General features: G+C 74.8%; 107 protein-coding genes (2 of these 107 only partly in view). 57 read left to right on the top strand and 50 right to left on the bottom strand.

What is annotated here, in order from left to right; genetic code table 11:
• Positions 1-629, bottom strand: the beginning of a protein-coding gene (locus tag RM844_RS06620) for a DUF6986 family protein (RefSeq protein ID WP_311665833.1). 676 nt of this gene lie to the left of the window's left edge; the window shows 629 of its 1,305 coding nt (coding positions 1-629); its start codon is at positions 627-629; its stop codon lies off the left edge, out of view.
• A 354-nt stretch (positions 630-983) separates the two neighbouring features.
• Between RM844_RS06620 and RM844_RS06615 the strand changes: the two genes are divergently transcribed.
• The gene (locus RM844_RS06615; RefSeq protein WP_311665830.1) at positions 984-1,199 is read left to right on the top strand and encodes a hypothetical protein; all 216 of its coding nucleotides are present in this window, start codon (positions 984-986) and stop codon (positions 1,197-1,199) included.
• 61 nt (positions 1,200-1,260) lie between these two features.
• Here the strand turns inward: RM844_RS06615 and RM844_RS06610 are convergent, their stop codons facing one another.
• From RM844_RS06610 to RM844_RS06600, 3 genes are all read right to left on the bottom strand, one after another.
• Positions 1,261-2,223 (bottom strand): electron transfer flavoprotein subunit alpha/FixB family protein, encoded by a 963-nt coding sequence (locus RM844_RS06610; protein ID WP_311665828.1) that lies wholly within the window; start codon positions 2,221-2,223, stop codon positions 1,261-1,263.
• An 81-nt stretch (positions 2,224-2,304) separates the two neighbouring features.
• Positions 2,305-3,090 carry an electron transfer flavoprotein subunit beta/FixA family protein gene (locus RM844_RS06605; RefSeq protein ID WP_311665826.1) on the bottom strand — a complete coding sequence of 262 codons (786 nt, stop codon included), beginning with the start codon at positions 3,088-3,090 and terminating at the stop codon, positions 2,305-2,307.
• Positions 3,091-3,240: 150 nt separating this feature from the next.
• Entirely contained in the window at positions 3,241-3,582 is a 342-nt protein-coding gene (locus tag RM844_RS06600) for a TlpA family protein disulfide reductase (protein WP_311665824.1), read from the bottom strand.
• Between the two features lie 239 nt (positions 3,583-3,821).
• Between RM844_RS06600 and RM844_RS06595 the strand changes: the two genes are divergently transcribed.
• Positions 3,822-4,535 (top strand): lysophospholipid acyltransferase family protein, encoded by a 714-nt coding sequence (locus RM844_RS06595; protein ID WP_311665822.1) that lies wholly within the window; start codon positions 3,822-3,824, stop codon positions 4,533-4,535.
• 21 nt (positions 4,536-4,556) lie between these two features.
• Here the strand turns inward: RM844_RS06595 and RM844_RS06590 are convergent, their stop codons facing one another.
• Genes RM844_RS06590 through RM844_RS06580 form a run of 3 tightly spaced genes read right to left on the bottom strand, consistent with a single transcriptional unit; the run spans position 4,557 to position 7,864 of the window.
• On the bottom strand, positions 4,557-5,660 hold the full coding sequence (locus RM844_RS06590) for a threonine aldolase family protein (protein WP_311665820.1): 1,104 nt from the start codon (positions 5,658-5,660) through the stop codon (positions 4,557-4,559).
• On the bottom strand, positions 5,639-6,418 hold the full coding sequence (locus RM844_RS06585) for an SDR family NAD(P)-dependent oxidoreductase (RefSeq protein WP_311665818.1): 780 nt from the start codon (positions 6,416-6,418) through the stop codon (positions 5,639-5,641). The genes RM844_RS06590 and RM844_RS06585 overlap by 22 nt, the downstream gene beginning before the upstream one ends.
• Positions 6,419-6,466: 48 nt before the next feature.
• The gene (locus RM844_RS06580; RefSeq protein ID WP_311665816.1) at positions 6,467-7,864 is read right to left on the bottom strand and encodes a DUF6421 family protein; all 1,398 of its coding nucleotides are present in this window, start codon (positions 7,862-7,864) and stop codon (positions 6,467-6,469) included.
• A gap of 132 nt (positions 7,865-7,996) precedes the next feature.
• Between RM844_RS06580 and RM844_RS06575 the strand changes: the two genes are divergently transcribed.
• Positions 7,997-8,680 carry a glycerophosphodiester phosphodiesterase gene (locus tag RM844_RS06575; RefSeq protein WP_311665814.1) on the top strand — a complete coding sequence of 228 codons (684 nt, stop codon included), beginning with the start codon at positions 7,997-7,999 and terminating at the stop codon, positions 8,678-8,680.
• A gap of 236 nt (positions 8,681-8,916) precedes the next feature.
• Here the strand turns inward: RM844_RS06575 and RM844_RS06570 are convergent, their stop codons facing one another.
• A complete protein-coding gene (locus RM844_RS06570) occupies positions 8,917-9,468 on the bottom strand; it encodes a GNAT family N-acetyltransferase (RefSeq protein WP_311665812.1) in 552 nt (183 codons plus the stop codon).
• A gap of 150 nt (positions 9,469-9,618) precedes the next feature.
• On the opposite strand from RM844_RS06570, the gene RM844_RS06565 reads away from it, so the two are divergent.
• The 4 genes from RM844_RS06565 (at position 9,619) to RM844_RS06550 (ending at position 12,974) form a co-directional block, all read left to right on the top strand.
• Positions 9,619-10,272: a DUF5134 domain-containing protein gene (locus tag RM844_RS06565; protein WP_311665810.1), complete on the top strand. Its 654-nt coding sequence runs from the start codon at positions 9,619-9,621 to the stop codon at positions 10,270-10,272.
• Positions 10,273-10,370: 98 nt separating this feature from the next.
• A complete protein-coding gene (locus RM844_RS06560) occupies positions 10,371-11,309 on the top strand; it encodes a M56 family metallopeptidase (protein WP_311665809.1) in 939 nt (312 codons plus the stop codon).
• Positions 11,310-11,465: 156 nt separating this feature from the next.
• A complete protein-coding gene (locus RM844_RS06555) occupies positions 11,466-12,167 on the top strand; it encodes an HAD family hydrolase (protein WP_311665807.1) in 702 nt (233 codons plus the stop codon).
• A gap of 159 nt (positions 12,168-12,326) precedes the next feature.
• Positions 12,327-12,974, top strand: a complete 648-nt coding sequence (locus tag RM844_RS06550) for a TetR/AcrR family transcriptional regulator (protein WP_311665804.1) — start codon at positions 12,327-12,329, stop codon at positions 12,972-12,974.
• Here the strand turns inward: RM844_RS06550 and RM844_RS06545 are convergent.
• Positions 12,965-14,386, bottom strand: coding sequence for an LVIVD repeat-containing protein (locus tag RM844_RS06545; RefSeq protein ID WP_311665802.1), 1,422 nt, complete (start codon positions 14,384-14,386; stop codon positions 12,965-12,967). The two genes, RM844_RS06550 and RM844_RS06545, sit on opposite strands and share 10 nt — an antisense overlap.
• Positions 14,387-14,570: 184 nt before the next feature.
• Between RM844_RS06545 and RM844_RS06540 the strand changes: the two genes are divergently transcribed.
• The gene (locus RM844_RS06540; RefSeq protein WP_311665801.1) at positions 14,571-15,278 is read left to right on the top strand and encodes a DUF305 domain-containing protein; all 708 of its coding nucleotides are present in this window, start codon (positions 14,571-14,573) and stop codon (positions 15,276-15,278) included.
• Between the two features lie 49 nt (positions 15,279-15,327).
• On the opposite strand, the gene RM844_RS06535 is transcribed toward RM844_RS06540, so the two are convergent.
• On the bottom strand, positions 15,328-15,690 hold the full coding sequence (locus RM844_RS06535) for an ArsR/SmtB family transcription factor (protein ID WP_311665799.1): 363 nt from the start codon (positions 15,688-15,690) through the stop codon (positions 15,328-15,330).
• A gap of 192 nt (positions 15,691-15,882) precedes the next feature.
• Between RM844_RS06535 and RM844_RS06530 the strand changes: the two genes are divergently transcribed.
• The 8 genes from RM844_RS06530 to RM844_RS06495 all read left to right on the top strand — a co-directional run bounded on the left by RM844_RS06530 (position 15,883) and on the right by RM844_RS06495 (position 24,715).
• Positions 15,883-16,974 (top strand): NADH:flavin oxidoreductase/NADH oxidase, encoded by a 1,092-nt coding sequence (locus tag RM844_RS06530; RefSeq protein ID WP_311665797.1) that lies wholly within the window; start codon positions 15,883-15,885, stop codon positions 16,972-16,974.
• A 162-nt stretch (positions 16,975-17,136) separates the two neighbouring features.
• Positions 17,137-17,814 (top strand): uracil-DNA glycosylase, encoded by a 678-nt coding sequence (locus RM844_RS06525; protein WP_311665795.1) that lies wholly within the window; start codon positions 17,137-17,139, stop codon positions 17,812-17,814.
• Positions 17,811-18,839 carry an N-acetylglucosamine kinase gene (locus RM844_RS06520; RefSeq protein WP_311665793.1) on the top strand — a complete coding sequence of 343 codons (1,029 nt, stop codon included), beginning with the start codon at positions 17,811-17,813 and terminating at the stop codon, positions 18,837-18,839. Before RM844_RS06525 ends, RM844_RS06520 begins: the two co-directional genes overlap by 4 nt.
• Before the next feature lie 131 nt (positions 18,840-18,970).
• Positions 18,971-19,843 carry a sirohydrochlorin chelatase gene (locus tag RM844_RS06515; RefSeq protein WP_311665791.1) on the top strand — a complete coding sequence of 291 codons (873 nt, stop codon included), beginning with the start codon at positions 18,971-18,973 and terminating at the stop codon, positions 19,841-19,843.
• Between the two features lie 179 nt (positions 19,844-20,022).
• Entirely contained in the window at positions 20,023-20,487 is a 465-nt protein-coding gene (locus RM844_RS06510; RefSeq protein ID WP_311665789.1) for a MarR family winged helix-turn-helix transcriptional regulator, read from the top strand.
• 105 nt (positions 20,488-20,592) lie between these two features.
• Positions 20,593-22,758 (top strand): MMPL family transporter, encoded by a 2,166-nt coding sequence (locus RM844_RS06505; RefSeq protein WP_311665787.1) that lies wholly within the window; start codon positions 20,593-20,595, stop codon positions 22,756-22,758.
• Positions 22,759-23,240: 482 nt separating this feature from the next.
• Positions 23,241-23,963: a transglycosylase SLT domain-containing protein gene (locus RM844_RS06500; protein WP_311665786.1), complete on the top strand. Its 723-nt coding sequence runs from the start codon at positions 23,241-23,243 to the stop codon at positions 23,961-23,963.
• 161 nt (positions 23,964-24,124) lie between these two features.
• Entirely contained in the window at positions 24,125-24,715 is a 591-nt protein-coding gene (locus tag RM844_RS06495) for a helix-turn-helix domain-containing protein (RefSeq protein ID WP_311665784.1), read from the top strand.
• 63 nt (positions 24,716-24,778) lie between these two features.
• Here the strand turns inward: RM844_RS06495 and RM844_RS06490 are convergent, their stop codons facing one another.
• Positions 24,779-25,807 carry an SMP-30/gluconolactonase/LRE family protein gene (locus RM844_RS06490; protein WP_311665782.1) on the bottom strand — a complete coding sequence of 343 codons (1,029 nt, stop codon included), beginning with the start codon at positions 25,805-25,807 and terminating at the stop codon, positions 24,779-24,781.
• 210 nt (positions 25,808-26,017) lie between these two features.
• Between RM844_RS06490 and RM844_RS06485 the strand changes: the two genes are divergently transcribed.
• Positions 26,018-27,829: a flavin-containing monooxygenase gene (locus RM844_RS06485; RefSeq protein ID WP_311665780.1), complete on the top strand. Its 1,812-nt coding sequence runs from the start codon at positions 26,018-26,020 to the stop codon at positions 27,827-27,829.
• Positions 27,830-28,050: 221 nt separating this feature from the next.
• Here RM844_RS06485 and RM844_RS06480 read toward each other — a convergent pair whose 3' ends face one another.
• Both RM844_RS06480 and RM844_RS06475 read right to left on the bottom strand, forming a co-directional pair.
• Positions 28,051-28,389, bottom strand: a complete 339-nt coding sequence (locus RM844_RS06480; RefSeq protein ID WP_311665778.1) for a hypothetical protein — start codon at positions 28,387-28,389, stop codon at positions 28,051-28,053.
• A 426-nt stretch (positions 28,390-28,815) separates the two neighbouring features.
• Complete coding sequence (locus RM844_RS06475; protein WP_311666154.1) at positions 28,816-29,481, bottom strand: GntR family transcriptional regulator; 666 nt, start codon at positions 29,479-29,481, stop codon at positions 28,816-28,818.
• Positions 29,482-29,682: 201 nt separating this feature from the next.
• On the opposite strand from RM844_RS06475, the gene RM844_RS06470 reads away from it, so the two are divergent.
• The 6 genes from RM844_RS06470 (at position 29,683) to RM844_RS06445 (ending at position 36,539) form a co-directional block, all read left to right on the top strand.
• Positions 29,683-30,870 (top strand): 4-oxalomesaconate tautomerase, encoded by a 1,188-nt coding sequence (locus RM844_RS06470; protein ID WP_311665776.1) that lies wholly within the window; start codon positions 29,683-29,685, stop codon positions 30,868-30,870.
• Entirely contained in the window at positions 30,867-31,892 is a 1,026-nt protein-coding gene (locus RM844_RS06465) for an amidohydrolase family protein (protein WP_311665774.1), read from the top strand. Before RM844_RS06470 ends, RM844_RS06465 begins: the two co-directional genes overlap by 4 nt.
• Before the next feature lie 58 nt (positions 31,893-31,950).
• A complete protein-coding gene (gene ligK, locus RM844_RS06460; RefSeq protein WP_311665772.1) occupies positions 31,951-32,634 on the top strand; it encodes a 4-carboxy-4-hydroxy-2-oxoadipate aldolase/oxaloacetate decarboxylase in 684 nt (227 codons plus the stop codon).
• 60 nt (positions 32,635-32,694) lie between these two features.
• Positions 32,695-33,615 carry an amidohydrolase family protein gene (locus RM844_RS06455; protein ID WP_311665771.1) on the top strand — a complete coding sequence of 307 codons (921 nt, stop codon included), beginning with the start codon at positions 32,695-32,697 and terminating at the stop codon, positions 33,613-33,615.
• 40 nt (positions 33,616-33,655) lie between these two features.
• Positions 33,656-35,041: an MFS transporter gene (locus RM844_RS06450; protein ID WP_311665769.1), complete on the top strand. Its 1,386-nt coding sequence runs from the start codon at positions 33,656-33,658 to the stop codon at positions 35,039-35,041.
• 157 nt (positions 35,042-35,198) lie between these two features.
• On the top strand, positions 35,199-36,539 hold the full coding sequence (locus RM844_RS06445; protein ID WP_311665767.1) for a PP2C family protein-serine/threonine phosphatase: 1,341 nt from the start codon (positions 35,199-35,201) through the stop codon (positions 36,537-36,539).
• Positions 36,540-36,554: 15 nt separating this feature from the next.
• On the opposite strand, the gene RM844_RS06440 is transcribed toward RM844_RS06445, so the two are convergent.
• Positions 36,555-37,244 carry a GNAT family N-acetyltransferase gene (locus RM844_RS06440; RefSeq protein ID WP_311665765.1) on the bottom strand — a complete coding sequence of 230 codons (690 nt, stop codon included), beginning with the start codon at positions 37,242-37,244 and terminating at the stop codon, positions 36,555-36,557.
• 131 nt (positions 37,245-37,375) lie between these two features.
• Here RM844_RS06440 and RM844_RS06435 point away from each other — a divergent pair, with 131 nt between their 5' ends.
• The 6 genes from RM844_RS06435 to RM844_RS06410 all read left to right on the top strand — a co-directional run bounded on the left by RM844_RS06435 (position 37,376) and on the right by RM844_RS06410 (position 42,521).
• On the top strand, positions 37,376-37,858 hold the full coding sequence (locus tag RM844_RS06435; RefSeq protein WP_311665763.1) for a DUF5709 domain-containing protein: 483 nt from the start codon (positions 37,376-37,378) through the stop codon (positions 37,856-37,858).
• 117 nt (positions 37,859-37,975) lie between these two features.
• A complete protein-coding gene (locus tag RM844_RS06430) occupies positions 37,976-38,398 on the top strand; it encodes a TM2 domain-containing protein (RefSeq protein WP_311665761.1) in 423 nt (140 codons plus the stop codon).
• A gap of 5 nt (positions 38,399-38,403) precedes the next feature.
• A complete protein-coding gene (locus RM844_RS06425) occupies positions 38,404-38,820 on the top strand; it encodes a DUF2752 domain-containing protein (RefSeq protein ID WP_311665759.1) in 417 nt (138 codons plus the stop codon).
• 55 nt (positions 38,821-38,875) lie between these two features.
• A complete protein-coding gene (locus RM844_RS06420) occupies positions 38,876-39,658 on the top strand; it encodes an SGNH/GDSL hydrolase family protein (RefSeq protein WP_311665757.1) in 783 nt (260 codons plus the stop codon).
• A gap of 11 nt (positions 39,659-39,669) precedes the next feature.
• A complete protein-coding gene (purB, locus tag RM844_RS06415; protein WP_311665755.1) occupies positions 39,670-41,100 on the top strand; it encodes an adenylosuccinate lyase in 1,431 nt (476 codons plus the stop codon).
• A 266-nt stretch (positions 41,101-41,366) separates the two neighbouring features.
• Complete coding sequence (locus RM844_RS06410) at positions 41,367-42,521, top strand: ROK family protein (RefSeq protein ID WP_311665753.1); 1,155 nt, start codon at positions 41,367-41,369, stop codon at positions 42,519-42,521.
• A gap of 470 nt (positions 42,522-42,991) precedes the next feature.
• On the opposite strand, the gene RM844_RS06405 is transcribed toward RM844_RS06410, so the two are convergent.
• Positions 42,992-43,732: a GntR family transcriptional regulator gene (locus RM844_RS06405; RefSeq protein WP_311665751.1), complete on the bottom strand. Its 741-nt coding sequence runs from the start codon at positions 43,730-43,732 to the stop codon at positions 42,992-42,994.
• Between the two features lie 158 nt (positions 43,733-43,890).
• Here RM844_RS06405 and RM844_RS06400 point away from each other — a divergent pair, with 158 nt between their 5' ends.
• Complete coding sequence (locus RM844_RS06400) at positions 43,891-44,664, top strand: SDR family NAD(P)-dependent oxidoreductase (RefSeq protein ID WP_311665749.1); 774 nt, start codon at positions 43,891-43,893, stop codon at positions 44,662-44,664.
• Entirely contained in the window at positions 44,661-45,200 is a 540-nt protein-coding gene (locus tag RM844_RS06395; protein WP_311665747.1) for a S1 RNA-binding domain-containing protein, read from the top strand. The genes RM844_RS06400 and RM844_RS06395 overlap by 4 nt, the downstream gene beginning before the upstream one ends.
• Here the strand turns inward: RM844_RS06395 and sigJ are convergent.
• A complete protein-coding gene (gene sigJ, locus RM844_RS06390) occupies positions 45,190-46,077 on the bottom strand; it encodes an RNA polymerase sigma factor SigJ (RefSeq protein ID WP_311665745.1) in 888 nt (295 codons plus the stop codon). The two genes, RM844_RS06395 and sigJ, sit on opposite strands and share 11 nt — an antisense overlap.
• Positions 46,078-46,217: 140 nt before the next feature.
• Here sigJ and RM844_RS06385 point away from each other — a divergent pair, with 140 nt between their 5' ends.
• Together RM844_RS06385 and RM844_RS06380 are read left to right on the top strand one after the other, a co-directional pair.
• Positions 46,218-46,832 (top strand): GNAT family N-acetyltransferase, encoded by a 615-nt coding sequence (locus RM844_RS06385; RefSeq protein WP_311665743.1) that lies wholly within the window; start codon positions 46,218-46,220, stop codon positions 46,830-46,832.
• A gap of 119 nt (positions 46,833-46,951) precedes the next feature.
• Positions 46,952-48,631 carry a DUF885 domain-containing protein gene (locus RM844_RS06380; RefSeq protein WP_311665741.1) on the top strand — a complete coding sequence of 560 codons (1,680 nt, stop codon included), beginning with the start codon at positions 46,952-46,954 and terminating at the stop codon, positions 48,629-48,631.
• 189 nt (positions 48,632-48,820) lie between these two features.
• Here the strand turns inward: RM844_RS06380 and RM844_RS06375 are convergent, their stop codons facing one another.
• Positions 48,821-49,585, bottom strand: coding sequence for a phosphotransferase enzyme family protein (locus RM844_RS06375; protein WP_311665739.1), 765 nt, complete (start codon positions 49,583-49,585; stop codon positions 48,821-48,823).
• A gap of 256 nt (positions 49,586-49,841) precedes the next feature.
• Between RM844_RS06375 and RM844_RS06370 the strand changes: the two genes are divergently transcribed.
• The 7 genes from RM844_RS06370 (at position 49,842) to RM844_RS06340 (ending at position 56,665) form a co-directional block, all read left to right on the top strand.
• Positions 49,842-50,771, top strand: coding sequence for a ribokinase (locus RM844_RS06370; protein WP_311665737.1), 930 nt, complete (start codon positions 49,842-49,844; stop codon positions 50,769-50,771).
• Positions 50,768-51,766, top strand: coding sequence for an ABC transporter permease (locus tag RM844_RS06365; protein ID WP_226075587.1), 999 nt, complete (start codon positions 50,768-50,770; stop codon positions 51,764-51,766). The genes RM844_RS06370 and RM844_RS06365 overlap by 4 nt, the downstream gene beginning before the upstream one ends.
• Before the next feature lie 67 nt (positions 51,767-51,833).
• On the top strand, positions 51,834-52,859 hold the full coding sequence (locus RM844_RS06360) for a sugar ABC transporter substrate-binding protein (protein ID WP_311665733.1): 1,026 nt from the start codon (positions 51,834-51,836) through the stop codon (positions 52,857-52,859).
• Positions 52,859-54,448, top strand: coding sequence for a sugar ABC transporter ATP-binding protein (locus RM844_RS06355; protein ID WP_311665731.1), 1,590 nt, complete (start codon positions 52,859-52,861; stop codon positions 54,446-54,448). Before RM844_RS06360 ends, RM844_RS06355 begins: the two co-directional genes overlap by 1 nt.
• A gap of 74 nt (positions 54,449-54,522) precedes the next feature.
• The gene (rbsD, locus tag RM844_RS06350) at positions 54,523-54,978 is read left to right on the top strand and encodes a D-ribose pyranase (RefSeq protein ID WP_311665729.1); all 456 of its coding nucleotides are present in this window, start codon (positions 54,523-54,525) and stop codon (positions 54,976-54,978) included.
• A 105-nt stretch (positions 54,979-55,083) separates the two neighbouring features.
• The gene (deoC, locus tag RM844_RS06345) at positions 55,084-55,791 is read left to right on the top strand and encodes a deoxyribose-phosphate aldolase (RefSeq protein ID WP_311665727.1); all 708 of its coding nucleotides are present in this window, start codon (positions 55,084-55,086) and stop codon (positions 55,789-55,791) included.
• A 163-nt stretch (positions 55,792-55,954) separates the two neighbouring features.
• Complete coding sequence (locus tag RM844_RS06340) at positions 55,955-56,665, top strand: GntR family transcriptional regulator (protein WP_394814456.1); 711 nt, start codon at positions 55,955-55,957, stop codon at positions 56,663-56,665.
• A gap of 870 nt (positions 56,666-57,535) precedes the next feature.
• Here RM844_RS06340 and RM844_RS06335 read toward each other — a convergent pair.
• From RM844_RS06335 to RM844_RS06325, 3 genes are all read right to left on the bottom strand, one after another.
• Complete coding sequence (locus RM844_RS06335) at positions 57,536-60,598, bottom strand: AAA family ATPase (RefSeq protein WP_311665723.1); 3,063 nt, start codon at positions 60,596-60,598, stop codon at positions 57,536-57,538.
• Entirely contained in the window at positions 60,595-61,749 is a 1,155-nt protein-coding gene (locus tag RM844_RS06330; RefSeq protein WP_311665721.1) for an exonuclease SbcCD subunit D, read from the bottom strand. The genes RM844_RS06335 and RM844_RS06330 overlap by 4 nt, the downstream gene beginning before the upstream one ends.
• 126 nt (positions 61,750-61,875) lie before the next feature.
• On the bottom strand, positions 61,876-63,921 hold the full coding sequence (locus tag RM844_RS06325) for a pectinesterase family protein (protein ID WP_311665719.1): 2,046 nt from the start codon (positions 63,919-63,921) through the stop codon (positions 61,876-61,878).
• A gap of 175 nt (positions 63,922-64,096) precedes the next feature.
• Here RM844_RS06325 and RM844_RS06320 point away from each other — a divergent pair, with 175 nt between their 5' ends.
• Positions 64,097-64,837, top strand: coding sequence for a GNAT family N-acetyltransferase (locus RM844_RS06320; protein WP_311665717.1), 741 nt, complete (start codon positions 64,097-64,099; stop codon positions 64,835-64,837).
• A 519-nt stretch (positions 64,838-65,356) separates the two neighbouring features.
• Here the strand turns inward: RM844_RS06320 and RM844_RS06315 are convergent.
• The 3 genes from RM844_RS06315 to RM844_RS06305 form a co-directional block, all read right to left on the bottom strand.
• Positions 65,357-66,025, bottom strand: coding sequence for an FMN reductase (locus tag RM844_RS06315; protein ID WP_311665715.1), 669 nt, complete (start codon positions 66,023-66,025; stop codon positions 65,357-65,359).
• A 132-nt stretch (positions 66,026-66,157) separates the two neighbouring features.
• Positions 66,158-67,255: an LLM class flavin-dependent oxidoreductase gene (locus tag RM844_RS06310; protein ID WP_311665713.1), complete on the bottom strand. Its 1,098-nt coding sequence runs from the start codon at positions 67,253-67,255 to the stop codon at positions 66,158-66,160.
• A 144-nt stretch (positions 67,256-67,399) separates the two neighbouring features.
• Positions 67,400-68,026 carry a YigZ family protein gene (locus tag RM844_RS06305; RefSeq protein ID WP_311665711.1) on the bottom strand — a complete coding sequence of 209 codons (627 nt, stop codon included), beginning with the start codon at positions 68,024-68,026 and terminating at the stop codon, positions 67,400-67,402.
• A 266-nt stretch (positions 68,027-68,292) separates the two neighbouring features.
• Here RM844_RS06305 and RM844_RS06300 point away from each other — a divergent pair, with 266 nt between their 5' ends.
• A complete protein-coding gene (locus tag RM844_RS06300) occupies positions 68,293-68,838 on the top strand; it encodes a hypothetical protein (RefSeq protein WP_311665709.1) in 546 nt (181 codons plus the stop codon).
• A 66-nt stretch (positions 68,839-68,904) separates the two neighbouring features.
• On the opposite strand, the gene RM844_RS06295 is transcribed toward RM844_RS06300, so the two are convergent.
• The 3 genes from RM844_RS06295 to RM844_RS06285 form a co-directional block, all read right to left on the bottom strand.
• Positions 68,905-69,570: an SDR family NAD(P)-dependent oxidoreductase gene (locus RM844_RS06295; protein WP_311665707.1), complete on the bottom strand. Its 666-nt coding sequence runs from the start codon at positions 69,568-69,570 to the stop codon at positions 68,905-68,907.
• Between the two features lie 121 nt (positions 69,571-69,691).
• The gene (locus RM844_RS06290) at positions 69,692-70,102 is read right to left on the bottom strand and encodes a (R)-mandelonitrile lyase (RefSeq protein WP_311665705.1); all 411 of its coding nucleotides are present in this window, start codon (positions 70,100-70,102) and stop codon (positions 69,692-69,694) included.
• A gap of 147 nt (positions 70,103-70,249) precedes the next feature.
• Positions 70,250-71,266 (bottom strand): zinc-dependent alcohol dehydrogenase family protein, encoded by a 1,017-nt coding sequence (locus RM844_RS06285; RefSeq protein WP_311665703.1) that lies wholly within the window; start codon positions 71,264-71,266, stop codon positions 70,250-70,252.
• A gap of 152 nt (positions 71,267-71,418) precedes the next feature.
• Here RM844_RS06285 and RM844_RS06280 point away from each other — a divergent pair, with 152 nt between their 5' ends.
• Complete coding sequence (locus RM844_RS06280; RefSeq protein WP_311665701.1) at positions 71,419-72,309, top strand: helix-turn-helix transcriptional regulator; 891 nt, start codon at positions 71,419-71,421, stop codon at positions 72,307-72,309.
• Between the two features lie 18 nt (positions 72,310-72,327).
• On the opposite strand, the gene RM844_RS06275 is transcribed toward RM844_RS06280, so the two are convergent.
• Positions 72,328-72,717 carry a DUF4259 domain-containing protein gene (locus RM844_RS06275; RefSeq protein ID WP_311665698.1) on the bottom strand — a complete coding sequence of 130 codons (390 nt, stop codon included), beginning with the start codon at positions 72,715-72,717 and terminating at the stop codon, positions 72,328-72,330.
• A gap of 126 nt (positions 72,718-72,843) precedes the next feature.
• Between RM844_RS06275 and RM844_RS06270 the strand changes: the two genes are divergently transcribed.
• From RM844_RS06270 to RM844_RS06260, 3 genes are all read left to right on the top strand, one after another.
• Complete coding sequence (locus tag RM844_RS06270; protein WP_311665696.1) at positions 72,844-73,251, top strand: CoA-binding protein; 408 nt, start codon at positions 72,844-72,846, stop codon at positions 73,249-73,251.
• Between the two features lie 408 nt (positions 73,252-73,659).
• Entirely contained in the window at positions 73,660-74,292 is a 633-nt protein-coding gene (locus RM844_RS06265) for a hypothetical protein (RefSeq protein ID WP_311665694.1), read from the top strand.
• Positions 74,293-74,645: 353 nt separating this feature from the next.
• Positions 74,646-75,188, top strand: a complete 543-nt coding sequence (locus tag RM844_RS06260) for a sigma-70 family RNA polymerase sigma factor (RefSeq protein WP_311665692.1) — start codon at positions 74,646-74,648, stop codon at positions 75,186-75,188.
• Between the two features lie 76 nt (positions 75,189-75,264).
• On the opposite strand, the gene RM844_RS06255 is transcribed toward RM844_RS06260, so the two are convergent.
• The 3 genes from RM844_RS06255 to RM844_RS06245 all read right to left on the bottom strand — a co-directional run bounded on the left by RM844_RS06255 (position 75,265) and on the right by RM844_RS06245 (position 77,471).
• Entirely contained in the window at positions 75,265-76,116 is an 852-nt protein-coding gene (locus tag RM844_RS06255; RefSeq protein ID WP_311665690.1) for a siderophore-interacting protein, read from the bottom strand.
• A gap of 164 nt (positions 76,117-76,280) precedes the next feature.
• A complete protein-coding gene (locus RM844_RS06250; protein ID WP_311665689.1) occupies positions 76,281-76,835 on the bottom strand; it encodes a YbaK/EbsC family protein in 555 nt (184 codons plus the stop codon).
• A 60-nt stretch (positions 76,836-76,895) separates the two neighbouring features.
• Complete coding sequence (locus RM844_RS06245; RefSeq protein ID WP_311665688.1) at positions 76,896-77,471, bottom strand: helix-turn-helix domain-containing protein; 576 nt, start codon at positions 77,469-77,471, stop codon at positions 76,896-76,898.
• Between the two features lie 184 nt (positions 77,472-77,655).
• Between RM844_RS06245 and RM844_RS06240 the strand changes: the two genes are divergently transcribed.
• Entirely contained in the window at positions 77,656-78,513 is an 858-nt protein-coding gene (locus RM844_RS06240) for an EamA family transporter (protein WP_311665686.1), read from the top strand.
• 44 nt (positions 78,514-78,557) lie between these two features.
• On the top strand, positions 78,558-79,385 hold the full coding sequence (locus RM844_RS06235) for a M55 family metallopeptidase (RefSeq protein ID WP_311665685.1): 828 nt from the start codon (positions 78,558-78,560) through the stop codon (positions 79,383-79,385).
• Between the two features lie 92 nt (positions 79,386-79,477).
• Here the strand turns inward: RM844_RS06235 and RM844_RS06230 are convergent, their stop codons facing one another.
• Positions 79,478-79,918: a DUF4442 domain-containing protein gene (locus RM844_RS06230; RefSeq protein ID WP_311666153.1), complete on the bottom strand. Its 441-nt coding sequence runs from the start codon at positions 79,916-79,918 to the stop codon at positions 79,478-79,480.
• A 152-nt stretch (positions 79,919-80,070) separates the two neighbouring features.
• On the opposite strand from RM844_RS06230, the gene RM844_RS06225 reads away from it, so the two are divergent.
• On the top strand, positions 80,071-81,291 hold the full coding sequence (locus tag RM844_RS06225; protein ID WP_311665683.1) for a hypothetical protein: 1,221 nt from the start codon (positions 80,071-80,073) through the stop codon (positions 81,289-81,291).
• Between the two features lie 86 nt (positions 81,292-81,377).
• Here the strand turns inward: RM844_RS06225 and RM844_RS06220 are convergent, their stop codons facing one another.
• Positions 81,378-81,851, bottom strand: coding sequence for a carboxymuconolactone decarboxylase family protein (locus RM844_RS06220; protein WP_311665681.1), 474 nt, complete (start codon positions 81,849-81,851; stop codon positions 81,378-81,380).
• Positions 81,852-82,036: 185 nt separating this feature from the next.
• Between RM844_RS06220 and RM844_RS06215 the strand changes: the two genes are divergently transcribed.
• Positions 82,037-82,570, top strand: a complete 534-nt coding sequence (locus tag RM844_RS06215) for a hypothetical protein (protein ID WP_311665680.1) — start codon at positions 82,037-82,039, stop codon at positions 82,568-82,570.
• A 103-nt stretch (positions 82,571-82,673) separates the two neighbouring features.
• On the opposite strand, the gene RM844_RS06210 is transcribed toward RM844_RS06215, so the two are convergent.
• Positions 82,674-83,519, bottom strand: a complete 846-nt coding sequence (locus tag RM844_RS06210) for a spermidine synthase (RefSeq protein ID WP_311665677.1) — start codon at positions 83,517-83,519, stop codon at positions 82,674-82,676.
• Between the two features lie 97 nt (positions 83,520-83,616).
• Positions 83,617-84,792, bottom strand: a complete 1,176-nt coding sequence (gene tuf / locus RM844_RS06205; RefSeq protein WP_311665675.1) for an elongation factor Tu — start codon at positions 84,790-84,792, stop codon at positions 83,617-83,619.
• 422 nt (positions 84,793-85,214) lie between these two features.
• Here tuf and RM844_RS06200 point away from each other — a divergent pair, with 422 nt between their 5' ends.
• Entirely contained in the window at positions 85,215-86,126 is a 912-nt protein-coding gene (locus RM844_RS06200; RefSeq protein WP_311665673.1) for an undecaprenyl-diphosphate phosphatase, read from the top strand.
• Positions 86,127-86,166: 40 nt separating this feature from the next.
• Here the strand turns inward: RM844_RS06200 and RM844_RS06195 are convergent, their stop codons facing one another.
• The 7 genes from RM844_RS06195 to RM844_RS06165 form a co-directional block, all read right to left on the bottom strand.
• Positions 86,167-87,075 carry a Gfo/Idh/MocA family protein gene (locus RM844_RS06195; protein WP_311665671.1) on the bottom strand — a complete coding sequence of 303 codons (909 nt, stop codon included), beginning with the start codon at positions 87,073-87,075 and terminating at the stop codon, positions 86,167-86,169.
• Between the two features lie 121 nt (positions 87,076-87,196).
• On the bottom strand, positions 87,197-87,868 hold the full coding sequence (gene ung, locus RM844_RS06190) for a uracil-DNA glycosylase (RefSeq protein ID WP_311666152.1): 672 nt from the start codon (positions 87,866-87,868) through the stop codon (positions 87,197-87,199).
• A 101-nt stretch (positions 87,869-87,969) separates the two neighbouring features.
• Positions 87,970-88,692 carry an SDR family oxidoreductase gene (locus RM844_RS06185; RefSeq protein WP_311666151.1) on the bottom strand — a complete coding sequence of 241 codons (723 nt, stop codon included), beginning with the start codon at positions 88,690-88,692 and terminating at the stop codon, positions 87,970-87,972.
• Between the two features lie 73 nt (positions 88,693-88,765).
• The gene (gene fabG / locus RM844_RS06180; RefSeq protein WP_311665669.1) at positions 88,766-89,536 is read right to left on the bottom strand and encodes a 3-oxoacyl-ACP reductase FabG; all 771 of its coding nucleotides are present in this window, start codon (positions 89,534-89,536) and stop codon (positions 88,766-88,768) included.
• A gap of 136 nt (positions 89,537-89,672) precedes the next feature.
• On the bottom strand, positions 89,673-90,131 hold the full coding sequence (locus RM844_RS06175) for a DUF3037 domain-containing protein (protein WP_311665667.1): 459 nt from the start codon (positions 90,129-90,131) through the stop codon (positions 89,673-89,675).
• Complete coding sequence (locus RM844_RS06170) at positions 90,128-91,033, bottom strand: HipA family kinase (protein WP_311665665.1); 906 nt, start codon at positions 91,031-91,033, stop codon at positions 90,128-90,130. Before RM844_RS06170 ends, RM844_RS06175 begins: the two co-directional genes overlap by 4 nt.
• Positions 91,034-91,152: 119 nt before the next feature.
• Positions 91,153-92,982 (bottom strand): protein kinase domain-containing protein, encoded by a 1,830-nt coding sequence (locus RM844_RS06165; protein WP_311665663.1) that lies wholly within the window; start codon positions 92,980-92,982, stop codon positions 91,153-91,155.
• A gap of 344 nt (positions 92,983-93,326) precedes the next feature.
• Here RM844_RS06165 and RM844_RS06160 point away from each other — a divergent pair, with 344 nt between their 5' ends.
• A complete protein-coding gene (locus tag RM844_RS06160) occupies positions 93,327-95,135 on the top strand; it encodes a protein kinase domain-containing protein (RefSeq protein WP_311665662.1) in 1,809 nt (602 codons plus the stop codon).
• Between the two features lie 51 nt (positions 95,136-95,186).
• Here RM844_RS06160 and araD read toward each other — a convergent pair whose 3' ends face one another.
• From araD to RM844_RS06145, 3 genes are all read right to left on the bottom strand, one after another.
• The gene (araD, locus tag RM844_RS06155) at positions 95,187-96,905 is read right to left on the bottom strand and encodes an L-arabinonate dehydratase (RefSeq protein ID WP_311665659.1); all 1,719 of its coding nucleotides are present in this window, start codon (positions 96,903-96,905) and stop codon (positions 95,187-95,189) included.
• Entirely contained in the window at positions 96,902-97,819 is a 918-nt protein-coding gene (locus RM844_RS06150) for a dihydrodipicolinate synthase family protein (RefSeq protein WP_311665657.1), read from the bottom strand. The genes araD and RM844_RS06150 overlap by 4 nt, the downstream gene beginning before the upstream one ends.
• A gap of 67 nt (positions 97,820-97,886) precedes the next feature.
• Entirely contained in the window at positions 97,887-99,341 is a 1,455-nt protein-coding gene (locus RM844_RS06145) for a Gfo/Idh/MocA family protein (protein WP_311665655.1), read from the bottom strand.
• A gap of 272 nt (positions 99,342-99,613) precedes the next feature.
• On the opposite strand from RM844_RS06145, the gene RM844_RS06140 reads away from it, so the two are divergent.
• On the top strand, positions 99,614-100,672 hold the full coding sequence (locus tag RM844_RS06140) for a LacI family DNA-binding transcriptional regulator (RefSeq protein WP_311665652.1): 1,059 nt from the start codon (positions 99,614-99,616) through the stop codon (positions 100,670-100,672).
• Positions 100,673-100,727: 55 nt separating this feature from the next.
• On the opposite strand, the gene RM844_RS06135 is transcribed toward RM844_RS06140, so the two are convergent.
• Entirely contained in the window at positions 100,728-101,864 is a 1,137-nt protein-coding gene (locus tag RM844_RS06135; protein ID WP_311665650.1) for a hypothetical protein, read from the bottom strand.
• A 192-nt stretch (positions 101,865-102,056) separates the two neighbouring features.
• On the opposite strand from RM844_RS06135, the gene RM844_RS06130 reads away from it, so the two are divergent.
• Both RM844_RS06130 and RM844_RS06125 read left to right on the top strand, forming a co-directional pair.
• Positions 102,057-102,488 (top strand): hypothetical protein, encoded by a 432-nt coding sequence (locus RM844_RS06130; protein WP_311665648.1) that lies wholly within the window; start codon positions 102,057-102,059, stop codon positions 102,486-102,488.
• Between the two features lie 229 nt (positions 102,489-102,717).
• Positions 102,718-104,127, top strand: coding sequence for a sulfatase family protein (locus RM844_RS06125; protein ID WP_311665646.1), 1,410 nt, complete (start codon positions 102,718-102,720; stop codon positions 104,125-104,127).
• Positions 104,128-104,224: 97 nt separating this feature from the next.
• Here the strand turns inward: RM844_RS06125 and RM844_RS06120 are convergent, their stop codons facing one another.
• The 5 genes from RM844_RS06120 to RM844_RS06100 all read right to left on the bottom strand — a co-directional run bounded on the left by RM844_RS06120 (position 104,225) and on the right by RM844_RS06100 (position 108,708).
• Entirely contained in the window at positions 104,225-105,844 is a 1,620-nt protein-coding gene (locus tag RM844_RS06120; protein WP_311665644.1) for a PH domain-containing protein, read from the bottom strand.
• Entirely contained in the window at positions 105,841-106,383 is a 543-nt protein-coding gene (locus RM844_RS06115; protein WP_311665642.1) for a PH domain-containing protein, read from the bottom strand. The genes RM844_RS06120 and RM844_RS06115 overlap by 4 nt, the downstream gene beginning before the upstream one ends.
• A 184-nt stretch (positions 106,384-106,567) precedes the next feature.
• Positions 106,568-107,350, bottom strand: a complete 783-nt coding sequence (locus RM844_RS06110; RefSeq protein ID WP_311665639.1) for an SAM-dependent methyltransferase — start codon at positions 107,348-107,350, stop codon at positions 106,568-106,570.
• Between the two features lie 136 nt (positions 107,351-107,486).
• Entirely contained in the window at positions 107,487-108,047 is a 561-nt protein-coding gene (locus tag RM844_RS06105; protein ID WP_311665637.1) for a hypothetical protein, read from the bottom strand.
• Positions 108,037-108,708 (bottom strand): TetR/AcrR family transcriptional regulator, encoded by a 672-nt coding sequence (locus RM844_RS06100; protein WP_311665635.1) that lies wholly within the window; start codon positions 108,706-108,708, stop codon positions 108,037-108,039. Before RM844_RS06100 ends, RM844_RS06105 begins: the two co-directional genes overlap by 11 nt.
• A gap of 316 nt (positions 108,709-109,024) precedes the next feature.
• Between RM844_RS06100 and RM844_RS06095 the strand changes: the two genes are divergently transcribed.
• The gene (locus RM844_RS06095; RefSeq protein ID WP_311665633.1) at positions 109,025-109,801 is read left to right on the top strand and encodes a CPBP family intramembrane glutamic endopeptidase; all 777 of its coding nucleotides are present in this window, start codon (positions 109,025-109,027) and stop codon (positions 109,799-109,801) included.
• 295 nt (positions 109,802-110,096) lie between these two features.
• Positions 110,097-112,295, top strand: the 5' portion of a protein-coding gene (locus RM844_RS06090; RefSeq protein WP_311665631.1) for a serine/threonine-protein kinase. It continues 60 nt past the right edge of the window; 2,199 of the gene's 2,259 nt are visible here — the first part of the coding sequence; its start codon is at positions 110,097-110,099; its stop codon lies off the right edge, out of view.

Raw genomic sequence — 112,295 nt, 5'->3', positions numbered from 1 at the left:
AGCCCGGCCATCGCGGTGGCCTGCCCGGGGTGGCTGACCTTGGGCAGGGTGAGCCGCAGCCCGGCGGGCAGTGGCCCGTGGCTGAGCAGTGTGCTGAGGAAGACGTCCAGCACCCGCACCGCGCGGTCCCGGACGGCCGCCTCCAGGGACTGGCAGCGGATGCCGGCGAACGGCGGCGCCTGCCCGCCGGCCACGGCGGCGGCCAGCTGGTGGGCGGCGTCGGCGGCGACCGCCTCCTCCTCGGCGGCCGGCCGGGGGGCGAAGCCGTCCTCGAAGTCGATCCGCAGGTCCTCGACCGGCTCGTCGGCGAGCTTGGCGCGCACCCGGGCGTACTGTTCGGCCGCCTCGGCCCCCTCGGCCGGGCCGGCCGGCGCCCCGACGGCGGCGGCGAACGAGGCGGCGTCCGGGGCGTGTTGGTCCAGCAGGGCGAGCGCGGCGCGGCCCCAGTCGGCGGGGGTGTCGGCGGTGTAGCGGTCGGCGGGCACGTAGACGGTGTGCACGGGCTGCCGGTCGCCGGGGTCACCCGGGTAGCGGCGGTCCAACTCGGCGTCCACGGCGGCCAGCGCCTGGTCGAGTTCGGCGTGGACGGTGTTCGGCAGGCTGTGCGCGGGCCGGGCGCCGGGCGTCATGGGTTCCCCATCCTTCGGGTGCGTTCCTCGGGTGCGTTCCTCGGTGGTCGAAAACTCGCTCGTCGAAAGCTCGTGGGTCGAGAAGTGGGGTCGGGAGCCGGCGTCGGGAACCGGGGTCGGGAGGGCGCGCTCGCCCGGGGGCGGGAGCCCGGAAAACCGGTCGGGGTGGGGGGTTGGGGCCTCGCGCGGTGGCCGCCGGAAACACGGGACGGGCCGTGTCACGCCGCGTTCATCGGGCGACCACGGATCGCCACGGAGGCTTGATCGCGGGGCAAAGGCCCCGTAAACGGCGTGGCCGAGGCTGGTGGGCGGGTGGAGAAGTCCCACCCTGACCTCGACGTAGAGGAGACCATCATGGAGTACCACCACCTGTTGGCGGCCTGGGCGGTCAGTCACCAGTACGCGGACGACGGCAGCGGCCCGCCGCCGGCCGTCTCGGAGTTGGAGGCCGACCGGCGCGCCGGTCGGGCGGCCCGCACGGCGCCCGCCCCGGCGCGGGCCAGGACCACGAGCGCCGCCCGGTGGCGACGACGGCGCCCGGCGACGGCCGCCCCGGCCACCGTCACCTGACGGCCACGGCGCCGCGCCCGACCCGGGCGCGGCGCCGTTCGCCCGTCGCCGCCGCGGAGGGTCAGCCCTTGCGGGCCCGCACCTCCTCGGTGAGGGCGGGGACGACCTCGAAGAGGTCGCCCACCACGCCGTAGTCGACCAGCTCGAAGATGGGCGCCTCGGCGTCCTTGTTGATGGCGACGATGGTCTTGGACGTCTGCATCCCGGCCCGGTGCTGGATGGCGCCGGAGATGCCCGCGGCCACGTAGAGCTGCGGGGAGACCGTCTTGCCGGTCTGGCCGACCTGCGCGGAGTGCGGGTACCAGCCGGCGTCCACCGCCGCGCGGGAGGCGCCGACCGCGGCGCCGAGGGAGTCGGCGAGCGCCTCGATGACCGCGAAGTTCTCCGCGCCGTTGACGCCGCGCCCGCCGGAGACCACGATCGCGGCCTCGGTCAGCTCGGGCCGCCCGGAGGCCTCGCGCGGGGTGCGGGAGACCACCTTGGTGCCGGTGGCCAGCGGGCCGAAGGAGACCGCCAACTCCTCGACGGCGCCGGCCGCCTGGGCCGCCTCGGGGGCCACCGCGTTGGGCTTGACGGTGATCACCGGGGTGCCGTGGGTGACCCGGGAGGTGGTGGTGAAGGCGGCGGCGAAGACCGACTGGCTGACCACCGGGCCCTCGTCGCCCGCGGTGACGTCCACCGCGTCGGTGAGCAGCCCGGACTCCAGGCGCAGCGCGAGGCGGGCGGCGATCTCCTTGCCCTCGGCGGAGGAGGGGACCAGCACGGCGGCCGGGGAGACGGCGGCGACGGCGGCCTGCAGGGCGTCGACCTTCGGCGCCACCAGGTAGTCGGTGAACTCCGGCGCGTCGGCGGCCAGCACCCGGGTCGCGCCGTGCTCGCCGAGGACGGCCGCGGCCGCCTCGGCGCCCGGGCCCAGGTGGACGGCGACGGGGTCGCCGAGCCGGCGGGCCAGGGTCAGCAGCTCCAGGGTGGGCTTGCGGACGGTGCCGTCCAGGTGGTCGACGTAGACGAGGATTTCAGCCATGGGTGCGTTCTCCAGCGGGATGCGAACTACGGGCGGGCGGGGCGGACGCGGTCGGCCGCGTCCGGTGGCGACGCGGCGCGCTCAGACGAACTTGCGCTCGGCGAGGAAGGCGGCCAGCCGCTTGGCGCCGTCGCCCTCGTCGGTGACGACCTCGCCCGCGGTGCGGGCCGGGCGCGGGGTGGCGGACTCGACCGTGGTCCAGGCCCCGGCCAGGCCGACCTCCTCGGCCTCGATCTCCAGGTCCTCCAGGTCCAGGCTCTCCACCGGCTTCTTCTTGGCCGCCATGATCCCCTTGAAGGAGGGGTAACGGGCCTCGCCCGACTGGTCGGTGACCGAGACGACGGCGGGCAGCGCGGCCTCCAGCCGCTCCGTGGCGGCGTCCCCGTCCCGCCGGCCGGCGACCTTGCCCTCGGCCACGGACAGCTCGGACAGCAGCGTCACCTGGGGCACCCGGAGCCGCTCGGCGAGCAGCGCCGGCAGCACGCCCATGGCGCCGTCGGTGGAGGACATCCCGCAGACCACCAGGTCGTAGCCGACGTGCTCGATGGCCTTGGCCAGCACCAGCGAGGTGGCCATGACATCGCTGCCGACCACGTCCTCGTCCTCGACGTGCACGGCCTTGTCGGCGCCCATGGACAGCGCCTTGCGGAGCGCGTCGTTGGCGTCCTCCGGGCCGGCGGTCACGACGGTGACCTCGGCGTCGTCGGCCTCCTCCGCGATCCGCAGGGCCTGCTCGACCGCGTACTCGTCCAGCTCCGACAGCAGGCCGTCCACGGCCTCCCGGTCGGTGGTCAGGTCCTCGGTGAAGCCGCGGTCGCCCGTCGCGTCGGGTACGTACTTCACACAGACAACGATCTTCAAGCTCACGCCGGCTCTCCTACAGCTAGTCGGTCCGCAACGGGCACTGGCAAGATCAACCCGGTAGTTACTCGCCAGTACACTAGAGGATATCCCCTGCGGGCAAGGATGTCGCACTGTGACATGGCCAACCCGCTTGGCACCCGACCCCGTTGCTGGTCACGCCTCGATCGCCGCGCCCAGCGCCGCGATCACGTCCACGCGTCGAGGCTGCCCAGCCGCCCGGCGGACCACGCGTCCCGCCGCGTCGAGCACCAGCACGGTGGGGGTGCCCGTGACGCCGAGGGCGCGGACCAGGTCGAGCCGGGCCTCGGCGTCGATCTCCAGGTGGGCCACGCCCGCCACCATGCCGGCGACGTCGGCCAGCACCGCCCTGGTGGCCCGGCAGGGCTGGCAGAAGGCGGTGCCGAAGTGCAGCAGGGTGGCCCGCTCCCCCAGCGGCCCGACGCCCAGCGTCGCCGCGTCGAGGCGGTCGGCCGCCGGCTCCGACGGGTCCGTCATCGCGCTCGTCCCTCCCTGCGTCGGGCGGGCCCCGGAAGGCCCCTGTCAGACAGCCTGCCAGAGGAAGTTTTCCGGAGCGCGCCGGCCACCCCAACTCCCGTGGCGCGGGGGCCGACCCGGGAGCGGGTCCAGGCCACGAGACCGGCCCCGGGCTGGCGTTCGCAGCGGCTTTCGGGCACGATCGGGCCACCCCAGAAGTTACGGTGGCGTAGGTTGCCGCTTCGAAAGAGGTCCCTCCCATGGCAGAGTTCGTGTACCCGCCGGTCGTCGCCACCGCGCGGACCATGTTCAAGGTGCTCGACCTGCGCTTTGACATCACCGGCGTCGAGCATGTGCCGCGGCAGGGCGGCGCGGTCCTGGCCAGCAACCACATCGGCTACCTGGACTTCGTCTTCGCCGGCTTCGCGGCCCGGCCGGCCAAGCGCCTGGTGCGCTTCATGGCCAAGGAGTCGATCTTCAAACACAAGGTCTCGGGCCCGCTGATGCGCGCCATGAAGCACATCCCGGTGGACCGCGCCCGCGGCGACCAGGCGTTCGCCCCGGCCCTGTCCGCGCTGCGCTCCGGCGAGATCGTCGGGGTCTTCCCCGAGGCGACGATCTCGCCCTCGTTCACGCTGCGCCGGTTCAAGTCGGGGGCCGCGCGGATGGCGCAGGAGGCCGGGGTGCCGCTGCTACCGGTCGCGCTCTGGGGCACCCAGCGGCTGTGGACCAAGGGCCGCAAGCGCGACCTGCGGCGCAACCACATCCCGATCACCATCCGGATCGGCAAGCCGCTGGTGCCGGAGCCGGAGGAGCCGGCGGCCAACCTCACGGAGCGGCTGCGGGAGCGGGTGCACGAGCTGCTGGACGCGGCGCAGCGCGCCTACCCGGACAAGCCGGAGAAGCCCGAGGACGCCTGGTGGCTGCCGGCGCACCTGGGCGGCGGCGCGCCGCCGGCGGCCGGCCGGTCCTGAGGCCGGCCGGGCGCCGCCGGGTCAGCGTTCCAGCTCCTCGCGGAGCGCGGCGAGAAAGCCGTCCACGTCCGCCTCGGTGGTGTCGAAGGTACACATCCAACGCACCTCGCCGGCCGCCTCGTTCCAGAAGTAGAACGGGTAGCGCTTCATCAGGCGGCGGCTGGTCTCCTGCGGCAGCCGGGCGAAGACCGCGTTGGCCTGGACCGGATAGCTGACGGTCACGCCGTCCACCTCGGCGACGCCGTCGGCCAGCCGGCGGGCCATCGCGTTGGCGTGCCGGGCGCCGCGCAGCCACAGGTCGCCGGCGAGCAGCGCCTCGAACTGCGCGGAGACGAAGCGCATCTTGCTGGCCAGCTGCATGGACAGCTTGCGGATGTGGAGCATGGCGCGGACCCGCTCGGGGTTGAGCACCACCACGGCCTCGCCGAAGACCAGCCCGTTCTTGGCGCCGCCGAAGGAGAGCACGTCCACGCCGACGTCCGTGGTGAACGCCGCCGGCGGCAGGTCGAGCGCCGCCGCCGCGTTGGCCAGCCGGGCGCCGTCCAGGTGCACGGCCATCCCCCGGGCGTGGGCGAACTCGGCGACGGCGGCGATCTCGTCCGGCGTGTAGACGGTGCCCAGCTCGGTGCTCTGGGTCAGCGAGACGACCTGCGGCATGGCACGGTGCTCGTCCTCGAAGCCGTGCGCCTCCCGGGCGACCAGCTCGGGGGTGAGCTTGCCGTCCGGGGTGGGCACGGGCAGCAGCTTGAGTCCGCCGACCCGCTCGGGGGCGCCGCCCTCGTCCACGTGGATGTGCGCGGTGGTGGTGCTGATCACCGCGCCCCAGCGGTCGGTGAGCGCCTGGAGGCCGACGACGTTGGCGCCGGTGCCGTTGAAGACCGGGTAGACCTCGGCGCGCGGCCCGAAGTGGCGGCGGAAGATCTCGCCGAGGTGCTCGGTGTAGACGTCCGCGCCGTAGGCGGACTGGTGGCCGCCGTTGGCCAGGGCCAGGGCGGCGAGCACCTCGGGGTGGGCGCCCGAGTAGTTGTCGGAGGCGAAGCCGCGGGCCGTCGGGTCGTGCCGGCGGCGGGCGTCGGTCTCTCCCGGGGTGGCGGGCGGGTCGGTCAGGGCTTCGGGGTGAGCCACAGGCGGTTTCCGTTCACTTCCTGGGTCGGGGTGGTCCACAACCGGCTGACGGCGTCGGCGAGTTCGGCGACGTCGGTGAAGCCGGCGAACTTGGCGTTCGGCTTCTCGGCCCGCATCGCCTCGGTGACCAGGGCCTTGATCACCAGCACGGTGGCGGCGGCCGGCGGCGGGGCGTCGTCCTCGGCGGCCTTCCGGTAGTCGTCGGCCAGGGCCAGCGTCCACGCCTCGGCGGCGGCCTTGGCGGCGGCGTACGCGGCGTTGCCCGCGGTCGGCCGGCTGGCGCCGGCGGCGCTGATCAGCACGTAGCGGCCGTTGCCCGAGCGGGCCAGCGGGGCGTGGAAGGCGAGCGAGGTGTGCTGGACGGTGCGCACCAGCAGGTCGTGCAGCAGCGTCCAGTCGGCGAGGTCGGTCTCGGCGAAGCCGGCCGAGCCGCGCCAGCCGCCGACCAGGTGCACCAGGCCGTCGATCCGCCCGTACTCGTCCTCGATCTTCGCGGCCCAGGCGCGGGTCGCGTCCAGGTGCAGCAGATCGACGGTGTCGCCGACGACGGTGGCGCCGCCGTGCGCGAAGCGGGCGGCGTCCACCCCCTCGGCGAGCCGGGCCGGGTCGGCGTCGGCGGCGACCACGGTGGCGCCGGCCTGGGCCAGGCGCAGCAGGGTGGCCTGGCCGGCCGGGCCGCCGGCGCCGGCGACCGCGATCACCGCGCCCTCCAACACGCCGCCGGCCTTGGGTGTCGCGCCGGTGATGGGAGTGTTCATCCTCGCCTCCTCGTCGAAGCCATTTTGCCCGGAGTGCGCGCCGCCCGCTCAGGCGGCCTGACGGCCGGCCTGGGCGGCGGTGATGCCCCGGGTGGACTCGATCACCTTACGGAGCTTCCGGGCCAGCGCCTCGTAGAAGAGACTCAGCGGGAACTCGTCCGGCAGCACCTCGTCGACCAGCCGGCGGGGCGGCTGGCTGAGGTCCAGCGCGTCCGGGCCCTTGGCCCAGACCGAACCGGGGTGCGGGGAGAGGTAGTTGGCGACCAGGTCGTAGGCCTTGAGCCAGTGCACGATCTTGGGGCGGTCGATGCCGCGCCGGTAGAGGGTCTCGATCTCCTCGCGCAGCTGGGCGGTGACCGCGCGGGCGTGCGCCCAGTCCACCGTGAGGCGGTTGTCCCGCCAGCGCAGCGCGTCGTGCTGGTGCAGGTAGGCGAAGAGCAACTGGCCGCCCAGGCCGTCGTAGTTGCGCACCCGGGCGCCGGTGACGGGGAACCGGAAGAGCCGGTCGAGCAGCACCGCGTACTGCACGTCGCGGCCCTGCGGGTAGCCGTCGTCGGCGAGCTTGCCGGCCTCGTGGAAGGCGGTGAGGTCGCAGCGCAGTTCCTCAAGCCCGTACATCCAGAACGGCTGGCGCTGTTTGATCATGAAGGGGTCGAACGGCAGGTCGCCGTGGCTGTGGGTGCGGTCGTGCACCATGTCCCACAGCCCGAAGGTCTGCTGGCAGCGCCGCTGGTCGGTCAGCAGGCCCTGGGCCTCCTCGGGCAGGGCGAGGCTGGTGACCTGGCAGGCGGCCTCGACCACCCGGCCGAAGCGGGCGGCCTCCCGGTCGCAGAAGATGGCGCCCCAGGAGAACCGCTCGGGGGCCTGGCGGACCGCGATGGTCTCGGGGAAGAGGACGGCCGAGTTGGTGTCGTAGCCGTCGGTGAAGTCCTCGAAGGTGATGCTGAGGAAGAGCGGGTTGTCGTAGCGGGTGCGCTCCAGCTCGGCCAGCCAGTCGGGCCAGACCACCCGGAAGACCACCGCCTCCAGGTTCCGGTCCGGATTGCCGTTCTGGGTGTACATCGGGAAGACCACCAGGTGCTGGCGGCCGTCGACGCGGCTGGCGGTGGGCTGGAAGGCGAGCAGCGAGTCGAGGAAGTCCGGCACCCCGAAGCCGCCGTCGGCCCAGCGGCGCAGGTCGGCGACGAGCGCCCGGTGGTAGGCGGCGTCGTGCGCCAGGAGCGGCGACAGCGTCTCGACGGCGTCCGTGATCCGCGCCACCTGGCGGGTCAACTCGGCCGGGTCCGGGGCGTCTTCGGCGGTCAGGTCGATGGAGCCGTCCTTCGCCTGGGCCGGCCGGATCGCGGCGACGGCCGCCTTGAGCACCGGCCAGGCGGGGTGCTCGACCACACGGTCGTCCGTCGATCCGCCGCCCGATGCCGCGATTGACGCAAGACTTTCCGTCATGTCCCACCCTCCACAGAAGAATATGTTGTGCTTCCACGGTATCGGCTGAAGATTGGCCCATCAACAGGGCTGCCGTCCCGGACCGGGCTCGGGGCTCGGGGCTCGGCCGGGGCGCGGCCTAGGGTGTGGGCCATGTCGCTGCTGACCGTGGGGCACCGTGGCCTGATGGGCGTGGAGCCGGAGAACACACTGCGCTCGTTCCGCCGGGCCCGGCGGGCCGGGCTGGACGCGATCGAGCTGGACCTGCGGCTGAGCCGGGACGGCGCGCTGGTGGTGCTGCACGACGCCCGGGTGGACCGCACCACCGACGGGCGCGGCGCGGTCGCCGAGCTGACGCTGGCGGAGCTGCGCGCGCTGGACGCCGGCCGGGGCGAGCGGGTGCCGCTGCTGGCCGAGGTGGTGGCCGAGATCGACGGGCCGCTGCAACTGGAGATCAAGGACGTGGCGGCGGCCGGGGAACTGGCCGCGTTCGTGGACCGGCACGGACTGACCGGGCGGGTCACCGTGATCTCGTTCCACGACGTGGCGCTGGCGGCCTTCGCGGCGGCGCTGCCGGCGGTGCCGCGCGGGCTGGTCACCGGCACGTCCACCGCGACCGCCCCGGAGCGGGCGGCGGCGCTCGGCTGCGCGCTGGTCTCCTGCGCGCTGCCCCGGCTGGACGCCGAGGTGGTGACGCGCTGCCGCGCGGCCGGGCTGCCGGTGCTGGCCTGGACCGTGAACACCGAGGCGGAGCTGGCCCGGGCGCGTGAGCTGGGGCTGGCCGGAGTGGTGACCGACCGGCCGGAGATCGTCCGGGCGGCCAGGTCAGCGGGCTGACAGGGGCGGGCTTGACGGGGGTGGGTCTGGGACCTGACCGGGGCGGAGCGGGTCGGGACCTGACCGGAGCGCTGACCGGGCGCGGCTCAGCCGCCCAGCGCCGGCGCTGGGCGGCGGGCCCCGGGCGGACCAGCCGGCGGCGGCCGCGCCGTCCGCCACCGGCCCGCCGGCGGCCGCGGGTCAGGGGTCTTGCGCGGCAGGCCAGGCGGGGCCGCGCGGCAGGCTGATCCCGGCGGTCAGGGCAGCGGCTTGACCAGGACGGCGAAGCGCAGGTCGGGGCGGCGGGGGAGGCCGAAGCGTTCCTCGCCGTAGGGGAAGGGCAGCGTCTCGCCGGTGGGCCGGTAGCCGCACCGCTCGTACCAGGCGATCAGCTCGCTGCGGGCGGAGATCACCTGCATCACCATCGTGTCGGCCCGCCAGTCGCGGGCCGCGCGGGCCTCCGCCTCGGCCAGCACCCGGCGGCCGAGGCCGCCGCCCTGGCGGCCGGGGCGGACCGCGAACATCCCGAAGTAGGCGTCGGTGCCGCCGGCGGCACCGGTCCGGCGCTGGAGGTGGCAGCAGGCCACCAGCTCGCCGCCGTCCCGCACGGTGAGCAGCAGGCTCTCCGGGTCGGTGAGCAGCTCGCGGACGGCCTCGGGGTCGGTGCGCTGGCCGTCCAGCAGGTCGGCCTCGGTGGTCCAGCCGGCCCGGCTGGCCTCACCCCGGTACGCGGACTCCACCAGCGCCACCAGCGCCGGCACGTCCGCCTCGTCCGCCGCCCGGAAGTCCAACTCGCCTGTCGCCGTCACGGCCGGCCATCCTACGCGCCGCCGCTCCCCCGCACGCCCCGGGGCGGACCGGGCCGGGCGCGACGGCGTACGCGCGCCCCCGCGCCCCCGTGCGCCGCCGTGCGGGCGCCCCCGCGCGGGCAGCCTTCGCGGTGAGCGGCGGAGGTGGCGATGCACGGTCCGGTGCTGGTGAGTTGGCTGCTGGTCGGGGTCTGCGGCGGCATAGGCGGCTACTGCCTGGCCCGGCTGCGCCGGGCGGCGCCCGGGCAGCGGCAGGCGCGGGCGCTGGAGGCGGCGATGGGGCTGTCCATGGCGCTGATGGCGTGGGCCATGACGGGCGCGCCGGGGCCGCCGGCCGGCCTGCTGGTGGTGGTGTGCGGGGCGACGGCGGTGGCGGCGGCGCTGCCGCTGGGGCTGCGCGCCCGGCACCGGGCACACCACCTGGTGGAGGGTGGCGGGATGGTCTACATGGCGCTGGTGATGGCCGGCGCGGTGGCCGGCGGCCACGGGGCACACGCCGGCCATGGCGGCCATGCGGGCCACGGCGGTGACGCCGGGCTGAGCGGGGTGCCGGTGGTGACCGGCGCGCTGCTGGCGTACTTCGCGCTGCACGCGCTGCACACCGCGCCCCGGCTACTCCCGGCAGCCGGAGGGCGCGCGGGGGTCGCGCGCCGGGGCCCGCGCCCGCGCGCGCACGGCGGGACGGCGGGGACCGGTGCGACGGTGGGTGCGGCGGTGGGCCCGGAGGCGGTCGAGGACGAGCTGGCGGTGGCCTGTCGGCTGGCGCTAGGGCTCGGCATGGTGGCCATGCTGCTGGCCATGTGAGCCGCCGGGACGCCGCCCGACCAGCGCCGGATGAGGCGTTGCTCACCTCGGCGGCCACCCCGGTCAACGGCGCTCCGGCGGGGCTCTAGGCTGGGGTCATGGTGATCACCATCACGCTGCTCGGGTTGGGTGCGTTGACCGCCGCGATCGCTCCCCGGGTGGTGGCGCGCGGTGCCTGGTCGGACCGGGAACCGGTGCTGGCCCTGTGGATGTGGCAGTGCGTGGTGGCCGCCGTGCTGCTGTGCTGCGTGCTGGCCATGGCGTTCTCCGGCGCGGCCGCCTGGCGGCTGGTGCACGGCGGGGTCTTCGCCCCCGCGCCGGCGCAGGTGGTGGACGCCTACGCGCTCCCCGACGGCGACCGGGTGGCCGCCGGGCTGGCGTTGCTGCTGGCCTGCGGTGGGCTGTGGACGGCGGTCGCGCTGACCCGGGAGGTCTACCGGGCCCGGGTGCGACGCCGGCGCCGGCGCGCCGAGTTGCTGGCCCGTTCGCCGCTGCTGCCGGGTGAGGTGGCGCGGTCCACGGGGCCGTTGGTGGTCTGTGAGGACGAGCGGCCGGACGCCTGGCTGCTGCCGGGCTCGCCGCCCCAGCTGATGATCACCACCGCCGCGCTGCGCCGGCTCAACCGGCGCCAGCTGGACGCCGTGCTGGCGCACGAGCGGGGGCACGCGCGGGCGCGTCACCACTGGCTCCAGCACTGCGCCGGCGCGCTGGCCGGCGGTTTTCCCGGGGTGCCGGTCTTCGCCGCGTTCCAGACGCAGGTGCACCGGCTGGTCGAGCTGTCCGCCGACGACATGGCGTCCCGCAGGTTCGGTCGGCTGACCACGGCGCTGGCGCTGGTGGGGCTGAACGAGGGGCGTGGCGTGTTCGGCTGCGCGACCGAGCACACCGAGGTGCCGCAGCGGGTGAACCGGCTGCTGGAGCCGGAGCGGCGGCTGTCCACCGCCCGCCGGCTGCGGCTGACGGCGGCGGTCACGCTGGTGCCCGTGGTGCCGCTGCTGGTCGCCTTCGCCCCCGGCCTGACCGCCCTGCACGGCTGACGGGGCGCCCCTGGGGGCGCGGGTCGGCGCCGCGCGCCGGCAGGCACGCCGGTCCGCACCGGCCGGCCGCACGCCCCGGGAGATGGGCGGCCGTGCGCGGCCCCGGAGCGGGCGCTCGGCTGGCCGTCGGGGCGCGGGCTGCGGGAGAATTCCGCCATGACCATCAGGGGCGTGCTCTTCGACTTCTCCGGGACCCTGCTGCGGATCGAGCCGACCGCCGACTGGCTCCGGGTGGGCCTGACCCGGGTCGGGGTGCGGCTGCCGGAGGACGAACTGCGGCGGCTGGCCGCCGCGTTGGAGGGGGTCGGCGCACTGCCCGGGGGCTCCGAGCCGACGGTGGTGCCGCCGGAGCTGCGGGAGCTGTGGGAGGCGCGGGACGTGGACGCGCGGGGCCACCGGCGGCTGTACGTCACCCTGGCGCGGCAGGTGCCGCTGCCCGGCGCCCCCGAGGTGTACGACGTCCTCTACGACCGGCACATGGAGCCGGCGGCCTGGCGGCCCTACCCGGACGCCCGACCGGTGCTGGCGGAGCTGGCGGCGCGGGGCGTGCCGGTCGCGGTGGTGAGCAACATCGGCTGGGACCTGCGGCCGGTCTTCCGCGAGCACGGGATGCTGGACCTGGTGTCGGCGTTCGCGCTCAGCTACGAGCACGGGGTGAAGAAGCCCGATCCGCCGCTCTTCGCGCTCGCCTGCGACGCGTTGGGGGTGGCGCCGGAGCAGGCGCTGATGGTCGGCGACAACGCCACCGCCGACGGCGGGGCCACGGCCCTGGGCTGCGCGGTGCACCTGGTGCGGCACCTGCCGGTCGGGGACCGGCCGGACGACCTGCGGCCGGTGCTGGAGTTGGTCGGCGCCTGAGCCGGCCGCCCGCCGGGGGCGGCCGGGGTCCGGTGGTGGTATCGGACGGTCCCCCGCACCGCCCGATACCACCCCCGGCCTTCCTTCCCCCGGGCGCGGGGAAAGAACCAGCTGGCCGGCTGAGTATATTGGCTGCCAGCCAGTCAACGGGAGCCCAGCATGTCGCCTCGCCGCCCATCGGTCAATGAGGAGATGCGGCGACGTTCCCGCGAACGGCTGCTCCAGGCCACCGTCGAGCTGGTCGCCGAGCGCGGCTACGAGGCCACGACCTTGGGAAACATCGCGGATCGGGCCGGCGCGGCCCGCGGTCTGGTCTCCTACTACTTTCCCGGGAAACGCCAGCTGCTCCAGTCGGCGGTGCACCGGCTGATGCACCGCACACTGGCCGCCGCGCTGGAGCGGGAGCCCCGGCCGACGGGCCCGGAGGCGGGCCGGGAGCTGCTGGCCCGGGCCATCGACGCGATCCTGGGGCTGGCCGCCGACCAGCCGGTGCTGATGCGGGCGCACATGGCGGGGCTGCTCCAGTACGAGGGCTTCATCCAGTGCGCGGAGCAGCAGCGGCTGGCGGCGCTGCTGCGGGAGACGATGGTCGCGTTCGGCTCGGCCGACCCGGACACCGACTACCCGGTGCTGCGGGCGCTGTTGATGGGGGCGGTGGTGGCCCAGCTGCTGCCGGGGGCGCCGATGGCGCCGCAGCGGCTGCGGGCGGAGCTGTTCAGCGGGTACGGGCTGGACTGGGAGCTGGGGGTGCCGCCGGGCCCGAAGCCGCCCGGCGGCACGCCGCGTGCCGGGGGGCCTCAGCGGTAGCTGGGCTGCGTCTGCGGGTTCAGCTCGGACAGCCGCACGCCACGGGCCGGGTCGGTGCGCCGGTCGTCGATCCGCAGGACGTCCAGGCCCTTCTGGTCGTTGGAGTAGATGTGGCCGTTGTAGTAGTAGGAGGACCAGGCGCCGCCGAAGGAGAGCCGGTCGCCGTTGACCGGGCCGCGCTCGAAGTAGCCGATCTCGCGGGGCCGGTCCGAGTCGGTGAACTCCCAGACCGAGATGCCGCCCTGGTACCAGGCCTGGACCATGATGTCCCGCCCGGGCACCGGGATCAGTGAGCCGTTGTGGGCCACGCAGTTCTCGGTGTCGGCCTGGTGGCGCGGGATCTTGAAGTAGCTGCGGAACTCCAGCCGCCGGTCGTCGCCGCGGCCGGTGACGTGGTAGATGCCGTTGGCGCCGAACTCGTCGCCGATCTCCGCGTTGCAGGTGGCCGCCCCGCCGCCGCCGAGTTCGTCGGTGAAGACGATCTTGCGTCCGTCCTCGCTGAAGGTGGCCGAGTGCCAGAAGGCGAAGTGCTCGGTGTCCTGCACCCGGTCGATGACGCGGGGGGTGGCCGGGCGGGAGATGTCCAGCAGCAGGCCGTCGCCCATGCAGGCGCCGGCGGCCAGGTCGAGCTCCGGGTAGGCGGTGATGTCATGGCAGCCGGAGGTGGCCGATCCCGAGTCGTCGCCGGGGAAGCCGCCGTCCGGGAAGAGCACCTCGAAGCTGGAGAGTTCGGCCCGCTCCGGCGCGTGCCGGGGCACCTTCACCACGGAGATCCCGTCGTGGGGCGGCTGGCAGTCGGGGAAGGTCGCGTGGGGCGAGTAGGAGGAGACGTAGACGTAGACGTTCCGCCGCTCCGGCACGATGGTGTGGGTGTGCGAGCCGCAGGCGGTCTCGACGGCGGCGACGTAGCGCGGGGCGCGCACGTCGCTGATGTCGAAGACCCGGATGCCCTCCCAGGAGTCCGGGTCGGTCGCCGGCTGGGCCTCGCTGGCGCAGGAGTCGTCACTGCGCGAGGAGTCGACGGAGAAGAAGAGCAGGTCGCCGGAGACGGAGATGTCGCCCTGCGCGCCCGGGCAGAGCACCTGGCTGACGACACGCGGGGCGCGGGGGCGGCTGATGTCGTAGACGACGAAGCCGTTGTAGTTGCCGGCGAACGCGTACTTGCCCTGGAAGACCAGGTCGCTGTTGGTGCCGAGGCCCTCGGCGCGGGGGACGTTGGCCAGGTGGGTGATGTTGTCGCTGTGCACGATCTCGTCGACGTCGGGTATCTCGCCCGCGGCGATGGCCGCCCGGGTGCGCTCCCCGGCGCTGCCGGCGGTCTCGACGCCGGTGGTGGGGTCCCGGTCCGGGTCGGGGGTGGCGGCGGCCGGGCCCGCCAGGAACAGGGTGGCCAGCAGGCCCGAGAGGGCCACGAGCACCCCGATCCTTCCCTTCCGGCGACGGCCTTGGTGCAACGGTGTCACGACGAATCCTCCCTCAGTCCGCAGGGGTGACCGCGGAGTTGGCGAACCGATTGCGTACCCTTCAGTATGGATAACTGCATGTACATATCAACATAGGCAACAGGACTGTCATCTTCCGCAACAGGAGGCTCCGTTGACGGACCGCCCGCGCGCCACCCACCGCCGCTCCCCCGCTCCCGTTCGCGTCGCGCTGACCGCCGCGCTCGCGGTCCTCGGGCTGGCCGCCTGTAGCGGCGGGACGGAGGAGGCGGCGGCCGACGACCCACGGCCCTCCGTGATCGCCCCCGGCGCCCCCGGCGAGGACGCCGAGACGCTCACCCAGGAGGAGGCCGCCGCCCGGCTGCCGGAGGCCGGCGCCGCCGACCCGGCCGACCTCGCCTACCTGCGCGGCATGATCGAGCACCACGGGCAGGCGCTGGCGATGACCGAGCTGGCGCTGACCCACGCCGAGGACCCGGCGGTGCGCGGCATCGCCGAACGGATCGAGGCCGCCCAGGGCCCGGAGATCGAGGTGATGCGGGCCTGGCTGGCCGAGCGCGGGGCGGACGGCGAGGACGGTGGCCAGGGCGAGCATGGCGACCACGGCGACCACGGGGAGCCCGAGGGGCACGGGGACATGCCGGGGATGGCCTCCCCCGAGGAACTGGACCGGCTGGCCGCGGCCCGGGGCGACGCCTTCGACGCGCTCTTCCTGGAGCTCATGATCCGGCACCACGAGGGCGGCGTGACCATGGCGGTCGAGGTGCTGGGCAGCACCACGGACCAGTCCGTGGAACAACTGGCCAACGACGTGGTGGCCAGCCAGAGCGCGGAGATCGACCGCATGACGGCCCTGACATGACCGAAGCCCCCCGGCGGGGCCCGAGCCCGGTCCCGGGCCCGCCCGCGCGCTACGCGCCCCGGCGGGCCTGGGCCGGGGCGGTGTAGGCGGTCAGGATGGCGTCGAGGAGACCGGGGAAGAGGGCTTCCAGGTCGGCTCGGCGCAGGGCGTTCAGCTTGGCGGTGCCGCGGTAGGCCTGGCGGATGACGCCGGCCTCGCGCAGCACCCGGAAGTGATGGGTGCAGGTGGACTTGGTGACCGGCAGCTCGAAGGCGGAGCAGGGCAGCTCGGCCGCGGTGGCGGCGAGGGCGCTGACCAGGGAGAGCCGGACCGGGTCGGCGAGCGCGTGCAGCACCTGCGGCAGCCGGATGTCGGCGCGGTCGGGGTGGTCCAGGGCGCGACCTGGGAGGGCGGTGCTGGCGCCGGGCGTCATGGCCCCATCGTACGGAAGGCCACCGCCCGACCGAACAGCACTACTTGCACACGCCTGGTATTTGTCGGAGACTCGTCTTGTACGAGGACCTTCGTACTTCATGGGTCCGCAGGTCGGGTGTGCCCTGTCACCCGGCCGGCCGGGCGTCCCCACGGGCGCCGGGCGCGCGGGCCGAACGCTGGAGGAGTCGCTGTGAGTTCGCTGTTCGAGCCGTGGTCGGTACGTTCGCTGACGGTGCCCAACCGGGTCTGGATGGCCCCCATGTGCCAGTACTCGGCGGACGTCGCGGGCCCGGACACCGGCGTGGCCAACGACTGGCACTTCACCCACTACACCAGCCGGGCGGTCGGCGGCGCCGGCCTGATCCTGCTGGAAGCGACGGCGGTCAGCCCCGAGGGCCGGATCAGCCACGGTGACCTGGGCCTGTGGAACGACCGGCAGCAGGCTGCGCTGACCCGGCTGGCCGGCGCCATCAGGGAGCGGGGCGCGGTCGCCGGGGTGCAGCTGGCGCACGCCGGCCGGAAGGCCTCCAGCCAGCTGCCCTGGGAGGGCGGCGGCCCGCTGGGCGGGGAGGAGCGGCCCTGGCCGACGGTCGGGCCGAGCCCGGTGCCGTTCGCCGAGGGGCACCCGGCGCCGCACGAGCTGTCCGAGGCGGAGATCGCCGAGGTGGTCGAGCAGTTCGCGGCGGCGGCCCGGCGGGCACTGGCCGCCGGCTTCCAGGTGGTCGAGGTGCACGGCGCGCACGGCTACCTGATCGGCGAGTTCCTCTCCCCGCACAGCAACCACCGCACCGACGGCTACGGCGGCGACTTCGCCGGCCGCAGCCGGCTGGCGCTGGAGGTGGTGTCGGCGGTGCGCGCGGTCTGGCCGGCCGAACTGCCGCTGTTCTTCCGGATCTCGGCCACCGACTGGCTGCCGGAGGGCGGCTGGACGCCGGACGACACGGTGCGGCTGGCGGGCGAGCTGCGGGCGCGCGGGGTGGACCTGCTGGACGTCTCGTCCGGCGGGAACGCGGCCGGGGTGCGGATCCCGACCGAGCCCGGCTACCAGGTGCCGTTCGCGGCGCGGGTCAAGGCGGAGACCGAACTGCCGGTGGCGGCCGTCGGGTTGATCACCGAGCCGGGGCAGGCGGAGAAGATCCTGGAGGCCGGCGAGGCGGACGCGGTCTTCCTGGGCCGGGCGCTGCTGCGGGAGCCGTACTGGCCGCGGCGGGCGGCCGACGAGCTGGGCGCGACGGACGCGCCGGTGCCCGCGCAGTACGAGCGCGCGCACCCGCGCCGCTGACCGGGCGGGGCGGCGGCGCGCGGTCACTCCCGCGCGCCGCTCCCCCGCCGTCACTCCCGCTCACCGGCGGGGACACCGTTGCCCCGGGCGCGCGGGATGGTGTCGCACGCCCGGGGTGTGCGGGCAACGCGCTGTCAGTGCTTGCCAGTAGGGTGACCGACCGTGGCAGCACGAGCATTGCATGAGATTGTCGAACCGGGCTGGGCCAAGGCGCTGGAGCCGGTGGCGGAGCGGATCGCGGCGATGGGGGACTTCCTCCGGGCGGAGATCGCCGCCGGCCGCACCTACCTGCCCGCCGGCCAGAACGTCCTCCGCGCCTTTCAGCAACCCTTCGACGAGGTAAGGGTGTTGATCGTCGGCCAGGACCCCTATCCGACGCCGGGGCACGCCGTGGGGCTGAGTTTCTCGGTGGCGCCCGAGGTGCGTCCACTCCCCGGCAGCCTGGAGAACATCTACCGGGAGCTGCACGAGGACCTGGGGCTGCCCAGACCCTCGACGGGCGATCTGACGCCCTGGACGGGCCAGGGCGTGCTGCTGCTCAACCGCGCCCTGACGACGGCGCCGCGGCGGCCGGCGGCGCACCGGGGCAAGGGCTGGGAGGAGGTCACGGAGCAGGCGATCCGGGCGCTGGCGGCGCGCGGCAAGCCGCTGGTGGCGATCCTGTGGGGCCGGGACGCCCGGGGGCTGCGTCCGCTGCTCGGGCCGGTGCCGGCGGTGGAGTCGGCGCACCCGTCGCCCATGTCGGCGGACCGGGGCTTCTTCGGTTCGCGGCCGTTCAGCCGGGTCAACGCGCTTCTCGCCGAGCAGGGCGCGGCCCCGGTGGACTGGAAGCTGCCGTGACGGCCGGCCCCGCCGGGGGCGCGGCCTGGGTGCTGGGGGTGGATTCCGGCGGTTCCGGGCTGCGCGTCGCGCTGGCCCGGGCCACTCCCGACGGGGTCGAGCCGCCGGCCGGCGAGCGGCGCACCGCGGAGCCGGTGCGCACCGGCCCCGGCGGGATCGACGCCGGCCATCTGCTGGCCCAACTGCTGCCGGCGGCCCGGGCGTTGCTGGACGAGGCGGCGCCGGCGGCGCGGATCGACGCGGTCTGTGTCGGCGCCGCCGGGATGGCGACGCTCGGCGGGCGGCTGCGCGCCGAGCTGCCGGAGGCGCTGGCCGCCGGCCTGGGCGCGCGCCGGCTGGCGCTGGCCGCCGACGCGGTCACCGGGTACGCCGGCGCGCTGGGCGAGGCGCCGGGCGCGGTGGTGGCCGCCGGTACCGGGATGATCGCGCTGGGCACCGAGTTGCGCGCGTGGCGGCGGGCGGACGGCTGGGGCCATCTGCTGGGCGACTGCGGGGGCGGCGCCTGGATCGGGCAGCGCGGGCTGGCGGCGGCGCTGCGCGAGCACGACGGCCGGTCGGGCGGCTCGGCCGCGCTGCTGGCCCGGGCGGAGGCGGCCTTCGGGCCGATGCCGGGCCTGCCGTCGCGGCTGTACCCGCGGGCCGACCGGCCGGCGGTGCTGGCGTCGTTCGCCCCCGAGGTGGCACGCTGCGCGACGGCGGCCGAGCCCGATCCGGTGGCGGTCGGCATCCTGGCCGCTGCGGCGGCGGAGATCGCGGAGACGGTGGCCGCCGTCTACCCGACCGCCGTCGAGCCGTCGGCCGGTCCGGGCCGAGTGGCGCTCACCGGGGGGCTGTTCCGGCTGGGCGAGCCGCTGACCGGGCCGTTGGCCGGGGAGTTGGCGCGCCGGCTGCCGGCGGCCGAGGTGGTACCGGCGGCGGGTTCCCCGTTGGACGGCGCGCTGTTGCTCGCCGGCCGGCTGGCGTTCGGCGGCAGCCGGCTGCCGGCGGACCCGGGGCTGCTGCACCTGGTCGGGGAGCGGGGGTGAGCCGGCGGGGACCGCGGGTAAAGGCCGATATCGCGTCCGTCACACCGACGTGCGGGATATACCGGGACACACCTGCTTCTGGTCCCCCCGGGCGAACGGTCAAGCGGGGCAAGGCATTAACATGCGGCGACATGAGCTCCTCCACTGGACCGGCCTCCGGCCTCCCCGTTCGTATGCCGCGCCCCCGCCAGTCCGGCCGTCACCGCAGGCCGGAGCCGGTGTCCGCGCCGGAGGGCGCGCCCCCGCTGGTGCTTGCCGTACCCGGGGTGCCGTCCGCCGGCAGCCTCTCGGTCGCGGAGGAGGTGCTGAGCATCGCGCGCTCCGAACTGCCCGGGCTGGACGCCCGGATCGGCTTCGCCGAGACGACGGACGAGGGCTTCCCGGCGTTGGCCGAGGTCCTCTCGGAGGCCGATGCGAAGGCCTCGGACTCCTCCGGCGCGCCGAGCGCGATCGTGGTGCCCCTGCTGGCCGGCCCGGACAGCTCCCAACTGCACGGGATACGGCAGGCGGTGCTGGGCAGCGGCTCGGCCGCCGAGCTGACCGACGTGTTGGGCCCGCACCCGCTGCTGGCCGAGGGGGTGCACGTCCGGCTCTCCGAGTCCGGTCTGGCGCGCGCCGACCGGGCGCGGCTGTTCACGGTGGCCACGGCGGCCGACGGCATCGTGCTGGCCACGGTCGGCGGTGAGGAGGCGGTGCAGACCGCCGGGATCACCGGGATGCTGCTCTCCGCGCGGCTGGCCGTGCCGGTGCTGGCGGCGGCGCTGGACGAGGAGGGCGCGGTGGCGGCCACGGCGAACCGGCTGCTGGAGGCCGGCTCCCGGCAGCTGGCCCTGGCGCCCTGCCTGATCGGCCCGGAGATCGCGGACGGGCTGCTGGACTCGGCGGCCAAGGAGGCCGGTTGCCCCGTGGCGGAGCCGCTGGGCGCCTACCCGGCGGTCGGCAAGCTGGTGCTGTCCACCTACATGGCGGCCGCTGGCCTGGCCCCGCAGCGTACACAGAACTGACCGGGCGCCCCGCCCGGCCGGCCGCACCGCGTGCTGCGGGCCGCCGGCGGCGGGGCGAGGTCGCCACGGGTTCGACCCTCCGGTCAACAGGAGCCACCGGAGGGTCGGGCCCGGCTGCCGTTGGGTGGCGGCGGCCCGCCCCCGGCGGGGCTCACCTCGCGTTTCTATAGGCTGACGTCATGCCCGGTACCGAGAATCCGGCGGCCGACCTCCCGGCGTTCGCACGACAGTTGCGCCGCGTCAACGGCGAGATCAACCGCCTTCTGCACGGCTTCGCCCTGGCCCAGGGGCTCCACCCGACGGACGCCCAGGCGCTCGGCGTGCTCCTGGACAGCCCCGAGCCACTGACCCCCGGCCGGCTGGGTGCCCGGCTCGGCCTGACCTCGGGCGCGGTGACCGCGTGTCTGGACCGGCTGGAGCGGGCCGGCCTGGTGCGGCGGGAGCGGGCCAGCGAGGACCGCCGGGTGGTGCATGTGCACTTCGTGGCCCCGGCCCGCGCCGCGGCCCGGGAGCACTTCCGCCCGTTGGCCACCGCGACGGAGAGCGCGCGGGCCAGGTTCAGCGCCGGGGAGCTGGCCGTGGTGGCCCGTTTCCTCACCGCGCTGGGCGAGGAGTTGAGCGAGCAGCCCGCGCCGCGCCGCTGACCCTCCCCCCTTGGCAGAACCTCCTGGGTGGGTCGGCTACATTTATCTTGACGATTGAGATTGTTAGTCAATGAGCTATTTCTCGCCCCCCTTGGGAGATCCCCCATGTTCAGCGCCACCCGACGAACGACCTGGCTGGTCGCCCTCGTCGTCCTGCTGGCCTGGCTCGGCGTAGGCGCCGGGCTCAGCTCCTTCGCCGGCCGGCTCGGCGAGGTCGCCACCAACGACCAGGCCTCCTTCCTGCCGCAGAGCGCGGAGTCGACCCAGGTGGTCCGGGCACAGGAGGCGTTCCGGCAGGACGAGACGCTGCCGGCGATCATCGTCTGGACGGCGGAGGAGGGCGACGCCGACCTCAGCGAGGAGCAGGCCGGGGCGGCGACCGAGGCCCTGCGGGCGCTGGCCGACGACCCGGCCCTGGCCGGCCAGCCGTCCCCCGCGCTGCGCTCCGACGACGGGCTGGCGCTGCAGGCGGTGGTGCCGCTCGACCCGGCCCTTGAGGAGGAGCTGCCGGAGACCCTGGAGCGGGTGACGTCGGCGGCCGAGCGGGTGTCGGGCACGACCGTGCGGGTGGCCGGTCCGGCCGCCAGCCAGGCCGACCTGTCGGACGCCTTCGCCGGCATCGACGGTCTGCTGCTGGGCGTCGCGCTGACCACCGTGCTGCTGATCCTGCTGCTGGTCTACCGCAGCGTGCTGCTGCCGCTGGTGATCATCATCGGCGCGGTCTTCGCGCTGGCGCTGGCCTGCGCGGTGGTCTACTTCCTGGCCGACCGCGACGTGCTGACGGTGGACGGGCAGGTCCAGGGCATCCTCTTCATCCTGGTGATCGGCGCCGCCACGGACTACGCGCTGTTGTTGACCGCGCGGTTCCGGGAGGAGCTGGCGACCACCGAGGACCGGTACGCGGCGATGCGGACGGCGTGGAAGCGGTCGGTCGAGCCGATCGTGGCCAGTGGCGCGACCGTGGCACTCGGCCTGCTGGCGCTGCTGTTGAGCGACCTCGCCAACAACAAGGCGCTGGGGCCGGTGGGCGCCATCGGCATCGCCTGCGCCGTGCTGAGCGCGCTGACCTTCCTGCCGGCGGCGCTGCTGCTCGCCGGCCGGGCCGCGTTCTGGCCGGCCAAGCCGGGTCCCAAGGCCAAGCGGGGCGGTGGGCAGGGGGTGTGGTCGCGGATCGCCAGGCTGGTCGACACCAGGCCACGGCAGGTCTGGGCCGCCACCCTGGTGGTGCTGCTGGCCGGCGCCGCGTTCGCGCCGACGCTCAACTCCAAGGGCGTGCCGCTGGACGAGATCTTCGTCAACGACGCGCCCTCGGTGGCCGCCCAGGAGACCCTCGGCGAGCACTTCCCCGGCGGCGCCGGAAACCCGACCGTGGTCATCGCCGACGCCGGCGCCCTGGACCAGGTCATCGCCTCGGCCGAGCGGACCGACGGGGTGGCCTGGGCCGAGCCGGTGACCGCCACGGGCGGCCCCGGCGGCGGCGAGCCGCTGGTGGTGGACGACCGGGTGCGGGTGGACGTCACCCTGGAGGACCCGGCGGACAGCGACGCTGCGCAGGAGACCGTGGTCGATCTGCGGACCGAGCTGCACGCGCTGCCCGAGGCCGACGCCCTGGTCGGCGGCTACACGGCGCAGCAGTACGACACCCAGACGCAGGCCGGCGAGGACCGGGCACTGATCGTCCCGGTGGTGCTGGCGATCATCCTGGTCATCCTCATCGGCCTGCTGCGTTCGCTGGTGGCCCCGCTGCTGCTGGTGGCGACCGTCGGGCTGAACTTCCTGACCACGCTGGGCGTCTCGGCGCTGGTCTTCCAGGGGCTGCTGGGCTTCGCCGGGACGGACTCCTCGGTGCCGCTCTACGGCTTCGTCTTCCTGGTGGCGCTGGGCGTGGACTACAACATCTTCCTGATGTCCCGGGTCCGGGAGGAGACCGAGCTGCACGGCACCCGGGAGGGCATGCTGCGCGGGCTGACCTCGACCGGCGGGGTGATCACCTCGGCCGGCGTGGTACTGGCGGCGACGTTCGCGGCGCTGAGCGTGATCCCGCTGGCCTTCCTGCTCCAGATCGCCTTCATCGTGGCCTTCGGCGTGCTGCTGGACACCCTGGTGGTGCGCTCACTGCTGGTGCCGGCGCTGGTCCGGGACATCGGGCCGCGGGTCTGGTGGCCGAGCCCGCTGGCCCGGGTGCGGGACGAGGACCGGAAGGACTCGGCCGCGCCGGCCGGGGGCAGGCCGGCCGAGGACGAGCCGGCCGGGGCCGCCGGCGAACGCTGAGCCCCACCCGTGGCACCGGAAGCCCCCGCCCGACGGCCGTCGGGCGGGGGCTTCCGCCGTTCCCGGCCGGGGGTTCGCGGGAGCACCCCGGCACCGCGGATCGCGTCCGATTTGTCAGCCTTTGCCCATGTTTGCAACCCCAAAGTCGGCGTCGCGCCCCCCACCCGCACAACGCCGCCACCACTCACTCACCGTCGGTGAGGCCATCCCCGCGCGGCTGTGAAGCCGGACATATGACCCGGGTCACCTACGAAACGACGTAGCGGTGCGGCGGGGCCGCGCCGCCACCGCGCACCCGGGACGGACGCGGGAGCACTACGGGCCGGGGTCGTAGGTCACACCTTTGCCGGTCGAATCCGGCGGCGCTAAGACTGGCCGTCGTCCGCAATCGCGGGATTTACCCCCACTTCCATCGAGGAACGACCACATTGTTCGCAAACAGCACCCCTGGCCCCCGCCGGTCCCGGAGCCGCAGGCTCTCGGTGGCCGGTGTCGTCGCCGCCGGCGCCGCGGCCATGGCCGTCTCGCTCGTACCGGGCAACGCGGCGGCCGACTCCGCCAGGACCAGCACCGCGCCCGCGCCGACCGCCACCGGGACCGACGCCCCGGTCGCCTTCACCCTGACCGAGGGCCAGACCGCCGCCTCGCTCCACGAGACGCTTGAGGGGCGCCCCACCGCCCTCGACCTGCGCCCCTTCCTGCACCCCACCCAGATACCCGCCGCCGAGGACGAGGCCGAGGCCGACGCGACCGAGACGGCCGACACCACGGTGGCCGCCGAGGACGCCGGCACCGACGAGCAGCCGGCCGAGGAGGCCCCGGCGGCCGACGAGGCCGCGGCCGAGGCCACCGAGGAGAGCACCGAGCCGGCGGCGGTCGAGTACCCGGACAACCTCGACGGCTGGATCCGCGAGGCGCTGGCCATCATGGACGAGCACGGCATCCCGGGCAGCTACGAGGGCATCCACCGCAACATCATGCGCGAGTCCAGCGGCGACCCCTACGCCATCAACCTCTGGGACATCAACGCCCAGAACGGCGTGCCGTCCAAGGGCCTGCTCCAGGTGATCGAGCCCACCTTCGCCGCCTACCACGTCGAGGGCACCGCCTACGACCAGTACGACCCGGTGGCCAACATCGTCGCGGCCTGCAACTACGCGGCCGACCGCTACGGCTCGATGGACAACGTCAACGGCCCGTACTGATCCACCCCGGGCGGCCCACCACGGGCCGACCCACCACGCCCCACCGACGACGACCGGCAGCCGACGGCCGTCGCCGGTGGGGCGTTCGGCGTGCCGGGAGGCGGGGCCGGCGGGTCCAAGAGCCCGCCGGCCCCGCCCCCGGGCTCGGTAGGCTCCCTGCCGTGACGGAGGACCACAGATCCGCGGCGCGGCGGCCGCCCAACGACGGGCCGCGGGCCGCCGCCCGCAACCGGGCCGCGCTGATCGCCGCCGCCCGCCAGGTCTACGCGGAGCAGGGCCTGGACGCCCCGCTGTCGGCGATCGCCCGCCGGGCCGGGGTCGGGCAGGGCGTGCTGTACCGCCATTTCCCGGACCGGGGGGCGGTGGCCACCGCGGTGCTTGAGGAGAACGTGCGGCAGATCGAGGAGGCGGCGGCGCGGGCGGCCACGCTGCCGGAGATGCTGGGGATCGTCTCCTGGCACCTGACGGACTCGGCCGCCTTCATCAGCCTCTTACACCTGGACGAGGCCAGCCGGCGGTCCGACGAGACCCACGCCTACGCCCTGGACCTCTCGCGGCGGGTCGAGGACGCGCTGCGCAGCCGCACCCCGGCCGGGCACCGGCTGGCCGGGGCGGGCGACCTGATGCTGGCCATCGCCATGGTCGCCGGCGCCGTCACCGGCCGGACCCCGGAGGAACGAGCCCGGCGGGCGCTGGCCGCCTGGCGGCTGCTCGACGTCGAGGTGGGGGCGGTGCGGCCACTCGACGGCTGAGCCGAAGGCCGCCGACGGGGCGACGGGGCGGAGGCGGCGATTCGCGGCGGTCCAGGACCGCGGTCAGCCGCCGTTGGACTGCCGGGTGCCCTCCGCCAGCGCCTCGAAGGTGTACAGGTAGCCGCCGGCCGGTCCGCTGACGGTCAGATAGGCCGTCGTGCCGCCTGGGGTGATCGCGACGTTGGTCGCCGACTCCAGGCCGGCGTGGTCGGTCGGCAGCTCCACGGTCGCCAGGTGGCCGCCGTGCCGGTCGTAGACCAGCATGGCGGCCCGGCCGTGCAGCCCCTGGTAGAGGTTGCCGGCCGCGTCCACCGCGATCGAGTCGGTCTGGGCGATCCCGCCGTCGACCCGGATCGCGGTGTGCCGGGAGGTCACCGCGCCCGCCGCGTCGAGCTTGAGGTAGGAGATCCGGTTCTCCAGGAGTTCGCTGAACCACAGGCCGGCGTGGTCGGCGTCGAAGGAGACGCCGTTGGTCGCGGCCAGCCCGTCGGCCAGCACCGTGGCCTGCTCCCCGTCCCGGTCGATCCGCACCACCCGGCCGAGCGGCTCGCCCTCGGACAGGCCGCGTGAGTCACTGACGTAGAGGTTGCCCGCCGGGTCGAAGGCCAGGTCGTCGGGGTTCATCGGCGCGCCGTCCACCTCGCCGGCGAAGAAGGTCCGCGGATCGCCGCCGTCCGGGGCCAGGCTCACGATCTCGCCGTGGAGGTAGTCGGTCAGGTAGAGCCGACCGTCGTGCGGGCTGAACTGGGCCGAGGTGTAGGCGCCCCGGTCGTCGGTGTGCAGCGGGCGGGCGGTGCCCGCTTCGAGGTCGATCCCGAGCACCTTGGGGTCGCCGGCGGGCGCGGTGACGTCCACCACGATCAGCTGCCCGTCCTCGTCGAAGGTCGGGCCCTCCAGCAGGGTCATCCCGGTCTCCTGGTGGGGCTCGGTCAGCCGCATGACCCGCTCGGCCTGGAGGGTGTGCGGCGGACCGCCGGGCGTCGCGTCCGCCGCCTCCGGCGCGGTGCCGCCGGCCTCCGTGCCGCAGCCGGTGAGGGCCAGGGCGCCGACCGTGGCGAGGGCGGCGAGGGGTCGGATGGTGGGTCGTCGCATGCGAGCGCACTCCTTCGGTCCGCGGGGCGCGGCGGCCCTCGGTGCGGGCGCGGCGCGCGCCCGGTCGGCCGCCGAACACCTATCCGGACAGTGTTGTCCGGTAGTTGTTAGAGTAGCCGCTGTCGCACAAGTGGCAAGCGGCGACAGCCTGGTTGACGGGCCGTCAGACCGCGCCCACCAGCAGCAGAGCAACAGGATCGAGGCCCCCACATGACGCTTCCGCCTGCCCCGACCCCCGACGAGATCGCCGCCCTGAGAGACCGCTACCGCGCCGAGCGCGAACGCCGTGTCCGACCCGACGGGCCCGGCCAGTACCGGCCGACCGAGGCCGACCTCGGCCACTACGCGGCCGACCCGCACGCCGTGGACGACGCGGACCGCGCACCGGTCCGAGACCGGGTGGACGTCGCCGTCGTCGGCGGCGGGTTCGGCGGCATCCTGGCCGGCGCCCGGCTGCGGCGGCAGGGCGTGGCACGGATCCGGATCGTGGAGCGGGGCGCCGACTTCGGCGGCACCTGGTACTGGAACCGCTACCCGGGCGTGCACTGCGACGTGGAGTCGCACGTCTACCTGCCGATGCTGGACGAGACCGGCTACGTCCCCGAGTGGAAGTACGCGCCAGGCGAGGAGATCCGGCGGCACGCGGTGCGGATCGCCGAGCAGCACGGCCTCTACCCCGACGCGCTGTTCGGGACCGCGGTGACCGCGCTGGCCTGGGACGAGACCACCGAGAGCTGGCGGGTGACCACCGACCGCGGGGACGCGTTCCAGGCGACGTACGTGGTCATCGCCACCGGCACCCTCTCCGAGCCGAAACTCCCCGGCATCCCCGGCATCGAGGACTTCAAGGGCCACACCTTCCACACCTCCCGCTGGGACTACGCCTACACCGGCGGCACCCCGGACGGCGGCCTGACCCGGCTCGCCGACCGGCGGGTCGGCGTCGTCGGCACCGGCGCGACGGGCATCCAGGTCATCCCGATGCTGGCCCAGGACGCCGCCCACCTCTACGTCTTCCAACGCACCCCGTCGAGCGTGGACGTCCGGGGCAACCGCCGCACCACCGCCGCCGACGTCGGCGCCGACCGCCCCGGCTGGGCTCGCGCCCGGCGGGAGAACTTCCTGCGCGTCGTCTCCGGCGAGCCCACCGAGACGGACCTCGTCGCCGACCAGTGGACCGCGTCCGCCGCCCTGCTGGAGAAACTGCTACCCAGCTTCCGCCGCCCCGCCCCGGACCGGCGGGCCGCGTTCGAGGCCGCGTACGAGCGCGCCGACGCCGTCAAGATGAACGAGCTGCGGGCCCGCGTCCAACGGTCGGTCACCGACCCCGAGACGGCCGCCAAGCTCCAGCCCTGGTACCGCTACGCCTGCAAGCGCCCCGGCTTCTCCGACCACTACTACCAGGCGTTCAACCGGGACAACGTCACCCTGGTCGACACCGCGGACACGCACGGCATCGAGCGGATCACCGAGACCGGGGTGGTGGTCGGCGACACCACCTACGAACTGGACTGCCTCATCTTCGCCACCGGCTTCTCCGTCGGCGTCTCCGGCGTCCTCACCGGGCGGCTGCCCGTGCACGGCCGCGACGGCGGCCAGCTGCCGCGGGCCTGGGCCGAGCGCGGCCCGCGCACCCTGCACGGCTTCACCAGCCACGGCTTCCCCAACCTGCTCCAGCTGGGGTCGCTACAGAACGCCAGCAGCGTCAACTTCACGCACGTGCTGGACGAACAGGCCGTCCACGTCGCCGCCCTGGTCGCGGCGGCCGAGGCCGAGGACGCCCTGATCGAACCGTCACGGGAGGCGGAGGACGCCTGGTACGCCACCCTCGCCGAGGGCGCCGCCGACCACGCGTGGTTCCACGCCGAGTGCACCCCCGGCTACTACAACGCCGAGGGACGCGGCCGCCCCGACCGCCCGTCCGCCTACCCGCACGGCGCGGTCGCCTTCCACGCGCTGCTGGCACAGTGGCGCGAGCAGTCGATCAACGAGGTCCTCCAGCCACGGACCCGCCGGGGGTAGAGCCGGCGACCCGGGCGGGCCGCTCCGGTGAACCCGCGTGGCTGAGGTCGCCTCTCCCCCGGACCGCGCCGGGGGAGACACGGCTCCGCTCCTGGTCGGGCACCGGGCCAGCCAAAGGCAGCCCGCGGTACGGCGGTTGGCGCACCAGGCGCTCGGGGCCACGCGGCCGTTCGGCGCCCGTTGGAACGGTCAGCGACTCGGCAGCCCCACCGTCAGCACGCTCAGGTCCGCTCGGCGCCGGGTGGCAGCTCGCCGACGTTCGCGAGCCGCCCGCGGAGCATCCGCACCCACGCGTTGCCCTCGTCGTCCAGCAGCTCCCACACCGGCCAGGCCTCGGCGGCCTCGATCGTGTGCAGCAGGCTCCAGTTGAGCCCGTAGGCCGTGTCGCCGTTCGCGGGCAGGAGCGAGACCAGGGCCCGGAGATCCGCGCTGTCGAGCGGGGGGACGACGGCGTCGAGGAGCGCCGAGGCCGCGCTGAGGCGTTGATGGCCGAGCGCGTCATCGAACCTCCGCGCCAGTCGCAGCAGTTCCCTGATCGCTGCCTGCGGCTCGTCGGTCATGCCTCTCCCCCAGCTCGGCGGGCCAGGCGCCGGACCGGGCCCGCGCGGACGCCGCGGCCGGGCGCGGCCGGCGTCGCCGCCGTCCGGCGGCGGCACGGCGGCCAAGCTAGCACCCGCCCCGCTCCAGCCCCGCGGCGGCAAGGGCGGCCGCGGTGGCCGCGCGGACGCCGCTGGGGCCGGGCCGGTCGTCGGGTCCCGCCGGCCGCCCACTCCCACGGTGGGCCCAGGGGCCCGCGCGGCGCCGGGCCGGCCCGGCCCGGCCCGGCCCGGAAGTGTCCTGGGGCAATCCTCAGTCGGGGCTGTCCGGACCTGGCGAAACGGCCGCTGACCTGGCCGTTCGGACGCGGTGTCGGGTCCCGTCAAAGGGGGACCGGGGACGGGACCACGGAGGGGACCGGGGGCCGGACCGGCCACCGGCCGTGGCGGTCAGCCCGCCGTGGGGGGTGGGGTGGCGCGGAGTTCGAGGATGACGCTGTCGAGGTGGGCGCGGGCGGCGGCCTCGGCGGCGTCCGGGTCGGCGGCGTCCACCGCCTCGATGATCGCCAGGTGTTGGGGCAGTGAGCGGGAGGGCCGCCCGGGGCGCATGGCCAGGCGGAACTGGAAGCGGACCATCTGACCGTTGAGCCGTTCCAGCAGGCCCTGGGCGACCTGTTGGCCGCTGACCCGGGCGACGAAGTCGTGGAGTTGGCGGTTGAGCGCCGAGTAGCCGTCGAGGTCGCCCTCGGCGACGGCCTCCCGCATCCGGGCGCCGATGGCGCGCAGCTCGGCGCGCTCCTCCGGGGTGGCCAGCTCGGCCGCCCGGCGGGCGCAGAGCCCCTCCAGGGTGGCGCGGCACTCGGTGATCTGGATCGCCTCCTCCACGGAGACCACCCGGACCCGGGCGCCTCGCCGGGGCACCAGCTCGACCAGCCCCTCGGCGGCGAGGTCCTGGAGCGCCTCGCGGACGGAACTGCGGGTGGCGTGGAAGGTGTCGGAGAGCTCCTGCTCCACGAGCCGCTGGCCGGGCACCATGTCCCCCGCCGACAGCGCCCGGCGGATGCCCGCGCTGACCACGCGCCGCCCCTCCTGACCGGTGACCCGGTTCTCCGCCACCCCGACCGCCCTACTTCCACGCTTCAACCCGGCAACGCTCGACCGCTGAGCAGTCTACCGACCCGTGGATCTTCGTCGGCGAGCGCCGGAACTTTTTCGTCAGAGATATTGTCAACAATTTCGTTGGAGGTTAGGTTGACGAGCACTTCGCACCCGAGAGGTCCACCCGCCCACCAGGTCAGGGGGGCCGAGAGGAGAGCCATGGCCCGCCCCACGCCGCCGCCCGCCGGCGGCCCCGGCCCGCGCCCGCACGGCGAACAGACCGCCGTGCCGTGCTGGTTCATGCGCGGCGGCACCTCGCGCGGCCCGTTCTTCCGCGCCGCGGACCTGCCCGCCGACCGCGCGGCCCGGGACGCCGTGCTGCGGGCCGCGCTGGGCTCGCCCGACCCGCGCCAGATCGACGGCCTCGGCGGGGCCCACCCGCTGACCAGCAAGGCCGGCATCGTCGGCCCGGGCACCGAAGGCGTCGACCTGGAGTTCGTGTTCGCCCAGCTCCAGCCCGAGAGCGAGCGGGTCGACACCACGCCCAACTGCGGGAACATGCTCGCCGCCGTGGTGCCCTTCGCCATCGAGGCCGGGCTGCTGACGCCGCGCGGCGAGACCACCACCGCCCGGGTGCGCACCCGGGACACGGGGCTCACCGCGGACATCACCGTGCGCACCCCGCTCGGCCCGGACGGGCGGCACGTCGCCTACGCCGGGGAGACCCGGATCGACGGCGTCCCCGGCACCGCGGCGCCGGTCAGCATCGCCTTCCTCGACACCGCCGGCTCGGTCTGCGCCGGGCTGCTGCCCACCGGCCGGGTCCGGGACCTGGCGCCGGCCGGGTCCGCCGGCACCGTCGAGGTGACCTGCGTCGACAACGGCCAGCCGCTGGTCCTCGTCCGGGCCGCCGACCTGGGCGTCAGCGGCTACGAGACGGCCGCCGAACTCACCGCCGACACCGAGCTGCGGGCCCGGGTCGAGGAGCTGCGCCTGGCCTGCGGCGCGCTGATGGGGCTCGGCGACGTGACCGAGCGGAACTACCCCAAGATGACGCTGATCGCGCCGCCGGCCCGCGGCGGCACACTCAGCACCCGCAGCTTCATCCCGCACGTGTGCCACACGTCGATCGGCGTGCTGGCCGCCGTCACCGCGGCCACCGCCTGCGTGCTGGAGGGCACCGTCGCCCACGAGCTGGCCGGCGGGAGCCGCGACCGCACCGGGACGACCACGGTCTCCGTCGAGCACCCGTCCGGAGAGTTCAGCGTCGAGCTGGGGCTGGGCGCGGGCGAGCCGCGGGTGACCAGGTCGGCCCTGGTGCGCACCGCGCGGCTGATCATGGCCGGAGACGTCCTGGTCCCCCGCCATCTGTGGTCCCCCACCCCGGCCAAGGAGGAACAGCGTTGATCATCGACTGCCACGGGCACTTCACCACGGCGCCGCCGGCGTTGGCAGCCTGGCGCGAGCGGCAGGTCGCCGGCCTCGCCGACCCGACCGGCCCCCACTCCCCCGCCGACCCGCGGATCAGCGACGACGAGCTGCGCGCCAGCGTCGAGGGGAACCAGCTGCGGCTGATGGACGAGCGCGGCATCGACCTGACGGTCTTCTCCCCGCGCGCCTCCTTCATGGCGCACCACATCGGCGACTTCGCGACCTCGGCCCACTGGGCGGCGCTGTGCAACGACCTCTGCCACCGGGTCAGCCAGCTCTACCCCGAGCGGTTCGCGCCGGCCGCGATGCTGCCCCAGTCGCCCGGCGTCGACCCGGCCAGCTGCGTGCCGGAACTGGTGCGCTGCGTCGAGGAGCTGGGCGCCGTCGCGGTCAACCTCAACCCGGACCCGTCCGGCGGGCACTGGACCGCGCCGCCACTGACGGACCGGCACTGGTACCCGCTCTACGAGAAGCTCGTCGAGTACGACATCCCGGCCATGGTGCACGTCAGCACCAGCGTCAACCCGGCGTTCCACACCACCGGCGCGCACTACCTCAACGCCGACACCACGGCCGTGATGCAGCTGCTCCAGGGCGACCTGTTCGCCGACTTCCCCACCCTGCGGCTGGTGATCCCGCACGGCGGCGGCGCCACGCCCTACCACTGGGGCCGCTTCCGCGGGCTGGCGGCGGCGCTGGGCCGGCCGCCGCTGGAGGAGCACCTGCTGGACAACGTCTTCTTCGACACCTGCGTGTACCACCAGCCGGGCATCGACCTGCTGCTGACCGTGGTGCCCACCAGGAACGTCCTGTTCGCCTCGGAGATGATCGGCGCCGTCCGGGGCGTCGACCCGACGACGGGCCACCACTTCGACGACACCCGCCGCTACGTCGAGGCCGCCGGGCTCACCGCCGAGGCGCTGGCCGACGTCCAGGAACGCAACGCCCGCGCCGTCTACCCGCGGCTGGACGCGCTGCTGCGGCGGCAGGGCCGCTGAGCCCGGCGCGCGAGCGACCGACACGAGCAGTCCCCGAAGGAGAGGAGCCACCAGGATCATGTACGAGCTGGGAGTGGTGCGCCGCACCATCGACCGCGCCGATCGCGCGGACGTCGAGGCGCTGGCGCCGTTCGGCGTCAGCACCATCCACGAGGCGCTCGGCCGCACCGGTCTGCTGCGCCCGTACGTCCGCCCGGTCTACCCGGGCGCCGCGCTGTGCGGCACCGCCGTCACCGTGCTGCTCCAGCCAGGCGACAACTGGATGCTGCACGTCGCGGCCGAGCAGCTGCGGCCGGGCGACGTGCTGGTGGCCGCCTGCACCACCGAGTCCGACGACGGCTTCTTCGGCGAGCTGCTGGCCACCTCGGTGCGGGCCCGTGGCGGGCGCGGGCTGGTCATCGACGGCGGCTGCCGGGACGTGGACGCGCTGCGCGCGATGGACTTCCCGGTCTTCAGCCGGGCGGTCAACGCCAAGGGCACCGTCAAGGCCACGCTGGGCTCCGTCAACATCCCGGTGGTCTGCGCCAACGCGCTGGTCACCCCGGGCGACGTGGTGGTCGCCGACGCCGACGGCGTGGTGGTGGTACCGGCCGCGTGGGCCGGCGAGGTCGCCGCGGCGGCGCGCCGCCGGGAGGAGAACGAGGCCGCCAAGCGGCGCCGGTTCGAGGCCGGCGAGCTGGGCCTGGACCTGTACGGGATGCGGGAGCCACTGCGGGCCGCCGGCCTGCGCTACGTCGACTGAGCCGAGCGCCCCGCCGGGCGGGGCCCACCACGGGGCGGGGACACCCCGAAGGAGACTTCCATGAGCCGAGCATTCACCAAGACACCGGGCTGGCTTGACTGGTGTCAGCGGCCGAGCGAGCCACGCTTCACCCTGCCGCCCGGGACCGTCGACGCGCACTGCCACGTCTTCGGCCCCGGCGACCGCTTCCCCTACGCGCCGGAACGCAGGTACACGCCGTGCGACGCCGGCCGGGAGCAGCTGTTCGCGCTCCGCGACCGGCTGGGCGTCAGCCGGCAGGTCATCGTCCAGGCCACCTGCCACGGCGCCGACAACAGCGCCCTGGTGGACGCCGTCCGGGCCGCCGGCGGCCGGGCGCGGGGCGTCGCCACCGTGCGGTCCGACGTCACGGACGCCGAGCTGCGCCGGCTGGACGAGGCCGGGGTGCGGGGCGTGCGCTTCAACTTCGTCAAACGCCTGGTGGACGCCGCCCCCAAGGAGGAACTGGCCGCCGTGGCACGGCGGATCGCCCCGCTGGGCTGGCACGTGGTGGTCTACTTCGAGGCCGCCGACCTGCCGGAGCTGGCCGGCTTCCTGGGCGGCCTGCCGGTGCCGTTGGTGGTGGACCACATGGGCCGGCCCGACGTGTCCCGGCCGGTCGACGGGCCGGAGTTCGACGGCTTCCTGCGGTTCGTGGCGCGCGGCGACGTGTGGGTCAAGGTCAGCTGCCCGGAGCGGCTGTCGGTGACCGGGCCGGCGGCGGTGGACGGCGAGCGGAACGCCTACCGGGACGTGGTCCCCTTCGCCCGGCGGGTCGTCGAGGAGTTCCCCGACGCGGTGCTGTGGGGCACCGACTGGCCGCACCCCAACCTCACCGACCACATGCCCGACGACGGGCTCCTGGTCGACCACGTGCCGCACATCGCCGGCACCCCCGACCTGCGGTACCGGCTGCTCGTGGCCAACCCGACGCGCCTGTACTGGCCGGGCGAAGGCGTCTGACCGCTCCCCCGCTCCCTCCCCCGACGTAAGGCCCCCTGCCATGTCCCAGGCCCCTGCGCTGTCCCACCCCAACGCGGAGAACCGCCTCAACCGGCTGCCGCTCTCCCGCTTCCACAAGGTCACGCTGCTGGCCGTCTCCTTCGCCTACTTCTTCGAGTTCGCCGACATCAACACCTTCGCCACCACCGCGCCCAAGCTGCGGGAGGTGTGGGGGGTGACGGTGAACGAGATCGCCTACGTCACCTCACTGTCGTTCGTCGGCATGTTCTTCGGCTCGGTCGTCGCCGGCTGGCTGGCCGACCGGTGGGGCCGCAAACGGGCCCTGATGTGGACCACGCTGTGGTTCGGCTTCTTCTCCTTCGCCTCCGCGTTCACCTGGGACATCCTCTCCATGGGGGTGTGCCGGGTGCTCACCTCGGCGGGTCTGTCGGCGATGACGGTGGTGGCCGTGATCTACGTCAGCGAGATCTATCCGGCCGCGGTGCGCGGGAAGTACCAGGCGTACGCCATCGTCATCGGCATCTGTGGCACTCCCGTCACCAACCTCATCGCCAGCTTCGTGGTGCCGGTCAACGACTGGTCGTGGCGGCTGATCTACCTGTGGGGCGCGCTCGGCGTGCTCTTCGTGCTCTTCACCCGGCAACTGAAGGAGTCGCCGCGGTGGTACGAGTCGCGGGGCGACTACGCGGCCGCGGAGCGGGTACTGGCGGAGATCGAGGCGCGGGTGGCCGCCGAGCACGGCCCGCTGCCGGCGGCCGCGGCGCCGGTGGCGGCGACCGCCTCGACCAGGGCGCCGCTGCGCACCCTGCTGAAGAAGAAGTACCTGGTGCCCACGGCGGTGCTGTCGGTGCTGTGGATCACCCAGACCATCGGCTTCTTCGGCTACTCCAGCTGGGCGCCGACGCTGCTGGCCGAGGAGGGCTTCAGTGTCGAGAAGTCGATCTTCTACGTGGCGCTGACCACGGTGGGCGCGCCGCTGGGCTCGTTCCTGGCGGCCATGGTCACCGACCGGTACGAGCGGAAGTGGTGCCTGGTCGTCTTCGGCCTGCTGATCGCGGCGTGCGGGCTGTTCTACGGGCTCACCTTCAACCCGCTGGCCATCGTCGTCTTCGGCTTCCTGGTCAACCTCTTCGAGCGCGGGTACACGGCCCTGGCCTACGCGTACTCGCCTGAGCTGTTCGACACCCAGGGCCGCGGACTCGGCACGGCCGTCTCCTACGGCCTGGGCCGGCTCTCCAACGCGGTGGGGCCGCTGATCATCGCCGCGCTGTACAACGGCAGCGGCTACCAGAGCGTGTTCTACTTCATCGCCGGCAGCTGGATCCTGGGCGCGGTGGTCCTCGCCCTCTTCGGGCCGCTGACCCGGCGGGCCAGGTTGGCGGCGGCCGCCGCCCCGCCGGCCGAGACCCGTACGGCCTCGGTCTGACGGCGCGCCGTCCGGGCCCGGAGCGTCGCGGTCCGGGCCCGGACGGGGTGTGCGCCGACCGGGTGGGTCCCGGCGGAGCGGGCCCTGTCCGCTTTCGCGCCCCGGGCGGACCGCGTATCCAGGAGTCCTGGATACGCGGTCCGCCGACGGGAGAGCCATGGCGCAGCACCGGGAGCCACCGAAGATCCCCTTCACCTCACTGCTGGACCTGCCCCTGACCTCCGACCTGGACCGGCTGAGCGAGCAGCTGCACGACCTGGCCCGGGCCCAGCAGAGTCTGCAGAGCCTGCTGGACGCGGTGCTCGGCATCAGCGGCGAGCTGGAGCTGCCGGCGGTGCTGCGCCGGATCGTCAGCACCGCGATGGACCTGGTCGGCGCCCGGTACGGGGCGCTCGGGGTGCTGGACGAGGAAGGGGACGAGCTGGCCGAGTTCATCCCACTGGGCCTGGACAGCGCGGAGCTGGCGAACCTCTCCGGGGTCGAACTGCCGCGCGGGCGGGGCCTGTTGGGGCACCTGATCCACCATCCGGAGCCGCTGCGGGTGGCGGAGATCGCCGCGCACCCGGAGTCGGCCGGCTTCCCGCCCGGGCATCCGCCGATGAAGTCCCTGCTCGGCGTCGCCATCCGGGTGCGGGACCGGGTCTACGGCAACCTCTACCTCAGCGACCGGCACGACGGGCGACCGTTCGACCAGCACAACGAGGGCGTGATCCGGGCGTTGGCCGGCACCGCCGGGGTGGCCATCGAGCACGCCAGGCTCTACCAGCGGGTGCGGGGCGGCGCCGAGACGTTCCAGCGGCTGCTGCTGCCGAAGCTGCTGGACCTGTCGCCGCTGTCGGCGGCGACCATCTACTGGCCGGCCGACGAGCCGGGGCACCTGGGCGGCGACTGGTACGACGCGCTGCCACTGCCGGACGGCTCGTGCGTAGCGGTGATCGGCGACGTGGTCGGGCACGACACCCGGGCGGCGGCGACCATGTCGCAGGTCCGGAACATGCTGCGGGCGCTGGGGCTGAGCGGCGAGGAGTCGCCGAGCGTGGTGCTCAGCCAGCTGGACCGGATCCTGAAGACGGTCGGCGAGGCGACGTTCACCACCGCCTGCCTGGCCCGGCTGACGCCGGACGGCGCGGACTGGTCGGTGCGGTGGAGCAGCGCCGGCCATCCGCCGCCGCTGCTGCTGGCGCCGGGGGAACCGCCACGGTTCCTGGACGCCGAGCCGGGCGTGCCGCTGGGCGTGGAGCCGGCCCTGCCACGGCCGGAGCACCGGGCGGTGCTGCCGCCGCGCAGCGTGCTGGTGCTCTACACGGACGGGCTGATCGAGGAGCCGGACCAGCCGCTGGACGCGGGGATGCGGGCGCTGGCCCGGATCGCCGACGCGCACGCGGGGGCGCCGCTGGAGGAGCTGTGCCGGTTCCTGGTCGAGGAGCGGCGGGCCCGGGAGAACGGCGACGACATCGCCATCCTGGCCATCCGCACCCCGGCCCACTCCGACCGCTGACCCGGGCGCGGCCGGTCAACGCGCCGGCCGCGGGCGGTGGATGAAGCCGGTGAGGGGGGCGCGGGTGCGCCAGCCCAGGGTGCGGTAGAGGGCGCGGCCCTCGGTGGTGGCGCCGAGCAGGCCGGTGTGGGCGCCGGCCGCGACGGCGGCCTCGGCCAGCGCGCCCATCACCAGCCGGCCCAGGCCCCGCCTGCGGTGCTCCGGATGGGTCGCTATCTGGTCGACCACGGCGACGGTGTCCACGACCGCGGTCTGGCCACGGGCGGCCAGCACGCCGTCCGGGGTGTGCAGCCGCACCTGGGTGACGCCGCGCTCGGCCGTCAGGCTCAGCGTGTAGCCGGCCGGCACCGGCGTGGGCCCGTGCGCCGGCCGCAGTGGGCTGGTCATCAGCCAGCCGGGAGCGTCCGGCACCCAGCCGGCCGGGAGCCAGCCGCGCAGCACCTTTGGCTCGACGAAGGTCTTGAGCCAGACGTCGGGCTCGACGACGGTCGCGGCCAGGCCACGGACCAGCGCCTCGTCCGCGGCCGGCAGCACGTGGCGGACCCGCTGGCCGGGGGCGCCGACCGCGATCCGCAGCCCCCAGGGGTCGGCCACCGGCGGCGGCACCCGGCGGGAGACGGTCCAGCCGGCGACCCAGGCCCTGGCCAGCTCCGGCACGGTGGCCGGGGCGGTGGGCGACACCAGCTCGGTAATGGGTGAACTCATAGGGCACAGCTTACTGAGCGGCGGGGCGAACGACCCGACCAAGGGGGTTTGCGGCGCTATGGACCGACTGCGGGCGTTTGCTCCCGTGCCACCGGGGAAGCCGGACGGGAGCAGAAGGGAGGGCTGGAGAGATGACCGACGAGAGTTCCATGGGCGACGAGGTCTACCAGCCGACCGAGTCGGAGACCCGGGACGACCCCAGCGAGCTTGACCTGGAGAACAGCCTCGACGGCTACGGCGCCGACGCCACCCTCGACGAGGGCTACTCGCCGCCGGAGAAGCCACTGGCCGTCAACGACCCCGGCACCACCGCGCGCGGCCAGCACGAGGGCGCCACCCTGGACCAGCGCCTGACCGAGGAGGTGCCGGACGTCCAGCCCCCGGCGGGCGACGGGATCGGCGACCTCCCCGACGAGGAGGGCGAGCCGCTCGACCAGGACGAGGTCGGGGACGAGCGCGCCGGCCGGCTGGTACGGGCCGCCGACGAGGTGACCCTGCGGCCCGACCCGGTGGCCGCCGAGGACGCCGGGATCGACGGCGGCGCCGCCTCGGCCGAGGAAGCCGCGGTGCATGTCACAGAACCGGAGCAACCGCCGCGGGAGTCCGGGGAGTAGAGACGCCCACCGCGCGTTCCGCGACCGCCGGGTTGTTTGGCAGTATGGCGCCTGACCACACCACGTGGGTGCCGGTCGTTCCCACAACAGCAACCGCTCAGCGCCCTCAGGGGGGACATGTCCGACCAGAATCCCTACCAGCAGCCCAACCCCCAGCAGCCTCCGCAGGGCGGTTACCCCGGCCAGCAGCCGGGCTACGGCTACCCGGGCGGCCAGCAGCCCCAGCAGCCCGGCTACGGCTACCCGCCGCCGGCCGGCGGCTACGGCGGCGCCCCGGGCTACGGCGCGGACCCCAACGCGCCCTACGGCTACGACCACTACGGCCGTCCGTACTCGCACAAGTCCAAGATCGTCGCCGGGGTGCTCCAGCTCCTGCTCGGCGGGGTCGGCGCCGGCCGGTGGTACACCGGCCACGCCGGGATGGCCGTCGCCCAGCTGCTGACCTGTGGTGGTCTCGGCATCTGGGCGCTGATCGACGGCATCCTGTTCCTGGTCAAGGACGACCGCACCGACGCCGACGGCCGGGTGCTGAAGAGCTGACCGCCGTGGACCGCGTACGGCGGACCGGAGCGGTGGCGCGCGGGATACCCCCCGCCGCGCCACCGCTCGTCGCGTTGGGCGCCGGCCTGGCCGGCGCCGTCTACCTGTGGCACACCGACCCGTACCAGGGCGGGCAGCCACTCCCCCGGTGCCCCGTGCACTGGGCCACCGGGCTGCTGTGCCCCGCGTGCGGCGGCACCCGGATGTCCTACGACCTGCTGCACCTGGACCTGCCGGGCGCGTTCGTCGCCAACCCGGTGCTGCTGACCCTCGGCGTGCCGCTGGGGCTCTACCTCTCGGGCCGCTGGCTGGCCGCCGGCCTGCGCGGCGAGCGCTACCGGCCGCGGTTCTCCACGGCGGGCAGCGCCGCGGTGCTGGCCGTCGCCGGGCTGTGGATGGTGGCCCGCAACCTGCTGGGCTGACCCGCCACACCGCGGCCGGCACGCCCCGCGCCGGCTGGCTACCATGGGCTTCGCCATGCACGACTTCGCAGAACTCCGCAGCTTCGTCGCCCTGGGGGACTCGTTCACCGAGGGCATGTCCGACGCCCTGCCCGACGGTCGCTACCGGGGCTGGGCCGACCTGCTGGCACACCGGCTGGGCGAGCGGCGGGAGGACTTCCGCTACGCCAACCTCGCCGTCCGCGGCAAGCTGATCCAGCAGATCGCCGACGAGCAGGTGCCGGTCGCCGCCGCCATGGACGCCGACCTGGTGACCCTGGTCGGCGGCCTCAACGACGTGCTCAGGCCGCGCTGCGACCTGGACGCCGTCTGCGCCCTGCTGGACCAGTCGGCGGCCCGACTCGCCCCGCACTGCCGGCAGTTGGTGCTGATGCGCAGCCCCGGCCGGCAGGGCCCGGTGCTGGAGCGGTACCGGGGCCGGATGGAGGCGCTGTACGCGGCGATCGACGAGATCGCCGAGCGGCACGGCGCGCTGGTCGTCGACCTCTACGCCTCCCGCGCGCTCGGCGACCCGCGGCTGTGGGCCGACGACCGGCTGCACCTGACCGCCGACGGGCACCGCCGGGTGGCCGAGGCGGTCTGGCGGCGGCTGGGCGGCGAGCCCGGCTTCGACTGGGACGAGCCGCTGCCGGCCAGCGCGCCGGGCCGCTGGTACGTCCGGCGGGCCGCCGACCTCCGGTTCGCCCGGCAGCACCTGCTGCCCTGGATCGGCCGCCGGCTGACCGGCCGCTCCTCCGGCGACGGCCGGCTGGCCAAGCGTCCCGACCTGGCGCCGGTGGCCTGGGAGAGAGGCCCGTAGAATCCGGTCACGTGACTGACAAGCCGCGCATTCCGAACGTCCTGGCCAGCCGCTACGCCTCGGCGGAGCTGGCCGCCCTCTGGTCCCCCGAGAACAAGATCGTGCTGGAGCGCCGGCTGTGGCTGGCGGTGCTGACGGCCCTGTCCGACCTGGGCGTCGAGGTGCCGGAGGGGGCGGTGGCCGACTACCGCGCGGTGCTGGAGCGGGTCGACCTGGCCTCCATCGCGGAGCGCGAGCGGGTCACCCGGCACGACGTGAAGGCGCGGATCGAGGAGTTCAACGCGCTGGCCGGGCACGAGCAGGTGCACAAGGGCATGACCTCGCGCGACCTGACGGAGAACGTGGAGCAGTTGCAGCAGCGGCTCTCCCTGGAGCTGGTGCGGGACCGCACGGTCGCGCTGCTGGCCCGGTTGGGCCGGCTGGCCGCCGAGCACGCCGAGCTGGTCATGGCCGGCCGTTCGCACAACGTGCCGGCGCAGGCCACCACCCTCGGCAAGCGGTTCGCGACCGCGGCCGACGAGCTGCTGGTGGCCTTCGGCCGGCTGGAGGAGCTGCTGGTCCGCTATCCGCTGCGCGGTGTGAAGGGTCCGGTCGGCACCTCGCAGGACATGTTGGACCTGTTGGGCGGCGACGAGCACAAGCTGGCCGAGCTGGAGGGCCGGGTCGCCGGCCACCTGGGCTTCGGCCAGGTCTTCGGCTCGGTCGGCCAGGTCTACCCGCGCTCCCTGGACTACGAGGTGGTCACCACCCTGGTCCAACTGGCCGCCGCGCCCTCGTCGTTGGCCAAGACCATCCGGCTGATGGCCGGCCAGGAGCTGGTCACCGAGGGCTTCCAGCCGGGCCAGGTCGGCTCGTCGGCGATGCCGCACAAGATGAACACCCGCTCCTGCGAGCGGGTCAACGGCCTGGCCGTGGTGCTGCGCGGCTACGCGTCGATGGCCGGCGAGCTGGCCGGCGACCAGTGGAACGAGGGCGACGTGTCCTGCTCGGTGGTCCGCCGGGTCGCGCTGCCCGACGCGTTCTTCGCCTTCGACGGGCTGGTCGAGACGATGCTGACGGTGCTCGACGAGTTCGGCGCCTTCCCGCCGGTGGTGGAGCGCGAGCTGGACCGCTACCTGCCGTTCCTGGCCACCACCAAGGTGCTGATGGCCGCGGTGCGGGCGGGCGTCGGCCGGGAGACCGCGCACGAGTTGATCAAGGAGCACGCGGTCGCCTCCGCGCTGCGGCTGCGGGAGGGCGCCGAGCAGAACGAACTGCTGGACCGGCTGGCCGCGGACGAGCGGATCCCGCTGGACCGGGCCGGGCTCGCGGCGCTGATGGCCGACCGGCTCTCCTTCACCGGCGCGGCGAGCGACCAGGTCGCGGCGGTGGTCGCGCGGATCGACGCGGTCGCCAAGCGGTACCCGGCGGCGGCCGGGTACGCCCCGGGCGCGATTCTCTGACCCGAGGACCCGGGCGTGAGGCTCGGGCGTGAGGCCGGGGGCCGGCTCGGCCCGCCGGCTTCCGCCGGGGCGGTGGACCGGGAACGGCGACGGGGCCGCGGGGTTGGCTGGGGCGGGCGGCTGGGCGCCCCCGCACCGGCGGTCGCGGGCTCTGCCGCGCCGCGCGCCCCCGCCCGGCGGCCCGGTCCGGTGGGTGGGGGTTGGTGGGGTGGCGCGATACGTTGGCGGGGCAGGGCAGGGCGGTGGGTCCAGGCCAGGAGGCGGCAGTGGGTCAACTGACGGGCGGCGACCCCTCGTTGCTACGGCGGATCAACCAGGCCGCGGTGCTGCGCGCGCTGCGGGCCGCGGGCCGGGGCCGGTCGCTGACGGATCTGGCCGGGGACACCGGGCTGTCCCGGCCCACCGTGGAGGGGGTGCTCGACGGCCTGGCGCGGACCGGGCTGGTCGCCGAGACCACGGCCGGTGAGACGGCCGGGGCGCGGCGGGCCGGGCGGCCCGCGCGGCGGTTCCGGTTCCGGGCGGAGGCCGGCCGGCTGCTCGGGATCGAGGTGGGCTGCCGCCGGGTGTCGGCGGTGCTCGCCGACCTTGCCGGCCAGCGGCTGGGCGAGGCGACCCGACCGGTGGCCACCCGGGCGTCGGCCGCCGACCGGCTGGCCGGGGTGGCCGGCGTCGCCGGCGACCTGCTGGGCGAGCACGGGGTGGCCGCGTCCGGGCTGCGGGCGGTGGGCGTGGGCACGCCGGGCATCGTGGGGCAGGACGGATCGGTCGCGCTGTGCTCGGCGTTGCCCGGCTGGACCGGGCTGCCGCTGGGCGAGCGGCTCGGGGAGCTGTTCCAGGCGCCGGTATTGGTGGAGAACGACGCCAACGCGGCGGTGCTGGGCGAGCGTTGGGTGGGCGCGGCGGCCGGCTCGGACGATGTGGTGATGGTGTTGGCCGGGCTCAGCCCGGGCGCCGGTTCGTTGATCGGCGGCCGGCTGCACCGGGGGCACGGCGGCGCCGCCGGGGAGATCGGCGCGCTGCACCTGCTGGGCCGGCAGGCCACTCCGGAACGGCTGCTGGCCACCGCCGGTACCCCCGTCGACCCGTTGGACGAGCGGGCGGTGGCCCGGGTGCTGGCAGCGGCGCGGGCCGGCGATCCGCGGGCCGAGGAGGCGGTGGCCAGGTTCGTGGAACGGCTGACCCACGACGTGGCGGCGCTGGTGCTGGCGCTGGACCCGGAGTTGGTCGTGGTGGGCGGCTGGGCGGCCGGCCTGGACCAGTTGGTGGCGCCGCTGCACCGGGAGTTGGACCGGTACTGTCTGCGCACCCCCCGAGTGGTGGCCTCGGCGCTGGGCGCCGGCGCGGTCACCACGGGCGCGGTCCGGCTGGCCCTGGACCACCTGGAGGCGCGGCTGTTCACCGTGACCGACCCCGCCGGCTGACCCGGCGGGGCGCTTCCCGGCACGGGTCACCCGGCGGTGTGGGCGAGGACGGCGGTGGCCGGTTCCCCGTGGTCCCTCCGGCGGCAGCGTGCGGCCGAGGCCGGGCACGAGCAGCAGCCGGCGCCGGGGAGCCGGTGGGCGATGAGCGGGCCGTGGCCCGGCTTGGCCGGCTCGTGGCCGCCCCCGACGGCCAGCGTGGGGGCCGTCACCCGGGACGGCGCGTCGACCGGTTCGACGTCCGGCCCGGCGGCGGCCGGCCCGTGGTTGGCCCCGCCGACGGGTCGCGGGCCCGGTCGTGGATCCGTTCCTGGCGGCGGCGGGCGGCGTCGAGCGGGGCCGTCTCGCCGGCGCCGGCAACGCGTCCCGGAGTGGCGCGGGCGACGACCTCGTCGAGCGCGGCGGTGCGCGCCGGCCCTGGCGCACGGGCCCGCACCCGCGGGGTGGGGCGCCCGCGGGGTCGGCGGGTGGGTTCAGCCGGTGGTCAGGGCCAACCGCTGGTCGCCGAAGGTGAGGCGGCAGGTGTCGGCGCGGTAGGTGGCCAGGGAGAGGGCGGCGACCCGGCCGGCCGTCGAGTAGCGGGTGGTGACCAGCAGCACGGGGGCGCCGGGCAGCCGGTCCAGGCTGGCGGACTGTTCGGCGTCGGCCGAGCCCAACTCGACGGCGCGGTCCTGCCCTTCGAGGGGCTGCCGGCGCAGCGCGGCGAGCAGCTCGGCCGCGTCCGGCGGGCCGTCGGCCGGCCGGGGGCTGGGCAGCGCGTAGAGGCGTTCGGTGGCGACCGGCTGGCCGTCGGCGACCAGCGTCCGGCTGATGGTGGGCAGTTGGGTGCCGCGCGGCACGGCCAGCGCGGTGGCGACGGCGGGGCCGGCCGGCAGCAGGGCGCAGCCGGTGACCGTCCAGGGGTCGTCGGCCGCGCCGGGCCACGCCTGGCGGGCCGGGGAGACGTCGACGCCGACCCGGGGCGGGGCCACCGTGGTGCCCACGCCGCGGCGGCGCTGGAGGCGGCCGTCCAGCTCCAGCTGGTCCAGGGCCTGCCGCAGGGTGGCGCGGGCGACGCCGAACCTGGCGGCCAGGGTGCGTTCGTCGGGCAGCACCTGGCCGACGCTGAACTCGGCGTCGAGCGCGTCGGCCAGCGCGGTGCGCAGCTGTCGGTACTTGGGCTCGGCCGGCGGGACGGCCGGCCTGGCCACCCCGCGTCGTGTGGTGCTGCCCACCCTCGCCTCCCCTGTCGTGCACCGGCCACCCGACCTGCGCGGACTGTGCGGCGCGGCCAGCGAACGCCATGATTATGAAAGGTTGTTGCGTATCCGGACCTTAGGGTCAGTGCGGGACTTGGTCAAGACCAACGGTCCCGGCCTTATAGGGTGCGGATATGACAAACGTGGACGAGCGGGCGGAACGTCGCCCCGTGACGGTGGTGACGGGTGGCGGTCGGGGCATCGGCGCGGCGGTGGCGGTGCGGCTGGCCGAGGAGGGGCACGACGTGGCGATCGGCTGCCGGCGCGACGTCGCGGCGGCCGACGAGGTGGCGGAGCGGGTCCGGGCGCTGGGCCGCGCGGCGGTGGTGGTGCCGGGCGAGGTCAGCGACGAGGCCGACGTGGACCGGCTCTTCACCACCGCGGCCGAGGCGCTCGGCCCGGTGACCGGGCTGGTCAACAACGCGGCGATCACCGGTCCGCTGGGCCGGTTCACCGAGACGCCGACGGAGGTGATGCGGCAGGTGGTGGAGGTCAACCTGCTGGGCGCGCTGTGGTGTGCCCGCCGGGCGGCGCTGGCGATGTCCACCCGGCACGGGGGTGCCGGCGGCGCGATCGTGAACATCTCGTCGGCCGCCGCCTCGCTGGGCAGCCCCGGCGAGTACGTGCACTACGCGGCGAGCAAGGCGGCGGTCGACGCGCTGACGGTGGGGCTGTCGAAGGAGCTGGCGCCGGACGGGGTGCGGGTCAACTCGGTGCGCCCCGGCATCGTGTTGACCGAGATGCACGCGGCGATGGGCGACGCGGAGCGGCCCTGGCGGAAGGCGCCGCAGATCCCGCTGGGGCGGCCGGGCGAGCCGGCCGAGGTGGCCGGCGCGGTGGCCTGGCTGCTGTCGCCGGACGCGTCCTACACGACCGGCACGGTGCTGCGGGTGGCCGGCGGCCTGTGACCCCCGACCGGCCGGGTGACCGGCCGGCGGCGCCGCGGCGGGGGCAGGTCGTGACCGGCAGGGTGACGGAGATCGCCGGCTTCGGCGGCACCTTCGTGGACCTCGGCGGCCGCACCGGGATGATCAACCTGCCGGAGCTGTCCTGGCGTCCGGTGCGCCACCCGACCGACGTGGTCCGCGTCGGTCAGCTGGTCACGGTCGAGGTGCTCGACGGCGGGCCGGCGGTGCTGGCCCTGTCGCTGCGGGCGCCTCGGGAGAACCCGTGGCCGGGGCTGGTGGGGCGGGTGGGGCGGGTGGGGCGGGTGGTCACCGGGCCGGTGACCAAGCGCGCGCCGATCGGGGTCTTCGTCCGCGTCGAGGACCGCGCCGACGGCCTCGAAGGGCTGCTGCCCGTCGGGGAGTTGGCCGATGCGCACCCCGAGGTCGGCGACCTCATCAGCGTGCGGATCGTCGCCGTGGACCCGGTGCGGCGCCGGATCGCGCTGTCGCCAGCGCCCGGCCCGGGGCCGGGCGGCGGCGGCCGGGTCAGCGGGTGAGGTGGCACAGCTTGGCCGGGTTGGTGATCAGGTAGACGCGGTGCACCAGGCCGTCGGCGATCTCCAGCAGAACCACCCCGGCGGAGCCGTCGGGCTCGACGACATGGACCCCGGGGATGCCGTTGAACTCGCCGAACTCGGGGACCCCGCCGGCGGGTGCCTGCGGGCCGATGGCGGCGAGGAAGCGGCTGACCTTGTCGGTGCCCTGGATCTCCCGCAGCGGCGCCTTGGCGCTGCCCCCGCCGTCGCCGAGCAGGGTCACGTCGGCGGCCAGCGTCGCCAGCAGGGTCTCCAGGTCGCCGTCGAGGGCGGCGGCCAGGAAGCGTTCGGTGAGGGCGCGCTGGCCCTGGGCGTCGACCTGGTAGCGGGGGCGGCGCTCGGCCATGTGCCGGCGGGCCCGGACGGCGAGCTGCCGGACGGCGGGCTGGTCGCGGCCGAGGGCCTCGGCGATCTCCTGGTAGCCGAGGCCGAACGCCTCGCGCAGCACGAACACCGCGCGCTCCAGCGGGGAGAGCGACTCCATCAGCAGCAGCACCGCGTAGGAGACGGTGTCGGCGAGGACCGCCCGGTCGGCGCCGTCGGGGGCGGCGGCCGGCGCGGCGCGGTCGGTGGGCAGTGGCTCGGGCAGCCAGGGCCCGACGTAGCTCTCGCGGCGCGCGGCGTGCTCCCGCATCCGGTCGATGGCCAGCCGGGTCACCACCCGCACCAGGTAGGCGCGCGGGTCCCGGACGTCGGTCCGGTCGGCGGCCGACCAGCGGGGCCAGGCCTCCTGGACGACGTCCTCGGCGTCGGTGACCCGCCCGAGCATCCGGTAGGCGACCCCGAAGAGGGTCGGCCGGTGCGTCTCGAAGGTCTCCAGCAGGGCGTCGTCAGCCACGGCCCCATCCCACCAAGTGGGATGGGGCGCTGTCCAGTCGGGGGCCGGCTGCGGCGTTCGGGACCGGTCCGTGACCCTCCTTTACCCGTCGGTCACAGCTCGTTCGTGACCAGGCAATAACCAGATACGACAGTGCAGTCATGGATAAGTGGGACACTCCGCGACCGACGCTGCGCCTCCCCCGTCCGGCTCTGGCCGGGCGGGTCGACGGATACCGGTCGGGACGCGGTTGCGCCACGCCGGACGCCGGAACCACACGGCACGGCGCGGCGCTGACCGAGGCGGAACTCGCCGGTGGGGAACGCGTGTGGCTGCGCCGGGTGGGGGCGGACGACCTGCCGGGCGCCCTGGACCTGCACCGCAGGTGCTCCCCCGCGACGCTGGCGCAGCGGTACCCGGGCGGGGCCGGCGAGGCGGACGGCTACCTGCGCCATCTGCTGGACGGGCGGCACGGGTGCAGCGTGGCGGCGCAGTCGGCGGACGGCGAGCTGTTGGGGCTGGGGCATCTGCTGTGGGACGACGGTGAGTCGGAGGTGGCGTTGCTGGTGGCGGACGCCTGGCAGCGGCGGGGCGTCGGCGGCGCGCTGCTGGGGAAGCTGGTCTCGTTGGCGGTGGCGCGCCGGTCGGCCGGCGTCTACGCCGTCACCCGGCCCGGGGACGCGGAGCTGCTGGGGGCGCTGCGCGCCACCGGGCTGCCGCTGACCGAGGAACCGGAGGCGGACGCGCTGGTGGTGTCGGCCCGGCTGGGCGGTTGAGCCGCGAGGGAACGGGCTCCGCGGTGGGAGGAGTGGGCGGGGGGGGCGGCCGGGGGCGTTGGCCGGCCGTTCCTGGGAACGATGGTGACGAACATCGACTCCCGTACCAGGATGGCTCCATGGCTGACACAGGCACCCCGCTCCCCCGCCAGCTCGCCGACACCTATGTGGACGAGCTGATCGACGTCGACCCGATCACCGGCAGCTTCCTCGGCGACCCCGGCAGCGCCCGCCGGCTGCCCGACTTCTCGCCGCGCGGGATCGAGGCGAGGGCGGAGCTGACGCGCGGGACGCTGGCCCGGCTGACCGCGGCCGAGGCGGCCCCGGGGGCGGACGCGGCCGGCGAGCGGCGCTGCGGCCGGCTGTTGCGGGAGCGGCTGACGGCCCAGCTGGCGGTGACCGAGGCCGGCGAGGAGCTGCGGACGTTGAGCAGCCTGTCGGCGCCGGTGCACCGGGTGCGGACCATCTTCACCATCATGCCGACCGGGAGCGAGTCGGACTGGGCGGACATCGCGGCCCGGCTGCGGGCGGTGCCGGAGGCGCTGGCCGGCTACCGGGAGACGCTGCGGGCGGGCCTGGACGGGCGGTCGCTGGCCGGGCCGCGGCAGGTGACGGAGACCCTGGACCGGCTGGGCGAGTGGCTGGGCACGCCGGACGGCTGGTTCGGGGACTTCGTGGCGCCGGGGCCCGAGGCGCTGCGGGCGGAGCTGGCCGAGGCGGCCCGGGGCGCCACGGCCGCGGTCGCCGAGCTGCGCGACTGGCTGCGGGCGGAGTACGCGCCGCTGGTGGCCGACGGGCGCGACGTGGTCGGCCGGGAGCGGTACGCCCGCTGGGCGCGGTACTGGAACGGCACGGATCTCGACCTGGACGAGGCGTACGCCTACGGCTGGTCCGAGTTCCACCGGCTACGCGCGGAGATGCTGACCGAGGCGGACCGGGTGCTGCCCGGTTCCGACCCGTGGGCGGCGCTGCGGCACCTCGACGAGCACGGCACCCTGATCCACGGCGTGGACGAGGTGCGGGAGTGGTTGCAGCGGCTGATGGACGAGGCGATCGAGGCGCTGGACGGCACGCACTTCGAGCTGGCCGAGCGGATCAAGCGGGTGGAGGCCCGGATCGCGCCGGCCGGCAGCGCGGCGGCGCCCTACTACACGGGCCCCTCGCTGGACTTCGTCCGGCCGGGCCGCACCTGGCTGCCGACCATGGGGCAGACCTCGTTCCCGGTCTACGACCTGGTCTCCACCTGGTACCACGAGGGGGTGCCAGGACACCACCTCCAGCTGGCGCAGTGGGTGCACGTCGCGGACGAACTGTCCCGCTACCAGACGACGGTGGGCGGGGTCAGCGCCAACATGGAGGGGTGGGCGCTGTACGCGGAGCGGCTGATGGACGAGCTGGGGTTCCTGACCACGGCGGAGACCAGGCTGGGCTACCTGGACTGCCAGATGATGCGGGCGGTGCGGGTGATCATCGACATCGGGATGCACCTGGAGCTGCCGATCCCGGCGGACTCGCCGTTCCGGCCCGGTGAGCGTTGGACGCCGGAGCTGGGTGGGGAGTTCTTCCAGCGGCACAGCGGCCGGCCGCCGGAGTTCGTCGCCAGCGAGCTGGTGCGCTACCTGAGCACGCCGGGGCAGGCGATCGGTTACAAGCTGGGCGAGCGGGCCTGGCTGCGGGGCCGGGACGCGGCCCGCGCGGCGCGCGGCTCCGGCTTCGACGCGAAGAAGTGGCACATGGCGGCGCTCTCCCTCGGCTCCCTCGGCCTGGACGACCTGGAGACGGAGCTGGCCCTGCTCTGACGTCGCCCGGGCCGCCGCTGATGCCTGCCGGCGGCGGCCCGGCACGGACGCCGCCGGCGGCCCGCGGGCGCCGAGCGGGCCGGGTTGTCTCCCGTCGCCCGCGGCGACCGCGACAGCCCGGGCGTGCTCCCCGCCGGCCCGGCCATCGCCGCCCAAGAGCAACCGCGCCGGGGTAACCGCCCCGGGCGCTCAGGGGGTTGACGGGCTCGGGCGGTCGAGGGTGGCCAGCCGGCGGCGGGCGTAGGCCGGCTCGGCGCGCCAGCAGCAGGCGGCCTCCCAGGCGTGGCCGGCGGCCCGGGCCGCCGCGAGCCGGGCCGGCGGCAGCCCGGGGTCGGGCAGGTCGGCGAGGTCCAGGTCCGGGTGGTCGACCCGGGCCTCGTCCCAGTCCAGGAAGCCGACGCCCGCCGCGGTGATCCGCAGGTTCGGCGCCCCCGGGTCGCCGTGCACCACGGCGGGCGGCCGGTGGTGGTCGGCCAGCAGGACGCGCCAGGCGGCCCGGCAGCGGTCGGCGGCCGCGGCCGGCATGGCGGTGAGGTCCACGTCGCCGCCGCGCGGGTGGTCGAGCAGCTGGGCGGTGGAGCGGAAGCCGGGGCGCTGCGGCCAGCCCCTGGTGAGCCGGTGCAGCCTGGCCAGTTCCGCCGCCACCCGGGGCCAGTCGGCGGCGGTCGGCGGCCGGCCGGGCAGCCAGCGCCACACGACCAGCCCTCCCAGGTGACGGGCGCCGGTCAGGGTGGGGACTACCTCGGGGACCCGGAACCCGTGCCGGGCCAGGAACTCCAGCAGGTCCAGCTCCCAGTCCAGGGCCGCCGGCGTCCGCCGGCCGCGGCGGGCGACCAGCCGCCGCCCGGCCCGACGCAGCTCCAGCACCTCGTCGCGGTGCCCGCCGGCGAGCGGCCCGACGATCTCCACCTGGCCCCAGGCGCGGAGCGCCTCAGCTGTCGGCACGTCAGCCACGACATCGATCTCCCCTCGTTCGCGGGTCCGTTGACGGCGGGTCAGCCAGTCTCCCGAACCGCCGGCCGTCGGGCGGCGTGGGCGGGCGGCGCGCGCCGGGTCCGCGGCGGGTTCCGCGCCGGGTCCGCGGTGGGTGAACGGCGGGAGAAAGCGGACAGAAATCCGCGCATCACCCCCTCTTGACTGCGAACATCCCTGTACATACGCTCCCCCATGTCCACGGTTGTCCACGTACAAAAAGAGCCGGTGTGCATCAATGAAGATCGCAGTTGTCGGAAGCTACGGGGTCGGTCTGACCATGCGGGTGCCCAAGGCGCCCGCCGCGGGTGAGACCGTCTCGGACGGCGCCTTCGCCGAGGGCCCCGGTGGGAAGGGCTCCAACCAGGCCATCGGCGCCGCCCGCCTGGGCGCCGACGTCGCCTTCCTCACCGCCGTCGGCGACGACGCGTACGGCCACGCCGCCCGCGCCCTGTGGGAGGCCGAGGGCGTCGACGCCGGTCAGGTGGTGACCGGGCGGGGGCCGACCATGGTCGGCTTCATCCTGGTCGAGCCCTCCGGCGAGAACCGCATCGCGATCGCCCCCGGCGCCCTCGACGAGCTGACCGCCGAGTCGGTGGCCGCGTTCCGCCCGGCGATCGCCGCGGCCGACGTGCTGGTCGTCTCCATGGAGATCCCGGCCGACGCGGTCAGCGCCGCCCTGCGGATCGGACGCGAGGAGGGCACCACCACGCTTCTCAACCCGGCCCCGGCCCGCCCGCTGGCGGACGCGGACTGGCCACTGATCGACGTGCTCACCCCGAACCAGACCGAGGCCCCGGTGCTGCTCGGCCTCGCCGAAGGCCACGGCCTCGGCGACGCCGACCTGGTCGCCGCGCTGCGCGCCCGCACCGGCGGCTCCGTGGTGCTGACCCGCGGCGGCGCCGGCGCGCTGGTCGCCGACGCGGCCGACCAGGACGGCGCCCCGCAGGTGGTGCCCGCCCGCCGGGCCGCCCGGGTCGTCGACACCACCGGCGCCGGCGACTCCTTCACCGCCGCGCTCGCCACCGCCCTGGCCGGCGGGCAGCGGCTGACCACCGCGGTCGGCTTCGCCGCCGCGGCCGGCGCCCACACGGTCTCCGTGGCCGGTGTCATCCCCGCCCTCCCCACCCGGGAGCACCTGAAGACCGAGATTGGAACCCCCAGATGACCACGACCACCGCACCGGCGCGGGCGTCCTTCGACTTCCGCGCGCTGCTCCAGGCCCGCGAGTCCGGAGTCTTCGCGGCGCTGGTACTGCTCTTCGCCCTCGGCACCGTGCTGTCGCCCAGCTTCGCCTCCTCCGACAACCTGCTCTCGGTCGGCCAGCAGATAGCCCAGATCGGCATCATGGCGATCGGCGCGACCTTCGTCATCGTCAACGGCGAGATCGACCTGTCCGTCGGCTCGATCTACGCCCTGTCGGCGATCACCACCGGCATGATCATCTCCGAGGGCGGAGCCTGGCCGCTGGCGATCCTCGCCGGCCTCGCGGTCGGCGCGCTGGCCGGCCTGCTCAACGGCCTGGCCGTGGTCGGGCTCGGCGTCCCGTCGTTCATCGTCACGCTGGGCACGCTCAGCGTCTACCGCGGTGTGGCGCTGCTGATCTCCGACGGCGCGCCGATCTCGCTCAGCTCCAGCCAGGACGGCGTCGCCGACTTCAACCTGCTCGGGCAGGGCCGGCTGTTCGGCGTCGTGCCGATGCAGTTCGTGTTCTTCGCGCTGATCGCCGCGGTCGGCATCCTGCTGCTGTCCCGCTCCCGGCTCGGCTTCAACACCTACGCGGTGGGCGGCAACCAGGAGGCGGCCCGGCTGGTCGGCATCAACGTCAAGCGGGTCAAGCTGACCGCGTTCGTGCTCTCCGGCTTCACCGCCGCGGTCGCCGGCGTGCTCGGCCTGTCGTTCCTCTCCTACGTGCAGGGCGTCACCGGCAGCGGCCTGGAGCTGACCGTCATCTCCGCGGTGATCATCGGCGGCGCGGCGCTCTTCGGCGGCTCCGGCACGATGTGGGGCACCGTGATCGGCGTCGCCTTCATCGGTCTCCTGCAGAACATCCTCAACATCAAGGGCATCTCGTCCTTCTGGCAGACCATCGTCACCGGCCTGGTGATCATCGCCGCGGTGGCCGCCGACACCTGGCAGCGGAAGCGCAAGACGCGGGCCTGACGCCCCCGCCTCCCGCCACCCCTCGCAGCCCACCGCCCCCGTGCCCGGACACGACAAAGGAGTTCCGATGTCCCTTCGCACCACCACCCGCCGGTTCCTGGCGGCCGGCGTCCTCGCCGCCACCGCGCTCGCCGCCAGCGGATGCGGCATGATCACCGCGGAGAACGGCGGGTCCACCGCCGACGGCGGGTTCCAGCTCGCCGACCACATCCAGGACCGCATCGACGACGGCCAGCCGATGCGCATCAAGCTCAGCTACCACGACCCGTCGCTCGCCTTCGCCGCGCCGATCAGCGCCGGCATGGAGCGGGCCGCCGACGAGTTCGGCGCGGACGTCCAGCTGATCGGGCCGACCGGCGGGGACGCCGCCAAGCAGGTCTCGGAGCTGCAGACCCTCATCCAGCAGAAGTCGGTGGACGGCCTGGCGGTCTCCTCGTCCTCCAGCGACGCCCTCAAGCCGGTGATCGCGCAGGCGTACAACGCCGGCATCCCGATCGTCTCGTTCAACACCGACAACCCGGACTCCGAGCAGATGGGCTTCGTCGGCCAGGACCTGCGGGGCTCCGGCGCCGCCGAGGCCGAGGAACTGCTGAACGTGCTCGGCCCGGACGCCACCGGCAAGGTGGTCGTCTTCTCCGTGGACACCGGCGCCGGCTGGTCGCACGACCGGTTCGGCGGCTTCGAGGAGGCGCTCGCCGGCTCCGACCTGGAGGTCGTCGGCCCGGTCAACGTCGGCAACGAGCCCAACGCCGCCTACAACACGGTCGAGTCCACCATGTCCGGCCAGTCCGGGGTGGCCGCGATAGCCGGCCTCGACTGCTGCTCCACCACCGCCGCCGCGCAGTGGGTCCAGCAGTCCGGCAACACGGGCGAGATCGCCGTGGTCGGCTTCGACCTGCTGCCGGCCACCGCCGACTACATCGACGGCGGCGTCATCGACTTCAGCATCAGCCAGAACCCGGCCGAGCAGGGCTACCAGGCCGTGAAGGTGCTGCACGACTTCCTGGTCGAGGGCACCGAGATCAGCGGCGTCGACACCGGCTCCGAGTTCATCACCGAGGAGAACCTCGCCGACGCCACGGTGGAGGGCTGATGGCCACCCACACCGCACCGACCGAGCGGCCGCCCGCCGCCGGGGACGGCACGCCCGCCGTCAGCGTCCGGGGACTCAGCCGGAACTTCGGCCCGGTCCGCGCCCTCACCGACGTCGGGTTCGACGTCCCGACCGGCGAGATCACCGCGCTGCTCGGCGAGAACGGCGCCGGCAAGTCCACCCTGCTGAAGATCCTCGCCGGCCTCCAGCCGCCCAGCTCCGGCACCGTCACGGTGTTCGGCGAGCAGGTCACCACCTTCGACCCGAGCACCGTGCTCAGCCGGCACGGCGTGGCGATCGTCCCGCAGGAGCTGTCGCTGCTGCCGGACCGCAGCGTCGCCGAGAACGTGCTGGCCGGTGTCGAGCCTGGACACCGCTGGTTCCCGTCCCGGCGGCGGATGCGGGACCGCACCGCCGAACTCCTCGCCGAGCTGGAGCTGGACCTCGACCCGGGCGCCACCGCCCGGTCCATCGACCTGGCCACCCAGCAGCTGGTCGTGGTGGCCCGCTCGATCGCCCGCGGCTGCCGGGTGCTCATCCTGGACGAGCCGACCGCGATGCTCACCCCGGCCGAGGCCGAGCGGCTGTTCGCGCTGATGGCGCGGCTGAAGGCGGCCGGCACCACGATGCTCTACGTGTCGCACCGGATGCCGGAGATCTTCCGGCTCACCGACCAGATCGAGGTGCTGCGGGACGGCGCCCACGTCGCCTCCTGGCGGACCGCCGAGACCACGCCCGACCAGGCGGTCGCCGCCATGGTCGGCCGGGAACTCGGCCAGTTCGAGGAGCGGGAGCGCCGCGGCCGGCCCGACCGGCGGCCCGCGCTGGCCGTCACCGGGCTGAGCGGCCGCCGGCACGCCGACATCACCTTCGACGTGCGCCCCGGCGAGATCCTCGGCGTCGCCGGGCTGCCCGACTCCGGCCGGGTGGAGCTGCTGCACAACATCTTCGGCGGCGACAAGGGCACCGGCGGCACCGTCGAGGTGCTCGGCAGCGACTATCCGCGGCGCGACCCGATCAGCAGCGTCGAGCGGAAGCTCGCCTTCGTGCCCGGCGAGCGGCGCGCGCAGGGGCTGCTCACCACGATGAGCGTCGGCGAGAACATCGGGGTGCTGACCACCGGCACGCTCAGCCGCTTCGGCTTCGTGCGGCGCCGGGCGTTCGACCGGGACGCCGGCGAGCGGGCCGCCCGGATGCGGGTGAAGACCGCCAGCCTGGAGACGCCGATCACCAACCTGTCCGGCGGCAACCAGCAGAAGGCCGTGCTGGCCCGCTGGCTGGCCATCGACCCGGGCGTGCTCATCCTCGACGAGCCGACCCGCGGTGTCGACGTCGGCGCCAAGGCGGAGATCTACGAGCAGCTCTTCGCGCTGGCCGAACAGGGCCTGGCGATCCTGTGCTCCTCCTCCGACCTGCCGGAACTGCTCACCCTCACCGACCGGATCGCCGTGCTCAGCCAGGGCCGGCTGGCCGACGTGGTGGACACCGCCACCGCGACGGAGGAGTCGATCATGGCGCTCGCCACCGGCATGACGACCGCGCCCGACGGCCCCGCGCCCGACGACCCGCCGACGGAGTCCGCCGCCTGACCGGTCGGCCGACGCCGGCGAAGCCGGCCGGCCCACCCACCAGCCCCATCCCCACCCACGGAAGGACCGCGACGATGAAGCGCACCGGAATCCTCAACGACCGCCTCAGCGGCGCTCTCGCCACCCTCGGCCACACCGACCTGATCATGGTCGTCGACGCCGGCTTCCCCATCCCCCGCGACGCCCACCGCGTGGACCTCGCCATCGCCGAGAACCTGCCCGACCTGCGTACCGTGCTCGGCCTGATCGCCGACGAGCTGGTCGTGGAGGGCGTGGTCCGCGCCGACGACGTGCCCAGCAACAACCCGCGGCTCGACGAGTGGCTCCAGGGGCGGTTCGCCGACGCCGAGTTCACCACCCGCACGCACGCCGAGATGCTCGGCGAGACCGCCCGGCAGGCCAAGGTCATCGTGCGCACCGGCGCCTTCGAGCCCTGGGGCAACATCGGCCTGTTCTGCGGCGTCGACGTGCCCAGGTGGTTCGGCGGCGACGGCGTCATCGCGCCCGACTACTACGCCGACAAGCTCTGACCGCCGGGCCCGGCCCGGCCCCCACCCGTTCAGCCAGCCCCGTTCAGCCAGCACCACCAGCGCGCACCGCACCGGGACGCGCACCGTACAGAGAGACGACCTGACGTGACGGAAACGACCCTCACCACCACGGAGCTCCAGCCCGCCGAGCTGGCCCCCTACATCCAGCACACCCGGATCGACGCCGACGCCACCCTCGACGACATGGTCGCCCACGCCCGGGAGGCCGTCACCCACGGCTTCAACGCCGCCATGGTCTCCGCCTCCTGGGTGCCGGTGGTCGCCGCCGAGCTGCGGGGCACCGGCATCGAGGTCGCCTCCGCGCTCGACTTCCCCACCGTCGGCGTGATGACCAGCGCCGGCAAGGCCGCCGAGGCGGCCGAGATCGCCCGGCTCGGCGCCACCCAGATCGACATCGGCGTCCAGGTCGGCTGGCTCAAGAGCGGCCGGTACGACGACTTCCGCGAGGACATCGCGGGCGTCGTCCGGGCCAGCGGACTGCCCGTCAAGGTCATGCTCGAACTGCCCCTGCTCACCGAGGCGGAGAAGCAGGCCGCGGTCGAACTGGCCATGGAGGCCGGCGCGAAGTACCTGAAGAACGCCAGCAGCGGGCAGATCGAGACGGCGAACCCGGAGAGCATTCGATACCTTGTCGAGCGGGCCCGTGACGGGGTCCTCGTCAAGGCTTCCGGTTCGATCAAGACCTACCGGCAGGCGCTCGGCCTGCTCGGCGCGGGCGCGGTCCTGCTGGGCACCAGTGCCGGGATCTCGATCGTCACCGACACCGGTGACGAGAGCACCACGAGCTACTGACCGGCCGTCCCGCGGTCCCGGCCGGCACCCCGGTCGGGACCGCGGGCGTCGCGCGCGGTCCCGGCCGGGTGCCGGCCGACCGCACGCAGGGATGGAGAGAAGAGCAACAGTGAGCGCCACGCCGAACGAGGCGGACCGTCCGGACATCAAGCGCGACGTCCCGATGGCGATCCACGCCCAGATCTCGGAGCACATCAGGTCACGCATCGCCATGGGCGAGTGGCCCGCTCACTACCGCCTCAAGAGCGAACCGGAACTCGCCCAGGAGCTGGGCGTCAGCCGGGGCACCGTGCGCCGCGCCCTGGCCACGCTGATCGAGGAGGGGCTGCTGCGGCAGGTGCGCGGCCGCGGCACGTTCGTCACCTCCACCACCATCGAGCCGGCCATCGCGCAGAAACTCACCACCCTCTCCGAGGACTTCGCCCACCAGGGCGTCGTCACCAGCACCGACGTGCTGCGCTGCTCGCTGATCGAGCCGCCCCGGCCGGTCGCCGCGCTGCTCGACATAGTGCCGGGCGTCACCGTGCTGGAGCTGGTGCGGCTGCGCCGCACCGACGAGGGCCCGGTCGCGCTGCTCTACAACTACGTGCGCACCGACGTCACCCCCGGCATCGAACGCGTCGACTTCACCGGCGCCAGCCTGTTCGGCGTGCTGGAGGGCACCTACGGCCTGAAGATCGCCACCGCCCGCCGCACCTTCAGCGCGGAGGCGGCCGCGAAGGACGTGGCCGACGCGCTGGAACTCACCCCGGGGGCGCCGGTGCAGTACCTCCAGCAGGTCACCTACCTGGCGGACGACCGCCCCGTCGAGTACTCCGACGTCTGGATCCACAGCGGCCGCCTCCACGTCACGTCGCTGCTCTCCCGCCGCTGAGTTCCGCTCCGCGGGGGGAGCGGCGCATGCCGGGGCGCGCTGGGCGCGCCCCGGCGCGGGGGGAGCGCCCCGGCGCGGGGGGAGCGCCCCGGCGCGGGGGGAGCGCCCCGGCGCGGGGGCGGCCCCCGCGCCGGACGTGGAGGCCGCTCCGCGGGGGCGCCTGCGGCGGGGGGCTGGTGCGCGGTGTGCCCGCGCAGCGGGGTGCGGCGGGGTGCGCCTGCGGCGCGGGGCTGGTGCGCGGGGGCGCCGGTGCGCCAGCGGCGCCGGTCGACCACGGTGCCAGGAGCACCGGGCCGTCGCACGGAGTGCGTCACGCTGCGCCCCGCCACAGGACCCGCTCCACAGGGGCGCCTGCGGCGACGCTCGCGTCCCGCCTCGCCGCCGTGCTCGCGTCGCGCCTTCGCGGGCCGGCGCCCGGCCCGTGCGGCGCGGAATCCCACCCGCGCAGCGGCCCCGCGCCCGCACCGTAGTCACATCAGCCACACGGTCGAGCGGTACCCCGCAGCAATTTCCGGCGAGCCCTGGCACGTTCCTGCGGAGGGCTCCCCCCTGCGGCGCGGCCGCCGTGTGGTGTTCTACGGCGAACCCGTGGCCACGGTAGGAGGTGAGCGGGCGGGTGCCGGTGGTACGGGCGCGCGGTGGTTCGACGCCGGACGCGAATACCGCTACGCGGAGCGGGACGCCGCCGTGCCGCGGCAACGGCAGGTGGGTGTGCGGCCACGCTGCCAGGTTGGCGCGGGTGGGCCAGGCGGCTGCCGGGTGCGGAACTTCCGCCGCGTGGCGGATTGTTGACCGCCCGGGGGCGCCGCGGCGGCCGGGGACATTGGCCGGCTGCGATACACGGCCGCAGGCCGCAGGCTCGGGGTGGGTTCAGGGGTCGGTGAGGCCGTCGTGGTGGCGGACGGTGGAGCCGGCGCGGGTTTTGATCACCTCCAGCTGGCTGGGGACGCGGGCCCGCAGGTCGGGGACGTGGCTGACGATGGCGACCTGCCGGTCGTGCTCGCGCAGGCCGTCCAGCACGTCGAGGACCTCGTCCAGGGACTGCTCGTCGAGGCTGCCGAAGCCCTCGTCGATGAAGAGGGTGTCCAGCCGGCGGCCGCCGGACTCGGCGGAGACCACGTCGGCCAGGCCGAGGGCCAGTGCCAGGGAGACGAAGAAGGACTCGCCGCCGGAGAGCGTCGCGGTGTCCCGGGCGCGGCCCGTCCACGCGTCGGAGACCTGGAGGCCGAGCCCGGAGCGGGCCCGGTGCGCGGCGCGGGCGTCGCTGTGGACCAGGGCGTAGCGGCCGCCGGACATCCGGTGCAGCCGGACGCTGGCGGCGTCGGCGACCTGCTCCAGGCGGGCGGTCAGCACATACGTCTCCAGCCGCATCCGGTACTCGTTCTGCGAGGAGGTGCCGGCGGTCAGGCCGGCGATGGCGGCGAGCCGGCCGCTGGCCGCGCGCAGCGGCGCGATGGCCGCCGCCTCGCGGGTCAACTCGACGCCGAGCGCGTCGAGTTCGGCGCTGCGCTGGCGGGCGGCCGCCTCCTCGGCGGCGGCGGCGCGGAGCCGGGCGGTGGCCGCCGCCAGGGCGGCCTGGCTGGCGGCCGGGTCGGCCGGCGGGCCGGCGGCGGCCGCCTGGCCGCGCGGGTCGGCCAGGACGGCGGCGACGGCGGCCTCCTCGGCGCGCCAGCGCGCCAGCCGCTCCTCGGCGGCGCGCTGCTCGGCCTGGCCGAGCACGGCGGCGACGGCGGCGGCCGGGGTGTCGAACCCGGCGTCGAAGGCGGCGTCGGCGAGCCGGGCGTCGGCGGCCTTGGCGCGGGCGGCGGTCTCCTCGGCGGCCCGGGCGGCGGCGCTGGCGGCGGCCAGCGCCTCGACCCGCGCGTGCAGCCCGGCGGCGACCACCTCGACCCGCCGGCCGAGCGCGGCGGCCAGCCGGGGGAGGCTCGTCTCGCCGGGCAGTACCCGGGTCAACTCGGCGAGCAGGGCGTCCTGTTCGGCTTCCAGGGTGGTGCGGCGCGCGGCCAGGGCGGCGATCTCGCGCTCGGCCGAGCTGGCCGCCTCGGCCAGCTCGGCCTGCTCCCGCTCGGCGCGCGCCAGCGCCGCGGCGGCGGCCGGCTCGGCGGCGAACGCCTCCCGTGCGGCGGCGAGTTCGGCGCGGGCCGCGGCGAGGGCGGCGGCCGGCTCGGGGCCGGTCGGCGGGCCGGCGGCGGCCTCGGCCGCGGCGTGCTCGGCGTCGAGCCGGGTCAGCTCGCGCTGGGCGTCGTCCCTGGCGGCCTCGGCGGCCTGGTGCGCGGCCTGGGCGGCCTCCTCGGCGGCCCGGTCGATCTGGTCGGCGGCGGGCGGGGCCGGCGCCGGGTGCGCGGCGGAGCCGCAGACGGCGCACGGCTCGCCGGGCGTCAGCCGGGCCGCCAACTCGGCGGCGATGCCCGCCAGTCGGCGGTCCTTGATGACCAGCCAGTGCTCGAAGGCGGCGGCGGCCAGCTCCCGCGCGGCGAGCGCGGCCTCGCGGGCGGCGGGCAGCTCGGCGGCCAGCGCGTCCCGCCGGTCGGCGGCCGCGGCGCGGGCCTCGACGGCCGAGACCCGCTCGGTCAGCTCGGCGATCCGGGCGCCGGCGGCGCTGGCCGCCTCCCGGCGGCGGCGCAGCTCGGCCAGCGCGGCCGGGGCGGCGGCGAGCCGCTCGCTGGGGCCGGTGAGCCTGGCCCGCGCGGCCGTGGCGCGGGCGTCCGCCTCGGTCAGCTCGGCGGCGATGGCGGCGGCCCGCTCCGCGGTGGCGGCGGCGGCCGTGAGCTGGCCGATCCGCTGCCGGACCGCCCGCTCCTCGGCGGCCAGTTCGGCGGCCGGGACGTCGGGCCCGGCCGGCTCCTCCGGGCTGCCGAGGGCGGCCCTGGCCTGGCGTTCGGCGGCGGCGGCCCGGGCGTGCTCGGCGACGGCGGCGTCCCGCAGCCGGCGGGCGGGGGCCACCGTGTCGGCGGCTCTGGCCCGCGCCAACCGGCCGCGCAGGGCGGCCTGTTCGTCCGCGCGGGCGCGGCAGGCGGCGGCCTGGGCGGTGGCCTCGGCGTGCCGCTGGCGCAGCCTGGCCCGCTCGACGGTCTCGGCATGGGTGCGCTCAGCGGCCGCGTGGTGGGCCTCGGCCGCGGCGAGGGCCGTGTCGGCGACGGCCCGCCGCTCGCGGGCGGCACAGCGGGCCAGGGCGGCGAACTCGAGGACGGCGTCGGCCAGCTCCGGGTCGCCCGGGCTCAGCTCGGGCCAGCGGTGGCCGGCCAGCTCCGGCGGCTCGCCAGCGGCCTGCCGGACCCGGTGGCCGGCGGCGAGCAGCCGCTGGTCGCCGGCGGCGACCCGCTCGGCGGCGGCGATCCGGCGCTCGGTCAGGTGGTCCTCGACGGCGCGGAACCTGCGGGTGTCGAAGAGCCGGCCGAGGAGCTTGGCGCGGTCTTCGGCGCTGGCCCGCAGGAAGCGCGCGAAGTCGCCCTGGGGCAGGAGCACCACCTGGCAGAACTGGTCCCGGTTCATGCCGAGCAGCTCGCCGATCTCGTGCGCGATCTCCTGGTGCGAGCTGCTGAGCGGCTCCCAGGGGCCGTCGGGGGTGCGGCGTTCGCGCAGCAGGCTGCTGGCGCGGTCCCGGGTGGTGCCGCCGCCGCGCCGCTTGGGGCGGAGCTGCTCCGGCCGGCGGGTCAGCTCCAACCGGCGGCCCGCGACGGTGAGTTCGAGGACGACCTCGGTGCGGGTCGCCGGCTCGGCGTGGTCGCTGCGGAGCGCCTGGACGCTGTGTTGGCGGGCGCCGGGGACGGAGCCGTAGAGGGCGTAGGCGACGGCGTCCAGGATGGAGGTCTTGCCGGCGCCGGTGGGGCCGTGCAGCAGGGCGAGGCCGCCGGCGGCGAGCCGGTCGAAGTCGATGTGCTGGGTGCCGCCGAACGGGCCGAAGGCGGTGAGGGTGAGCCGGTGCAGCCTCACCGCTCGGTCTCCCTCAGCCGGGCGGCGCTCAACGCGGCGGCCAGCTCGGCGCGTTCGGGCTGGTCGGGGCCCTGCCCACCACGGACGTGGGCGACGAAGTCCTCGGTGATCTGCTGGTCGGTGCGGCCCTGGAGGCGGCTGGCGTAGGACGGGGCGGCGTCCGGCGTCCGGCGGTCCGGCTCGAAGAGCAGGCTGACGGTGTGCGGGAAGCGGGCGGCGAGCCGGGCCATGGGCTCCTCGGGGCGGATCGGGTCGGTGAGTGTCGCCTCGACGAACGCGGCTTCGTGGCCGGCGAGTCCGGGGTCGGTGAGCAGGGTGTCGAGCCGGCCGCGCAGCCGGGCCAGGGGCCGGCCGACGGGGCAGTCGACCCGCTCGGCGCGGACCGCGCCGGCCGCGTCGAGGTCGACCAGCCACATGCTCTTGCGGTGGCCGGCCTCGGAGAAGGAGTAGGGCAGCGGGGAGCCGGAGTACCGCACCCGCTCGGTGATGGTCTGGCAGCCGTGCAGGTGGCCGAGGGCGGCGTAGTGCACCCCGTCGAAGGTGGCGGCCGGCACGGCGGCGACCCCGCCGACCGTGATGTCCCGTTCGCTGTCGGAGGGTTGGCCGCCGGTGACGAAGGCGTGCGCCAGCACCACGCCTCGGGTGCCGGCCGGGCGGGCGGCCAGGTCGGCGCGGACCTGGGCCATCGCGGCGCCGAGCACCTCGGGGTGCCGGGCGGTGGCGGCGCCCAGCGCCTCGCGGGTCAGGGTGGGCTCCAGGTAGGGCAGCCCGTAGACGGCGACGGCGCCGTGCGCGTCGGCCAGCAGCACCGGGGTGCCGCACTCCTCGGGGCGGGTGCGCAGGTGGATGCCGGCCCGGCCGAGCAGCCGGCCGCCGACGCCCAGGCGGTGCGGCGAGTCGTGGTTCCCCGAGATCATCACCGTGGGCACGTCGAGGGCGGCGAGCCGGTGCAGCGCCTCGTCGAAGAGCCGGACGGCGGAAAGCGGCGGCACCGCCCGGTCGTAGACGTCCCCGGCGACCAGCACCGCGTCGACCCGCTCGGCGCGGACCGTGTCGACCAGGTGGTCCAGGAACGCCTCCTGCTCGGCGAGCAGGCCGACCCGGTGGAAGGTGCGGCCCAGGTGCCAGTCGGAGGTGTGGAGCAGTCTCACCGGCGGGCCACCCCGCCGCGCCGTCGAGCCATCTCCGCGCCTTTCGTCGGTCACCGGGCCAGCCCCGGTGGCAGGCTCCCAAGTCTGCCACCGGGGTCTGACACCGGCGCGCCCGGCCGTCCGTGGTCAGCCGGCCGGCGTCCAGTCCCCCAACCAGCTCTCGGGGGTGTGGTGCGCGGCTTCCTCGTCGGTCAACTGCGGCCGGTCCGGGCCTGGTTGACCGGCGCCGTCGCCGGTGTTGCGGTACTCGGCGAAGCGCGCTCCGGTCCACGGGAAGCCGCTCATGTCGGTCCACGGGGCGCTGCGCACCGCGGCGCCCAACTCGGTGTCGCGGACCACGACCTGCGGGTGCAGCGCCGCGTCGCCGCCGGCGTACCAGGGGCGGCCCAGGTAGTAGCTGCCGGGTGAGACGTCGCCGGTGATCCGGCTGTCCACGATCAGGAAGCCGGGGTGCTCGGCGACCGTGGAGGGGGCGGCGACGTAGCCGGACGAGCTGCCGTCGGGCCGGGTGACGACCTCGATGTCGGTGCGCTGGATGACGGCGGTGGCCCGGCCGAAGACGAAGTCCACGTTGCCCCGGACGGTGGAGTCCACCAGCAGCACCCGGCCCTGGACGCCCTTGCTCTCGGTGTCGAGCAGCAGCGTGTCCTGGTCGCCGTCGGCGATGATGTCGCGCAGCACCACCCGGTCGGCCCTGGTGCGCAGCGCCACCGCCTGGTGGCCTTCCTGGTCCGCGTTGGCGACCTCGTCGAAGTCGTTGGCGAAGGTCAGGTTGGTGGCCTGGAAGTCGTCGGCGTCGACGGCGAAGGTGGCACTGCCCGAGGTGCCGTAGGTGCCGCCGTCGGGCCGTTCGGTGCCGGCCGAGTTGTTGTAGACGATGGTGGCGTCGTCGGGCGAGTCGCCGGTGCCGACCAGCCGGACGTGCGGCCGGTCGCGCGGCACCAGCACGGTCTCCCGGTAGACGCCGGGCTCCACCGCGATGGTGAACGGGGCGTCGTTGCCGGCCGGGACGGCTTCCACCGCGTCGGCGACCGAGGTGAAGTCGCCGCTGCCGTCGGGCGCCACCACCAGGTCGGCGTCCTCGACGGCCGGGGCGCTGGTGCCGATGTCGGCCTGTGGGCCGGTGCCCGCGCGCAGCAGCTCGGGCACGTCCTCGGCGGCGTCCAGGGTGTAGTCGTAGTAGTCGCCCGGGTCGAAGCCGTCGCCCCGGGTCTCGGCCCGGCCGCTGGTGTTGTCGAGGATGTTGCCGCGCTCGACCAACTGGCCCTCGGGGTCCACGAAGTAGGGGTCGCGGACGTTCTCGAAGTAGCTGTTCTCCAGGACCATGTTGGTGGCGCCCCTGGCCCAGTTGCCGTACGACATGCTGATGTCGCCGGCCGGGTCGTCCAGCAGGTAGTTGTTGTAGAGGTGGGCGCGGGCGATGTTGTCGGCGGACGGGTTGCGCTGCCCGGTCTCGTGCAGCCAGTTGTGGTGGATGGTGATCTCGGCGGTGACGTTCTCGGTCCAGCCGATGCCGAACGCCTTGTTGTGCTCGCTGAGATGGTTCCAGGACACGGTCAGGTAGGTGGTGTCCTTGCGGCTGTCGATCAGCCCGTCGGCCATCCTGGTGAGGTGGTTGTGGTCGATCCACACGTGGTGGGCGCCATCCATCTGGATGGCGTCCCAGTCGTGGGTCTTGCCGTCCCAGTCGCCGTCGTAGGTGTCCCGGATGGTGAGGTTGCGGATGATCACGTTGTGGGTGCCCTCGCCGAGGAAGAACCCGCCGCCGACGATCTCCCCGGTGGTGCCCACGCCGACGATGGTCTTGTCGGATGCCACCGGGATCTCCTCGCCGGTTTCGGCGTACTCGATGGCGGCGGCGACCTGGATGGTGTAGGGCTCGTCGGCGGTGGCGTACCGCCGCAGCTCCTCCTCGGTGGTCACGGTGACGGTCTCGCCGTCCCGGCCGCCGTAGGTACCGTCCTGGCCGAGGGCGTTGACGGAGGCGAAGCCGTCGGCCTCGGCCGGCCAGGCCGCGGGGAGCACCGGGCCGGCGGCGTCCGCCGGCGCGGCCCGGTCGGGGGTGCTGCCGTTGGCGGTGCTGACGGCGAGGGTGCCGGCCGTGGCGAGTGCGGCGAGCAGCGCCACGGAGCGGGCACGGGGCCGGCGTAGGCGTGGGGGCAGGGGCGGCATGGGTCCTCCTGGGTCGGCTCTGTCCCTCCTCGGTGGCCGCCGAGCGGGGAAAGGTTGCCGGGGCGGGGGCGGGCGTGGACGGGTGGCAACGCGGGGCGTGGCGGGCCGGGTTGGCCGCGCCGGGCGGGTTTTAACGCGTGGCCGGGGCGGGCGGCGGGCTGCCAGGATCGGGGGCATGGACGGGAATCTGTCGCTGCTCGCCGAGGCTCGGACGCGGTGGGAGAGGTGGGCCGGGGTGCCCGCCTCGTTCGGCCCGGTCGGCGGTCAACGGACGGTGCTCGCGCCCCGGTCGGGGCTGTGCCCCGACGGTTGGGTCGGGGTGGTGGCGCTGGGCGGCGCCGGGCTGGTCACCGTGCCGACCGAGGAGGCGGCGGGCGTCGTCGGCGCGGCCCTGGCCGGCTGGCCGGCGGGGCGGGCGGTGACCGCGGCCGCGCTGCGCGAGCCGCTGCCGGCGGCCGAGGTGCTCGGCCCGGCGACCCTGGCCTACCTCGCGCCGGCGGAGTTCCGGCCGGTTGCCGCCGGCGTCGGGGCGGGCGTCGACCAACTGCCGGGCCACCACCCGGCGGTGCGGGAGCTGGAGCTGCGGGTGGAGCCGGCGGAGGCGGCCGAGGCCGACGTGGGCGGCGTCACCTCGCCGGCCTTCGTGGTGCGGGACGGCGCCCGGGTGCTGGCCGCCGCCGGCTACCAGCACTGGCCGGAGGGGGTGGCGCACCTGCACGCCCTGACCGACGGCGGGTGGCGCGGGCGCGGGCTGGCCCGGGCGACGGCCTCGGCGGCGGTGGCACACGCCCTGGCGGCCGGGCTGCTCCCGCAGTGGCGGGCCCGCCCGGCGGCCTCCCGGCGGGTGGCGCGGGCCCTGGGCTTCCGGGAGTTGGGCGACCAACTCAGCCTGCGGCTGGCCGCGCCACCGCACTGACCGGTCCCCGGGGGGCGGGGCGCGGCCCCGCGGGACGGCTAGTGCGGGCCGGGGACGGCGGGTCGCCCGTCCGGGGCCAAGCGTCCCCAACGCGAGCCCGGGCCCGCCGAGCCGGTCACGGACTCCGGTCGGCCGAGCCCGGAGGGCTGGGGCACGTGCCGGGCGTCCCGGTCGCGGTTCCGGCGGGGCGGGTCGATCGGGCACCGCCGCCGGCTCCAGACGCGGTTCGTCGTCGAGCCCGGTCCGGGTGCCGGCCACCTCGTGGGGGTCGTCCTCGACGCGGCCGGGCCACCAGGTCGCGGTGGCCGTCGCGGAGGGCCAGTTGGGCACCGCCCCGCCAGTTGGGCACCCGGTCGGGGTTGGGCGCCGAACGGCCGGTCCCGGCCCGGGACTTCCGGACCGGACCGGAGCGGGGCGGACCGGAGCGGCCCGGGACTTCGGGACCGGGGCGGGGCGGACCCGGGCGGGGGCGGGGCAGACCCGGGCGGGGTCGCCGGCACCGCCGGCCGGCCCGGCCCGCTACTTCCGGCGCAGGGCGGCGAGTTGCTCCGCGAAGGGGGTGACCTCCGGCTCGCTGACCGCGGCGGCCGGCGCCGGGCCGGCGCCGGCCAGCAGGGTGGCCAGTTCGCGGGCGGCGCGGTCGACGCGGGTGGGCAGGGTGTCGGTCAGCGGGTCCCCGTCGCCGCCCCAGTCCTCGGCGGCGGCGAAGACCGCCGTCGGCGCCACCGCGGCCCGCAGGTAGGCGAAGAGCGGGCGCATCGCGTACTCCAGGGCCAGCGAGTGGCGGGCGGTGCCGCCGGTGGCGCCGAGCAGCACCGGCTTGCCGACCAGCGCGGTCGGCTCGAACAGGTCGAAGAACGACTTGAACAGGCCGCTGTAGGAGGCGGCGAAGACGGGCGTCACGGTGATCAGGCCGTCCGCCTTCTCGACCGTCGCCAGGGCGTCCCGCAGGGCCGGCGGGGGGAAGCCGGTGACGAGGTGGCCGGCGATGTCGGTGGCCAGGTCGCGGAGTTCGACGACCCGGGTCTCGACCTCCCCGCCCGTGCCGGCGCTGTCGCCGCTGCCGGCGCCGGTGTCCGCGTCGGCGAGGTGCCGGCGGGTCGCCTCGGCGAGCCGGTCGGCCAACAGCCGGGTGGACGAGGGCAGGCTGAGCCCGGCCGAGACCACCACCAGGGTGCGCGACGTCATGGCGTGCCTCTCCTTGTTTCTCGTGCTTGTGCTGGTGCTTCGCTTCTGTACGGGTGCCGCGTGCCGGTGTCCGCGGCGGTGTGGCGTACCCGGCCGGCCCCTGAGGGGGGCGGGGGCCGGCCGGGCCGCCGGTCAGGGGGTGCTGGCGGCGCGCTGCCGCCGGTCGGCGGCGACCCGCGCCGCGTGCGTCGGCCCGTCCGGCACGTCGGCGGGCCGGCCGGCGGCGAACTCCCGGCGCAGCACGGGCAGGATCTCCTCGCCGAGGATGTCCAGCTGCTCCAGGACGGTCTTCAGCGGCAGACCCGCGTGGTCCATCAGGAACAGCTGCCGCTGGTAGTCGCCGAAGCTCTCGCGGAAGGTGAGCGTCTTGTCGATCGCCTCCTGCGGGCTGCCGACGGTGAGCGGGGTCTGCTCGGTGAACTCCTCCAGCGAGGGGCCGTGCCCGTAGACCGGGGCGTTGTCGAAGTACGGCCGGAACTCACGCACCGCGTCCTGGGAGTTCTTCCGCACGAAGAGCTGCCCGCCGAGGCCGACCATGGCCTGCTCCGGGGTGCCGTGCCCGTAGTGCGCGTACCGCTCCCGGTAGAGCTTGATCAGCTGCTGGAAGTGCTCCTTGGGCCAGAAGATGTTGTTCGCGAAGAAGCCGTCGCCGTAGTAGGCGGCCTGTTCGGCGATCTCCGGGCTGCGGATGGAGCCGTGCCAGACGAACGGGGGCACGCCGTCCAGCGGGCGGGGGGTGGCCGTGAAGCCCTGCAGCGGGGTGCGGAACCGGCCCTCGAAGTCCACCACGTCCTCGCGCCACAGCTGGTGCAGCAGCGCGTAGTTCTCGATGGCCAGCGGGATGCCCTGGCGGATGTCCTGGCCGAACCAGGGGTAGACCGGGCCGGTGTTACCCCGGCCGAGCATCACGTCCACCCGGCCGTCGGCCAGGTGCTGGAGCATCGCGAAGTCCTCGGCGATCTTCACCGGGTCGTTGGTGGTGATCAGCGTGGTGGAGGTGGAGAGGATCAGCCGCTCGGTGCGGGCCGCGATCCAGCCCAGCATGGTGGTCGGCGAGGAGGGCACGAACGGCGGGTTGTGGTGCTCCCCGGTGGCGAAGACGTCGAGCCCGACCTCCTCGGCCTTCAGCGCGATCGCCACCATGGCTTTGATCCGCTCGTGCTCGGTCGGGGTCCGCCCGGTGGTCGGATCGGGGGTGACATCACCAACGGTGAAGATTCCGAACTGCATCACGCCCACCTCGTCTCGGCTGGTTGGTCTACGCAAAGTAGTTGATTGTTCAACTTGCTCGGGCTAACGGTATCCCGTGCCGGACTATTCCGATCACCCGAGTACCCCTTTTCCGTCGCCGGCTGCCCCGGAACCGGCGGCGGCTCAGCCGGCGCCGTGCGTCTCGCCGCCCAGGTCCAGCCGGGCCGCGCCGGCGGTGGCACCGGCCAGCCAGACGGCGAAGGCGTCCAGCTCGGCGGCCGGCAGCGCCACCGTGATGGCCACCTCGGCGCCGTAGCCGACCTCTCGCACCGGGTGACCCAGCGCCCGCAGGTCGTTCTCCAGCCGGCCGGCCCTGGCGTGGTCCACGGTGACGGTGGCCAGCCGCAGCCGGCGCCTGGTCGCCAGGGGGTGGGCGTCCAGCGCGGTGCCGACCGCGCCGCCGTAGGCGCGGATCAGGCCGCCGGCGCCCAGCTTGGTGCCGCCGAAGTAGCGGGTCACCACCGCCACCACGAAACGTACCTCCCGGCGCAGCAGCATGTTCAGCATGGGCTGCCCCGCCGTGCCCGATGGCTCACCGTCGTCCGAGGCCCGCCGCACCGCGCCGTCCGCCCCGATCACATAGGCGTAGCAGTGGTGACTCGCCGTGGGGTGCCGCTCCCTGACCCGGGCCACGAAGGCGAGCGCCGCCTCCTCCGTCGCCGCCGGCGCCAGGGCGCACAGGAAGCGGGAACGGTTCACCTCGGTCTCGTACTCGCCCTCGGCGACCACGGTCAGATACTCGTCCGGCACCGGCCCAGCCTAGGCCGTCCAGGTCGGCACACCGCAGGCCAGGTCGGCCGGCGGAGGTCGCGCGCGGCCCGCTCCCCGGTGCGGGAGCCACGCCAGGGACTGCGCCCGTGGTCTGACCCCGCGTCACCCCGAGGTCTGACATCCCGCGTGCGCGGGCCCCCCACAGACGCAGGCGATGCCACCCCCACGGACGGATGTGGCCACCCGGGGCCACCTGGCAACCTCCAGAACGTCGCAGCACGCCAACCCAACGGAAAGCCGGTCCCATGCCCACGAGCGCACCAGCCCGCACCCCCGCACGCCGCGCGACGGAGGCCCCCGTCCCCTCGTGGGCCCGCCACGCGGCGGCCGGCCTGCTGTGGACGTCCCTGCCGTCGGCGCTGTGGCGGATCGCCGTGGTGCTCGGGGTCCCGCTGGGGCTCGCCGACTCGGAGTACGACGCCATGCTGGTGCCCGGCTGGGGGTACCTCGCGCTGCCGTTGCTGTCCCTGCTCCAGGAAGCGGTGGCGGTGCTGCCGCTGGGGCTGGTGCGGTGGTGGGGCGAGGTGTGGCCCCGCTGGGTCCCGTTCCTTCGGGGGCGCCGGGTCCCGGTGCTCGCCGCGACCATACCCGCGGCACTCGGCGCGCTCGCCTGCACGGTCTACGGCGTGGCCTTCCTGTGGACGTCGACGCACTCCGACCTGGCGATCACGCCGTGGGGGCACTGGCTGATGACGGCCTGCTACGTACCGATGGTGGCGTGGGGGCCGCTGCTGGCGGTCGTCACCGTCCACTACTACCGGCGCCGCACCCGCCGCGGTGACACCAAGTGACACCAAGTGACAGCGGGGCCGGAGCGGCCGCGGCCGGCGCCGGTCGGCTGCCTCGGCGGTGCGGCGTCAGTCGTCCACCGGGGCCGCGAAGTAGCGGAACTCGCCGCCGCGTTGGTGCAGGTCCCAGAGCAGGTCGGCGAGACGGGCGGGGTCGGTGTGCGCGTCGCCCGGGGTGATGGCGCCGGGGACGATCAGCTGGGCCACCCGGATGTTCTCGGCGGCGAGGCTGTCGTGCAGCATGCGCGCGTAGGCGCCCTCGGCGGCGAACGCGATCGAGGTGCCGGCCCGCTCGTGGTGCGGGCGCACCGCGCTGCCCCCGTTGACGAACAGCAGCGTGCCCCGGCCCAGCGCGCGCATGCCGGGCAGCACCCGGCTCACCGCGGTCATCGGCCCGAACAGCGAGAAGTCGAGCGGTCCCCGCAGGTCCCGGGGGTCGGTGCGGTCGATCGGCCTCATGAAGTCAGGGTGTGGGACGGGGCTGTACTGGAGCGCTTCGATCGGGCCGAGGTCGGCGGCGGCCCGGTCCAGGGCCGCCGTCAGGGCCTCGGGGTCCCGCACGTCGGCGGTGAAGCCCCGGGCCCGCACGCCGTCCTCGGCCAGCTCGGCGGCCAGGGCGTCGAGGCGGTCCCGGGAGCGGGCGACCAGCGCGATGTCGAAGCCCTCGCGCCCGAAGCGGCGGGCGGTGGCGGCGCCCAGGCCGGGGCCGGCACCGATGAGGGCGAAGGTGGTCATGGCGGTTCTCCTGGGGGTCGGGGTGGGGCGGCCCGCGGGGGCGCGCCGCAGGGGTCGTGAGCCGGGCGTCCAGCGCGTGCGCCGGGCGCCGGGCCGGGCGAGGGCGGGGTCGGTGGCGGGGTCAGTCGGCGGCCGGGGCGGCGGTGTACTCCGCGTCGGTGACGGGGGTCAGCCAGTGCACGACGTCGTGGTCGGCGTCGGCCTCGTTGATGGCCAGGTGGACCATCAGCCGGTGCGGGGCCGCGCCGTGCCAGTGCTCCTCGTCGGCCTCGAAGAGGACGCGGTCGCCCGGCCTGATCACCTCGACCGGACCGCCGCGGCGCTGGCACAGGCCGACGCCCTCGGTGACGAAGACGGTCTGGCCCAACGGGTGGCGGTGCCAGTGGGTGCGGGCGCCGGGCATGAAGTGCACCAGGGCGGCGCTGACCCGGGACGGGGCGGGGGCCGCGGCGACGGCGTCGATGTAGACGTCGCCGGTGAACCAGTCGGCGGGACCTTTGACGGTGTCGATCGAGCTGCGGGTGATCCGCATGGTCACTCCTTGTCCGGCGGTGCCGGCTGTTCCGGCGGGTCGGGATCTCCCGGGGTCAGGCTGTTCCGTCGGTGCGGGACCGTCCCGACGGTGCGGGACCGTCCCGGCGGTGCGGGACCGTCCCGGCGGTGCGGGACCGTCCGGCGGTCAGGGCTTGAGGAGGGTCTTGATGGCGCGGCGCTCGTCCATCGCCCGGTAGCCCTCGGCGACCTGCTCCAGGGGGAGGGTGAGGTCGAAGACCCGGCCCGGGTCGATGCGGCCGGCGAGGACCCGGTCGATCAGGTCTGGCAGGTAGCGGCGGACGGGGGCGGGGCCGCCGCGCAGGCCGACGTGCGAGAAGAACAGCTCCTGCCCGTCCACGGCCACGTCGTGCGGGACGCCGACGAAGCCGACGTTGCCGCCGGGCCGGGTCGCGTGCAGCGCCTGGCTCATGGCCTCGGCGGTGCCGACGCACTCCAGGACGGAGTCGGCGCCGATGCCGCCGGTCAGCTCCCTGATCCGGGCCACCCCCTCCTCGCCACGCTCGGTGACGATGTCGGTGGCGCCGAACTCGCGGGCCAGCCGCTGCCGGGAGGCGTGCCGCGACATGGCGATGATCCGCTCCGCGCCCAGCTCCTTCGCCGCGATCACCGCGCACAGGCCGACCGCGCCGTCACCGACCACCACGGCGGTGGAGCCGGGCCGCACCTCGGCGGCGTCGGCCGCCCACCAGCCGGTGCCCATGACGTCGGAGACGGCCAGCAGGCTCGGCCAGAACTCCTCGCCCGGCACCTCGTCGGTGGCGACGAGGGTGCCCTGGGCGTTGGGGATGCGCACGTACTCGGCCTGGCAGGTGGACATGAACTCGCGGTTCAGGCAGTGCGACGGGTAGCCGTTGCGACAGTTGGCACAGGTGTTGTCCGAGGTCGCGAACGAGCCGACGACGAACTGGCCGGGCCGGACCGAGGTGACCTCGGCGCCGACCTCCTCGACGAAGCCGACGTACTCGTGGCCCATCGGGTGGGCCGCCTCGGTCGGCTCGACGCCGCGCCAGGGCCACAGGTCGGAGCCGCACACGCAGGTGACGGCCGTCCGGATGATGGCGTCCGTCGGCTTCAGGATCCTCGGGTCGTCGAGGGTTTCGAAGCGCACGTCGCCTGGGGCGTGGATGACTGCTCCGCGCACGGGGGAACGTCCTTGTCTGTCGGAGGGCGCGGGCCCGGGGCGGGTACCGCGCCTTTCCATGAGACCGCTCAGCCGGGAGGTGAGCGAGTTACCAGTGAGGGGTGTACCAGCAGTACATCCCTCCGGCGGCCGGGACACCGTACGGTCGGGGCATGGACAACCGTGCGGAGGTCCGCGAGTTCCTGACCTCGCGGCGCGCCAAGATCACCCCGGAGCGGGCGGACCTGCCCGCCGGCTCCCGGCGCCGCGTGCCGGGGCTGCGCCGCAGCGAGGTCGCGGCGCTCGCCGACATGAGCGTGGAGTACTACGCCAAGCTCGAACGCGGGCACCTGGCCGGCGTCTCCCCGGCCGTCCTCGAAGCCGTCGCCCGGGCCCTCCAGCTCGACGACGCCGAGCGCGCCCACCTGCTGCACCTGGCGCAGGCCGCGGACGGCTCCGACGCCCTCAGCCGGCCCAGGCGCCGGCCGGCGAGCCGGCCGGGGAGCGTGCATCGCAGCCTGCGGTGGACGCTGGACGCGATCACCGCGGGGCCGGCGGTGGTCTGCAACGGGCGGATGGACATCCTGGCCGGCAACCCCCTCGCCGACGCCTTCTACGCGGACCTCCTCGCCAACCCGGACAACCAGCGGAACCTGGCGCGTTTCAACTTCCTCGACCCGGCGTCCCGGCGGTTCTACCCCGACTGGGAGCTGTTCGGCGACATGGCGGTGGCCATCCTGCGCCGGGAGGCCGGCCGCGACCCGCACGACAAGGACCTGCACGACCTCGTCGGCGAGCTGTCCACCCGCAGCCGCGACTTCCGCACCCGCTGGGGCGCCCACGACGTGCGCCGGCACGGCACCGGCAGCAAGCGGTTCCACCATGCCGCGGTCGGCGACCTGACCCTCGCCTACGAGACCCTGGACCTGGCCGCCGAGCCCGGCCTCAGCATGACCGTCTACACCGCCGAGCCCGGCTCCCCCAGCGACGAGGGGCTGCGCCTGCTCGCCTCGCTGGCCGCCACCGAGGGCGCCGACCCAGCGCCCCGGCACCACACCGGCTGACGCCGGAGCCACCGGCCGTCATATCCCGGCCCGCTCCGCCTCGGCGGCCGCCGAGACCGCGGCGAACTCGTCGAACGTCCGGCGCAACACCGCCAGGCGCTCCGCCCGGAACTCCGGCGACGGCTCCAGCTCGTCGATGCTCCGCTCCCAGGCGGAGAGATACCGCTCCCGCCAGACGGCGACCGCCTCGGGCTTCGGCAGCATGCCGCCGCCATAGCCGGCCCGGGCCAGCACCGTCAGCAGCTCCAGCTGGCACGGGACGGCCACGCCCCAGTACTCGTCGGCCTCAAGCCGCACCGGATCGCCCGTGATCACCTGGCCCACCTCGGTGACGAGCCGGTCGATGACGAGCGCCAGATGATCGGCCGCGGTGTCGCTGTCGAAGTTCCCATGGCCCCACGTGCCCATGATCGCCCCCCTGGGCTTGGTTCGAAGGTGCTCAGGCGGTGCGCGCTGAACGGATCTCATCCAAGCACCCGGCACTGACAACGCGGCCGCGGGAATCGTCGGCCCCCCGCCGCTCGTTGACCCGGCATGTACGGAGACCAGGAGACCGTCCGCAGGATTCTGACCGAGACCGGCCCCACCTGGGCGGTGGTGGGCCTGTCGAACAACCGGGCCCGGGCCGCCTACAGCGTCGCCCAGGTGCTGCGGGACGCCGGGAAGCGCGTGGTGCCGGTCCACCCCAAGGCCGAGACGGTGCACGGCGAGCCCGGCTACGCCACGCTGGCGGACATCCCGTTCCCGGTGGACGTGGTGGACGTGTTCGTGCACAGCGGGCTGGCCGGCGAGGTGGCCGACCAGGCGGTGGCGATCGGCGCCCGGGCCGTGTGGTTCCAGCTGGGGGTGGTCGACGAGGCGGCCTTCGAGCGGACCACGGCGGCCGGTCTCGACATGGTGATGAACCGCTGCCCGGCCATCGAGCTGCCCCGGCTCGGCTGAGCCGCCCGGCCCCGCTTTTCGACGCTGCCCGCGGCCCGTCCGCGCCCGTTCGCCGCGTCGGAATCGACGCGCGTCACAAGGGGATCGACATCGCATAGGCGGCGGATCGCGGGCGGTCGCGCCCCGTTTTCCGGGGCGGTGGGAATGTCGCGGCGAGCGCGCGGTATTTCGGCCGGCGCGACGGCGAAACGTTTTCCATCCGCGCCGGGAGCGGGCTGCCGACCCGGTTCCGCTTGGGCTCCTGGGGCCCGACCCGGCGTTTCGGGGTCAGCCCGCGAAGCCCTTCCACTTGAGAGGTCGTCGGTAACCGCCGGACGGTTCCGAGGGATGCCGAATTCCCCTGGCCCGCACGAAAGTTCCGTTCCGCATATCGTCTCCGGAACCGCGCGCTGTCAGCATGGTTCTGTCATGGCAGCTGACCGGATGTTGTGTGCCACGCGAGCCGCCGTATTCTCGGCGCTCTGCGTGGTGCTCGCCGTTTCCAGTCACACGGCGACCTCCGGGCACGCCGTCTCCTGGTGGCAGCTGTTCGTCGTGTTCGTCGGCGTCTGGGTGGGCGTGCTGTCGTTCACCGAGCGGGAACGCGGCCCGGTCGCCGTGATCGGCACCAGCCTGACCGTCCAGCTCCTGCTGCACGGCGCCCTCTCGCTCGGCCACCCGACGGCCGCCGCGCACCCGGCCCACCACGTGCCGGCGGCGACCGGCGGGGCACACCCGGCCGCGCTGGAGAGCGCGGCCGGCGGGCACCCCCAGGGGATGCTCGCAGGGCACCTGGCGATGGCGCTGCTCAGCGCGGTCTGGCTCTGGTGGGGCGAGCGCGCCCTCTTCACACTGCTGCGGTGGGCCGCGCACCGGGTGCTGGGCCCGCCGCCCGGCCCGGTGCGCCCGCCGAGGCCGCGGCCGACGGGCGGCGTGCGACCCACCGTGGTGCGCCGGCCCAGGTCCGTGCTCCGGGCCCGTCAGCTGGGCTCCCGTGGGCCGCCGGCCGGCCGGGCGTTCCAGCCGACCGCTCTGCGCCAGGGCCGGGCCCGCGCCGCCTGACACCGCACTTCCGCTGTCCGAGGTGGTCCCGGCCTTCCCGCACCGTGCCGTTTCGCGGCGAACGCCACGGGTTCCCGAAAGGCGACCGGACCATGACCGCATCTCTCGCCGCCGCGCCCCGTCCCGGGGCGACCCGCCGGCGACTCCGCCCCCCGACGCCCACCGACCGGACCGATCCTCCGCACCGAACCGACCGACCGAACCGAGCCGACCGCACCGGCCGCACCGACCCGCCGTCCCCAACCGACCGCACCGGCCGCACCGACCCGCCGGGCCGGCCTGCGCGGCCGGCCGGGGCCGCGCCGTCGAGCGGCCCCGAGGCGGCCGATCCCGCGACGGCCGACGACGCCACGGTGACCCGTTGGGCGCTGGCGGCCCGGGCCGGGGACCGGCGGGCCGTCGAGCTGTTCTGCCGCGCGGTCCGCGACGACCTGCTGCGCTATCTGGCCCGGGTCAGCGGCGATCCGCAGGGCGCCGAGGACCTGGCGCAGGAGACGCTGCTGCGGGCGCTGCGCGCGCTGCCCGCGTTCGAGGGGCGCTGTCCGGCCCGGGTCTGGCTGCTGTCGATCGCGCGGCGGGCGGCGGCCGACCGGGTCCGCTACGAGCGGTCCCGGCCACGGCTGGCCAGCACCGCGGACTGGCTGGCCACCGTGGAGAGCGAACAGCGGGGCCAGCTGCCCGGGTTCGAGGAACGGGTGGCGCTGGCCGAGCTGTTGGCCCGGCTGCCGTCCGACCGGGCGCGGGCCTTCCGGCTCACCCAGATCGCCGGCCTGCCGTACGCGGAGGCGGCGGCGGCCAGCGGCTGCCCGATCGGCACGGTGCGCTCCCGGGTGGCGCGGGCCCGGCAGACGCTGCTCTCCGAGTTGGCGCTGGCCGAGGGCGAGCCGGCCGGCTGAGCCACGGCGCGCCGCCGCCGTCCCTCCGGCCGTCATCTCGGCGCCGGAGTGGCGGGGGCGCGCGCCCAACGCCGGCTCAGCCGGCGGACTCCTGCTCGGCCTCGATCCGCTGGTTCCACTCGGCCTTGCCGGACTGCCAGCCGTCCTCGTCGGTGCCCCGGCGCCAGTAGCCGGAGACGGAGGCCATCTGCTCGCGGGTCAGCCCGCGGTCGTGCCGGAGGTGGCGGCGCAGGGCCTTGACGGTGTGCGCCTCGCCGTGCAGGAAGACCTGGGGCACGCCGGCCGGGAACTGGGCGCCGGTCACCGCGTCGACCAGGGCGTCGCCGACCTGCCGGGTGCCGCGGTGCAGCCAGCGCAGGTCGACGCTGCCGCGCGGGATGGCCAGCTTCTGCTCCTCCTCGGGCCCGGCGATCTCGACGAAGGCCAACGCCCTGGCGCCCTCCGGCAGTTCGGCGAGGGCGACGGCGATGGCTGGCAGCGCGGCCTCGTCACCGACCAGCAGGTGCCAGTCCGACTCGGGGGCGGGGGCGTAGCCGCCGCCGGGGCCGAGCAGGTACAGCTCGTCGCCCGGCTGGGCGGCGTCGGCCCAGGGGCCGGCCAGGCCCTCGTCGCCGTGGTGGACGAAGTCGATGGTCAGCCGGCGGGACTCGGGGTCCCAGGCGGCGACGGTGTAGGTGCGGGTGCGAGGCCAGGCGGCGCGGGGCATCGCGGCGCGCACCTCGGCGATGTCGAAGGGCTCGGGGTAGGCCACGTCCGGCAGCGGGAAGACGAGTTTGACGTAGTGGTCGGTGTAGCCGTCGGTGGCGAACGCGGCCAGGCCGTCGCCGCCGAAGACCACCCGGATCATGTGCGGGGTGAGGCGTTCCTTGTGCACCACTCGGGCACGGTGCGTCTGGGGGCCCTTGCGGGCTGGTCGACGGTCGCTCACGGGCTACTCCTGGACTCGGCGCGAGGGCGGGATGGAGCGAAGCCGCACCACCACGCAGTGGTTAGGCTAGCCTAACCTCACCGGGTGCCCGGTGATCCACCGCCCACCGCACCGCCGGGTACCCCGACGACCGCGCCCCAGTCACCCCAAGGCCGGCGACCGGGTCAGCGTCCCAGCCCGACCAGGACCTCGGCGCCGGGCAGCTCGGCCAGCGCGGCACCCGGCACGATCAGCTTGCCACGCCGCGCGCCGCTGCCGATCAGCACGTGGTCCATCGCCACCACGGCGGCGTCCACCAGCACCGGCCAGCCCGCCGGCAGCCCGAACGGGGTGATCCCGCCGTACTCCATCCCCGTCTCGCTGACCGCCGTCTCGTGCGGCGCGAACGACGCCTTGCGCACGCCGAGATGGCGGCGGACCACGCCGTTGACATCGACCCGGGTGGTGGCCGGCACCAGGGCCGCGGCCAGCGTGGTGTCCTGGCCACGGCGGCCGGCGACGATCACGCAGTTGGCCGAGGCCTTCTCCAGGTCGGCGCCGTAGGTCTCGACAAAGACCGCCGTGTCCGCCTTCGCCGGGTCGGTGTCCACGAAGAGCAGCCGCTCGGCCGGCACCTCACCGCGCCAGCCGCGCACCGCGGCGGCCACCGGCGGGACGAGCGAGTCAAGGACCTCAGGCAGCGGCAGCGCCTGATCGAAGTTCCCGATGGGAGCACGCATGGCCGGCACCGTACCAGGACCCGGCCACTCCCCCGCACCCCGAACCCGACCCCGCCGCCCTCAGCGGGGCGCCGGTGGGACCAGCACCGCCATGAGCAGCTCGACCGGCTCGTCGCCCTCGTTGCGGTAGCCGTGCGAGAGGTGGGACTCGAAGGCGGCCGAGGCGCCCAGCGGCACTCGGTGCTCCTCCTCGCCGAGCCGCAGGGTCAGCTCGCCAGCGACCACGTGGATCAGCTCGGTGGTGCCGTGCGGGTGACCGTCCGCCTCGTGCCCCTCCCCCGGCATCAGCCGCCAGCGCCACAGCTCCAGCGGGCCCGGCGCCTCGGTGCCGGCGAGCAGGGTGCTGTGGCTGCCGGCCTCGGTGTGCCACAGCCGGACCGTCTCCTCGGCGCGGAACAACCGGACGGTCGGCCGGGGTTCGCTGTCCAGCAGGGTGGTGACGCTGACCCCGAGGGCGTCGCCGATCTTCACCACCGTGCCCACGCTCGGGTTGGTCCTGGCCTGCTCGATCTGGATCACCATGCTGCGGCTGACCCCCGCCCGGCTGGCCAGGGCGTCCAGGGTGAGCCCGCGCTCGGCACGGAGCCGCCGCAGGTTGCCGGCGAGGGACTGGGTGAGCTGGTCGAGGTCGGTCACCAACGACTCTCCTGCACGCGGATCGGGCGGCGCGGCGGAACCCGCCACCCTCGGTGTACTATTTTCGACGTTCGAGTTCACTATTCTGCTCCACCGGGCGGGCCCCCGCACCGCGAGGGTCCGGACGGCCCCTGCGCGGGCCCGGCCGCCCCGGCACCCGAGCCACTGTACGTGCGAGGTATCGATGGTCGCCCTTGCCCTGGTCACCAGCCTGCTCTGGGGACTCGCCGACTTCGGCGGCGGACTGCTGACCCGGCGGCTGCCGGCGCTGACCGTGGTCGTCGTCTCCCAGGCGCTGGCCGCCGGGGTGCTGGGCGTGGTCGTGGTGGCCACCGGCGCCTGGAGCGAGGCCGACGGCCGGTTGTGGTTCGCGGTGGCGGCCGGCGCCATCGGGCCGCTGGCGATGCTGCTCTTCTACCGCGCGCTGGCGCTCGGCCCGATGGGCGTGGTCTCGCCGCTGGCGGCGACCGCCGTGGCGGTGCCGATAGGCGTCGCGCTGGTGCTGGGCGAGCGCCCCGGGCTGGTGCAGTACGCGGGCATGGTGATCGCCTTCGCCGGTGTGGTGCTGGCCGGCGGCCCCCGGCTGGGCGGCGCCGTGTCCCGGCGGACGCTGGGCTACACGGCGGGCGCCGCGCTCGGCTTCGGCGCCGTGCTGGCGCTGATCGCGGAGGCCTCGACCACCGTCACCGGCCTCTTCCTGGCGCTCTTCGTGCAGCGGCTTTGCAACGTGGTGACCGGCGGCGCCGCGCTGTGGGTGGCGGCCAGGCGCGGCACCCCGGTGCTGCCGGCGGAGGGCCGGGCGCCGCTGCTCGCCGCGCTGCCCTCGCTGGCCTTCGTCGGCCTGGCCGACGTGGCGGCCAACGGAACGTACGCGCTGGCCGCCCGGATCGGGCCGACCACCGTCGCCGTCGTGCTGGCCTCGCTCTACCCGGTGGTCACGGCGCTGGCCGCCCGCGGGGTGCTGCGGGAACGGCTGCTGGCGGCCCAGGCCGCCGGTGCCGGCCTCGCCCTGGCCGGCACCCTGCTGCTGGCCTCCGGCTAGCCACCGGCGAACGGCCTACGCTGCGGGGGCCTACGCTGCGGGGCATGAAGGTGTTGATCTCGGTGGACATGGAGGGCGTCTCGGGGATCGTGCATCCGAGCGAGACGAACCCGGACCGCTACGACTACGAACGCGGCCGCGCGTTGATGACGGCCGAGGCGAACAGCGTGATCGCCGGCGTGCTGGACGCCGAACCCGGCGCCACGGTGTGGGTCGCCGACGCGCACGGCCCGTTCCGCAACCTGCTGCCGGAGCGACTCGACCGCCGGGCCCGGCTGGTGCGCGGCAAGCCGCGCCCCCTGGGCATGCTCGGCGGGCTCGACGCGGACACCGACGCGGTGCTGCTGGTGGGCTACCACGCGCGGGCCGGCGGCGGCCCGGCCGTGCTGGCGCACACCATGAACGGCGAGCTGCTCGACGTGCGGGTGGCCGGGCGCTCGCTGGGCGAGATCGGCCTCAACACCGCCATGGCCGGGGAGTCGGGTGCGCCGGTGGTGCTGCTCAGCGGCGACGACGCGGCCTGCGCCGAGCTGCGGGAGCTGGTCCCGGGCGCCGTCACCGTCGCCGTCAAGGAGGCCGTCGGGCAGGCCGCCGCCGTGGCCCTGCACCCGGAGGAGGCGCGGGAGCGGCTGCGCCGGGGAGCGGCCGAGGCCGTCGGCCGGCGGGCGGCCGTCCCGCCGTTCACCCTGACCGGGCCGCTGGCGGTCGAGGTCGACCTCCACTCGCCGGTGGCCGTCGATCTGGCGACGCTGGTGCCGGGCGTGACCCGCGTCGGAGGCGGCCGGACGGTCGCGCACACCGCGGCCGACTTCGCCGAGGCGTACCGGCTGCTCCTGCTGCTGGCACAGCTCTCGACCATCAAGCCCGGCTGACGTCCACCCGGGCGGGGGGCGTCCAGCGGCGGGCCCGGCCGGTCGACCGCCGCGACCGGCCGGCCCGTGGCCCCCGCGCCCGGGCGGCGGCTTCAGTCGCGGTGCGGGCGCAGGGTCCAGACGACCGTCATGGTGCCGGCGACCGCGCCGTCGGCGCGGGTGATCTCCACCGCCACGGGGAACTCGGGGCGCTGGCCCGCGTCCAACTCGGCGAGCACCTCGGCGACCGGGCGGCCGAGGGTGGCCGTCGCCGTGATCTCCCCGGTGGCGATCTTGCGGTAGGAGACCTCGGCGCCGACCGGCAGCGGCAGCGCGCGGGAGAGCTGGTCGCCGAAGGCGGCGAGCGCGACGGCGCCGCTCGCCGACTCCCCCAGCGTGAACATGGCTCCCGCGTGCGGGCCGCCCACGTGGTTGTGGAAGGTGGGCTGGTCCGGCAGGCGCACCACGGCGCACTCCGGATCGGTGCGGACGAACTCCAGGTTGAGGGCGCGCACCATCGGGACCGTGGCGGCGAGTTGCTCGCCGACGGAGATCGAGTCAGTCATGCCCCCACGTTACCAACGGGTAATGACAGTCGTCCCGTCCGCCAACACCCGGGCCTCCGGGCCGCCTTCTCGTCGCAGGTCCGTCGCAATACGGTGACAGGTGCGCCGGTCCGACCTGCGCCCCTTTAGGGTTTACCTCCATGAGGCCAGGAGAAGAGCAGCCGGGGGGCGAGCCGGCCCGGGAGTGGTCCAACCCCTATCAACAGCCGGGGTACCAGCAGCCCAATCCGTATCAGCAGCCCACCCCGGGCGCGGGATGGGGCGCGCCGGGGGCGCAGGGTGGGCCGGGCGCGCCCGCCGGCCAGCCGGGGGCGCCGGATCAGCCCGGCGCGCCGACGGGACAGCCGGGGATGCCGGCCGGTCAGCCGGGCGTGCCGCCCGCCCCGCCGCCAGGACAGCAGGGCATGCCGCCCACCCCGCCGCCCGGCGCGCCTGGCGGCTGGCAGCAGCAGGGCCCGCCCACCCTGCCGCCTCAGTCGCCGCCGCCCCAGGACGACAAGAAGTCGCTGAAGGTCATGGTCGGCATCATCGTGTCGGTCGCGGTGGTGGCCGGCGCCGCGGTCACCGGCGTGGTGCTGATGAGCGGGGACGACGACACCACCACCGACGCCAACAACCAGGAGGCGTCGGCCGATCCGGGTGAGGCCGGCGACCCCGACGAGGAGCCGACGGAGGAGTCAACCGAGGAGCCGGAGCGGCCGAGCAACCCCAACGACCCGCGGCGGGGCGTCACCCAGCGCCCGGACCCGGTGATCGCGCCGGACTGGCAGGTGCAGACCCTGGAGAACCGGCACATAGCCTTCGACGTGCCGGCGGAGGACTGGACGGTCAACCCGGAGAGCACGTCCATGGGCCTGCTCGACGAGCGCGAGGGGGCCGAGGAGGGCGACATCCTGGTCGCGATGTCCGGGGTGGCCACCTACCTGGACGGCTGGTGCCCGGAGGCGGAACACGGGGTCAGCAGCCGGGCCATGGTCGGCACCAAGGGCGCCCAGGGGGCCACCAACACCGCGGAGGCCGCCGAGAACGAGGCGATGAACTGGGCCCTCGGCGGCTGGGACCAGCAGCAGCTCGGCACCTTCGAGATGACCGAGCCGGAGGAGTTCGAGAGCGACTACGGCATCAGCGGCCACATCGTCCGGGCCACCATCCGGGACGTCCCCCCGGACGAGGAGGACCCCAACCCCTGCGGCCAGTCGGACGGGAAGGTGATCGCCATCTCCTATCTCGACCTCAACAACGACATGGCCACCTGGGTGATGATGGCGGACGCCGGCATCCCCGAGGAGCTGGACGACGCGACCATCGAGCAGATCATGAGCAGCATGCGGCCCTACCCGGTCGAGTCCGAGCAGAGCTGACGCTCCCTCGGGCGCATCCGCCCTCGAACGCCCCGGCCCCTCCCCTGCGAGGGCCGGGGCGTTCGCGTCGGTCGCGACGGTCAGGTTCAGGCGAACTGGCCGACCCGGTAGTCGCCGGCCGGGTTGCGCAGCACGACGTTGAGCCGGTTGAACGCGTTCATCAGCGCGATCAGGGCGACCAGGGCCGCGAGTTCCCCCTCGTCGAAGTACTTGGCCGCGTTCGCCCACGCGTCGTCAGGGACGCCGCCGGCGCCGTCGGCGATCCGGGTGCCCTGCTCGGCCAGCTCCAGCGCGGCGCGCTCGGCCTCGGTGTAGACCGTGGCCTCCCGCCAGCCCGCGATCAGGTTCAGGCGGAGCGCGGTCTCGCCGGCGTGCGCGGCCTCCTTGGTGTGGATGTCGAGGCAGAAGGCGCAGCCGTTGATCTGGCTGACGCGGATCTTCACCAGCTCCTGGACGGTGTCGGAGAGCGTCGACTCGGTGATGGCCCGGCCGGCCGCGGTGAAGTGCTTCAGCAGCTTGGCCGCGTTCTCGTTGCCGAACATGTTCAGACGTGCTTCCACGGTGACTCCTTGGCCGTTGCGGTGGATACACCTTCCTGACGCCGCGGCGCGCCCGCGTGTGACAGGCCCGGAGGTGACCTGCGCCACTGCTCCGGCCGCCCGACGGCCACGCCCGCGGTCCCCCGATCCAAGGTGTCCTGTCGATGAATTGACCTTCACCGAACGATCATGAGAGCGTCTGCCTCATGATTCGCACTCGCACACTGAAAATTGTCGGCCTGGCCGCCGTCGCCACCCTCGTCGTCGCCGGCTGTTCCAGCGACGACAACGACGAAGCGAACGAGGGCACCGACGGCGGCGTCGAGTCGTCGGAGAGCACGGAGAACGACGCGGAAAACGCCACTGGGGCCGACGAATCCGCTTCTGAGGCCACCGGGGAAGAGGCCGAGGAAGAGACCGGGGACGCCCCGGACGACGACGCGGCGGCGCTGGAGCAGGCCGTTCGCGACTACACGACCGCGCTGTTCGCGCCGGACGCCGACACCGGCTATGCGTTGCTTTCGGAACGATGCAAGTCGGCCATGTCGGCGGAGGGCTTCAGCCTGCTCGCCGAGCAGAGCGCGGAGGTCTACGGCGCGCTGGAGGTGGAGACCTTCAACGTGGACGAGATCGACGGCGACTCGGCCCTGGTGACCTACGGCGTGGGCGTGCCCTCGCTGGACGTGGCGGCCCAGTCCTGGTCGCGCGAGGGTGAGTCCTGGCTCTGGGACGGCTGCTGACGCACGCCCGGCGGTGCGGACAGACCGTGCCGGTCCTCCTCCGGGCCGCTCCGCAGGGCCCGTTTCCTGGCCTCGCCTCCCGGCCCTCGCTGAGTGTCCGCGGTCAGACCTGGAAGGCGCCCTCCGGCGGCCGGGGGGAGGGCAGGGCCGCCGCCTCGGCCACCACCGGGGTGGCGTCGCCGGCCAGTTCGGCCAGCTCGGGGCCGGCCACCAGCCGGGCCGGAAAGGCGTCGGCGGCGACCCGGCGGGCCAGCGCGGCGAGCGGCAGCTCGGCGTCCGAGGCGGCCACCACCAGGTTGCCGAACCGCCGGCCGCGCAGCACGGCCGGCTCGGCGAGCAGGCAGACGTGCGCGAAGCGGGCGGCCAGCGCGGCCAGTTGGGGCCGCAGGAAACCGAAGGGGCGGGCGTCGGCCAGGTTGGCCGCGTAGACCCCGCCGGGGCGCAGCGCGCGGGCCGCCGCCCGGACGTACCCCAGGGTGGTGACCTGGGGCGGCACCCGGGAGCCGCCGAAGACGTCGGCGACCAGCAGGTCGACCGCGCCGGGCGGGGCGGCCTCGACGGCGGCCCTGGCGTCGTCGACGGTCACCGTGATCCCGCTGTCCGGCGGCAACGGGAGCCGCTCGTCGACCAGTTGGGCGAGCCGGCCGTCGGCCTCCACCACCCGCTGCCGGGAGCCGGGCCGGGTGGCCGCGACGTAGCGCGGCAGGGTCAGCGCGCCGCCGCCCAGGTGCAGCGCCCGCAGCGGGGCACCGGGGGCGGCCACCGTGTCGACCAGGTGGCCCAGCCGCCGGAGGTACTCGAACTCCAGGTGGGTCGGGTCGGACAGGTCCAGGTAGGACTGCGGGGCGTCGTCCACGGTCAGCAGCCAGGCCGCCGGCCGGTCCACGTCCGGCAGCAGCCTGGCGGTGCCCAGGTCCACGGTGCGCAGCACGGGGGTCGGCTCGTCCATCCGGACATTCTCCTCCCGGCGCGCGCTCCGGTCCGGTCAGTTCGGGTCCGCTCCGGCCCGGCCCGGACGAAACCTGTCCGGGCCGGGCCGGAGGCGTTCAGTCCGGCAGCACCTCGGTGACCGTGCCGGCGCCGACGGTCCGACCGCCCTCCCGGATCGCGAAGCCGAGGCCGGCCTCCAGCGGGACGGCCTGCCCCAGGGTCACGGTCATGCCGACCCGGTCGCCGGGCAGCGCCACCCCGCCGTCCGGGAGCACGATGTCGCCCACCACGTCGGCGGTGCGCAGGTAGAACTGCGGCCGGTAGCCGGTGGCCACCGGCGTGCGCCGGCCGCCCTCGGCCGCCGGGAGCAGGTAGACCTCGGCGGCGAAGCGCCGCCCCGGGGTGACACTGCCCGGCGCCGCGACCACCTGGCCGCGGCGGACCGCGTCGCGGGGCACGCCGCGCAGCAGCAGCGCCACGTTGTCCCCGGCCTGGCCCTCCGCCATCGGCTTGCCGAAGGTCTCCAGGCCGGTGACCACCGTCTCCAGCTCGGCACCGAGCACCGCGACCCGGTCGCCGACGTGGACCGTGCCGCGCTCGACGGCGCCGGTCACCACGGTGCCCCGGCCGGTGATCGTCAGGGTGTTCTCCACCGGCAGCAGGAACGGGGCGTCCAGGTACCGCTCGGGCACCGGGACGTGCCGGTCCACCGCGGCCAGCAGCTCCAGCACCGCGTCCACCCAGCGCGGCTCGCCGCCCAGCGCGCCCAGGCCCGAGACCCGGACCACCGGCAGCTCATCGCCCGGGTAGCCCTGGGCGGTGAGCAGCTCGCGGACCTCCAGCTCGACCAGGTCGGTCAGCTCCGGGTCGCCGGCGTCGGCCTTGTTGAGCGCCACCACGATGTGCCGGACGCCGACCTGCCGGGCCAGCAGCACGTGCTCGGCGGTCTGCGGCATCACGCCGTCCACCGCGGAGACCACCAGGATCGCGCCGTCCAGCTGGGCGGCGCCGGTGATCATGTTCTTGACGTAGTCGGCGTGCCCCGGCATGTCCACGTGGGCGTAGTGCCGGGTCGCGGTCTCGTACTCGACGTGGCTGACGGTGATGGTGATGCCGCGGGCCGCCTCCTCGGGGGCCCGGTCGATCCGGTCGAAGGGCACGAAGGTGCCGGTGCCGAGGTCGCTGAGCACCTTGGTGATGGCCGCGGTCAGGGTGGTCTTGCCGTGGTCGACGTGGCCCATGGTGCCGATGTTCAGGTGGGGCTTGGTACGCGTGTACGCCTGCTTGGGCATGGCGGTTTCCCATTCGCTGGGTGCGGAAGGCCCCGGCCGGCGCGGGCGCGCCCTCGGCCGGGACGTGGACCCCTCCGGTGCTTGGACCCTCCCCCTCCGGGGCCCACGGAACGATCCGAGGAGGGTCAGCTTCGAGCGCCGTCCGCGACGGTCACCGGCACGCCGGCAGCCCGCAGTGCGTCCGCGAATGCGGACGGCGCGGCGCTGCTGGCGAACGGGAACATGCCCCGTATGGTGGCGCATGCCGAGCCGGCCGTCGAACGGTTTTCTGATAGTCCAGACATCGGACAACCGGAGTTCACCGCCTGTTGGGGCGCTCGCCTAGAGTGACCTCGCTCCCCCACACACGCCCACCCACCACTTCGGCCCCCGCCCGTTCTTCCGCTCCGCTTCGGCCTCTCCCAGGGATACGCGCTCAGTTCATGTCGTGGTTCGAATCAATCGTTCTCGGGCTGGTCCAGGGGCTGACGGAGTTCCTGCCCATCTCCTCCAGCGCCCACCTGCGACTGGCCGCGGTGGCCGGCGGCTGGGAGGACCCGGGAGCCGCGTTCACCGCCGTCTGCCAGATCGGCACCGAGCTGGCGGTGCTGATCTACTTCCGCAAGGACATCGTCCGGATCGTGCGCGCCTGGTCCCGCTCGCTGACCGACCGCTCGATGCGCTCCGACCCGGACGCCCGGATGGGCTGGCTGGTGATCATCGGCTCCATCCCGATCGGGGTGCTGGGCCTGGCCTTCCAGGACGCCATCGCCGGCCCGTTCCGTGATCTCCGGCTGATCGCCGTCAACCTGATCGTGCTCGGCATCATCCTGGGCCTGGCCGACCGGATGGCCGCCCGGGACCTGGTCGGCGGCCGGCACCGCGCCCGCCGACCGCGCAAGGACCTGGCGCAACTCACCACCAGGGACGGCCTGCTGTTCGGCTTCGCGCAGGCCATGGCGCTGGTGCCGGGTGTCTCCCGGTCCGGCGCCACCATCACCGGCGGCCTCTTCCTCGGCTACTCGAGGGAGGCCGCGGCCCGTTACTCGTTCCTGCTGGCCATCCCCGCCGTGCTGGCCTCCGGCGGGTACGAGCTGACCAAGATCGGCGGCGAGGACACCCACGTCTCGTGGGGGCCCACCATCCTGGCCACGGCGGTCGCCTTCCTGGTCGGCTACGCGATCATCGCCTGGTTCATGAAGTGGATCACCACCCGCAGCTTCATGCCGTTCGTCTGGTACCGGATCGGGGTCGGCGTGGTGCTGCTGGCGCTGATCTTCCTCGGCGTGGTCGAGCCGCACGCCGGCGAGGACTTCGAGACCCCGCCGACCGGGGTGAGCGGCGAGGCCGCCTGAGCCATCCACCGACCGGCCGCGCGGGACAACCGGCGGCCGGTCAGTAACCGTCCTGACCCTGGACGCCGCGCACCACCCGCTCGCACAGCTCATGGGTGCGCAACGCGTCCTGCGCGTCCAGCGTGTGCCCGGTGCGCACCGCGTCGAGGAAGGCGACGACCGCCTGCTCGATGCCGCGCTGCCGGGCCACCGGCACCCAGTCCCCGCGCCGGCGCACGCTGGGCTGGCCCTTGTGGTCGATGACCTCGGCCAGGTTGCGCACCTCCCGCTTGGTGTCCTGCCCGGAGACCTCCAGCACCTCCTCGGCCGAGCCGGAGAGGTGGTTCATCGCGCCGATCGCGGAGAAGCCCTCCCCGGCCAGGTGCAGCACCACGTGGTGCAGCCGGCCCTGGCTCGTCCGGTGGCTCAGGTGGACCTGGTCGATCGGGGCGGGCGCCAGGAAACGCAGCGTGTCCACCACGTGGATGAAGTCGTCGAAGACCATCCGCCGCGGATCCTCCGGCAGCCCCCGACGGTGCTTCTGCAACACCACGAGGTCCCGCGGCCCCTCCAGGCACTGGGCGTAGGCGGGGGCGAAGCGGCGGTTGAAGCCGACGGCCAGGCTCACCCCGAGGGTGTCGGCCAGCTCCACCAGCCGCTTCGCCTCGGACAGTTCGTCCGCCAGCGGCTTGTCGACGTAGGTGGGTATGCCGCCGGTGAGCAGCCGGGTGACGATCTCCGGATGGGTGGCCGTCGGGGTGTGCACGAACGCCGCGTCCAGCCCGACGGCCAGCAGCGAGGACAGCTCCCGGTGCAGCGCCTCCGGCGGCAGCCGGAGCGCCGCGCCGGCCCGCTCCAGCGTGGCCGGGGTGCGGGTGTGCAGATGGAGGCTGATCCCGGGACGCGCGCCGAGCACCGGCAGATACGCCTTGTGCGCGATGTCCCCGAGCCCGATCACGCCGACCTTCACGGAACTGCTCCTCGGTGTAGGTGTGGGGGTGGTCCGCGCGCCGCCACGGCGCGCGGACCGGCAGCATACGCGGACCAGCTCGACCCTCGAACCCCCGCTCCCCGGCACCGAACCGGCCGGCTCAGCGCCCCAGGTCGGGGACCCGCCAGTCGATCGGGGCGTGCCCGTGCAGGGCGACCGCCTCGTTGATCTGAGTGAACGGGCGGGAGCCGAAGAACTTCTTCGCGGACAGCGGCGACGGGTGCGCGCCCTCCACCACCGCGTGCCGCTCGGTGTCGATCAGCTTGAGCTTCTTCCTGGCGTAGGCCCCCCACAGCACGAAGACCACCGGGTCGGGGCGGTCCGAGACGGCCCGGATCACCGCGTCCGTGAACCGCTCCCAGCCCCTGCCCTTGTGCGAGTTGGGCTCGCCCGAGCGGACCGTCAGCACCGCGTTCATCAACAGCACGCCCTGCCGCGCCCAGGGCAGCAGATAGCCGTTGTCCGGGATGGGCAGGCCCAACTCCGCGTGCAGCTCCTTGTAGATGTTGCGCAGCGAGGGCGGCACCCGCACCCCGGGGCGCACCGAGAAGCACAGCCCGTGGCCCTGGCCCTCGCCGTGGTACGGGTCCTGGCCGAGGACCAGCACCTTGACCTCGTCGAACGGCGTCGCCTCCAACGCCGCGAACACCTCCTCGCGGGGCGGGTAGACGGGTCCTGCGGCCCGCTCCTCCTCGACGAACTCGGTCAGCTCCTTGAAGTAGGGCTGATCCAGCTCCTCGCCCAGCACCTTCTGCCAGGAGTCGGGCAGCATGCCGTTCACGATCTTCAACCTCCGAGGTCACGCGGTGAGAGAACACCACGCCGCCAGCACGGCGCGGTGTGTCTCACAACGTACCGGGCGGCACTGACACTTCAGCCCGTTCCCGCGGTCAGGCCCACCCCGCCGTCCACCACCAGCGTCTGGCCGGTCAGCCAGGCGGCCGCCGGCGAGCTGAGGAAGGCGACCACGCCGGCCACGTCGGACGGCACGCCCAGCCGCCCCAGCGGGTAACCGGCGGCCAGCCGCTCCTCGTTGCCCTCGTACAGCGCGCTGGCGAACCGGGTCTTGACCACGGCCGGGGCGACCGCGTTGACCCGCACCAGCGGGGCCAGCTCGTGCGCCAACTGCTCGGTCAGGTTGACCAGGGCGGCCTTGCTGACGCCGTAGGCGCCGAGGAACGGCGAGGCACCCAGGCCGGCGACGGAGGCGATGTTGACCACCGTGCCGCCGTGCTGGTGCTGCCACGCCGACCAGGCGCGGCGGGCGAAGCCGAAGGCGGAGAGCACGTTGATCTCGAAGACCTTGGCCAGCAGGGCCGGTTCGACGTCGGTGAGCGGGCCGAACGCCGGGTTGCTCCCCGCGTTGTTCACCAGGTGGTCCAGCCGGCCCCAGGCCGCCAGCACCCGCTCCACCACCTCGGCCTGGTGCTCCGGGTCGTGCGCCTTGCCGGCCACCCCCATGGCGTGCGGCCCCAGCTCGGCGACGGCCGCGGCCAGCCGCTCGGCGTCCCGGCCGGTGACACAGACCCGGTCGCCGCGGGCCACCAGGGTGCGGGCGATCTCCAGGCCGATGCCGCGGCTGCCGCCGGTGACCACGGCGACGGCGGACCCGCCCGGTGGCGGCTGGCTGCCGGCGGTCGGCTCGGTCGGGTCAGGAGCGTCGGTGGGGTCAGTCAAGGGGACCCCCGGCGACGTAGAGCACCTGGCCGGAGACGAAGCCGGCGGCCTCGCTGGCGAAGAAGGAGACCGCGTGGGCGATGTCCTCCGGCCGGCCGACCCGGCGGACCGGGATCCGCTCGGCCGCCGCCTGCTGGAAGTCCTCGAAGCCGACGCCGACCCGGGCGGCCGTGGCGGCCGTCATGTCGGTGGCCACGAAGCCGGGGGCCACCGCGTTGGCCGTGACGCCGAACTTGCCCAGCTCGATGGCGAGCGTCTTGGTGAAGCCCTGCAGACCGGCCTTGGCCGCGGCGTAGTTGGCCTGCCCGCGGTTGCCCAGGGCGGAGCTGGACGAGAGGTTGACGATCCGGCCGAAGCCGGCCGCGACCATGTGTTCCTGGCAGGCCCGGGACATCAGGAAGGCGCCCCGCAGGTGCACGCCCAGCACCGTGTCCCAGTCCGCCTCGGTCATCTTGAAGAGCAGGTTGTCCCGCAGCACGCCCGCGTTGTTGACCAGCACCACCGGGGGGCCGAGCCGCTCCGCCACCTGGCTCACCGCGGCCCGCACCGCGTCCGCGTCGGAGACGTCGCAGCCGACCGCCAGGGCGCTGCCGCCGGCCGCCTCGATCGCGGACACCGTCTCCCGGCCCGACTCCTCCGTCAGGTCGAGCACGGCGACCCGGTGCCCGTCGGCGGCCAGCCGCACGGCGGTGGCGGCCCCGATGCCCCGGGCCGCGCCGGTCACCAAGGCGACGCGCTGCTCCGGCTGTTCCGTGGTGGTCATGGATGGGCCTCCTCGCCGTCGAGTGACGCCCGCCGGGCCGGGCCCGCCGAGCGATGCTACTGACACGTAACTACCATCCGCCACCGACAGAACGGAACCCCACCCCCCGGACAGCCGCGGTGCCGGGCCGGGGCGCTCAGCGCACCAGGAGGGTCAGCAGGCGCTCCAGCTCGGCGTCCGGGTCGGCGGTCAACCCGCTGTGCACCGGCCCGGGTTGGACCACCGTGCTGCGCGGCGCGATCAGCCAGCGGAACCGGCGCCCGGCCTCGTCACCGGCCGCCGGGCCAGCCTGCGGCCCGCCGGCGCACACCCGCTCCACGGCGTGCAGCGCGGCGCGCACGCCGGCCACGTCCGCCCCCGGGTCCAGGGCCAGCAGCCGGTCGGTGTCCAGGTGGGTGCCGGCGGCCAGGAAGGAGAGCGGCCGGGAGTAGAGCAGCACGCCGGCGTTGATCGCCTCCCCGCGCTCCACCCGGGGCACCACCCGCAGCAGCGCGTACTCGAAGACCGCGCGTGACGCGGCCCGTTCCGGCGACGCGGCCCGTTCCCGCGGTGCGATCCGTTCCCGCGGTGCGATCCGTTCCTGCGGTGCGGTCATCGGGTCGCCTCCCGTGCCTGGTCGGAGCTGCCGGTCGTGGGCTGGCCGGTCGTGGGCTGGCCGCTGGTGGGCTCGCCGGTCGCCGGCGGGCCGGTGTCGGGCCGGCCGGTGAGCCAGCCGGGGGCGCCGGAGCCGCGCGGCGCGGTGCGCTCGCCCAGCGAGATCCGGTCCCCGACGGTGGCGGCGCGCGCCAGCAGCACGTCCCGGTAGGCGGCGCGCAGCGCGTCCGGGGTCGCCAGCCCCGGCTCGGGGGCGAGCCAGGCGTCGGGCACCTCGGCCAGCGTCTCGTCCAGCAGCTCGGCCGTGACCAGCGGTGTCAACGCGGCGGCGGCGCCGGCCAGGTCGGGCCCGAACGGGGCCAGCGCGTGGTCGGCGGCGGGGAAGCTCCGGGCCGCCGAGGCGGCGGCGGCCGGCCAGTTGTGGTGCCAGATCAGCGCGGCGCCGTGGTCGATCAGCCACAACTCGCCGTGCCAGACGAGGAGGTTGGGGTTGCGCCAGGACCGGTCCACGTTGTTGACCAGGGCGTCGAACCACACCACCCGGCCGGCCTCGTCCGGGTCCACCCGGTAGGCCAACGGGTCGAAGCCGATGGAGCCGGGCAGGAAGTCCATGCCGAGGTTGAGCCCGGCGCTGACCTTGAGCAGCTCCTGCACCTCCTGGTCCGGCTCGGCCAGCCCGATCACCGGGTCCAGCTCCATCCGGACCAGCTCCGGCACCCGCAGCCCGAGCCGGCGGGCCAGCCCGCCGCAGATCACCTCGGCCACCAACGACTTGGGCCCCTGCCCGGCGCCGGTGAACTTCATAACGTAGGTACCCAGGTCATCCGCCTCGACGATGCCGGGCAGCGATCCGCCCTCGCGCAGGGGGGTGACATAGCGGGTGGCCAGGACGTGACGGAGCATGTCCGTAGGCTATACGCCGCCGTTGCCCCGACATCGACGGCGGACCCTCCCGGTGCCGCCGAGCCCAGCCGCGCGCGACCGGCGCCAGCGGCGAGGTGACCGGAGCGGGCGGCGGGCGTTCAGAAGTCCAGACTCCAGGAGTTGAGCGTGCCCTCGTCGCCCGCGGCGGTGTCCTCGATCCGCAGGGTCCAGGTACCGTCGGCCACCACGTCCGAGGCATCAACCGTGTACACCCGGGGCTCGTCATCGGGCTCCAACTCGAAGGCCGTGTCATCCGGAGCGACCAGCTCCATCCGCAGGTCAGACGCCCAGGGGTGGCTGATGTCCACGGTGACGCCCAGCGACTCGGACGCGTCCCCACCCAGTCCCTCGACCTCGATCTCCGAACTCACCACGGAGAGATCCTCGATCGCGAGCGAGCCGGGACCGTCGAACGAGCCACGTTCCAGCGGCCCCGGCTCGATCGGCTGATCGGGTCCGAAGTCCAGCGACCAGGTGTTGAGCGCGCCCTCGTCGCTCGCGGCGGTGTCCTCGATCCGTAGCGTCCAGTCACCGTCGGCCACCGCCTCCGAGGCATCCACCACATAGGCGTAGGGCACGTCATCGGGCCTCAACTCGAAGGCCGTGCCATCCGGAGCGACCAGCTCCATCCGCAGATCAGACGCCCAGGGGTGGCTGATGTCCACGGTGACGCCCAGCGACTCCGGCGCCTGCCCGCCGACCCCGGCGACCTCGATCCTCGACTCCACGGAGGTCAGGTCGGCAATCGTGACCGGCTCCGTGGCGCTGAACGTGCCCTCGCCCGTCCCCGACTTCCCCTGGTTGACCACGACCAGCACGACCACGCACGAGCCGAGGGCGAGGGCGAGGGCGAGGGCGAGGGCGAGGGTGAGGGCGCTCCAGCCCACCCACTTCTTCGCCGGCCCCCGGTCGGGGGCCGGCGCCCGGTGACCGCCAGCGCCCGGCGCGTCACCGGGCGGCCCGGCCGACGTCCCGGAGCGGGTCCGCGCCCTCGCCGGTGGGGTCAGGGCCGTCGCCGTGGGCAAGCTCGCGGACGGTCGCGGCACCGCCGGGGTGGTGATCACGGGGGGCGGCGTGATGGTTGGGTGCGGTGGCGGGAGGACGGCCGGCGGCTGATCCAGCAGGGCGAGTGCCTCGCCGATCGTGGGACGGGCGCCGGGCGCCTTGGCGAGCAACCGCGCGATGAGCGGGCGCAGTGGGCCCGCCCGCACCGGCACCGGCGGCTCGTCGTAGGCGACGGCGTGCAGCGAGGCGGGTTGGGAGCCGCGGTTGAAGGGCGAGGTGCCCTCCAGAGCCTCGTACAGCAGCACCCCGAGCGAGAAGAGGTCGCTCGGCGCGTGCCCCCTCTCACCGTGAACGCGTTCCGGCGCCATGTAGGGAGCGGAGCCGACGAGGCCGCCCCTGAGAGTGAGCGGGGTGTCCGACTCGTGGGTCGCGATACCGAAGTCGGTGAGCAGGATCTCGCCGCTGTCAGCCAGCATGACGTTGGCGGGTTTGATGTCGCGGTGCACGATGCCCGCCTGGTGCGCGGCGTCGAGCCCCCGCAACATGGCCCGGGCCACGTCCGTGGCCTCACGCGCCGTCAGCGGGCCCGACACACGCAGGCGTTCGGCCAGGGAGTGGCCCACCACCAGCCGCATGGCGATCCACGGGATGTCGTCCTCGATGACGACATCGTGCACGCTCACGATGTTGGGATGGTCGCGCAGCCGGGCGGCGTTGAGGACTTCCCGCTCCGACCGCTTGAGCCGTTCCTCCCGCTCGGAGGGCGAGGCGGAAGACGGCAGGGACAGCTCCTTGACGGCCACGTTCGTCTGGAGCCGCTGATCACGTGCCTTCCAGACTCGCCCGAACCCGCCTCCGCCGATCGGTTCGATGAGCTCGTACCGCCCGCCGATCAGCCTGCCCGGCTGCACGGTGTGGTCCACTGCTCGGTACTCCCGGGTTTTCGAATGACAGGGCAGGTAACGCGGCGTAGGCCAGAGAGCCGGGTGAGGCACCTCCTTCGACACCACAGCTGGCTGACAACCACCCTAATCGAAACGGCACTTGCCCAGGGGAGACGCCGGGAGGGCACCGAACCGACCGGCGCCGCGCAGCCACGGAAACCGCCGCCAGGAGCCTGCACCCCGCCGCGCGGCCAGCGCGGGCGGGGCCGCCGGTCCAGCCAGCCCGGTCAACAGGGCTGCCCCGCAGGGGACTTGCGCGCGAAGCGGCGCGGCCCCTTAGGGTTGGTCCGCCGCAGGGGCGGCTCAAGAGCGGAGGAACGGCCATGCAGCCGCTACGGACCGACGATCCCGACCGCATCGCCGACTACCGGCTGCTCGGCAGACTGGGCGAGGGCGGCATGGGCGTGGTCTATCTGGCCAGGTCGCCGCGTGGCCGGATGGTGGCGGTGAAGACGATCCGCGCCGAGTTCGCCGCCGTTCCCGACTTCCGCCGCCGGTTCGCCAAGGAGACCGCCGCCGCCCGACAGGTCGGTGGGCGGTGGACGGCGGAGGTGTTGGCGGCCGATCCCGACGCGGCGCTGCCCTGGGTGGCCACGGCCTTCGTGGCCGGGCCGACGCTCCACCAGGTGGTGGAGGAACACGGCCCGCTGCCGGAGCACTCGGTGCGCGGCCTGGCCGCCGGGCTGTGCCGGGCGCTGGCCGACATCCACGCGGCCGGGCTGGTGCACCGCGACGTGAAACCGTCGAACGTCCTGGTGGCCGTCGACGGCCCGAGGGTGATCGACTTCGGCATCGTCCGGGCCCTCAACCTCTCCACGACCGGCGGGCTGACCTCCACCGGGATGGTGATCGGCTCGCCCGGCTTCATGTCCCCCGAGCAGGTCAGGGGGGAGCGGCTGACCATGGCGAGTGATGTCTTCTCCCTGGGCACGGTGTTGGCGTTCGCCGCCACCGGCCGGCTGCCGTTCCACGCCGAGGAAGGCCAGCCGCACGCCCTGATGTACCGGATGGTGCACGAGCCGCCGGATCTCACCGGTGTCCCGGAGTCGCTGCGCGACCTGGTCGAGAGCTGTCTGGTGAAGGACCCGGCCGGCCGGCCGACCGCCGCCCTGCTGCGGGACCGCGCGGATGCCCCCGCCGAGGCCCACGGCCCCTGGTTGCCGCCGGAGGTGCTGGCCCGGCTCGGCGAGGAGGCGGCGCGCCTGCTCGCCTGGGAGGACCCGCACCCCCGGGTGGACTCGACAGCCGACACGTCACCCGGCGCCGCGCGGGCGGCCGCCGACGCCGCGACCAGGCCGGGCCCGCCCGTCGCCGCGCCCACCGCCCCCATCACCACGGCGGCCGTCGGCCCGCCGCGGCCCGCGCCCGCCGAGGAGTCCGCCCCGGCCGGGCGCGAACCGGGGCCGCCACGACGTCTGTTGGTGGACGAACGCCGTGCCGCGCCCGGGTCGTCGCCGGCCGACGTGCCCCGCCGGGTCCTCTACGTGCTGCTGGCGCTCTTCACCGTGGTCTCGTTGGTCAACGGCCTCCACCTCCTCACCGGCCTGGCGGAGGAGGGCAGGTCCGAGGCGGTCGACCGATACGGCGACCTGTGGGCGATAGACCAGGAGGAGACCACGCACGTCCTGCTGGTCCTGAAGGTGGGCGTGGCCGTCGGCCTCCTGGTGTGCTGGCTGATCTGGTGCTACCAGACCCGCGTCACGGCGGAGCGGTTCGCCCCCGGCGGGCTGCGGCACCGACCGCGTACGGCGGTGACGAGTTGGTTCCTCCCGGTGGGCAACCTCTTCGTGCCCAAGCAGATCGCCAACGACGTCTGGCACGCCTCCAGCGCGCCCCGCCCCGGCGGCGGGATGGCGCCGGCCGGCCCGCTGCACGCGTGGTGGGCCCTGTGGCTGGCGACGTTCCTGACCTGGCCGCTGTTCTGGACTCCCCCGCTGGAGACGCTCAGCACCCATCGGTACGCCTACGAACCCGCGGGCGGCGGCTTCCGCGACTACTACTACTGGTACGCGTTCGAGCCGTGGACCTGGCTCCACCTGCTTCTCCACCTCCTGGTGGTGCCGACCGCGGTCGTCACCGCCTGGTATGTCCGCCGCCTGACGGCCCTGCAGGCCGTCAGGGCCGGCGGCTGACCTCGCCGGAGGCGGTCGGACACCGGCGGGCCCCGCTGGCCCGCCGGTCGGTTAGCCCGCGTGGGGCTCGGGGACCTCTCCCTCGCGGGAGAGGAAGGCGAAGTCGCAGCCGGTGTCGGCCTGCGTGATGTGTTCCTGATAAAGCGCGCCGAAGCCACGCCCGTACCGCGGCTCGGGAGGCGTCCAGGCCGCGCGCCGACGCTCCAACTCGGCGTCCTCGACCTCCAGACGCAACGTCCGCGCCTCGACGTCCAACGTGATCAGATCCCCGTCCCGCACCAGGGCCAACGGCCCCCCGACATGGGACTCAGGCGCGATATGCAACACACAGGCGCCGTAACTGGTGCCACTCATCCGCGCGTCCGAGAGCCGCACCATGTCCGTCACCCCCTGCTTGAGGAGGTAGTCCGGGATCGGGAGCATCCCGTACTCCGGCATCCCAGGACCGCCCAACGGCCCCGCGCCACGCAACACCAACACACTGTCCGCCGTGATCTCCAACGCCGGCTCGTTGATCGTCGCCTGCATCGTCTGGTAGTCATCGAAGACCACCGCCGGACCCGTGTGCTTCAACAGGTGCGGCTGCGCCGCGATGTGCTTGATCACCGCCCCGTCCGGCGCGAGATTCCCCCGCAACACCGCCAACCCACCCTCGGCCAACGGCCGATCCAACGGCCGCACCACCTCGGTGTCATGCGTGGCCGCCCCCACCAACTGCTCCCGCAACGACGCGTGCCCCACCGTCGGCCGATCCAGACACAGATACTCCTCACCCAACCGAGCCAACAGACTCGGCACCCCACCCGCGTAGTAGAAGTCCTCCATCAAAAACCGCCCACCCGGCCGGAGATCCGCCAACACCGGCACCTCACGCGCGATCCGATCGAAATCCGCCAACGACAACGGCACCCGCGACCGACCCGCCATCGCGATCAAATGAATCACCGCGTTCGTCGAACCACCCAACGCCAACACCGTCGCGACCGCGTCACGATAGGCATCCAACGTCAAAAACCGCGACAACCGCGCATCCGACCACACCAGATCAACAATCCGCCGCCCCGCCGCCGCCGCCATCCGACTGTGCGCCGAATCCACCGCCGGAATAGCCGCCGCCCCCGGCATCGTCACCCCCAACACCTCAGCCACCGACGCCATCGTCGAAGCCGTCCCCATCGTCATACACGTCCCAGGCGACCGCGCCAGACCACACTCCAACTCACCCAACTCACGATCCCCGATCCGCCCCGCCCGCCGCTCATCCCAGTACTTCCACATATCCGTACCCGAACCCAACGTCTCCCCCCGCCAATGCCCCCGCAACATCGGCCCCGCCGGCACGAACACCGCCGGCAGATCCACACTCGCCGCCCCCATCAACAACGCCGGCGTCGTCTTGTCACACCCACCCAACAACACCGCCCCATCCACCGGATACGAACGCAGCAACTCCTCCGTCTCCATCGACAACAAATTCCGATACAACATCGGCGTCGGCTTCTGAAACGTCTCCGACAACGTCGCCACCGGAAACTCCAACGGAAACCCACCCGCCTGCCACACACCCCGCTTAACCGCCTCAGCCCGCTCCCGCAAATGCTGATGACACGGATTAATATCCGACCACGTATTCACCACCGCGATCACCGGCTTACCCAAATGCTCCTCCGGCAGATACCCCAACTGCCGAGTCCGCGCCCGATGACTGAACGAACGCAGACCGTCCGTCTCGAACCAGCGCGCGCTGCGCAGGGAGACCCGCTCGCTCATACGCCGGCCCACCCCTCGACGACCTTGGCGACCTCCGCGCGCTCCGCCAGCGACAGCACGCTGCTGGGCGGGCGTACCGACCGGTCGCACAGGCCCCGTACGGACAGGGCCTCCTTCACCACGCTCACGTTGTTCGCGGCCTGGCGGGCCGCGCGCAGCTCCTCGAACGGGCGGATCGACTCCCACACCCGCATCGCCGCCGGATAGTCCCCGGCCCGCAGCGCGTCCCGCATCGCCAACGACACCTCCGGCGCCACATTGACCAGACCCGACGTGAACCCGGAGGCCCCACAGGCGAAGTACGCGGGCGCGTACAGCTCGGCCAGACCGGCCACCCAGACGAACCGCTCCAGCCCCGCGTCCCGCGCCACCGAGGCGAACCGCACCGGATCAGGCACCGCGTACTTCACCCCGATCACGTTCGGACAGGCATCGCCCAGCCGGGCGATGGCCGCCCCGTCGATCAACGGATTCCTGATGTAGGGCACCACACCCAACTCCGGCACCGCCTCCGCGATAGCCCGGTGGTAGTCCACCCAACCGTCGAGCGAGACATACGGATGCACCGGCTGATGCACCATCACCAGCTGCGCGCCGGCCTCGCGCGCGTGGCGGGCCGCCGCGACGGCGGACGGCACCTCGTGCCCGACGCCGACGACGACCTGGGCCGTGCCGCCCGCCTCGGCGACGGTCGCCACGGTCAGCTCGGCCTCGGCCCGGCGCTCGGCGGTGGTCAGCGCGTAGAACTCGCCGGTGTTGCCGTTGGGCGTCAGGGTGCGGACGCCGGCGGCCAACAGCCGCCTGAGCAGCGCCTGATAGGCGTCGGCGTCCACCCGGTCCTCGGCGTCGAAGGGCGTGACGGGGATGGCCACCACGTCGGCCAGGGCGTCCCGTTGGGCCGCGAAGTCGTGCATGCCTGTTCCTCGTTCTCTGTCCGTCGTGGGGCTGTGGCGTGGAGCGGTTGTACCGGTGCGGGGCGGGCTACAGGTCGACGCCCAGGGCGAGTTCGTCGACCGTGACCGGCAACCCGGTGGCCAGGGAGCGGTTGGCGGCGATGCCGACGGCGACGGCGCGCACGCCGTCCAGGTAGTCGGCCGCGCGCCGCAGCGGGTCGGGGGCCAGCCGCAGGTCGCCGCGGAGGATGTCCATCAGGAGGATGGCGTCGCCACCGCCGTGCCCGCCGATGCCGGCGGGGATCGTGACCTCCTCCGTCCGCCGCCAGTGCCGCTGGACCGTCAGGCGCTCCCCCTCGGGCCGCAGCGGGTCGTGGGTGGCCAGGCCCGGGGTGGCGGACGGGTCGAGGATGGCGTTGCCCTCCTCGTCGACCTCGACGAAGCCGCGCTCGATCACCTCCAGTTCGGCCCGGCCGGCGGTGCCGTTCACCGTGACCCGGTAGCCCTCCCAGGGGCTGTGCGCGTTCAGCGAGTAGCTGAGCGTCGCGCCGCGCCGGTAGTCGACGAGGACGGCCATGTTGTCCTCGATGGTGATGCCGGGCGCGAACGGGTCGAGGTCGCGCCGGTAGCCGTCGTGCCGCTCGGCCCGCAGGTAGAGCCCTTCGAGCCGGGGGTCGGAGCGCAGGTCGAGGGAGAACGGGTCGCCGGCGGCGTCGGTGCCGCGCTCGGGCCGGTCCGGCCAGCCGCGGGCCCGCGCGTTCTCGTCGCCGTAGAAGCGCAGGGCGCCCGACGCGTAGACCCGCCGCGGAACGTCGTCCAGCCACCAGTTGACCAGGTCGAAGTGGTGGCTGGCCTTGTGCACGAGGAGCCCGCCGGAGTTGGCCTTGTCCCGGTGCCAGCGGCGGAAGTAGTCGGCGCCGTGCACGGTGTCCAGCGCCCACTCGAAGTGGACCCCGGTGACCTCGCCGATCGCGCCCGAGGCGATCACCTCGCGGAGCGTGGAGTTCCTGGGCGCGTAGCGGTAGTTGAAGGTCGTCACGACGCCTCGGCCGGTCTCGGCCACCGCCCGGGCGATGCGTCGGCTCCCCTCGGCGTCGGTGGCCAGCGGCTTCTCCACGACGACGTCGGCGCCGGCGCGCAGCGAGCGGTCGACCAGCTCGGCGTGGCTGTGGTCGGGGCTGGTGACGATGACGATGTCGACGCGCTGCTCGGCCACCATCCGTTCGAGCTGGTCGGGCGTGTAGCGGGGCAGCGGCGCCGCGTCGGGCCGGGCACGCCGCAGCTCGTCGTCGTACCAGTCGACGCGGGCCGGGTTCGGGTCCAGCCAGGCGACGATCTCCCCCACGTCGGCGTGGTCCCCGGTCAGGGCGGCCACGTACATGCCGGCCCGGTGCCCGGTGCCGACCACGGCGTAGCGCCGGCGGGCGCGGCCGGGCGGCGGTGGCGCGAAGTCCGGCACGACGCCGGCGGCGGGCGAGCCGCTGCGGCTGGACGGGGGCAGGGGTGCGGTCGGGTTCTGGTCGATGGGGCCGGAGGTCGTCATGGCTCGTCCTCAAGGGGCTCTGGGTGCGTCGTGGTCGGTGGACCGGAGGGCTCGGCTCGGCTGGCGCAGTCCACGGCATGACCGTTCACTCTGGTGGCGCGGGTCCGGGCGGTCCCGCGTTTCTCCTGGTCGCGGATCCACCCAGGCTAGGGGGCGTTGAGGAGGTGATTTTCGGGGAGCACCCGCCATTGAGTGAACGGTCACTCGACGGTAGTGAGGCAGCCTTCGCCGTGTCAAGATGGGCCAGAGCGCACATCCGGGAAGGGACGGCGATGACCACTGAGCCCCTCGGGGGCGGCCGTACGGCGCCACGGCGACCGACGATGCGGGAGGTCGCCCGCCTCGCCGGGGTCTCCCACCAGACGGTCTCCCGCTATTTCAAGGCGGACGACACCATCCACGCGGAGCTCCGTCAGCGCATCAGCGTGGCCGTCGCCCAGCTCGGCTACCGGCCCAACCTGGTGGCCAGGGCCATGCGCAACCGCCGCACCGGCCGGCTGTCGTTCCTGCTGCCGCCCGGCACGGCGGCCAGCTCCCTCGAACTGCTCGCCGGAGCCCAGGAGGAGGCACACCGAGCGGGGTACGGGACGGAGGTCTTCACCCTGGACGGCCCCCTGGAGACCCGGGCCGAGCGGGCTCTCGAACTCGCCGACTCCGGCTTCTACGAGGGCATCCTGGCGCTCACCCCCCTGCCCCTTGACACCCGGCGGGCCGCCGGCGACACCCCGATCGTCATCGCCCCGCACTACGACCAGCACATGCGCAGCATCGGCCAGTTGGCCGACGCCCCGGACCTCGACGAGATCATCACCCGGCTGGCGGCGCTGGGGCACCGGCGGTTCCTGCACCTGGGCGGCGACTACCGGCACACGTCCGCCCGCCGGCGGCGCGACGTCTACCTGGAGACGATCGACCGCCTGGGGCTGCGCTCCCACGCGGTGATCGACTGCGCCTGGCGCGCCGAGCTGGCCCACCGGGCCATCCTCGACCTGCCGGCGGACAGCGGGGTCACGGCCGTGGTCGCGGCCAACGACGTGGTGGCCGTGGGGGCGATCAGCGCGGCGCTGGCCCGTGGCTGGCGGGTGCCCGAGGACCTGAGCGTGACGGGCTGGGACAACAACCCGGTCGGGGCCGCCATGACGCCGTCGCTGACCACGGTCTCCGTCGACCACGAGGAACTCGGGCGGCGGGTCAGCCGGGAGCTGCTCGCGACCGTCAGGGAGGAGCCGGTGCCGGAGGAGAACGAGGGGTTCACCCGGGTCTTCTGGCGTTCCTCCACCGGGCCGGCGCGGTCGGACACGGGCGGGGCGTCCCTGGGCCGCGGCCGCTGACGGGGGCAGGAGACGGGGCGCAGGGGGCAGACGGGCAGGGCGGGAGGCAGGGGCGTCAACGGCCCCGGTTCGTGCGCTTCCTCGCCGTCGCGGACCTCCTCGCCGTCCCGGACTTTCTCCGGGGCGCGGTCCCTCCCGCGGGCGTGGTCCGCGCCGACCGCGCGCTGCGGGCCGGCATCGCCGCCGGCGCCGCCTTGGCCTCGTCCGCCACCTTCTTGGCCTTCTGCGCCTTCTTGGCCTTCTGCGTCCTGTTCACCTTCACCACCAGGTAGCCGAGCAGCACCCCGGTGACCGGGACGGCCAGCCAGCCCGATCCGGCGATCAACGCCGGCCGCTCGTGTGCCTGGTCCAGGAGGCAGTAGAAGCCCTCCTCGCACAGCACCGGGCCGCGGTAGCCGCGCGGGGCCGGCGCGGCGAAGAGCACGGAGAACGAGGCGGTGGTGAGGCCGATGCCCAGCGCCGCCAGCAGGCCAGCACCCGGACGGGTCAGCCGCGCCCGGCGGTTGACCGCGAAGACCGCGCCGGCGACGCCCAGGACCACCGAGGCCCCGACGGACGGCAGGAAGACCCGTGGTCCCCCCGGCCACCGCTCGGCCAGCGCGAAGTAGTCGTCCTCGAAGAGGTTGGCGGACACCAGCGCCGCGATCAGCAGCACGCAGAACAGCACCGTCCCACAGGTGCTGATCAGCAAAGCGGCCCGCTCGCCCGGGGTGTCCGCGCCGACGGTGCCGGCGATCACCAGCGCCCCGACGAACAGGGTGAGCAGGGCGACGCCGAGCCCGGTGGCCGTCGCGCCGGGCGCGTGCGCGTCGAACAACTCCCGCAACCCGCCGAGGAAGGCCCCGGTGGACGAGCGGGCGGGAACCGACGACAGCAGGACGAGCAACGCGAAGCCGGTAACGACTCCGGCCACGGCCACCGTCCACCGCGTGGCCCGGGCGCCGAGCCGCAGCCTCGGCCCGACCCGGTGCGGCGACTTCCCCGTCACCGAGAGGAAGATCACGACCAGCGGCCCCAGCGCGCAGAGGAAACCGAGCGTGACGGCGAAGCCCGTCGGTCCGCCGGGCCACCTCCGGGCACCGGCGATCAGGGTGTCCTCCAGCGCCGCGACCACGCCCATGGCGCCGAGGAACCCCACGATCGTGGTGACGACGATGATCCACGGGGCGGGGGTCGCGGCGGCTCTGGGCATCGGGTCCTCTGTCGGTCGCTGGGTCGGCTGGCTCGGCCCGGGCCCCAACCCGCTGGGCAGGCCACGGAGGTTGGCAGCATCTCACCCGCCGGCGCGGCGAGCCGCCCCGGGACGGCGCCCGGCGGGTGCCGGCGCGATGGGCGGCGTGGCCGGCTGGGACGATGGCCGCCTCGACGCCGAGGAGCCGTCCGGATGCGCACACCCGCCGACTGTCTCTCGCTGGCCCGCGACACGCGTTGCGGCGCCGCCCTGGGGGAACTCGCCCGCTGCCCCTACCCGTTCGTCTGGCGCGCGGTGGCGGCCAACCCGCACGCCCCGCCGGCCGTGCTCGTGGCCCTCACCACCGCCCGCAGCTCGGCGTGGGCCGACAACGGGCTTCTGCGTCTCCTCGCCGCGCACCCGAACGCCGACCGGCGGGTGCTGCGCGCCGTCCTCCGAGCGACGGCGGCGGGACTCACGGAGGGTGAACGGCCGTATGCCGCCGTGCTGGTGCTGGCCGAGCGGGAGGAGCTGGCCGTGGCCGAGGTGGCGCCGTTGGGGGCGCTGCGCGGGGCGTCGGCGCGGCTGCGGCGCGGGCTGACCCGGCGGCTGGCGGCCCGGGGCGCCGCCGCCGAACGGGGCTGAGCCCGGCCGAAGATCACGCCGCTTTGCGATCTCGTGAACTCGGCGGCGCCGCGCTTGCCCCGCCCCGGGGCCGCTGGCAAAGTCCCAGGTGGTGAGGCCACAAGCCAGTCACCAGTGAGCGCGCGTCACCTTCGTCGAACGATGCCGGGGTGCCTCCGCCCCGCCGCTCCCGGGCGCCGTCGCCCTCCCCCCCTCTTCCTCCCTCCCCCTCTCCGAGGATCGGTCTGACATGCCCAAAATATCCCGTCGGGTCTTCGGCGGACTGGTCAGTGGCGGTGCGGTGACGGCCGTCGCCGGCACGGCCGGCACCGCCGAGGCCGCCGCCGCCACGCCCGCCGAGCGCCCGTTCCAGGCCCGCCCCGCGGGAGGCCGGCCGCGCCGGCGCCCCAACATCCTGTTCATCCTCGCCGACGACCTCGGCTGGGCCGACCTGTCGTCCTACGGCTCGCCGCACATCCGCACCCCGAACCTGGACCGACTGGCGTCCCGGGGCGTGCGGTTCACCGACGCCTACTCGGGCTCCGCGACCTGCTCCCCGACCCGGTTCAGCCTCTACACCGGCCGCTACCCGGGGCGCACCCCCGGCGGGCTGGCCGAGCCGCTCGGCAACCGCAGCCAGGGCCTGGACCCGAACCACCCCACGCTGGCCTCGCTGTTGAAGGACGCCGGCTACGCCACCGCGCTGATCGGCAAGTGGCACTGCGGCTGGCTGCCCGACTACAGCCCGACCAGGTCGGGTTGGGACGAGTTCTTCGGCAACTTCGGTGGCGCGCTGGAGTACTTCTCCAAGCTGGGCCAGCTCGGCGACTACGACCTGTACGAGGGCGACGCCACCTACCACGACCTGCGTTACTACACCGAGGTGTTGACCGAGCGGGCCGTCGAGTACGTCCGCCGGGACCACGACCGGCCGTGGCTGCTCAACCTCAACTACACCACCCCGCACTGGCCCTGGCTGACGGCGGACGACGAGGAGACCGGCGCGGAGATCGCCGAGCGGATCCGGTCGGGAAACGTGCTGGGCGCGCTGCGGCACGCCGACGGCGGCTCGGTGGAGAAGTACCGGGAGATGGTGGAGGACCTGGACGCCTCGGTGGGCCAGGTGCTGGACGCGCTCCGCAGGTCCGGGCAGGAGGAGAACACCGTCGTCGTCTTCGCCAGCGACAACGGCGGCGAGCGCTTCTCCTACCAGTGGCCACTCAGCGGCGCCAAGTCCGGGCTGCTGGAGGGCGGGATCCGGATCCCGACGATCCTGCGCTGGCCGGCCGCGGTCGACGGTCGCCAGGTCAGCGACGTGCCGGTGTACTCCCCCGACTGGACGGCGACCCTGCTGGAGCTGGGCGGCGCCCGGCCCGACCCGGCCTACCCGCTGGACGGCCACAGCCTCGCCGACTACCTGCTGCGCGGCGCACGGGTGCCGGAACGCGACCTGTTCTGGCGGGTGCGCGGCAGCCGGGCGCTGCGGCGCGGCGACTGGAAGTACCACCAGGACGCCAACGGCCGGGACCACCTGTACAACCTGGCCGATGACGCCCGCGAGCAGGCCGATCTCGCCGGCCGGCGGCCCGAGTTGCTGTCCGAGCTGCGGGCCGCGTGGGAACGGATCGACGACGAGCTGCTGCCGTACCCGACGAGCTGACCGACGGGTCGGGCGTCGCGGGCCGGGGCGGCAGGGCCCCGGCCCCGGCCCTGGCCCCGGGCCCTCGGCCGGGCAGCGGCAGGCGTCGGGCCCCGGGTCAGCCGCCCCGGGGCGCCCCGTCGTCGTCCGCCGGCGCCCCGTCGCGCCGGACCAGGAACCGCGTGAGCAGGTCGGGCACCGCCTCGTCCGCGAAGCGCAGTCCCTCGGGCAGCAGCACGTCCTTCACGTGGTAGGCGCCACGCCCACCCGCGGTCGTCGCCGTGACCCGGCACAGCCCCGAACGTCGCTGCCACGCCCACTGGTTGATCCGCCACCCGACCACCCCGTCGCGGCGCAGCGCGATGGTGCGGCGCTTGAGGGAGCCGTGCCGGGTCACCAGGTAACGTCCCGTGACACCGTGCCCGAGGTTGCGGTACGCGTCCACGGCGAAGCAGCACCCCACGGCGTACACCACCAGCGCCGTGACCCAGCCGAGGTGGATCAGTACCGGGGTCAGCAGCGTCCCGAGCAGCGCCAGGACGCCGCCCAGCGAGGTGCCCACGGCGCACACCAGCCGCAGTCGGCGGTGCAGCGCGTGCCGGGTGTGCGGGATGAGGCGGACCGCCGCCGTCGGGTCCCGTTCCTCGCGCAGCACGGCCGCCGCCACCCGGTGCGCCTGCCGCAGCGGGGCCGGGGGCAGCAGCACGCTGCTGTTGCTGGCGCTGATCTCCTCCTCCGCCGTGCCCGCCCCGGTGACGACCGCGTAGGTGAGCGCCCCACCGCCCCAGCGCAGCGACAGCGGCTCGGCGACCTCCACGCCGCGCAGTCTGGCCTCCTCCAGGGTGACCGACCGGGCCACGAACAGGCCACGGCTGGTCCGCAGCGTGCCGTGCGGCTCGCGGAGCAGCCGGAAGCCCCACCACGTCTCCACGAACATGCCGAGCGAGCCCACCGTGCCGGCCAGCGCCATCGCCACCACGGCCAGCAGCACGACGGGCCACAGGTCATCGACCGAGCCCAGCCAGGCGATCAGCCCGGGTATCACGGTGTTGTCGGGGTCGGCGCCGAGCAGGTCGAGGCCCTCGTACAGGGCGCCCACGAAGCTCAGCCCGAGCAGTGGCACCGACATCGACAGCGGCGCGTACCGGAGCCAGCGCCAGTCGAGCACGGCCAGGGTCCGCTCTCGCCCGCCGTCCGCGGCCGGGTCGTCCGGCCGGCGCGACAGCCGCTCGCGCAGCGCCTCGCACTCCTCGGCGGCCAGGGCGTCCAGGGTGAGGGCCGCACCGGCGGACGAGCTGACGCGCTGGCCCGTGCCGACCTTGACGGTCGCGATCCCCAGGAGCCGGTGCATCGGCTCCGCCGTCACGTCGACGCTGCGCACCCGCTGGCGCGGGATCGAGCGGTGCCCGCGCACCAGCACGCCGGTCCGCAGCTCGACGAGGTCGGACGTCACCCGGTACGTCGTCCGGCGCCAGCGCAGCGCCTCGTACCCCAGCACGCCCAGCACGGGCGCGGGCACCGAGACGTGCAGCCACCAGGGGGCGCCGCGCCACCACATGACCAGGGCCGCCGCGAGGACCAGCAGCAGGCACCAGGCGCCGACGGCGGCGATGACGCGCGGGTCGAGCCGCCGCCAGGCGGTGTCGGCACCGTTCCCGGCCGGCGGGTCGGGGTCCGCCGTCGGTGCCTCGGCCGGGTCCGCGGGCAGCCGGTCCACCTCGCCCGGGTCGGCGCTCATGTCGCGTCCCCCGGCGCGGCCTGGGTGAGGCGGGTCAGTTCCTCGCTCAGGTCGCGGGCGACCGCGTGGTCCAGGCCGTCGATCCGGACCGGTCCGGCCGCCGAGGCGGTGGTGATGGTGACCGTGGACAGCCCGAACAGCTGTTGGAGCGGGCCGCGTACGGTGTCGACGGTCTGGACCCGGGACAGCGGCGCGATCCGCCACTCCTGCCGCAGCCAGCCGGCGCGGGTGAAGACGGCGTCGGTCGTGTGCTCCCACCGGTGTACCCGGTACCGCCACCAGGGCATCACCAGGACCGTCAGCAGACCGGGCACCCCGACGGCGGCGGCGGACAGCAGCAGCCACGGACGGGCCGGGGTGATCAGCACGGCGAGGAGCACCAGCACGAGGACCGGCGGCAGCACCACGGCGACGGCCTGCGCCGCCCACCAGCCGATGGAGCGGCGCTCCACCCGGCGGCTCGGCGGGCGCAGCGCCAACGGGGCGTCGTCGGCACCGACGGTCGGCGCGATCGGCTCGTCGGTGGGGGGTTCGGCCATCGTTCAACTCCACAGCGGTCGGCGCCCGGTTGGTCAAGGGAGGGGCAGGCCGTCCACGGGCTCGGCGCGGGGTCCGTGCGCGGCGATCTCCCGGCCACGACTCTAGGTGGTGCCCGACCTGCGCCGCCGACCGCCCGCCGGCCGGGGCCGGTTGGCGCCCAGGCGGCGGGTTCGGTGGCGGTGGTCAGCGCTTGACGGCCACCCCGCCGTACTGGTGCACCTCGGCCGGCAGGCCCAGGGCCAGGGTGTCGGGGTGCCAGCGGGAGCAGGAGACCACACCCGGGTCGAGCAGCTCCAACCCGTCGTAGAAGCCGAGTAGTTCGGCCGGCTCGCGGAGGATGTACGGCACCGGTGCCTGGGCGTTGTAGCCGCTGATCGCGGTCACGTAGTCGCCGCTGGTGGCGGTGGAGTCGTAGTGGACCAGGTAACTCCCGGCGGGCAGCCCGGCGGTGAGCCGACGGGCCAGGTCGCGGGCCTCGTCGAGGTCCTCGATGTGGCCGAGGATGCCCATCAGCATCAGCGCGACGGGCCGGTCGAAGTCGAAGTGCTCGCGGGCCCGTTGGAGAATGGTCTCGGGGTCGCGGATGTCCGCCTGGAGGTAGGCGGTGGACCGCGCCACCTCGCTGGTGAGCAGGGCCCGCGCGTGCGCGATGACCAGCGGGTCGATGTCCACGTAGAGGGTGCGGGACTCGCGCGCGACACGCTGGGCGATCTCGTGGGTGTTGTCCACGGTGGGCAGGCCGGTGCCGATGTCGAGGAACTGGCGCACCCCGTGCTCGCCGGCCAGGTGGCGGACCGCCCGGGCCAGGAAGTACCGGGCCGCCTTGGCCCCCAGGACGATGTCGGGGAACTGGCGCGCGAACTCGTCGCCGGCCGCCCGGTCCACCAGGTAGTTGTCCTGCCCGCCGAGCCAGTAGTTCCAGATCCGGGCGGAGTGCGGAACGGTCGTGTCGATCGCGTCGCTCATGCCAACTTCCTCTTCTGTCCGTGCGGTTGGAGCCGGGGTGATCGCGGACAGGGTCGGTCGCCGAAGCGTCCCACGTCAAGGCGGTGCGCCACGCCGGGGGTTGCCGACGGCCCGTGCAACGGGGCTGGTGGCGGGCTCAGTTGGCGGGTTCGATGCGGAGGACGGCGGCGGCGTCGGAGGTTTCGACGACCTCCAGGCTCATGGCGTCGTTGATGGTCGCGACGACGCCTTCGGCACAGCTCAGGCCGACGCCACCGCCGCCCGCCGAGGAGACGCCCCCACCGCCGGAACAGCCGGCCACGCTGTAGCCCGAGCCGGTCAGCGGCGCGGCCATCTCGACCTCGCCGCCGCCGATCGCGATCACCTCGATCGGGCCGAGGCCGTAGCTCTCCGGCACCTCCAGGACGTCCCCCACCGCGACCTCGACCTCGCACGAGCCCTCGGCGCACGGCCCGGTCGGCGGCGCGGGCGGGGACGCGTCGGCCTCCGTCTCGGCATCGGTCTCGGCATCGGGGTCCGGATCGGTTCCGGGGTCCGCGTCCTGGTCTTGGTCCTGGTCTTGGTCCTGGCCGGGGTCCGCTTCGGTGGGCGCGGGGCGGGCGGAGTCCGCCGGGTCGGAGTCACCGGCGCAGGAGGTGAGGGCGCCGAGGACGAGGGCGACGGCGACGACCGCGGCGGATGACGGTTTACGCATCATGGCCGCCATGGAACCCGACACCGTTCGGGACCCCTCCCGCGCCGGCACCCGCCGTCCGCGCCAGCAGGGTGGCCAACTCCCGTCCGTAGTGGGCGGGGTCGGTCTCCGGCCGGGTGGCCAGCTCCAGCGGGACGGCCTCCAGGGCACCGATCGTGGTGACGGCCAGCAGCCGGGCGTCACCGGGCGCGAAGTCGCCGGCGGCCTGCCCGTCCCGGAAGAACCGCTCCAGTCGGGCGGTCGCGGCGGCCCGGTGGGCGAGCGCCGCCTTGGCGCCCGTCGCGGTGTCCCGGGCGTTGTTCCTGATCGTGCCGAGGGCGTTCACCTCGCTGGGGTGCGCGGCGAAGAACTCCACCTGGGCCTCGACCATGGCGCGCAGCGCCGCGTGGTGGTCGCTCGCCGCCCCCGTGCGGTCGGCGATCGCCGCCTCCAACGCCTCGGTGACCTGGGCGACCACCGCGCCCACCAGGTCCTCCTTGTTGGCGAAGTGGTAGGAGATCAGCCCCGGGCTGATCCCGACACGGCGGGCGATCCGGGCGAACGAGGCGCCGCCGTAGCCCTCCTCGGCGAGCACCGCGATGGCGCCGGCGACGATCTGGTCCCGCCGGGCGGCCTCGATGAACGTCTGCCCGCCGCGTCGCTCCGTCCGCGCTCTGCTCGGCAATCCCGTCCCCTTCGTCGTGTCCCCTTCTCGCTGCCGAGCACCCAGTCTAGGGAGCCCACGGGGGCGGAACGGGCCCGTGGTCCGCGACCCGGCGGGATGGGTGGCCCGTTCGCCCTGGTATTTTCCTGGTTATGCGACCAAATTTTTGGCAGGCCGGCCAACCGGCCCCGCCCACGGCCGGGTCGCCCGGCCTTCCGCCGCGTGATGCCGCAGTGCGCGGCGGCACGCGGTCCGGCTTCCGGGGGGCGCGCGTGCCGGGGACGCGCGTGCCGGGTGCCGACGTTCCGTGGCCCGGTGGGCGCGGGGCGGCGATGCCGTGAACGCCGTCCTGGCGGCCCTGGTCACGGGGGTGTCCCATCTCGCGCTCGTCGCCGTGGTGTGCGGCCCGGTCCTCTGGTGGACGCGGCGGCGGCGACCGGACGCCGCGCCGGAAACGGTGTTCGGGGGCCGGCGGGGCGCGGCGCTGCTCGCGGTGGCGGCCGGGAGTTACCTGGCGGTGGTCGTGCTGACCCGGCTGCCCCGGCTCGGGCCGTTCGCGGAGCTGGAACGGAACTGGCAGGGGCAGCTGCTGGCGCTGGGCCTGTGCGGCCTGCTCCTCGCCCGGCACCCGCTGCTCACCGCGCGCGACGTGGGGTTGCGGCGGCCCCGGCCCGGCTCCTGGCCGCTGGTGGCCTGGGCCATCGGCGGTGCCGTGGCGGTGCAGTTGGCGGTCGGCCCGATGGGCGACGAGCGGGCGCCCGACGCCGAGACCTTCCTCAACTCCGCGCTGATGCCCGGCCTTTGGGAGGAGCTGTTCTTCCGCGGGGTGTTGTGGGCGCTGATCGCCGCGGCGCTGCCGGCGGGCGGCAACCCGCTCGGCCTGCCCATCAGTTGGGCCATGGTCCTGACCAGTCTGCTCTTCGGGCTGGGGCACGGCGTGCTGCTCGACCCGGCGGACGGCCTGGTGTTGGACCCCGGCCTCGTCGTGACCAGCACGGCCGCCGGCGTGCTGTTCTGCTGGCTGCGGGAGCGGGCCGACAGCGTCTGGCCGGCCATCGTGCTGCACAACCTCATCAACCTCAGCGGCCTGGTCCTGCTGCACGCCGGCAGGTGACCGCCGGCCGGCGGGGCGTGGCACGGCGGAACGCGCCGCTCGTCTCCTCGAAGCGGCAACTACCCCTCGGCGCACCGGAGTCGATCGGCCGGGCGTAGGCGGCGAGAAGCGGCGGTCCGGGACGCCCGCCGGGCCGGCCCGGGCCGTCCGGCCGGCACTCGGTAGGGTGCGGTGACCTCGCGCTTCTTCCGACGGGGACGGGGCGGGGCGACCTGGCGGGCGGAACCGGGCGCCGGGGCCGTCGTGGCGGAGCGTCGGGGCCGTCGTGGCGGGGCAACGAGCGGAAGGCGGGGCGATGTTCACGGAGCTGGAGGCGGGCGACCCGCGCCAGGTGGGCCGGTACCGGCTGCTGGCCCGGCTCGGTGCCGGCGGCATGGGGCAGGTCTTCCTGGCACGGTCGCCCGGCGGCCGGGAGCTGGCGGTGAAGGTGGTGCGCGCCGAGCTGGCCGAGGACGCCGGCTTCCGGGAACGCTTCGCCAGCGAGGTGACGGCCGCTCGCCGGGTCACCGGCATCTTCACCGCCTCGGTGGTCGACGCCGACCCGGCGGGCTCCCCCGCGTGGCTGGCCACCGAGTACGTGCCGGGGATGTCGCTGGGGCAGGCGATCGCCGGGCTCGGCCCATGGCCCGAGCCGGCCGTGCTGGCGCTCGGAGCCGGTCTGGTCGAGGCGTTGGAGGCGATCCACGGCGCCGGCGTGGTCCACCGGGACCTCAAACCGTCGAACGTGCTGCTGGCCCCGGACGGTCCGCGCGTCATCGACTTCGGGATCTCCGTCACCGACGAGCTGGGCGGGCTCACCCGGACGGGGGTGGCCGTCGGCACCCCCGGCTTCATGGCCCCGGAGCAGCTGCGCACCGGCGAACGGGCCGGCCCGGCCAGTGACGTGTTCGCGCTGGGCGGGGTACTGGCCTTCGCCGCCACCGGCGCCGGCCCGTTCGGCACCGGGGCCGCGCACATCCTGTACTACCGCACCGTGCACGAGGAGCCGGAGCTGGGCCAACTGGCTCCGGTGCTGCGTTCGTTGGTGGCTCGTTGCCTGGCCAAGGAGCCGGCCGACCGGCCCAGCCCGGCGGCGCTGTTGGCGGAGCTGTCCGAGGCGCTCCGCGCGGAGGAGTGGGCGGCGCCGGGCTCCCGCGCCGGGTACGGCTGGCTGCCGCCGGCGGTGGCGGCGGCGCTGCGGGAGCGGCGTCCGGCCGACGGCGGACCGGTGCCGACCGCGGGCGGCGGCGCGGGCGAGGTGGTGACGGCCGGCGCCGGCAGCCCGGGCGGCGGGGGCGTGGGCGCGCACCCGCCGACCGCCGTCGAGCCGCCGCGTTCCCCGGCGCCGGGGGCCCTCGGGGCCACTCCCCCGCCACCGCCGAGCCCGCCGCAGCCGACCCCGCCGGCCGCCGCCCCCGCCCGGTCCCGCCGCCAGCTCCTGGCCGCCGCCGCGGCGCTGGGCACGGCGGGCGTCGCGTTCACCGGCTGGCGGCTCATCGGCGGGGGCGGCGACCAGGCGCCGGGCGGCTCGGGCGGCGGTCATCTCGCGCCCCGCGTGGGGAGCGGCACCGAGCGCTGGTCCGTCACCGACTTCGTGGCGATGGACACGGCGACCGTCGCCGACGGCGTCCTCTACCAGTACGCGACGCACGGCCTGACGGAAGGCACCACCGGCCTGTACGCGCTCAACACCACGGACGGCACGACCCGCTGGTTCTTCCCGTCGGAGGCCAGGGTGCGCCGCCCCGCGGTCGCGGACGGCACCGTCTACCTGACCGCGCGGGACGACGCGCTGTACGCCCTGGACGCCGCCGACGGGCAGCGGCGCTGGCGGTTCACCGACGACCAGGCGCCGGCGACCGGCCCGGCGGTGGCCGGCGACACGGTCTACGTGGGCGGCGGCCTGGGCCGACTGCACGCCGTGGACGCCGCCAGCGGCGAACGGCGCTGGTCCTACCGCTACCCCTGGGAGGACGGCTCGGTCCCCGCGCCCCCGCCGGTGATCGCCGACGGTACGGTCTACCTGGGCGCCGACGACGGGACGCTGCACGCGGTGGACGCCGCGACCGGGCGGGAACGCTGGACCCACCTCGCCGAGAGCGGCTACCGCGTCTTCTCCCCGGCCGCGGTCGCCGGCGACACCGTCTACTTCTCCTGCGGCAACGGCCAGGTGTACGCCGTCGGCACCGTCAGTGGGGAGCGACGTTGGGCCTATCCCGCCGGTGAAGGCCAACCCTCCGGGCCGGTCGTCGCCGACGGCACCGTCTACGTGCACGACTTCAGCGACCAGCTGCACGCGGTGGACGCCGCCAGCGGGGAGCGGCGGTGGGGCTACCCACTCGGCACCAGCGTGTATCTCGACCCGGCCGTCGGCGAGGGCACCGTCTGCCTCGCCACCCTGGAGAACACCCTGCACGCCTTGGACGCCGAAACCGGCCGCGAGCGCTGGACGTTCACCGCGGTCGCCGACTCGGAGTCCGTCACCGAGCCGGTCATCGCCGACGGCACCGTCTAC

The sequence above is a fragment of the Streptomyces chisholmiae genome, from assembly GCF_031845445.1.
Taxonomy (GTDB): domain Bacteria; phylum Actinomycetota; class Actinomycetes; order Streptomycetales; family Streptomycetaceae; genus Streptomyces; species Streptomyces chisholmiae.
Note: the sequence above shows the minus strand (reverse complement) of the source record. Positions and strands in the feature narration are given on the sequence as shown.

Coding starts and splice junctions, on each gene's coding strand:
- RM844_RS06615 (WP_311665830.1), top strand. CDS start 984: ATGGAGTACCACCACCTGTTGGCGGCCTGGGCGGTCAGTCACCAGTAC.
- RM844_RS06610 (WP_311665828.1), bottom strand. CDS start 2,223: ATGGCTGAAATCCTCGTCTACGTCGACCACCTGGACGGCACCGTCCGC.
- RM844_RS06600 (WP_311665824.1), bottom strand. CDS start 3,582: ATGACGGACCCGTCGGAGCCGGCGGCCGACCGCCTCGACGCGGCGACG.
- RM844_RS06595 (WP_311665822.1), top strand. CDS start 3,822: ATGGCAGAGTTCGTGTACCCGCCGGTCGTCGCCACCGCGCGGACCATG.
- RM844_RS06585 (WP_311665818.1), bottom strand. CDS start 6,418: ATGAACACTCCCATCACCGGCGCGACACCCAAGGCCGGCGGCGTGTTG.
- RM844_RS06580 (WP_311665816.1), bottom strand. CDS start 7,864: ATGACGGAAAGTCTTGCGTCAATCGCGGCATCGGGCGGCGGATCGACG.
- RM844_RS06575 (WP_311665814.1), top strand. CDS start 7,997: ATGTCGCTGCTGACCGTGGGGCACCGTGGCCTGATGGGCGTGGAGCCG.
- RM844_RS06565 (WP_311665810.1), top strand. CDS start 9,619: ATGCACGGTCCGGTGCTGGTGAGTTGGCTGCTGGTCGGGGTCTGCGGC.
- RM844_RS06560 (WP_311665809.1), top strand. CDS start 10,371: ATGGTGATCACCATCACGCTGCTCGGGTTGGGTGCGTTGACCGCCGCG.
- RM844_RS06555 (WP_311665807.1), top strand. CDS start 11,466: ATGACCATCAGGGGCGTGCTCTTCGACTTCTCCGGGACCCTGCTGCGG.
- RM844_RS06550 (WP_311665804.1), top strand. CDS start 12,327: ATGTCGCCTCGCCGCCCATCGGTCAATGAGGAGATGCGGCGACGTTCC.
- RM844_RS06535 (WP_311665799.1), bottom strand. CDS start 15,690: ATGACGCCCGGCGCCAGCACCGCCCTCCCAGGTCGCGCCCTGGACCAC.
- RM844_RS06515 (WP_311665791.1), top strand. CDS start 18,971: ATGAGCTCCTCCACTGGACCGGCCTCCGGCCTCCCCGTTCGTATGCCG.
- RM844_RS06510 (WP_311665789.1), top strand. CDS start 20,023: ATGCCCGGTACCGAGAATCCGGCGGCCGACCTCCCGGCGTTCGCACGA.
- RM844_RS06505 (WP_311665787.1), top strand. CDS start 20,593: ATGTTCAGCGCCACCCGACGAACGACCTGGCTGGTCGCCCTCGTCGTC.
- RM844_RS06490 (WP_311665782.1), bottom strand. CDS start 25,807: ATGCGACGACCCACCATCCGACCCCTCGCCGCCCTCGCCACGGTCGGC.
- RM844_RS06485 (WP_311665780.1), top strand. CDS start 26,018: ATGACGCTTCCGCCTGCCCCGACCCCCGACGAGATCGCCGCCCTGAGA.
- RM844_RS06480 (WP_311665778.1), bottom strand. CDS start 28,389: ATGACCGACGAGCCGCAGGCAGCGATCAGGGAACTGCTGCGACTGGCG.
- RM844_RS06470 (WP_311665776.1), top strand. CDS start 29,683: ATGGCCCGCCCCACGCCGCCGCCCGCCGGCGGCCCCGGCCCGCGCCCG.
- ligK (WP_311665772.1), top strand. CDS start 31,951: ATGTACGAGCTGGGAGTGGTGCGCCGCACCATCGACCGCGCCGATCGC.
- RM844_RS06455 (WP_311665771.1), top strand. CDS start 32,695: ATGAGCCGAGCATTCACCAAGACACCGGGCTGGCTTGACTGGTGTCAG.
- RM844_RS06450 (WP_311665769.1), top strand. CDS start 33,656: ATGTCCCAGGCCCCTGCGCTGTCCCACCCCAACGCGGAGAACCGCCTC.
- RM844_RS06445 (WP_311665767.1), top strand. CDS start 35,199: ATGGCGCAGCACCGGGAGCCACCGAAGATCCCCTTCACCTCACTGCTG.
- RM844_RS06440 (WP_311665765.1), bottom strand. CDS start 37,244: ATGAGTTCACCCATTACCGAGCTGGTGTCGCCCACCGCCCCGGCCACC.
- RM844_RS06435 (WP_311665763.1), top strand. CDS start 37,376: ATGACCGACGAGAGTTCCATGGGCGACGAGGTCTACCAGCCGACCGAG.
- RM844_RS06430 (WP_311665761.1), top strand. CDS start 37,976: ATGTCCGACCAGAATCCCTACCAGCAGCCCAACCCCCAGCAGCCTCCG.
- RM844_RS06420 (WP_311665757.1), top strand. CDS start 38,876: ATGCACGACTTCGCAGAACTCCGCAGCTTCGTCGCCCTGGGGGACTCG.
- RM844_RS06400 (WP_311665749.1), top strand. CDS start 43,891: ATGACAAACGTGGACGAGCGGGCGGAACGTCGCCCCGTGACGGTGGTG.
- RM844_RS06385 (WP_311665743.1), top strand. CDS start 46,218: ATGGATAAGTGGGACACTCCGCGACCGACGCTGCGCCTCCCCCGTCCG.
- RM844_RS06380 (WP_311665741.1), top strand. CDS start 46,952: ATGGCTGACACAGGCACCCCGCTCCCCCGCCAGCTCGCCGACACCTAT.
- RM844_RS06370 (WP_311665737.1), top strand. CDS start 49,842: ATGAAGATCGCAGTTGTCGGAAGCTACGGGGTCGGTCTGACCATGCGG.
- RM844_RS06365 (WP_226075587.1), top strand. CDS start 50,768: ATGACCACGACCACCGCACCGGCGCGGGCGTCCTTCGACTTCCGCGCG.
- RM844_RS06360 (WP_311665733.1), top strand. CDS start 51,834: ATGTCCCTTCGCACCACCACCCGCCGGTTCCTGGCGGCCGGCGTCCTC.
- RM844_RS06355 (WP_311665731.1), top strand. CDS start 52,859: ATGGCCACCCACACCGCACCGACCGAGCGGCCGCCCGCCGCCGGGGAC.
- rbsD (WP_311665729.1), top strand. CDS start 54,523: ATGAAGCGCACCGGAATCCTCAACGACCGCCTCAGCGGCGCTCTCGCC.
- RM844_RS06340 (WP_394814456.1), top strand. CDS start 55,955: ATGGCGATCCACGCCCAGATCTCGGAGCACATCAGGTCACGCATCGCC.
- RM844_RS06325 (WP_311665719.1), bottom strand. CDS start 63,921: ATGCCGCCCCTGCCCCCACGCCTACGCCGGCCCCGTGCCCGCTCCGTG.
- RM844_RS06320 (WP_311665717.1), top strand. CDS start 64,097: ATGGACGGGAATCTGTCGCTGCTCGCCGAGGCTCGGACGCGGTGGGAG.
- RM844_RS06315 (WP_311665715.1), bottom strand. CDS start 66,025: ATGACGTCGCGCACCCTGGTGGTGGTCTCGGCCGGGCTCAGCCTGCCC.
- RM844_RS06310 (WP_311665713.1), bottom strand. CDS start 67,255: ATGCAGTTCGGAATCTTCACCGTTGGTGATGTCACCCCCGATCCGACC.
- RM844_RS06300 (WP_311665709.1), top strand. CDS start 68,293: ATGCCCACGAGCGCACCAGCCCGCACCCCCGCACGCCGCGCGACGGAG.
- RM844_RS06295 (WP_311665707.1), bottom strand. CDS start 69,570: ATGACCACCTTCGCCCTCATCGGTGCCGGCCCCGGCCTGGGCGCCGCC.
- RM844_RS06290 (WP_311665705.1), bottom strand. CDS start 70,102: ATGCGGATCACCCGCAGCTCGATCGACACCGTCAAAGGTCCCGCCGAC.
- RM844_RS06280 (WP_311665701.1), top strand. CDS start 71,419: ATGGACAACCGTGCGGAGGTCCGCGAGTTCCTGACCTCGCGGCGCGCC.
- RM844_RS06275 (WP_311665698.1), bottom strand. CDS start 72,717: ATGGGCACGTGGGGCCATGGGAACTTCGACAGCGACACCGCGGCCGAT.
- RM844_RS06270 (WP_311665696.1), top strand. CDS start 72,844: ATGTACGGAGACCAGGAGACCGTCCGCAGGATTCTGACCGAGACCGGC.
- RM844_RS06265 (WP_311665694.1), top strand. CDS start 73,660: ATGGCAGCTGACCGGATGTTGTGTGCCACGCGAGCCGCCGTATTCTCG.
- RM844_RS06250 (WP_311665689.1), bottom strand. CDS start 76,835: ATGCGTGCTCCCATCGGGAACTTCGATCAGGCGCTGCCGCTGCCTGAG.
- RM844_RS06240 (WP_311665686.1), top strand. CDS start 77,656: ATGGTCGCCCTTGCCCTGGTCACCAGCCTGCTCTGGGGACTCGCCGAC.
- RM844_RS06235 (WP_311665685.1), top strand. CDS start 78,558: ATGAAGGTGTTGATCTCGGTGGACATGGAGGGCGTCTCGGGGATCGTG.
- RM844_RS06225 (WP_311665683.1), top strand. CDS start 80,071: ATGAGGCCAGGAGAAGAGCAGCCGGGGGGCGAGCCGGCCCGGGAGTGG.
- RM844_RS06215 (WP_311665680.1), top strand. CDS start 82,037: ATGATTCGCACTCGCACACTGAAAATTGTCGGCCTGGCCGCCGTCGCC.
- RM844_RS06210 (WP_311665677.1), bottom strand. CDS start 83,519: ATGGACGAGCCGACCCCCGTGCTGCGCACCGTGGACCTGGGCACCGCC.
- tuf (WP_311665675.1), bottom strand. CDS start 84,792: ATGCCCAAGCAGGCGTACACGCGTACCAAGCCCCACCTGAACATCGGC.
- RM844_RS06200 (WP_311665673.1), top strand. CDS start 85,215: ATGTCGTGGTTCGAATCAATCGTTCTCGGGCTGGTCCAGGGGCTGACG.
- ung (WP_311666152.1), bottom strand. CDS start 87,868: ATGCTGCCCGACTCCTGGCAGAAGGTGCTGGGCGAGGAGCTGGATCAG.
- fabG (WP_311665669.1), bottom strand. CDS start 89,536: ATGACCACCACGGAACAGCCGGAGCAGCGCGTCGCCTTGGTGACCGGC.
- RM844_RS06175 (WP_311665667.1), bottom strand. CDS start 90,131: ATGACCGCACCGCAGGAACGGATCGCACCGCGGGAACGGATCGCACCG.
- RM844_RS06170 (WP_311665665.1), bottom strand. CDS start 91,033: ATGCTCCGTCACGTCCTGGCCACCCGCTATGTCACCCCCCTGCGCGAG.
- RM844_RS06160 (WP_311665662.1), top strand. CDS start 93,327: ATGCAGCCGCTACGGACCGACGATCCCGACCGCATCGCCGACTACCGG.
- araD (WP_311665659.1), bottom strand. CDS start 96,905: ATGAGCGAGCGGGTCTCCCTGCGCAGCGCGCGCTGGTTCGAGACGGAC.
- RM844_RS06150 (WP_311665657.1), bottom strand. CDS start 97,819: ATGCACGACTTCGCGGCCCAACGGGACGCCCTGGCCGACGTGGTGGCC.
- RM844_RS06145 (WP_311665655.1), bottom strand. CDS start 99,341: ATGACGACCTCCGGCCCCATCGACCAGAACCCGACCGCACCCCTGCCC.
- RM844_RS06140 (WP_311665652.1), top strand. CDS start 99,614: ATGACCACTGAGCCCCTCGGGGGCGGCCGTACGGCGCCACGGCGACCG.
- RM844_RS06135 (WP_311665650.1), bottom strand. CDS start 101,864: ATGCCCAGAGCCGCCGCGACCCCCGCCCCGTGGATCATCGTCGTCACC.
- RM844_RS06130 (WP_311665648.1), top strand. CDS start 102,057: ATGCGCACACCCGCCGACTGTCTCTCGCTGGCCCGCGACACGCGTTGC.
- RM844_RS06125 (WP_311665646.1), top strand. CDS start 102,718: ATGCCCAAAATATCCCGTCGGGTCTTCGGCGGACTGGTCAGTGGCGGT.
- RM844_RS06120 (WP_311665644.1), bottom strand. CDS start 105,844: ATGAGCGCCGACCCGGGCGAGGTGGACCGGCTGCCCGCGGACCCGGCC.
- RM844_RS06115 (WP_311665642.1), bottom strand. CDS start 106,383: ATGGCCGAACCCCCCACCGACGAGCCGATCGCGCCGACCGTCGGTGCC.
- RM844_RS06110 (WP_311665639.1), bottom strand. CDS start 107,350: ATGAGCGACGCGATCGACACGACCGTTCCGCACTCCGCCCGGATCTGG.
- RM844_RS06105 (WP_311665637.1), bottom strand. CDS start 108,047: ATGATGCGTAAACCGTCATCCGCCGCGGTCGTCGCCGTCGCCCTCGTC.